92 protein-coding genes and 2 pseudogenes (2 of these 94 running past the window's edge) are annotated in these 115,343 nt (G+C 49.9%); 68 read left to right on the top strand and 26 right to left on the bottom strand.

Features of this window, described 5'->3' with window-relative positions:
• The 3 genes from AC3RCL_RS24165 to AC3RCL_RS24155 all read left to right on the top strand — a co-directional run.
• Positions 1 to 620, top strand: partial view of a restriction endonuclease subunit S gene (locus AC3RCL_RS24165; RefSeq protein WP_492532482.1) — the end only. It extends 829 nt beyond the left edge of the window; 620 of the gene's 1,449 nt are visible here — the last part of the coding sequence; its start codon lies off the left edge, out of view; it ends in the stop codon at positions 618 to 620.
• Positions 621 to 813: 193 nt separating this feature from the next.
• Positions 814 to 1,038, top strand: a complete 225-nt coding sequence (locus AC3RCL_RS24160) for a hypothetical protein (RefSeq protein WP_492532480.1) — start codon at positions 814 to 816, stop codon at positions 1,036 to 1,038.
• Positions 1,035 to 1,346: a hypothetical protein gene (locus AC3RCL_RS24155; protein ID WP_492532478.1), complete on the top strand. Its 312-nt coding sequence runs from the start codon at positions 1,035 to 1,037 to the stop codon at positions 1,344 to 1,346. The genes AC3RCL_RS24160 and AC3RCL_RS24155 overlap by 4 nt, the downstream gene beginning before the upstream one ends.
• A gap of 5 nt (positions 1,347 to 1,351) precedes the next feature.
• On the opposite strand, the gene AC3RCL_RS24150 is transcribed toward AC3RCL_RS24155, so the two are convergent.
• The gene (locus AC3RCL_RS24150; RefSeq protein ID WP_492532476.1) at positions 1,352 to 1,636 is read right to left on the bottom strand and encodes a helix-turn-helix domain-containing protein; all 285 of its coding nucleotides are present in this window, start codon (positions 1,634 to 1,636) and stop codon (positions 1,352 to 1,354) included.
• A gap of 152 nt (positions 1,637 to 1,788) precedes the next feature.
• On the opposite strand from AC3RCL_RS24150, the gene AC3RCL_RS24145 reads away from it, so the two are divergent.
• From AC3RCL_RS24145 to AC3RCL_RS24125, 5 genes are all read left to right on the top strand, one after another.
• Complete coding sequence (locus AC3RCL_RS24145) at positions 1,789 to 2,931, top strand: copper amine oxidase N-terminal domain-containing protein (protein WP_492532474.1); 1,143 nt, start codon at positions 1,789 to 1,791, stop codon at positions 2,929 to 2,931.
• Positions 2,932 to 3,542: 611 nt separating this feature from the next.
• Positions 3,543 to 3,818: a DUF4031 domain-containing protein gene (locus AC3RCL_RS24140; RefSeq protein WP_492532472.1), complete on the top strand. Its 276-nt coding sequence runs from the start codon at positions 3,543 to 3,545 to the stop codon at positions 3,816 to 3,818.
• A gap of 1,763 nt (positions 3,819 to 5,581) precedes the next feature.
• Entirely contained in the window at positions 5,582 to 6,514 is a 933-nt protein-coding gene (locus AC3RCL_RS24135) for a hypothetical protein (RefSeq protein WP_492532470.1), read from the top strand.
• Positions 6,511 to 7,548: a toprim domain-containing protein gene (locus AC3RCL_RS24130; protein WP_492532468.1), complete on the top strand. Its 1,038-nt coding sequence runs from the start codon at positions 6,511 to 6,513 to the stop codon at positions 7,546 to 7,548. The genes AC3RCL_RS24135 and AC3RCL_RS24130 overlap by 4 nt, the downstream gene beginning before the upstream one ends.
• 69 nt (positions 7,549 to 7,617) lie before the next feature.
• Positions 7,618 to 8,736 carry a DnaB-like helicase C-terminal domain-containing protein gene (locus AC3RCL_RS24125; protein WP_492532466.1) on the top strand — a complete coding sequence of 373 codons (1,119 nt, stop codon included), beginning with the start codon at positions 7,618 to 7,620 and terminating at the stop codon, positions 8,734 to 8,736.
• Positions 8,737 to 8,786: 50 nt separating this feature from the next.
• On the opposite strand, the gene AC3RCL_RS24120 is transcribed toward AC3RCL_RS24125, so the two are convergent.
• Complete coding sequence (locus tag AC3RCL_RS24120; protein ID WP_492532464.1) at positions 8,787 to 9,704, bottom strand: DNA adenine methylase; 918 nt, start codon at positions 9,702 to 9,704, stop codon at positions 8,787 to 8,789.
• Entirely contained in the window at positions 9,701 to 10,492 is a 792-nt protein-coding gene (locus AC3RCL_RS24115; protein ID WP_492532462.1) for a hypothetical protein, read from the bottom strand. Before AC3RCL_RS24115 ends, AC3RCL_RS24120 begins: the two co-directional genes overlap by 4 nt.
• A gap of 746 nt (positions 10,493 to 11,238) precedes the next feature.
• Here AC3RCL_RS24115 and AC3RCL_RS24110 point away from each other — a divergent pair.
• The 9 genes from AC3RCL_RS24110 to AC3RCL_RS24070 all read left to right on the top strand — a co-directional run bounded on the left by AC3RCL_RS24110 (position 11,239) and on the right by AC3RCL_RS24070 (position 20,697).
• Positions 11,239 to 11,880 carry a hypothetical protein gene (locus AC3RCL_RS24110; RefSeq protein ID WP_492532460.1) on the top strand — a complete coding sequence of 214 codons (642 nt, stop codon included), beginning with the start codon at positions 11,239 to 11,241 and terminating at the stop codon, positions 11,878 to 11,880.
• Positions 11,881 to 12,055: 175 nt separating this feature from the next.
• Complete coding sequence (locus AC3RCL_RS24105) at positions 12,056 to 12,862, top strand: hypothetical protein (RefSeq protein ID WP_492532458.1); 807 nt, start codon at positions 12,056 to 12,058, stop codon at positions 12,860 to 12,862.
• A gap of 535 nt (positions 12,863 to 13,397) precedes the next feature.
• Positions 13,398 to 14,015 (top strand): recombinase family protein, encoded by a 618-nt coding sequence (locus AC3RCL_RS24100; protein WP_492532456.1) that lies wholly within the window; start codon positions 13,398 to 13,400, stop codon positions 14,013 to 14,015.
• A gap of 443 nt (positions 14,016 to 14,458) precedes the next feature.
• Positions 14,459 to 14,677 (top strand): hypothetical protein, encoded by a 219-nt coding sequence (locus AC3RCL_RS24095; RefSeq protein WP_492532454.1) that lies wholly within the window; start codon positions 14,459 to 14,461, stop codon positions 14,675 to 14,677.
• 118 nt (positions 14,678 to 14,795) lie between these two features.
• Positions 14,796 to 16,529: a recombinase family protein gene (locus tag AC3RCL_RS24090; RefSeq protein ID WP_492532452.1), complete on the top strand. Its 1,734-nt coding sequence runs from the start codon at positions 14,796 to 14,798 to the stop codon at positions 16,527 to 16,529.
• 187 nt (positions 16,530 to 16,716) lie between these two features.
• Complete coding sequence (locus AC3RCL_RS24085) at positions 16,717 to 17,460, top strand: hypothetical protein (protein WP_492532450.1); 744 nt, start codon at positions 16,717 to 16,719, stop codon at positions 17,458 to 17,460.
• 9 nt (positions 17,461 to 17,469) lie between these two features.
• Entirely contained in the window at positions 17,470 to 17,997 is a 528-nt protein-coding gene (locus AC3RCL_RS24080; RefSeq protein WP_492532448.1) for a hypothetical protein, read from the top strand.
• Positions 17,961 to 19,880 (top strand): DUF2326 domain-containing protein, encoded by a 1,920-nt coding sequence (locus AC3RCL_RS24075; protein ID WP_492532446.1) that lies wholly within the window; start codon positions 17,961 to 17,963, stop codon positions 19,878 to 19,880. The genes AC3RCL_RS24080 and AC3RCL_RS24075 overlap by 37 nt, the downstream gene beginning before the upstream one ends.
• Complete coding sequence (locus AC3RCL_RS24070; RefSeq protein WP_492532444.1) at positions 19,843 to 20,697, top strand: hypothetical protein; 855 nt, start codon at positions 19,843 to 19,845, stop codon at positions 20,695 to 20,697. The genes AC3RCL_RS24075 and AC3RCL_RS24070 overlap by 38 nt, the downstream gene beginning before the upstream one ends.
• Positions 20,698 to 20,945: 248 nt before the next feature.
• On the opposite strand, the gene AC3RCL_RS24065 is transcribed toward AC3RCL_RS24070, so the two are convergent.
• Positions 20,946 to 22,136: a YhgE/Pip domain-containing protein gene (locus AC3RCL_RS24065; RefSeq protein ID WP_492532442.1), complete on the bottom strand. Its 1,191-nt coding sequence runs from the start codon at positions 22,134 to 22,136 to the stop codon at positions 20,946 to 20,948.
• Positions 22,137 to 22,241: 105 nt separating this feature from the next.
• The gene (locus AC3RCL_RS24060) at positions 22,242 to 22,859 is read right to left on the bottom strand and encodes a hypothetical protein (RefSeq protein WP_492532440.1); all 618 of its coding nucleotides are present in this window, start codon (positions 22,857 to 22,859) and stop codon (positions 22,242 to 22,244) included.
• Between the two features lie 712 nt (positions 22,860 to 23,571).
• Here AC3RCL_RS24060 and AC3RCL_RS24055 point away from each other — a divergent pair.
• From AC3RCL_RS24055 to AC3RCL_RS24015, 9 genes and pseudogenes are all read left to right on the top strand, one after another.
• Positions 23,572 to 24,723, top strand: a complete 1,152-nt coding sequence (locus AC3RCL_RS24055) for a GntR family transcriptional regulator (RefSeq protein WP_096776245.1) — start codon at positions 23,572 to 23,574, stop codon at positions 24,721 to 24,723.
• Between the two features lie 39 nt (positions 24,724 to 24,762).
• Positions 24,763 to 25,581 (top strand): MBL fold metallo-hydrolase, encoded by an 819-nt coding sequence (locus tag AC3RCL_RS24050; protein WP_192570873.1) that lies wholly within the window; start codon positions 24,763 to 24,765, stop codon positions 25,579 to 25,581.
• Between the two features lie 41 nt (positions 25,582 to 25,622).
• A complete protein-coding gene (locus AC3RCL_RS24045; RefSeq protein ID WP_192570874.1) occupies positions 25,623 to 26,726 on the top strand; it encodes an extracellular solute-binding protein in 1,104 nt (367 codons plus the stop codon).
• Between the two features lie 87 nt (positions 26,727 to 26,813).
• Positions 26,814 to 27,843: pseudogene (locus tag AC3RCL_RS24040) on the top strand (ABC transporter ATP-binding protein).
• Positions 27,840 to 29,549, top strand: coding sequence for an ABC transporter permease (locus AC3RCL_RS24035; protein ID WP_492532437.1), 1,710 nt, complete (start codon positions 27,840 to 27,842; stop codon positions 29,547 to 29,549). The pseudogene AC3RCL_RS24040 and the gene AC3RCL_RS24035 overlap by 4 nt, the downstream one beginning before the upstream one ends.
• A 248-nt stretch (positions 29,550 to 29,797) precedes the next feature.
• Entirely contained in the window at positions 29,798 to 31,294 is a 1,497-nt protein-coding gene (locus tag AC3RCL_RS24030; protein WP_192570876.1) for a spore germination protein, read from the top strand.
• Between the two features lie 3 nt (positions 31,295 to 31,297).
• The gene (locus tag AC3RCL_RS24025; RefSeq protein WP_192570877.1) at positions 31,298 to 32,392 is read left to right on the top strand and encodes a GerAB/ArcD/ProY family transporter; all 1,095 of its coding nucleotides are present in this window, start codon (positions 31,298 to 31,300) and stop codon (positions 32,390 to 32,392) included.
• Entirely contained in the window at positions 32,389 to 33,516 is a 1,128-nt protein-coding gene (locus AC3RCL_RS24020) for a Ger(x)C family spore germination protein (protein WP_492532434.1), read from the top strand. Before AC3RCL_RS24025 ends, AC3RCL_RS24020 begins: the two co-directional genes overlap by 4 nt.
• Before the next feature lie 406 nt (positions 33,517 to 33,922).
• Complete coding sequence (locus AC3RCL_RS24015; protein WP_492532432.1) at positions 33,923 to 35,365, top strand: right-handed parallel beta-helix repeat-containing protein; 1,443 nt, start codon at positions 33,923 to 33,925, stop codon at positions 35,363 to 35,365.
• A gap of 159 nt (positions 35,366 to 35,524) precedes the next feature.
• On the opposite strand, the gene AC3RCL_RS24010 is transcribed toward AC3RCL_RS24015, so the two are convergent.
• A complete protein-coding gene (locus AC3RCL_RS24010; protein WP_096776237.1) occupies positions 35,525 to 36,610 on the bottom strand; it encodes a substrate-binding domain-containing protein in 1,086 nt (361 codons plus the stop codon).
• Positions 36,611 to 37,125: 515 nt separating this feature from the next.
• On the bottom strand, positions 37,126 to 38,067 hold the full coding sequence (locus AC3RCL_RS24005; protein ID WP_096776236.1) for an MTP-1 family protein: 942 nt from the start codon (positions 38,065 to 38,067) through the stop codon (positions 37,126 to 37,128).
• Positions 38,068 to 38,213: 146 nt separating this feature from the next.
• Here AC3RCL_RS24005 and AC3RCL_RS24000 point away from each other — a divergent pair, with 146 nt between their 5' ends.
• The 6 genes from AC3RCL_RS24000 to AC3RCL_RS23975 all read left to right on the top strand — a co-directional run bounded on the left by AC3RCL_RS24000 (position 38,214) and on the right by AC3RCL_RS23975 (position 48,419).
• Positions 38,214 to 39,062: a helix-turn-helix domain-containing protein gene (locus AC3RCL_RS24000; RefSeq protein ID WP_492532429.1), complete on the top strand. Its 849-nt coding sequence runs from the start codon at positions 38,214 to 38,216 to the stop codon at positions 39,060 to 39,062.
• A gap of 288 nt (positions 39,063 to 39,350) precedes the next feature.
• Positions 39,351 to 40,265, top strand: a complete 915-nt coding sequence (locus tag AC3RCL_RS23995; RefSeq protein ID WP_009593214.1) for an ABC transporter permease — start codon at positions 39,351 to 39,353, stop codon at positions 40,263 to 40,265.
• A gap of 11 nt (positions 40,266 to 40,276) precedes the next feature.
• A complete protein-coding gene (locus AC3RCL_RS23990; protein ID WP_015736932.1) occupies positions 40,277 to 41,173 on the top strand; it encodes a carbohydrate ABC transporter permease in 897 nt (298 codons plus the stop codon).
• A 111-nt stretch (positions 41,174 to 41,284) separates the two neighbouring features.
• Positions 41,285 to 42,910, top strand: a complete 1,626-nt coding sequence (locus AC3RCL_RS23985) for an ABC transporter substrate-binding protein (protein WP_492532427.1) — start codon at positions 41,285 to 41,287, stop codon at positions 42,908 to 42,910.
• Positions 42,911 to 43,007: 97 nt separating this feature from the next.
• Positions 43,008 to 46,040 (top strand): alpha-mannosidase, encoded by a 3,033-nt coding sequence (locus AC3RCL_RS23980; protein WP_492532425.1) that lies wholly within the window; start codon positions 43,008 to 43,010, stop codon positions 46,038 to 46,040.
• A gap of 753 nt (positions 46,041 to 46,793) precedes the next feature.
• Entirely contained in the window at positions 46,794 to 48,419 is a 1,626-nt protein-coding gene (locus AC3RCL_RS23975) for a hypothetical protein (RefSeq protein ID WP_492532423.1), read from the top strand.
• Positions 48,420 to 48,526: 107 nt separating this feature from the next.
• Here AC3RCL_RS23975 and AC3RCL_RS23970 read toward each other — a convergent pair whose 3' ends face one another.
• Entirely contained in the window at positions 48,527 to 50,818 is a 2,292-nt protein-coding gene (locus AC3RCL_RS23970; protein ID WP_492532421.1) for an AraC family transcriptional regulator, read from the bottom strand.
• A gap of 299 nt (positions 50,819 to 51,117) precedes the next feature.
• Between AC3RCL_RS23970 and AC3RCL_RS23965 the strand changes: the two genes are divergently transcribed.
• From AC3RCL_RS23965 to AC3RCL_RS23955, 3 genes are all read left to right on the top strand, one after another.
• Positions 51,118 to 52,029 carry an ABC transporter permease gene (locus tag AC3RCL_RS23965; protein WP_492532419.1) on the top strand — a complete coding sequence of 304 codons (912 nt, stop codon included), beginning with the start codon at positions 51,118 to 51,120 and terminating at the stop codon, positions 52,027 to 52,029.
• A gap of 125 nt (positions 52,030 to 52,154) precedes the next feature.
• The gene (locus tag AC3RCL_RS23960; RefSeq protein WP_492532417.1) at positions 52,155 to 53,066 is read left to right on the top strand and encodes a carbohydrate ABC transporter permease; all 912 of its coding nucleotides are present in this window, start codon (positions 52,155 to 52,157) and stop codon (positions 53,064 to 53,066) included.
• Positions 53,067 to 53,154: 88 nt separating this feature from the next.
• Positions 53,155 to 54,693, top strand: a complete 1,539-nt coding sequence (locus AC3RCL_RS23955) for an extracellular solute-binding protein (protein ID WP_036659689.1) — start codon at positions 53,155 to 53,157, stop codon at positions 54,691 to 54,693.
• 72 nt (positions 54,694 to 54,765) lie between these two features.
• On the opposite strand, the gene AC3RCL_RS23950 is transcribed toward AC3RCL_RS23955, so the two are convergent.
• Together AC3RCL_RS23950 and AC3RCL_RS23945 are read right to left on the bottom strand one after the other, a co-directional pair.
• A complete protein-coding gene (locus tag AC3RCL_RS23950; RefSeq protein ID WP_492532414.1) occupies positions 54,766 to 55,779 on the bottom strand; it encodes an SGNH/GDSL hydrolase family protein in 1,014 nt (337 codons plus the stop codon).
• 42 nt (positions 55,780 to 55,821) lie between these two features.
• Entirely contained in the window at positions 55,822 to 56,889 is a 1,068-nt protein-coding gene (locus tag AC3RCL_RS23945) for a GntR family transcriptional regulator (RefSeq protein ID WP_492532412.1), read from the bottom strand.
• Positions 56,890 to 57,147: 258 nt separating this feature from the next.
• Between AC3RCL_RS23945 and AC3RCL_RS23940 the strand changes: the two genes are divergently transcribed.
• From AC3RCL_RS23940 to dgoD, 17 genes and pseudogenes are all read left to right on the top strand, one after another.
• The gene (locus AC3RCL_RS23940) at positions 57,148 to 58,173 is read left to right on the top strand and encodes an SGNH/GDSL hydrolase family protein (protein ID WP_492532410.1); all 1,026 of its coding nucleotides are present in this window, start codon (positions 57,148 to 57,150) and stop codon (positions 58,171 to 58,173) included.
• A 460-nt stretch (positions 58,174 to 58,633) separates the two neighbouring features.
• Positions 58,634 to 59,308 carry a response regulator transcription factor gene (locus AC3RCL_RS23935; RefSeq protein WP_492532408.1) on the top strand — a complete coding sequence of 225 codons (675 nt, stop codon included), beginning with the start codon at positions 58,634 to 58,636 and terminating at the stop codon, positions 59,306 to 59,308.
• Positions 59,305 to 60,672: a sensor histidine kinase gene (locus AC3RCL_RS23930; protein ID WP_492532406.1), complete on the top strand. Its 1,368-nt coding sequence runs from the start codon at positions 59,305 to 59,307 to the stop codon at positions 60,670 to 60,672. The genes AC3RCL_RS23935 and AC3RCL_RS23930 overlap by 4 nt, the downstream gene beginning before the upstream one ends.
• A gap of 310 nt (positions 60,673 to 60,982) precedes the next feature.
• A complete protein-coding gene (locus AC3RCL_RS23925) occupies positions 60,983 to 63,073 on the top strand; it encodes a BglG family transcription antiterminator (RefSeq protein WP_492532405.1) in 2,091 nt (696 codons plus the stop codon).
• A gap of 35 nt (positions 63,074 to 63,108) precedes the next feature.
• Positions 63,109 to 63,552 carry a PTS sugar transporter subunit IIA gene (locus tag AC3RCL_RS23920; RefSeq protein WP_036659685.1) on the top strand — a complete coding sequence of 148 codons (444 nt, stop codon included), beginning with the start codon at positions 63,109 to 63,111 and terminating at the stop codon, positions 63,550 to 63,552.
• Positions 63,549 to 63,812 (top strand): PTS sugar transporter subunit IIB, encoded by a 264-nt coding sequence (locus AC3RCL_RS23915; RefSeq protein WP_009593269.1) that lies wholly within the window; start codon positions 63,549 to 63,551, stop codon positions 63,810 to 63,812. Before AC3RCL_RS23920 ends, AC3RCL_RS23915 begins: the two co-directional genes overlap by 4 nt.
• 23 nt (positions 63,813 to 63,835) lie before the next feature.
• Complete coding sequence (gene ulaA, locus AC3RCL_RS23910; protein WP_213579508.1) at positions 63,836 to 65,131, top strand: PTS ascorbate transporter subunit IIC; 1,296 nt, start codon at positions 63,836 to 63,838, stop codon at positions 65,129 to 65,131.
• A 141-nt stretch (positions 65,132 to 65,272) separates the two neighbouring features.
• Positions 65,273 to 66,265: a phosphotriesterase family protein gene (locus AC3RCL_RS23905; RefSeq protein ID WP_015736906.1), complete on the top strand. Its 993-nt coding sequence runs from the start codon at positions 65,273 to 65,275 to the stop codon at positions 66,263 to 66,265.
• Positions 66,266 to 66,279: 14 nt separating this feature from the next.
• A complete protein-coding gene (locus tag AC3RCL_RS23900; RefSeq protein WP_492532401.1) occupies positions 66,280 to 67,008 on the top strand; it encodes a creatininase family protein in 729 nt (242 codons plus the stop codon).
• A 67-nt stretch (positions 67,009 to 67,075) separates the two neighbouring features.
• On the top strand, positions 67,076 to 67,810 hold the full coding sequence (locus tag AC3RCL_RS23895) for an SIS domain-containing protein (RefSeq protein WP_492536458.1): 735 nt from the start codon (positions 67,076 to 67,078) through the stop codon (positions 67,808 to 67,810).
• 105 nt (positions 67,811 to 67,915) lie between these two features.
• A complete protein-coding gene (locus AC3RCL_RS23890; protein ID WP_036659680.1) occupies positions 67,916 to 68,185 on the top strand; it encodes an HPr family phosphocarrier protein in 270 nt (89 codons plus the stop codon).
• Entirely contained in the window at positions 68,185 to 69,945 is a 1,761-nt protein-coding gene (gene ptsP / locus AC3RCL_RS23885; RefSeq protein WP_492532398.1) for a phosphoenolpyruvate--protein phosphotransferase, read from the top strand. Before AC3RCL_RS23890 ends, ptsP begins: the two co-directional genes overlap by 1 nt.
• Positions 69,946 to 70,172: 227 nt before the next feature.
• Positions 70,173 to 71,006: a helix-turn-helix domain-containing protein gene (locus AC3RCL_RS23880; RefSeq protein WP_375121659.1), complete on the top strand. Its 834-nt coding sequence runs from the start codon at positions 70,173 to 70,175 to the stop codon at positions 71,004 to 71,006.
• 223 nt (positions 71,007 to 71,229) lie between these two features.
• Positions 71,230 to 72,186: a glycoside hydrolase family 43 protein gene (locus AC3RCL_RS23875; RefSeq protein ID WP_036659674.1), complete on the top strand. Its 957-nt coding sequence runs from the start codon at positions 71,230 to 71,232 to the stop codon at positions 72,184 to 72,186.
• A 65-nt stretch (positions 72,187 to 72,251) separates the two neighbouring features.
• The gene (locus tag AC3RCL_RS23870; RefSeq protein WP_492532395.1) at positions 72,252 to 74,255 is read left to right on the top strand and encodes an AbfB domain-containing protein; all 2,004 of its coding nucleotides are present in this window, start codon (positions 72,252 to 72,254) and stop codon (positions 74,253 to 74,255) included.
• A gap of 161 nt (positions 74,256 to 74,416) precedes the next feature.
• Positions 74,417 to 75,052, top strand: a complete 636-nt coding sequence (locus tag AC3RCL_RS23865; protein WP_492532393.1) for a bifunctional 4-hydroxy-2-oxoglutarate aldolase/2-dehydro-3-deoxy-phosphogluconate aldolase — start codon at positions 74,417 to 74,419, stop codon at positions 75,050 to 75,052.
• A gap of 14 nt (positions 75,053 to 75,066) precedes the next feature.
• A pseudogene (dgoD, locus tag AC3RCL_RS23860) lies at positions 75,067 to 75,834 on the top strand (galactonate dehydratase); the annotation flags it as partial.
• A 130-nt stretch (positions 75,835 to 75,964) separates the two neighbouring features.
• Here the strand turns inward: dgoD and AC3RCL_RS23855 are convergent.
• The 5 genes from AC3RCL_RS23855 to AC3RCL_RS23835 all read right to left on the bottom strand — a co-directional run bounded on the left by AC3RCL_RS23855 (position 75,965) and on the right by AC3RCL_RS23835 (position 80,352).
• A complete protein-coding gene (locus AC3RCL_RS23855) occupies positions 75,965 to 76,879 on the bottom strand; it encodes a nucleoside hydrolase (RefSeq protein WP_492532391.1) in 915 nt (304 codons plus the stop codon).
• A gap of 79 nt (positions 76,880 to 76,958) precedes the next feature.
• Complete coding sequence (locus AC3RCL_RS23850; protein ID WP_492532389.1) at positions 76,959 to 77,882, bottom strand: S66 peptidase family protein; 924 nt, start codon at positions 77,880 to 77,882, stop codon at positions 76,959 to 76,961.
• A 113-nt stretch (positions 77,883 to 77,995) separates the two neighbouring features.
• The gene (locus AC3RCL_RS23845; RefSeq protein ID WP_492532387.1) at positions 77,996 to 78,820 is read right to left on the bottom strand and encodes an NmrA family NAD(P)-binding protein; all 825 of its coding nucleotides are present in this window, start codon (positions 78,818 to 78,820) and stop codon (positions 77,996 to 77,998) included.
• A 59-nt stretch (positions 78,821 to 78,879) separates the two neighbouring features.
• Entirely contained in the window at positions 78,880 to 79,335 is a 456-nt protein-coding gene (locus AC3RCL_RS23840; RefSeq protein ID WP_213579499.1) for a MarR family winged helix-turn-helix transcriptional regulator, read from the bottom strand.
• A 141-nt stretch (positions 79,336 to 79,476) separates the two neighbouring features.
• Positions 79,477 to 80,352: a helix-turn-helix domain-containing protein gene (locus AC3RCL_RS23835; protein ID WP_492532384.1), complete on the bottom strand. Its 876-nt coding sequence runs from the start codon at positions 80,350 to 80,352 to the stop codon at positions 79,477 to 79,479.
• A 140-nt stretch (positions 80,353 to 80,492) separates the two neighbouring features.
• Between AC3RCL_RS23835 and AC3RCL_RS23830 the strand changes: the two genes are divergently transcribed.
• The 4 genes from AC3RCL_RS23830 to AC3RCL_RS23815 all read left to right on the top strand — a co-directional run bounded on the left by AC3RCL_RS23830 (position 80,493) and on the right by AC3RCL_RS23815 (position 84,104).
• A complete protein-coding gene (locus tag AC3RCL_RS23830) occupies positions 80,493 to 81,353 on the top strand; it encodes an amidohydrolase family protein (RefSeq protein WP_492532382.1) in 861 nt (286 codons plus the stop codon).
• Positions 81,340 to 82,281 carry an aldo/keto reductase gene (locus tag AC3RCL_RS23825; RefSeq protein WP_492532380.1) on the top strand — a complete coding sequence of 314 codons (942 nt, stop codon included), beginning with the start codon at positions 81,340 to 81,342 and terminating at the stop codon, positions 82,279 to 82,281. The genes AC3RCL_RS23830 and AC3RCL_RS23825 overlap by 14 nt, the downstream gene beginning before the upstream one ends.
• Positions 82,282 to 82,300: 19 nt before the next feature.
• Positions 82,301 to 83,314 carry a zinc-binding alcohol dehydrogenase family protein gene (locus tag AC3RCL_RS23820; RefSeq protein WP_192570905.1) on the top strand — a complete coding sequence of 338 codons (1,014 nt, stop codon included), beginning with the start codon at positions 82,301 to 82,303 and terminating at the stop codon, positions 83,312 to 83,314.
• Positions 83,315 to 83,672: 358 nt separating this feature from the next.
• Entirely contained in the window at positions 83,673 to 84,104 is a 432-nt protein-coding gene (locus tag AC3RCL_RS23815) for a DnaJ family domain-containing protein (RefSeq protein ID WP_492532378.1), read from the top strand.
• Positions 84,105 to 84,252: 148 nt separating this feature from the next.
• On the opposite strand, the gene AC3RCL_RS23810 is transcribed toward AC3RCL_RS23815, so the two are convergent.
• The 6 genes from AC3RCL_RS23810 to AC3RCL_RS23785 all read right to left on the bottom strand — a co-directional run bounded on the left by AC3RCL_RS23810 (position 84,253) and on the right by AC3RCL_RS23785 (position 91,915).
• Positions 84,253 to 85,773, bottom strand: a complete 1,521-nt coding sequence (locus tag AC3RCL_RS23810) for an ABC transporter substrate-binding protein (RefSeq protein ID WP_492532376.1) — start codon at positions 85,771 to 85,773, stop codon at positions 84,253 to 84,255.
• A gap of 34 nt (positions 85,774 to 85,807) precedes the next feature.
• Positions 85,808 to 86,563: a response regulator transcription factor gene (locus tag AC3RCL_RS23805; RefSeq protein ID WP_492532374.1), complete on the bottom strand. Its 756-nt coding sequence runs from the start codon at positions 86,561 to 86,563 to the stop codon at positions 85,808 to 85,810.
• Positions 86,538 to 88,301: a sensor histidine kinase gene (locus AC3RCL_RS23800; RefSeq protein WP_375121645.1), complete on the bottom strand. Its 1,764-nt coding sequence runs from the start codon at positions 88,299 to 88,301 to the stop codon at positions 86,538 to 86,540. The genes AC3RCL_RS23805 and AC3RCL_RS23800 overlap by 26 nt, the downstream gene beginning before the upstream one ends.
• Positions 88,302 to 88,434: 133 nt before the next feature.
• On the bottom strand, positions 88,435 to 89,931 hold the full coding sequence (locus AC3RCL_RS23795) for an ABC transporter substrate-binding protein (RefSeq protein ID WP_015736878.1): 1,497 nt from the start codon (positions 89,929 to 89,931) through the stop codon (positions 88,435 to 88,437).
• Between the two features lie 88 nt (positions 89,932 to 90,019).
• Positions 90,020 to 90,949, bottom strand: coding sequence for a carbohydrate ABC transporter permease (locus AC3RCL_RS23790; protein ID WP_009593207.1), 930 nt, complete (start codon positions 90,947 to 90,949; stop codon positions 90,020 to 90,022).
• 12 nt (positions 90,950 to 90,961) lie between these two features.
• Positions 90,962 to 91,915 (bottom strand): ABC transporter permease, encoded by a 954-nt coding sequence (locus AC3RCL_RS23785; protein WP_119846935.1) that lies wholly within the window; start codon positions 91,913 to 91,915, stop codon positions 90,962 to 90,964.
• 266 nt (positions 91,916 to 92,181) lie between these two features.
• On the opposite strand from AC3RCL_RS23785, the gene AC3RCL_RS23780 reads away from it, so the two are divergent.
• From AC3RCL_RS23780 to AC3RCL_RS23765, 4 genes are all read left to right on the top strand, one after another.
• Entirely contained in the window at positions 92,182 to 92,781 is a 600-nt protein-coding gene (locus AC3RCL_RS23780) for a short chain dehydrogenase (protein WP_375121643.1), read from the top strand.
• A 214-nt stretch (positions 92,782 to 92,995) separates the two neighbouring features.
• Entirely contained in the window at positions 92,996 to 94,258 is a 1,263-nt protein-coding gene (locus AC3RCL_RS23775; RefSeq protein WP_492532370.1) for a M20 family metallopeptidase, read from the top strand.
• 33 nt (positions 94,259 to 94,291) lie between these two features.
• Positions 94,292 to 95,089: a DUF3100 domain-containing protein gene (locus AC3RCL_RS23770; protein ID WP_015736873.1), complete on the top strand. Its 798-nt coding sequence runs from the start codon at positions 94,292 to 94,294 to the stop codon at positions 95,087 to 95,089.
• Positions 95,086 to 95,568: a hypothetical protein gene (locus AC3RCL_RS23765; protein ID WP_009593297.1), complete on the top strand. Its 483-nt coding sequence runs from the start codon at positions 95,086 to 95,088 to the stop codon at positions 95,566 to 95,568. Before AC3RCL_RS23770 ends, AC3RCL_RS23765 begins: the two co-directional genes overlap by 4 nt.
• Before the next feature lie 148 nt (positions 95,569 to 95,716).
• Here AC3RCL_RS23765 and AC3RCL_RS23760 read toward each other — a convergent pair whose 3' ends face one another.
• The 5 genes from AC3RCL_RS23760 to AC3RCL_RS23740 form a co-directional block, all read right to left on the bottom strand.
• Complete coding sequence (locus AC3RCL_RS23760) at positions 95,717 to 98,089, bottom strand: ABC transporter permease (protein WP_492532367.1); 2,373 nt, start codon at positions 98,087 to 98,089, stop codon at positions 95,717 to 95,719.
• Between the two features lie 6 nt (positions 98,090 to 98,095).
• Positions 98,096 to 98,860, bottom strand: a complete 765-nt coding sequence (locus tag AC3RCL_RS23755) for an ABC transporter ATP-binding protein (RefSeq protein WP_486048412.1) — start codon at positions 98,858 to 98,860, stop codon at positions 98,096 to 98,098.
• Between the two features lie 90 nt (positions 98,861 to 98,950).
• On the bottom strand, positions 98,951 to 100,390 hold the full coding sequence (locus AC3RCL_RS23750) for a HAMP domain-containing sensor histidine kinase (protein ID WP_492532364.1): 1,440 nt from the start codon (positions 100,388 to 100,390) through the stop codon (positions 98,951 to 98,953).
• Between the two features lie 6 nt (positions 100,391 to 100,396).
• Positions 100,397 to 101,104, bottom strand: coding sequence for a response regulator transcription factor (locus tag AC3RCL_RS23745; protein WP_492532362.1), 708 nt, complete (start codon positions 101,102 to 101,104; stop codon positions 100,397 to 100,399).
• 242 nt (positions 101,105 to 101,346) lie between these two features.
• Positions 101,347 to 105,825, bottom strand: coding sequence for an S-layer homology domain-containing protein (locus AC3RCL_RS23740; RefSeq protein ID WP_492532360.1), 4,479 nt, complete (start codon positions 105,823 to 105,825; stop codon positions 101,347 to 101,349).
• 417 nt (positions 105,826 to 106,242) lie between these two features.
• Between AC3RCL_RS23740 and AC3RCL_RS23735 the strand changes: the two genes are divergently transcribed.
• From AC3RCL_RS23735 to AC3RCL_RS23700, 8 genes are all read left to right on the top strand, one after another.
• Positions 106,243 to 106,905, top strand: a complete 663-nt coding sequence (locus tag AC3RCL_RS23735; RefSeq protein WP_375121636.1) for a TetR/AcrR family transcriptional regulator — start codon at positions 106,243 to 106,245, stop codon at positions 106,903 to 106,905.
• Positions 106,905 to 107,276, top strand: coding sequence for a DUF4180 domain-containing protein (locus tag AC3RCL_RS23730; RefSeq protein WP_486048405.1), 372 nt, complete (start codon positions 106,905 to 106,907; stop codon positions 107,274 to 107,276). Before AC3RCL_RS23735 ends, AC3RCL_RS23730 begins: the two co-directional genes overlap by 1 nt.
• A gap of 24 nt (positions 107,277 to 107,300) precedes the next feature.
• Positions 107,301 to 107,993 carry a formylglycine-generating enzyme family protein gene (locus tag AC3RCL_RS23725; RefSeq protein ID WP_492532357.1) on the top strand — a complete coding sequence of 231 codons (693 nt, stop codon included), beginning with the start codon at positions 107,301 to 107,303 and terminating at the stop codon, positions 107,991 to 107,993.
• 316 nt (positions 107,994 to 108,309) lie between these two features.
• Positions 108,310 to 109,263: a glycoside hydrolase family 43 protein gene (locus AC3RCL_RS23720; protein WP_492532355.1), complete on the top strand. Its 954-nt coding sequence runs from the start codon at positions 108,310 to 108,312 to the stop codon at positions 109,261 to 109,263.
• A gap of 779 nt (positions 109,264 to 110,042) precedes the next feature.
• Positions 110,043 to 111,776 (top strand): type 2 periplasmic-binding domain-containing protein, encoded by a 1,734-nt coding sequence (locus AC3RCL_RS23715; protein ID WP_192570919.1) that lies wholly within the window; start codon positions 110,043 to 110,045, stop codon positions 111,774 to 111,776.
• A 29-nt stretch (positions 111,777 to 111,805) separates the two neighbouring features.
• Positions 111,806 to 112,777 (top strand): ABC transporter permease, encoded by a 972-nt coding sequence (locus AC3RCL_RS23710; protein ID WP_090909282.1) that lies wholly within the window; start codon positions 111,806 to 111,808, stop codon positions 112,775 to 112,777.
• A gap of 15 nt (positions 112,778 to 112,792) precedes the next feature.
• Positions 112,793 to 113,728, top strand: a complete 936-nt coding sequence (locus AC3RCL_RS23705) for a carbohydrate ABC transporter permease (protein WP_015736860.1) — start codon at positions 112,793 to 112,795, stop codon at positions 113,726 to 113,728.
• 51 nt (positions 113,729 to 113,779) lie between these two features.
• Positions 113,780 to 115,343, top strand: the 5' portion of a protein-coding gene (locus AC3RCL_RS23700) for a glycoside hydrolase family 2 protein (RefSeq protein ID WP_492532352.1). Its footprint extends 221 nt past the window's final position; only the first 1,564 of its 1,785 coding nucleotides appear in the window; its start codon is at positions 113,780 to 113,782; its stop codon lies beyond the right edge, outside the window.

Raw genomic sequence — 115,343 nt, 5'->3', positions numbered from 1 at the left:
AAGGAACTGCCGAGGAACTGTATCAGCAGATTCAAGCAGAAAAAGCAAAGCTGGTTAAGGAAGGCAAGATTAAGCGAGAGAAGCCCCTGCCTGTCATATCGGAAGAGGAGATTCCCTTTGACATTCCCGAGAGTTGGAAATGGGTTAGGCTAGGTGATGTGATTGATTTATTGTCGGGTCAAGACTTCCCTCCTGAGAAGTATAACGATTCCAACAACGGAATTCCATATATAACTGGAGCAAGCAGTCTATCAAATACAGGTGTAACAGTAAGCAGGTGGACGGAAGAACCTAGATGTATTGCAAATGCAGGAGATGTCCTTTTGGTTTGTAAAGGTTCTGGATATGGAAAAACTGTAATCTGTGATGTTGATGAAGCACATATTGCAAGACAGATAATGTCTATTAAGAATTCAAGATATTTGAATATGATGTACGTAAAGTATTTTGTGGAAGCTAACCATGCTTTAATTAAACAATGGGGACAAGGTGTCATACCGGGCATAGACAGAAAGAGTATTCTGATTATGATGATCCCACTCCCCCCACTCGAAGAGCAAAAGCGAATCGTAGCCAAGATCGAGGAACTAATGCCTTTCACAAAGCAACTGGTAAAATAAATCCCTTTCTTAATTTTTAGCTCAACAAGTAAACCCTTTCAAGCCAGATCGTCCGAGTACCCCCCCCATCCGGGGTATTGCAGATGACCTGGCTATTTTATGTGACAAATAAATAAAACTAAAACAATGAGAATACCTTGTAATAATGCCAACAGGAAGCTAACATACAACAAACTTCCAAGGAGGCATCCCCATGAAACCCATCCGTTTTTATCAACTCGACATCGACCCCGCCACCGAGCAACACCTACTCTCCCTCACACAGCGTCACTTGAAGCTGGCCGTCCAACACGGTCGCCGCCAGACTTCTCCCGAGCGCCGCGCCGAAATTGGCAAGGAAATCGAAGCTATTCGAGCTGAGCGCGACTCCATAATCGCCAACCTAAGACATGCGGTAGAATTGCAGGTGGCAAGATGAAGAATCGGAATGAAGAGAAATATCACATAGTAGATTGGGCTAAGCCATCCTTCGAAACTCGATTTCATGAGCATATTCGAGCGATTAATCAATTGTCGGAAGTTAGTGTGGCTAGACTCCAGCAGATCAGCCTACAGGGTAAGTTGCAAGAAACAATACCGCCTGAATTGTATCCGCTGTTGCTGGAGTATGAAGGGGCAATCAATGCAAGGACTTCACTGGAGCATCAGTACTTATATTGGATCGGCATTAGAGATGGTCTGAAGCTATCGGAAGTTTACAGGGGAAGTATTGCTAATCAAGAGTAGCCATACTATTTGTCAGGGGGTAATTCATTCTTCAAATTCCGGACTTCTCTTTCAACGATCTGAAAAAAAGAAGCAACCGAGATTCCTAAGCCTTCACAAAGTTCGAAAATCTTTGTAACAGAGGGTTCATTCCTGCCGACTTCGATCATCGAAATATAAGAACGATCAACATTACATAAGCCAGCTAAATCTTCTTGAGTCAGTTTTTTCTGATTGCGAAGCCCCTGAACAGTTTTAGCAATAGCGCTTTTGATCAGTTGCTGGGGATTGAGAATAGAGTCAGAACGCATGCGAATAGCTCCTTTTATACTTTACATTCAGTATGAAAGGAGCTAACATTATGCACAGATATAGTATTCAACAAATAGGGAATATTTGTATGTAATTGAACAAAAATATTTTATACATACTCGAAAACTACCGAACAAAGAGGTGTTGTAAAATGATTAGGAATATGCGGTCAGTAAGCGCAGCACTAAGCCTAGCAATAGTAGTGAGTTCATTCACTGGGGCAACTGTATTAGCGGCGGAAAGTGTTTCGGCAGCGACTGTTCAGCAATCCGAATACCGCCAAGCAAAGGTCATAATCGACGGCAAACTCCAGAACTTCGACCAATCCGCAGTTGTCATGGACGGTTCGACGATGGTTCCTATGCGTGGGGTATTCGAAGCCCTCGGCGCAACGATCAAGTGGGACAACGCCACCCGCACCGTCACCGCAACCAAGGACAGCACCACCATCGTCCTTACCATCGGCAACAAATACGCCCACGTCAACGGTCAAAAGGTCGCCCTAGCCAAGGAAGCCTTAATCCTGAACGGCTCGACGATGGTACCACTACGCTTCGTAGCCGAGGCTCTTGGGTCGAAAGTCGAATGGGACGCCCCAACCTACACCGCTATCATCACAAGCGCCAAGGGCAGCGTCACCAATCCGGGAACCGGGGTAACCAACCCAACCAACCCGACCAACCCAACGGCTCCACCGACAGGCGGCTCGAGCCACATCGTCAACGGCATCGACGCATCCCAAACAGAGGGTCGTCTCTACGGGGTAAAGTCCCAGAAGGAGTACAACGAAGTGGTAAAACTCGCCAAGGAAGCTCTCGCTAAAGCCGAGAACTTAGAGATCCCGCAGGCTATGAAAGACTTCTTCGACGGGAAACGTGCCACTACTGTAAAAACCACTTACGACCTAGAGTTACGGGGGTATGAGAAGCAACTTTCCCCTTTACTCGACGCCGGAATCTCCAAGGAAACCATAGTTAAGGATTACAAGGCAAAGAAAGCCCTCGGACAGTTCTTCCAAACTGGATCAGACGGCTTGAAGGACACAAAAGGTGTCGACAGCGCCTACGATGCTATGGTTCTCGGCAAAGTCGACTGCGACTCCTTATCTCAAGCCGAATCATTGGTGTACGACCTAGCTGGCTTCAACACCGCAATCGTAGCCGCCAAGGATCACGCCTACACCATCCTAAAGATGGACAGTCAATGGACGAAGCTCGGCAAGCCAGTAGGAACCGACGCCCAATCCCATCTCAAAACCGTCACAGGCGGTTACTGGCTCGTAGCTCCAAACTAATCTAACCACCCCGAAAGAACTCTTGTGTCTCCACGCAAGAGTTCTTTTCCTTTCCCCATAAGAAGCGGGAAGTAATTTCTAACACGTACTGATGCTTATCTTTGCAGGGAGGACGCAACAAGATAAACCCAAACTCTTGTACCACCAACATTATTTGCTTTCAAATAGTTCAATAAGGAGATGAATTCCATGTCAAATCAACATTCACCTAAGTTCAGGGTCACCGAGAAGCCTAAAGCCAAAAGAATCGCTTCCTTGGCATTCCTTTTTCTTTCCTTGTGCGTCACAGGGACACTAATGTTTATAAACATCGTCTCCTAGCGGTGAAGTTAAATATTGCAGTCAGACGAAAGTAACCTCTCTGGGAGGAGAAACCCGAATGTCCAACCCAAGCCCCTGCCGTTCCTGCGAACGAGTAGACGAAAACGCCCTGTTCTGCCCTCACTGCGGTCAAGCTCTGCCGGACATCGAAGATCCGACACCCGCCCCGACTTCGGAGAGCAACTCCAAGTTCAACCCAACCCCTCTTATTATAGGCTTAGTTCTTGCCTTGTGTTTGTTAGGGGCATCACTATTCAAGAGCTCTTTGGGTTAGCGGAAAGGAGTCTCAAATGGCAATCTATACCGACGGTACTCACCTAATGGACGATGGAGACATCGAAGAACTACACGACTTTGCCATCAACAAGCTAGGTTTCAAGCGTGAATGGTTCCAAGACAACTCCCCACCGCAACACCCGCACTACGACTTAACCACCGCTTCAGCCCGAAGACGAGCCATTGCCGCAGGAGCAATCCTCGTCACCGACATCCGTCAATTCGTCCAAATCATGCAAAGCCGCCCCGCCTATAAGAAGTGGCTTGCGGAGTGTGTTTGCATCTATTAGTGGAGGTTGCGCCTTCCTCGTCCTGCCTTCTCTCGCGGCCACAATGGGCTGTGGGAGCCTGCATCTGGAGTAAGCCGGGGGTTTAGTCTCGGGGCAGGGTCTATATGTAAGGAAGGTAGTTTCGTCTGACAACTTCCGGTAAGTGGATGCTCCGTAATACTCCGTATATTCGTTGCGTTCGTTCCGGGGGAGGCGGCTTGCCCGGCGTTGCCTACTCTCGCCGCCACAAGGGGCTGTGGGAGCTTGCATCGGGGGGTGGCCGGGGGTTTGTGTGTCGGCGGTATGTTTTTAGTGTACGGCGGGCAAATTCGTCGGCAAAAGAGGAAGGAAATGTAAATGTTGCGGGAAGGTGCATATTGTTAGCGGGAGCCTGCACGTTGAAAGTGCCGCAAACCCTTGCTACTTCTGGGATTTCGGGAGTTTCGGGGCGGCTCAATAAACCTCAATATAAATGCTTAAGCAGGGTCTTGCCTTCGGCAGCCCCTTTAAATACCCATAAAACAACAATTACAAATCCCCATTTAATAAGGTTTTTAATTATAAGGTTTAAAGGCTTTAAAGATTACAAGTCTTTAAATCAAATTCTTTAATAACAATCAATACAACAACCAATATCCGAATACCTTATAACACCTAAACCACCGAAATTCTGCTCCCCGCCGCTTTTCCGCGCCGATTCCGGTATGTTCGCCGCGAATCGTCGTTCCCGCCGCGCTATCAGAGCGATCCTTTCCCGACTTGCCCCAAGCGGTACTGCCGAAAGCGAGGTTTCCCCGCCGTTTCGCCTTTTCGTTTGCCGGAGTAGCGCGGCGCGGTCGGTGATTGACGGTCGCCTTGCTCTTTATGCGGCTAGAGGGGTAGAGCGCGCCTTCGGGCTTCCCGGATGCAGCGCTAATTTCCCGACTATTTCCGTTCGTCCGCAATGGGTATCCTCGTCCCCGTTCCTTAACAGTCCTTTTTCCGTATACCGCCGCCCCGATAAACGCCGATTTCTGTGGGAAAAGCCAGGCTCCATCGGTATCCGTCATCCAGATTCCAAAGGGGTACCGCTCTCGGTTTTGGCTGGCCTTGGAGTATCAGGGCTAACGATGACTCCGAGTGTTTCGTTCCATATACTACCATTTCAGCCACCCTCCATACCTATTCTAGCCACCTCAAATTCACCTCCGATCCATCCCCATCCTGAGTTCCGATAGGAGCCACTTTTCCTTTTATTGTATTTGTGGAGCCCGTCTGTACAAAACAGCCCACCGTTTCTGCGCCTTTGCCCCATAAAAGAGGACTCCCTGAAATGATTTGCCGAATTGCCGCCATCGTTTGGGACAACGCCGCCCCTACAGAAGCGGCTTTTTTGCATATGGAACGGCCTTGCTCCGCATTAGACAGCCATTTCCCCGTTTGGAACAGGGTTTGCCGAATAAATCGGTTCGTTCTCGAACTGCCGCTCGCTACCTCGACTGTATATTAGGTTGGCTTAGTCGCTCGGCGGTGCTGCCCCGTTTCCCTAGCCGGTAACGTGCATTCAGCCTTGCTTTGAACGACTTACAAAAAGTTTTCGCAATATGTACCAACGTTTTCGAGTTGGCGAATGGTAGGGCAAAGGAGAGGTAGGTTGGGCTGTAATCATCACCGGGGGCGCTGGAACGTGTTGACGGTATTCGCAACAACAGTTTCCTTTCTCGAGATGATGACCGGACTGTGGTTACAAGGATAGTTAAACGGCTTCAGTCAGCAGTCCAAATTAATCAGAGGAGTTGAGGTACATGGATGTTCGAAACGAGCACCAAAATTACATGCCGCTCTTCATTCCTTCCTATCCCAAGTTCAGGGATATGTTGCGAATGGATAAGACGGAGATAGGTTGTCAGGCCATCCTCCTGCCGCCTCTAGGCGAGGGGTACGTCTGTCGAGATGGCGGTTTGTATAGGGATGGGGTTCCACTCAAAGACGAGTCCCTACGGGAGTTATTGATGCAAGGTGGTTCGATTCCTGATGCCATCCTCGTCTACGGAATGTTCTCTTTCTTCTATTATAGAGGCGACATTCGTAATCGAACATTTATGGATTGCCGCTGGAAGGAATTATGGGATTTCTTAGGTCGCAAGGAAGGCGGCAATGCCTATCGACTTCAAGAGGTTTTAAATAAGTACGAGTCAGTAGTCGGCTGGGTCTATGGCAGAGGGGTATTCCCGCTCTTAAAGGTCGAGCATCTTCCCGGCGACCGTTTGCGCTTGACGAGCGAATATTTCCATCACGCCTTGAACGCTTTGCTGTCCATTTGTAGCCCAGAGGATGTAGAAGAGCCGATGCGGTATCGAGTTACCACCATGCATCGAGCCGTCCTCCTGCACCGCAACAAGCTCGCCGCGCTCGTCTCGTTAGAGTTTGCGCGGTTGCTGGAATCGTCGGGGCAGATGAAAAGTCAAATTTCCATCCGTTCGTTGACGCAGTGTATTCCGGCGCTTGGCGCGGCGCTTGCCGACGAGTCGAAGACTATCTCTTTCCGTAACCGCAAACTGCGCGAGACGATCACGACAGCAGCTGAAATCATCGGGGATCACTCGGAATTGCCGCGTCGCTATCCCGACCTGCTCATTCAACTGCCCGAGCGCCCATCGGTCAAACATCTGGATGCGGTCGTGACGCTCTGGCGCAAACATCCCAAAAGTCTCGGGAAAGGAGGTGAGAAGAAATGAGTTTGAACGAAAAGGCCGAATGGTTCAACACCTTACTTTTGTTGTTAGAGTCCCAGGATGCCGGGGCAGAAGCGTTTCCCCGTATCCCTCGCGGAGATTATCAACCGCTAAGTTCCAAAGAGCGGAAAGACAAGCTTCGCAGCCATATTAAAGAGGTATTGAATCGATGCGGCTGTGACTATTCCAGAAAACTGCATTGTTTCGCCCATGATGATCACAATCCTTCGATGGTTTTCAACGAGTATGGGAACTTTTACTGCCACAGCTGCGGTAACGGGAAAGCATGGGATATCTTCAACATCGTTACGTTACTTTTCGACTTGCCGAAGTTCCCTCACGTGTTAAATAAAGTCGAGCGTCTGTTCGTTGAACAGGAAGGGAAGCCCCTTTCTGCCCAGCCGTACAAGGGGTATCGCCCCGTTCTGGCGGATCGGGCGGTCGTAGCCGCGCTGAACGAGCGAGGGGTGAACGAAGATAGTATGTTGCGATTTGGCTTGAAGGCATGGGATTTGGAGGCCAACGGAGCAACATCGAAGTATGTCATCGTTCCCTGCGCTGGCGAGTATGCGGTTCGCAAAAAGCTGATCTCCGGTTCAGAGGCGCATCCGGCTTCTTTGAACAAACGGGGTCAGCAAATTACCCTCTTTAATGAAGGTCGCCTATCGGCCAAAGGGGTAGTCGTCGTCGTTGAATCGGCGCTCGATGCCATCTTGTTGGAGCAGTACGGGTTCCCTGCCATTGCCTTGAATGGGGCGGCGGCAAATCCGTTGATGAACGTCTTGTATCGTCAGCGTCTCCCGGTGGGTCTTCATCTCGTTTTGTTGCTGGACAATGATCGGGCTGGCCAAGAGGCTTCGTTGCTTCTGGCCGAAAAGTTGCAAAAATGTGGAGTATCGTCCAGCCGATACGACTATCAGGCTCCGAAACATCTTCCGCAGTCCTTTTTAAATGGTTCAAAGGATGTAGGCGAGGCAATGGTCGAGAGTGTCGGTCGGACAATAGCGGCAATCACGGCTTTGGTGGAGAAGCCTTAAGGGGTTGCGAGGCAGGGGCATCGCTTTGCCCATGCCCCCACGAATAACAGGATACCGGGAGGATTTGCGATGAGCGAGATGAAGGAATTGCTTTTAAATGGAATCGTATTTGGTACATTGGTCAACGGCAAACCGGAGTTGTATCCGGCAGCGTATGAACTCCCGGTCGCAGACTTTCTTACGTTGTTGCACGATGCCGCCGTATTGCCCAGCGAGATCCCTGCAATTGCCGATAGTTTCTTATCCATGCGAGCGGAAGGGGCGACAATCCCTCATCGAACGCTGTTTGATCGGCTGTGGGGTAAGGGCAGCTATACGATCCCCACAGGTATTCCCAATCTGGATGTCTTTCTGGATGGAGGAATCAGTAGAGGCATGACGGTTATCGCGGCTCCTCCTAGAAGGGGCAAATCGACGCTGACGCTTCAATTGGCTCGGTCGCTCAGTAGTCAAGGTGCAGGAGTCATTTATTATTGCAATGATATGCCCGAAGAAGAATTAATCGCCAAAATGCTGAGTGGGGTATCGCATGAGGTCTCAAAAGGCAAAGGAGGCTGGACAGCTAAGGAGATCCTAAGGGGTCAGGAAGATCTCCAGCGGAATGATGAGTTTAAGAAAGCAGGGGCTTCTTATTTCTCACAGACCAGATCTCTAATCTTGGAGACGGGGTTAGAAGCGCGGAGCCTGTCTGCGCTAGAGAAGTCCATCGATTTCTACATCTCTTTATTTGAAGCCAGTTCGTTCCATGATCGTCCTCCTGTAATCATTATCGATTATTTGCAAAATGTGTTGCTGGACGGCAAGGGAAACGAGCGGGAGCAGGTCGATTCGGTGCTTCGTATGTTAAAGAGCCGGATCGATGGCGCAGGATTAACGGTTATTGCGATCTCCAGCGTATCGCGGGATAAATATCCGGGGGCGTTGCGCTTGAATTGTTTGAAGGAAAGTGGCTTAATCGAGTACACCTCAAATGTTATTCTGGTTCATCGGGATGATTATAATGAGGCAAAGGAAAGCCGCCAATCAGAACAGCATATGGAGTTGTATAACCTCAAAGAGCGAATGGGAGAATCGGAAACGTCGTTGCCGATCACCTTCATTCCGAAGTACAGTTTGTTCCGGTTTAACGGCAAGGTGCATAGCAGCAGTCGTACACCGATGAAGAAACCCGATCTGAAAGGAATCTAAGTCATGGAGAACGCCGCTCCCTACTGGGCGAGAGCGGCGTTCCATCCGGCTTATTGTGGATCGGGTTCAGTCCCACAAATCCTGTCAACCAGTTCATCCGGAATCTCAAAATTGATCCAGAGATACTCATCTGCTTCGTTGCCTGAATCCAAGGTAGAAACTGTTTTCAAATAGAGTTTCGACCAGCCGTTCTCGACCAGGCGCTCGTAAATGGGATTGTCGTACCCGCTCAGCGCGATCTTGGCTTGGCGTATGGCAAGCAATCGGTCAACCATCCGTACATGTTTGGCGTCCGGCATATTCACTTCATAGTGACCCTCACCAATAGTCACACAGGGCGGGTACGGGGGGTCTAGGTAGATAAAGCAACCCTTCCAATCTCGCGGCTCTTCCAGCACTTGAATTGCATCTCGGTTGGTCACAGTCAGTCCCTTTGTTGACATATAGAACTTGTGCAAATTGTCAACTCGTTTCCTATAATTTTTTGACCAAGAGGGGTAGCGAACCTTCTTATAGTCAAGATTCTTAAAAGCAGCCCCCCAACTGTGCGTAGCAACGATGAAGGCACACGCCGCAGCGGCGAACAAGTCATACCCATCATCATTAAACCCGTTTTCCCGCATGTCTATCGCCCAGTAAAACACGTCTTCTCCTGCTCCTAATTGTTTAAGTATCGTCATCAAGTCAAGTAATAAATCATATTCAGAGAGGCAGTGGAAGAGCGCCGCTATCCCGGAATCGATTTCGTTGAAGACCCGGTTGCTCAAGCCAGTAGGGGGTAGGCTAAGTAATATCTTGCCGCTACCCCCGAATAGTTCGTGATACTGATTTAACTGATATTCGCGAAGCGCAAACTTGATAATGGGGACAATGATCTTGATTAGTTTTTGCTTCCCACCTATACGAGGGATCACGGATTCGGCGTGTTTCCGACCGGGATACAATTTGCGTTTAATGGGCTTTTTCATTGCATGGTTTCTCCCGTAGCCGCCGACTTCTTCAACCTGTCAAACAAGCCATCAATCCGCAAGAGATAAAAGCGGTCGTACTTACTCCCCTTTTGGGGACTAAGACGAATGTATGGTTTCAATCGACCTTCAGATTCTTGATCGAGCCAAATCAAGTGTCCTAATTCTTTCCATGAGCGGGCAACGCCTTTCAGCTTTTTGTTTTGCGAATCTTGCTTCACACCGAGAATATCGATCAGCGTCTCTGGGGCGATGGCGACTACATCCCGTCCATATTGACGAGTGTGTTCTTCCGAATTCAAGATGATGCCGGGATTCGCTGTGGTATAGTCATCCGTCTCCGACAAGGCATAGAGATCTAGATTTGCCAATACACTCTTGCAAACCGACTCATACATTCTTTGGCGGTCGACGTATTCAGAATCCGGTTTGATGACTTCATATAAATGGGCAATATTGGTGACATCATCTTCTATTCGCTTCTGCTTGACCCGTTCAAGCGTCTGCAGCAGATCCTCCACTTCCATCACACCGATGACATTGAGTTCATTCCTGATACGATCCCAGTTTTTTTCATTGCTCAGTTCGTCGATAAGATACGTGCGGAAACATGTTCCGTCGTTGAGTTTGGACTGGAGCCGGACAGCGTAGCTCATACCGTGGGTGGGGTGCTTCCCCCAGAACACGATGATGTCCCAGAGTTCATTCCATTTGGCTTGACGTGAAGCACGGGTACTCAATGCGTGGCGAGCGGCAGCGGTGAAATTCTCTTCATTGTGATTCTCCATTTCATTTCTCCCTCTCATTAAAATGTAAAATAATTACATTCCCGCACTTACACTTCGTGCGAGGTTGAGGAGAGTAAGTTTTTCCCGCCACATATACGAAAAATGAAAAATCACAAACAGCGCGTAACGGTCATAAATCCAGAAAAAGTTACAAACTCAGCGTCAGAATGTTACAAAAACCAATGATGATCATGCCCAAACAAGCTGGCACTTCGCCATTCCCGAGTCAGAGCAATGCCACGGCAGCTTACTTTTGCCGTTTAAACAGGAGGAATCCAATTCGCTGCAGACTTCCGTTAGGCGAGTAAAGGGAACCTCGCTGGATGGCAAGGTTGATTATTTGGGAGAAAGCCAATTCAATCGTGAATAGAGAGGGTCAAGCAACCGGAACCTTTGGGAGTCGGTTCTCTCGGCAGCCGCTTGTAGCGTGTGGGGTAATCGGTCGTTTACTGGGGGCAAGCTTCTCCTGTCTTGGAATAAAGCGGCTTACCTGCAGCAATCCTTCAATAGTGTGACTGCATTGACCACATCGGTCGATTTCACAAGACAAATGCCTTTAGCCCCCGACTGGAATGTCGAGGGCTGATTTCTTTTATGGATAATTGGAGTCGGTTTGTTCACCCGGAAAAGGTAAGTTAGCCGCAATTAATTTATACCGTTTGCGAACTGTGATCGTTTTTTATAGAGGCAGAACTATATTAGATTGCAATCAAATTTAAAGCTGATAGACGAGGAGGAACTTATTCATGAAGAAGCCGAGCACGATTCTAGGATTCGCTCATCACCTGAATTTCGGTCTGTCACCGCGTACTCCCACACAGATCGAAGCGCTTATGTTAATGAAGGCTTATGTTCTCGGCAGCATCGATTGGTGGGAAAAGAGAGTTCATCCTGCAGTGCTAGCCGAAGTGCTGGACGGCAAGGAGATCGTCGAGATCGCCAATCTGCTGAATTTGGAGAAGCGGCAAGTGGAAGCAATGATTTTTCGGGTAGACAATACCCTGCGCGGCAATTTTTCCGATGCGCTATTCCACTACTTGAGCGGCGATGCGCAGAGTGCTTTACAGAGCATGAGGGCGCTAGGGTTTTCACCGAATCGGCAATTGCCCGTTGAACTGTACGCCTATTTTCAGCCGTGTAAAGGGTCGTATGCATTGGAGGAGTGCGCGGCTGAATTCAACTATGTGGCTTCGGTATCGCTGGCGCATATGAAGAATACGCCGATAGGGGTTGATCGTGAAAAGGTCAATCATATTCTCGGTATCCTTCATTCGGATGACCCGAGCGATATGCCGGATCGGTTCCGATTAACACAACGCTTAGGAGAAGCCAACAGACCGTATGGTTGGGGTCATCCGGGTGAACCGTCAGCGGAGGAACAAGACTGAATTCCCGGACGGTAGCTGGCGGGTCGGGATGGGTAATCGACTCGGCTCGTCATCCAGCGTTAATTCTTCCGTCACGGTAAGGACTTGCAGCCCCTGTGGGGTAGAGGCTGGCTCTATCGCAGCCCTCCCCGTCATGGGCGATCTGGAACTATTAATAATGAAGGAGATGAACATCATGGCAGTCGATTCCCGTTACGATTATAGGGCAAGTAAATCGGTAACTCCGCAAGGCCAGGTAGTAACCCCGTTTTCCAAGCATGTTTCATCGATTGCTCAAAACATTGAAATCTGGGGTAAAGTAAATGTGCTGTCTCCGTTACAATGCATTCCGACGGATGGGGCATCGAAAATGCAGTTGCACATCTTGAAGCAGGAAGACGGCATGTCAGGTCATAGCCTTGCATCCCCCAATACGTTGCTGAAACAATATTGGCTCTGCAGTTCCATCTGCGTAGCCGAGGTAGACGGCAAGTTGCACTGGGTAAGCAAATCCGGTCTAGCGCTTTCGAGAGTCTTCCCGGATTTAGAAAGTAAATCGGAGCAAATGGGTTTCACGCATCGCCTGCAGGACGTCTATCCCACCGTTGCGGAGATCGAAAGCCGCCGCTTCAACGTGTTGCAGCTCCAAACGGGCGAGGCAGGATATCGCTTGGACGAGAAAACCATCCCGGCAGCAAACAAGTTGTTCCCGTATGCATTCCTATATCTTTTCGGAGATAGATTGTTGCGTTGCCTGCAGGAGAATAAGGGAGTGGTCGTCTCTTACCGGAAGTCGAGGAAAATTGAGAAAGTCCTGACCAGCTTGAACCCGGCGGTTCTCCAAGCCAAGTTTGATAGAGGTCAAGTGATGCGGTCGATCTCCCCGGAAAACTGGCACCGAGGCAGAATGGATTTGGGGGTTATATACTTGCCCGATCTATATTCTGGACAACTGACTCCCCTCCCGTTGCACAAGGTTGTCCATATCGGTACCCCGCATTAAAGGGGTATCTGGCTTCCCTCCCTGCTTCAATCGAGGCAGGGCTTTCTGTTGCCGCAGGGGTACCAATAACCTTCCTTCGTTTTGGAGCGGGATTCGTCCCGGATCGAAAAGGATTGATAATAATCGGTGTTAATCTTCCGAAGTTAACTTTACGCTACAACAGCGATAACTTTCAGTATCCCGGCTCATATCCGGCTTGCGCGGCGGTATTTCGCTCTTGCCGAAGGGGTACAGCCGCATTTGTTAATGTTAGCCCCCGTCGCTGTGCATGACCTTTTCGGGACACTCTGCGGTCATCGCCATACTGTCTCAAAAACTATAAATTTGGTGGCTTGAAAGCACAGTTGCTTTTCGAGGCTGCCTGAGACGGGAAATCCTCGTTTTTCAGTCCCAATTGCTTTCCCAATTCGATACCCAGCCCTTCTTCCCAAAAACGATGATGTCGGCACGAATTAGCATCAACTTTCTGATCACAGCTTTCCGACTCCCGAGGCTGATCTATATTCAGCATCACGGTTAGGGAGGTTATTTAGAAATGGAGAACAGCGGCGGAAAGACATTCGGCTATGTCCGGGTAAGCACCACGGAGCAGAACCCAGATCGGCAATACGACATGTTGAAGGCAAGGTTTTTGCTTGCGGAAGAAGACATCTTCATGGACGTCATGACGGGCGACCGCAGCGCGTACCTCAAGCGCGAAAACTTCCAACAATTGCTCCGGCAGCTTCGACCCGGCGATACAGTGGTCGTGGAATCACTTAGCCGATTGTCTCGATCCTCGCATGATCTGTTGACTCTTTTGACGGATTTTCAGAATAGGAACATCAATTTTGTCAGCTGCAAAGAAAGCATCGACATGAGTACAGTAACGGGCAGACTGGTCGTGGCGATCCTCGCAGCGCTTGCCGAGTTCGAACGGGAGAACCTGCGGGAGCGAATTCGTGAAGGACTGCAGAGCGCTAAGCAGCGAGGCCGTGTAGGTGGACGACCGCAGACCGATAACCGGAAACTGGGGAAGGCGATTCGTCTGTACGAGGCGAAGTCTCATTCCATATCTGAAATATGCCAAATCTGCGAGGTCACTAAATCGGTGTTGTACCGGGAGCTTAAGAAGCGCCGCGAGACAACCGAAACAATTTCTGCTGAAACTTAATAGGGAAAATCGATCAACAGCCACCGTTTGGGAGCTTCGCTGTAACAGGCGGAGCTTCCTTTCTTTTTGGCGAAGTTTCTTGCCGCTCTCATTTCCACACATTACTCCAAGATCGCCCCTCACCGTTCGACAATCGCTCCACTTCTTCCGAGCAGATCATTTAGGTTTTGGCGAGTTCTATAATTTTGAAGGTTAAGGAACGCCACCTCGAGTGGTTAGCGGCGATTGGAGGCTTAGGTGCGAAATTTTTTCATCTGAAGTCCGGTTCTACGCAAACTTGGTAACGTTTATGGCTTAAATCGCTCGTTCTGCTGATTTATCTCCGCAAAACTTTTTTTATTTCCATACGAGTTGAGATGCTTTTTCGGATATTTCACTAGACGCTCTTTATATCGGCTACGCAGCACGCTTGGTGCGCGAATCCGATGAGAGGTGCGATGTACATGAGTTTGCATGTTGGTGATGAGGCGACGCTGGCGGTAGGTGGTCAAGTCTACGAGAAAGTTTTGGAAAACGGGCAGCTTGTCGGTCTAAGGCGGTTAAACAAGGAATACGAAAGGTGGATCGTCATTAAGTTCTCGGACGATGTCCATGCGGAAACAGAACTGCTGCGACTCCTGAAAATTGAGTATATCCACCAACAGTCCCCCAACGCTCTTTAGATCGTTGGGTGAGGGGTAAGTTATGACTTTTTACTTGCACAAGGCGCAGGAAGATGGTAAGAAACACAACACGCTATGAAGTTGACAAAAACTTACATCGAAAGGATGGCAGGTAAAAATGGTTATTCCAGCCCAAGGAAATGTAAAGCGTGTAGCTACGTTGTTGCGAGTATCCACCAAAAAACAGGTGGATCAAGCGTTTGGGGCGAATCTCGATGAATCGCAGGAAGATATTCCGAGTCAACGGAAGTCGTGTATGGAATATATTGAGAGACAGCCCTGCTGGGAGTTTGTAAAAGAGTACAAAGAAGCGGGTGTTTCAGGTTTCAAGCTTTCAGAGTCCAAACGAGATGTGCTCCAAGATGTGAAGCGAGATGCAGAAAAAGGTTTATTTGATGTCTTGCTGGTGTTCAAGTTTGATCGTCTAGGTCGGTTAGATGACGAGACCCCCTTTGTGCTTCAGTGGTTTGTAAAGCAAGGAGTTGAAATGTGGTCGGTGGTAGAAGGTCAACAAAAAATGGAAGGCCAGATGGATAAGTTGGTTACGTACCTCACGTTCTGGCAAGCCAATACAGAAAGTGTCAACACTTCTATCCGGGTCAATGAAAAACATTCGCAAATGGTAAAGGATGGAGAATATCGAGGCGGCTCGGTTCCGTTCGGATATCGGACGGAGAGATCTGGAATATTTAATAAAAAGGGCAAGGAAATGTTGAAAGTGGTCATTGATCCTGAAGAGGCTGCTGTAGTCAAACAGGTGTTTGAACTGGCCGATCAAGAAGGCTATGGTCAACTCCGATTAGCGAAGTTTTTAAATGGAATGCGTATAAAAACCAAGCGTGGGGGTACGTGGGCATCGGCTATGGTGAACAAAATGCTGAGCAATCCGATGTATAAAGGCTATTACGTCTATGCGCAGGGTACTGAAAAGGAGGTTCTGTCCAAGGAGCAAATCTCGGAACTGGTCATTGTGGACGAGGATCAGTGGGGACGGGTGAAAAAAATGCGGGAAGAGCGTAGTCCGAAAAAAACCAAGAAGAATGGTCGTAAGTTGATTATGAGATCGACTAAAGGTTCCTTGCTTTTTGTCGGCATGATCGAATGTGGGACTTGTGGTAGCCCGCTGACGGCAACACCCAATAAGAAGATTGTTGTTAGTAAGAAGACAGGAGAAGAAAAAGCATATAAATCATGGAAGTATCGTTGTTCCGGCAAGGCGCAGCAGAAGGTAGAATGTAGCGGACGAACCTTACATTCACAAAAGATTATCGAAGGCATTGTTTTGGATGAGGTGTACAGCTACTTGGATCAACTTCTCACAGTCGACTTGACCAGCGAAATTGAGAATTTGAAAAGTAGAAATTCGGCTGATGAAGTCAAGGCGCTGACCAAGACAAAGCAGCAGTTGTCGAGAGCCGAACTGGAACTCAATAAATACCAGGAAGAAGTCCTCAAGGTAATCATGGGAGAGAGCACCTTTGACCGGGATATGCTCAGTGGTCTTATCAAGAAAAAAGAACTGGAAATCGTAGACCTCCGAGCAATGCGCGATAATATGGAACAGGAACTTGCAGCGAAGAAGGTGGAAAGGATCGAAATGGAGACGCTCCAGCAGTATATCCCGAAGTGGCGGGAAGTATTCGAAGCAACGACCTTTGAAAAAAAGAAGATGATGCTTAGCACGATCATCGGCGGTATTCGTGTCTTCAGCGATCGGGTTGAGGTAACATTCAAACTCCGTATCAGCCAGTTCATTGATGCGATGGGTCGAGCCGAGGCTAAAGGGGTAAGCTTGCCGGATGCCGCGCAGTATGGCAAAGTGTTGACGCATAACGCTGTAGCTGATAAATGAGCTCAAACTATGACATTTACGAATATTGTGCTTTTTATGTGAAAGACCCATGCCTTGATTCGGGCGTGGGTCATTTAATTTAGTATTTACCAATCGATGTTGGTATTTTGAAGGGAGGAAAAATGTAGGAGGTTGTCGAAGTCATACATAGAGACCATTACATTTGCACTAAAGGAAGTAGGTGTCTATGATGGCAATGTTGTTACCAAGTGAACCAGAAAAACAAAGAATTATCGATTCTGTTCATCAAATGAAGCCTTCATATGATCAAATAGAAAAAGTCTGTCGAGCAGTTATTGGTGAGCAACCAAATGATGTATATTCTCGTCATGCAACCACCATACAAGCTATAAGTTCAGTTGTTGACAGAGCAGCACAACTAGGGCTAACAGATAAGTTATTACCTGTGTTTAGAACAGTAATACTTGATAGTCCTATTGAAAGGTATTCTTCCGCTGTAAAACCGTTAGACATTGATTTGGCAACTCAATTTGGAAATATGTTTACTGCACTACTAGATGCCCTAGGGAGTATGAGTGAGGAAGAATTAGATAAATTCACAGCGGATATTGACACTGCCGACATGACTGATTTTAAGGACAAGATTGAAAATAGGGCGAAGTTCTCAAAAGATAAGCAAGAACTTGCCATGAGGAGTAGGACAGAAATCTCTGTACTGCAACGCATTGCGAAAAAGTTAGGTTATTCGCAATACAATAAACTAAAAAAGAAGGTAATGTACCTATACTTCCGTATCTGTAGTGAGTATCCGGCACATCAATATAATGCAGATTATCGCCTTGAACGCTTATTAGAACATCTATATGAACAATTACCACCCACTATTAGAGAGAAATTTGATGAGAGTTTGGATCATCTTACAGGAGTTATCTTTGATACAGCATATGATTGTTATATTTTTAATGATTGAAGGTGCGGCATGACGACAAAAAGAAATGTTAATCAAGAACTTGCTTTCTATGATATCGAAGATAGCAGTTTGTATAATGCATTTGTAATTCTTATGTTGTTGAGGTATATGCCCAGAAGCACGCTGAATCAGTTAGCTAGAGCTTGTTATCTCATACGGTTTACAAAAGTTCTATCAAGGTTACTTACAGGTGAAATGAGAGATCGGTTTTTAGCTGAAATTCGTGAATGGGAGTTTGGTAACTTGGACATGTTCTTGTCTCCGTACATAAATAGAAAATATGATGAACGTTTCATCAGGGGTATTAAAGAATTGTACGCTAAAGATCTAATCTCATTTGAGGATGAACATGTGGTTCAAATCGAATATGTGGAAATCCCTGTACATAATGACTTGTTTAAGTATTTAGACCATAAAGCAACTTATGCCGGCATGATTGTGTTGAATTCTAATATCAATGAATTAGATGAGCAAATAAATGAAATTGTGGGTGAAGAACAATGGCGAATCCTTTTTACATCAACAGGATTGCAGTAAATCCACCAATAGGTAAAGCAGATGTTACGTTTCGAGCGGGCTTAAATATTATACGAGCAGTTCTGACAGACGATATTAGCACGACTGAGCAAACAGAAGAAAGAGAACGGCCTGGGATACGGAATAGTGTAGGGAAGACCACATTTGTACATCTATTAGATTATGGGCTTGGGAAAACTACTTTTTTACCAAAAGATAAGAAGTATGGTCGATCAGTATTAAAGTCTCATGATCTTTTGTTGGAATTGAGACTTAACGGTGAGGAATATACTATTGAGCGAAATTTAGTAGACGGCGACATCTTGCAGCTGTATAAAGGTTGGGTTACTGATCAACTATTAATGGGTGAACAATTATCAAGTAAACCCTGTCCTTTGGATGATTATAAGGTTTTTTTGGAAGGGAATTTGTTTAATGGGTTAAACATCTTTGAAGGTAGCAAGTTTGTTTCCTATAGAGATGTGATGCAAATAATAGTCAGAGAGCAAGTCGGTGGATTTGAGTCTATCGATAAGGCTGGAAACTATTATGTGAATGCCGGAGTAAAGAGGAAACTATTGCAATTCCTTACTGGACAAGCCACCTCCGAAACGTTAAGTGTGGATAATAAAGTTGTTCAAGCTGAGGAATTGGAGAAAGAAGCAAAGAAAGCCCTTGATATTATCAAAAAATACGTTGACTATAAAGTCAATCATACAGAAGAACTTATTCGTTCGGAGCTGACGTCAGTAGAACAGGAGATAAGTGAAAATGAACAGGAGTCAGAGATTTTAAAGAAAAAACTTATTACGTTACAGGAAAGATCAGATGAACGCATAGAACAAAAAGAACTCTTGCTGAGACAAAGACAAGCACTGACTAAAGAAGTACAAGCGGTTCAGTGGCGTATCAATAGCTTTCAAGCAACCCTGAATGAAATAGACACAGAAAAAGAGCAAATAAATATTGCTTATCATGCTCATGATATTCTGGGTTCTCTTAAGTATGAAAAGTGCCCTGTTTGTTTAAAGCCAGTCACTGATGAACTATCTGTGGACGACGAGAAGGATAACGACAATACCGATACTATTGAAATTATGAAAAAAATCCTTTCAAATGAGAAACAAGATTTGATCCGATCTATTGAGGATATGACAAGGAAATTAATTGATATTAGATCACAATTACGGAGGATAGATGAAGGGATCGAAGTAATCAATGCTGAACTCACCATTGATGTGTCGGATATATTAACTTCAATTAACGAGCTTGAAAATAAGCGACAAAATCTTCTCGGGAAACAAATTGGGCTTCAGCAGGATTTGGACTTTTATAAGGATCATGAGGAATACAAACGGAAGCATGGTGTTGCGAAAGATCATCTAAGGAGTATGAAGGCAGAGAAAATTCAAATTCAGCAAAAGATGAAAGACAGTCTGGAGGGCTTGAAAACTTATTATCACGAGGCAGTCTCATATTTGTATTTTGCGAATCGGGTTGGTTCTTTTAACTTGAGTGAACGTGCGGGGAATTTTCAAGCGGAAATTAGATACCTTTTGTCTAGCGAAGGAAAAGATACTGGCGCGGCCGCGATTACTTTAGCAGTTATTGCATTTGATCTTGCTTTGCTTAAACTTGCAATTAAGCAAAACACACCCCATCCTAGACTATTGGTACACGACTCACCGAACATAAGAGATGTTGATCCGATTGTCTACAATAGGATTTTTACTTATGTGACAGATATATTAGAGAAACCCTTTTACGAGAATGAAAGCGACCCAGAATTTCAGTATATAATTACTACCATATTAATGCCTGAAGAGCTTGAAAAAGATCCATATATTAGATTGGAGCTAAGCAACAATGGTGATGAAGGGAAACTCTTTGAATTTACTTTTTGAAAGTGATTTCGCAAACCAACAGCGCTTAATCAATTATTTAAAGCAGTCTTTCACAGAAGAGGAAATTTATTCGTTGGGGCGATTAGTGGATATTGATAAAGATGACTATGTTGGAAAAGGTATGACTAAGCAGCAATTAGCTTCCGCTTTTGTTGAGTCACTTGTCCATAGATCGTTATTCGATAAATTGTTTATATTTCTTCAGTCTCCTGCATATAGTCGTCCAAGATTATATAGTGTTTTTTCCGACTTTGGCTTTAAGGAGCCTTTAGAAACCGAGCAACTTGTTGCGATTTCAAAACATTGTTTTGATTCCAATGCTGGCAATATTGAACACAGTTCTTTTTCAGAATGGCTGGAATATTGTAAAAAAAGAATGGTTCTGGTACTGGGTAAGGATAATACTCCAGAGGCATGGTCTAGGCTACAGAAGATTTGTGAATACCTAAGTGCCCTTGATTATTCTCCAATACTTATCAAGCAGCAACCTGAGATCGGGGTCATTACAAATGAAGAGAAAATGCTTGCATACGCTTCTATATCAAGGTTTATAGTTATCGAAAAATCCGAACCAGCAGGTCAGATAGATGAAGCTCATATCTGTGCAATAAATAGATTTGTAAGTGTGTGGCTTCGCGAGGAGGGTAAGGGTGATACATGGATGCAGGGGGATTACGAGGTAAGCTATAGTCATGTTAAGGGCTTTGAATACAATAATAGTCAATTGGAAGAGGTTATACGTACTGGGGTTGAGTGGGCTGAACATTATTTAACTAAGAAAGAAGAAACATTAAATACCCTCTACCCTTTTCGTTGAATTTAGGAATACAATATATTCACTGGCCCTGTGTAATGAAGGTTTATGGGGCTGTGAAAGTAACCACGACGGGAGAGCGCATCGCTGGCAGCGATGAGGTCAGGGGTTCGATCCCCCTAGGCTCCATAATAAGAAAACCCTTGATATTCAAGGGTTTTTTTGTTTTTTATAATTTTTTAATACTTCCCAGAAAATTTAATTATTACATGAGCGTAAAAAAAGGAAGTACAACGCATCGTTGATTGTTCTTACTTTATTGTATCGCCTGTAACAGAAGTAGGAGCGGCATCTGTCGCTCGATTTGCCTTAAATCCGGAAGAGAGCAGCAAGACCAAAAATCCACCGGCGACGCCCCACAAAATCAAGGCGTTTGAGTGAGCGGCGTCCAGTCCGCCGAAGTACATGACTTCCCGTAGCCCTCCTGCCGCGAAGCGCAGTGGCGTCCACGAATAGATCCAATCTTGCGTCGTCTGCGACAAGAACTCCGGAGCCATGTTCAGGAGCGGCACCGAGAAGAACATCAGCAGTACGAGCAGCGGTATTGCACGGAATCCGATCCAATTCAGCAAGGAAGATTGCAACAAGAAGAACGCCGATCCAGCCAACCATAAGAACAACCACGTCTCCCCCGCGTTCGCCAGTTCCATGCCGTACCACGACGAAGCCATCCATATGGTGAAGCATGAGGCTATGCCGACGATCGCAAGCCCCCCGATAGCTTGCAGCGCGCTGACTGTCCATCTCCTTGAACCCGCGGCGACCGCCTTCTGGCTAGCCAGGAGCAAGACGACTCCGGTCACCATGCTGCCGATCCATATAATCTGGGTAAACAAGCCCGGCGCATTTCCCGCCGCATTATTCACTCCCGGTGGATGCACGACTTCCTCTTGAACGTTCACCGGTGTCATTAAAGCTTTAGCCGTCTCAATGGGAATTTGTCCCGTTTGCTGTCCGATCTGCCCAAGCAGCTGCTGCAACAGTTCCCCATTGATCATGTTCATCGCTTGCCCCATTGCCTGTCTTACGACCATCGAGGCTTGGGTGTTCATACCCTCGTTGGAGATGATTCTCACATTAGGGTGAATCGGCGAGTGAGTCGCTAACGAGAGTAAACCGCTGCTCAGATTCGCAGGAATCACCATCGCTCCGTAATATTCGCGTTTATCCAGTCCATCCCGAGCCTTTTCCTCGGAATCCACGACATGCCAGACAAACGGCATTGCCGGGCTCGACAGCAACTTTTCCCGGATCATTTCCCCTACCGCAAACGTTTCTCCAGTCGGCAGCTCCGTCGGCTGGTCAAGGATAACGAGGGCCGCCGGGACCTCCTTTGGCTTCGATCCAAGCACCGATCCCATCATCGCTAACCCGAATACGGTCAACACGATCAGGACGAGCACCATGCCCAGCCACATCATTTTTTGTGTCAGCATCTTCATGATCCACTACTCCTTGTTCTTTATAATGAACATATGGTTGATTATCAACAGCAATGTTCATTTGTGAAGGGCAACCATATAATATGGCTGCATCACACGGTCACTTCATGGCAATGAACAAAAATAGCGTTGCTGCAGCAACGCTACTGTATCTTTTTGATTACAATATTGATTGCTCAAGTACATTCGGAAGCGCAAGACATCACCGCACTTACATTTCGGCGATGCCTTGCGATTTTGCCACACAAATTTCAAAATCCAGTGGCTTCGAAATTCCAGTTCACTAAGCGTTTCTGACCCATACTCAGCCAATGTCCTTTTCTCAGCATTGATCTCTCTGGCCCAGCTTACCAATTGTTCTCCGATACGTACCGCTTGAGATCTAATCTCTATACCGGCATGATCTTCAAGTTCCAATGATTTTAAGGGCAAAGAAGACAAGCGTCCGGAAATCGCCAAATTGGCTAATAGGCTATCTAAGAGTACTGTCGGATCGCTATTCACTGGTTCGCCCAGCTGAACCAGCATGGCCTCAAGCATTTTATCGAGTTCGATAACAATCTCTTTGGCTCGATATATGCCTGCAGGCAAATTCCAATCCATGTTCGAGTTGTCGCCCTGCCTGATGGAGTTGACTGGTTTGTTGTCAATAAGCCGCTCGATATCTATGGTTTCTCCCCAAACGATTTTCTTCTCTTTCAAAATAAGTTGATATTCCTTCATTTCTTAGCACCTCACCTATGTTTGTTTAACGACCGTGTGTCGCTCAATCAATTATGGATCGATCGTTCTGTATGTAAGGTTATCACCCTTACTAATTGGTGAACAGTACGCACTTTTTTGTGTGAACGGAACATTTTTGTGGGGTAGGATACATTTTGATACTTAGAAATGGATTAGATACAAAGACCGTAATAAATCAAATCAAGGAACCATCATTGAACTAACGGGAGAGGATGGGTTATATAGCCTTTTGAAGGCAGCCGGCGAACGTGATCATGACCCTATTGCTCATTCTGCAGCGGTTTAACCCCATACTGTGTATGCCTATCGTAAAATTCGGCCTACATTTCCATCGCTGGCAGCGATGAGGTCAGGGGTTCGATCCCCTTAGGCTTCATACGAAGAAAAAACCTAGAGAACTCAAGGCTTTTAGTTTTTTATCGGAAATTTGGACCGGGCAGGATTTACCCGGCTATGTAAAGCAAAAGCGTCCCACAAGTCTTTTTTCAAGGCTTGCGGGACGCTTTTTTTAACCTGTGCCAGAATAAATCACTGATATGTAATATGGGGTTCAGGAGATCGGATTTACGATTTAACATAGAATTTACGAGACTTTTACATATATATCATTGAATATGTCAGTGACATAAATTAACTTCAAATTAGATCCCTTGCGGATACGAGTCGACTCAACGATTAGAGGGATAATTTGATGAAAGATGCACGTTTGATGAAACAGAATCAATTATATCACCGGGTGGCTGATCAGGTAATCGAGATTATTCAGAGTCGTCGGCTGCGGCCGCATGATCCTGTTCCATCCGAAGGAGAGCTTGCCAAGTTATTTGGCGTGAGTCGAATGACGAGCAAGCTGGCGCTTCAAAAGCTGGCAGAGCAGGGACTGGTGTACCGCCTCCCCCGCAGAGGGACCTTCCTTGCCCAGCCGCAAGATGGATTGATGGTCCATGGAGGAACTTCACCCCAGGTCACCGAGGCGGCACCGAACGTGGAGAGGCCGTTCGGACAGATCGCGCTCATTATGCCTCATCTATCCGATTACACTTCCAGAATCATCGCCGCCGCCGAGGCTGAAGTGCGAAAGCACGGGTGCGACCTCATTTTAAAAATGACGAAGGACCGCGACGATGAGGATCTTTGTCTGGAAAGGCTGGCCGAAGGAGGGATCACCGGCATCATTCTGTTTCCTCAGGGGCGGAAGACCTGCAGCGATCAGGTGCTGCGACTAAAGCTGTGCAAACTGCCGCTGGTGATCATCGATCGTATTTTCCATGAAGTGGAGATCGATTGCGTGTATCACGACCACTATATGGGCTCTTATCAAATGACCAAGTATTTGATCGAGAAGGGGCACCGGGAGGTCGGATACACTTCGAACCCGATCGACAATATCACCAGCCGGAAGGAACGGTATCAAGGCTATATCCAAGCGCTGCTCGATCATAAAATTCCGGTGAAGATCCAGAACATTCATTTTCGAAGCGTCACTTGCGATACCAGCCGCATTAATGAGCTCGATCCGGAACAGGAGCGGTTTATTCAGGACAACCCCCGGATGACGGCCATCATGTGCGGGGATGACCATGTCGCCATCTCGACAATTCATACCGCATTGCAAATGGGGATTCCGGTTCCTGAAAAGCTGTCCATCGTCGGGTTCTCCGATATCCAGTTAGCGGCATATATTCCGACACCGCTTACGACGGTTCGACAAGATACCGAGAAGCTTGCCCGATCGGCCGTTGATTTGCTGATGAAGCGCGTTGGCAACTCCAACGAGAATCCCATCACCATTAAAATTCAAACATCGATAGTTGAACGGCAATCCGTTCAGTCCTGTACGTAAAATGGATCACTATCGTTTGCATGGCAAGGAGACATGACTTTGAAAATTCACTTTCTAGGAACCGCAGCCGCAGAGGGCTTCCCCAATGCATTTTGCCGCTGCGAGCATTGCAACAAAGCGCGGGAGCTTGGGGGAAAAAATATCCGCACACGAACTTCCGCCATCCTGGACGATGTCATCAAGTTTGACTATTCCCCGGATTCCTATATGCAGGCGCTGCGGGACAATATCGATCTGGGAGCAATCGAGCACCTGTTGGTCACGCATTCGCATATGGACCATTTCAATGCCGCTGATCTGGAATGCCGCAGGGAAGGGATTGCACACGGCCTCCAGCATCCGATGCACATTTATGGGAATGGTACCGTGATGCACCACACGCGTGCCGCCATCGGTCGCTTTGAAGGACAAAGGTATCAATTTCATCTGTTGCGCCCGTATGAGACCTTCGCTATGGGCGATGCAAAGGTAACGCCATTGTTGGCCGATCATGACCGGATGGAAACCTGTCTATTATACGTGATTGAAAAGGAAGGAAAAAAACTGCTCTACGGGCATGATTCGGGCTGGTTCCCGGATGCGACATGGGCATGGTTAAAGGGCAAAAGCCTGGATTGCGCCATCCTCGACTGCACGCATGGATATACGGGGAACTCCCGCGACCGCAATCATATGTGCGTGGAAACGGTGCTGGAAGCCCAGCGCGAGTTCCAAAAAGAAAATATCCTGAAGCCTGAAGGCCAAATCGTCGTCACACATTTTAGCCATAATTCCAAGCTGCTACATGAGGATTTTGTCCGCATCTTCAGCCCCGTCGGTATTTTGCCGGCATATGACGGGTTGATCATCAACATTTAAACCAAACAAAATGACACGATCAAAGGAGAGTTAAGGAAATCATGAGAAAACTTTCAATGGCGCTACTTCTCATTATGTGTGTGATTGTTTCGGCTTGCGGAGGCGGCAACAATGCCGGCAATGCTAACACGGGCACTTCGGAGGGGACACCGGCTCCGTCGGAATCGTCATCAAATGAACCAGCCCAGAATGAAAAGCTGATCGTGTACACCAATGCGAACTCGGATGGCCGCGGCGAATGGCTGGTGGAGAAAGCGAAAGGTGCCGGCTTTGACATCGAAATTGTCGGAGCGGGGGGCGCCGATCTGACGAACCGGTTGATTGCCGAGAAGAACAACCCGATCGCGGACGTTGTATACGGCTTGAACAATATGCTCTATGAGAATTTGAAAAAGGAAGACGCTCTGGCTAAGTTTGTACCAAGCTGGGCCGGAGATGTTGAGCAGGGCTTGAACGATCCGGAAGGCTACTATCATGGGCTTGTGAAGCAAGCGATTCTGCTTGGTTATAACCCGAACGAATTCACGGCCGATACTGCGCCAAAGGACTGGACGGACCTTTATAAGAACGATGCATATAAAGGGAAGTACGAAGCTCCTACGCTCCTTGGACAAAATACGCCTCGCCTTGTTGTAGCGGGCATTCTGACCCGTTTCCAGGATCCGAACGGCGATCTCGGCGTATCCGAGGAGGGCTGGAATGAAATTCAGCAATTGTATGACAACGGTGTCAGCGCAGTCGAGGGCGAAGACTTCTATGCCAATTTGGCCAGCGGTAAAACGCCGCTGGGAGCGCTCGTCTCCGGAACCCTGCAGCAGAAGGAAGAGCAATATAACGTGAAAGCAGGCATTGTCAGTCCGGAAATCGGCGTACCGATGGTCGTGGAGCATGCGGCGATCGTGAACGGAACGAAGAAGCAGGCAACGGCGGAGCGGTTCGTGGAATGGCTCGGATCCAGCGAAGTCCAAGGGGAATTTGCGGCTGAGTTCAATGCCATGCCGGCAAATACGAAGGCGGTTGAGCAAGCCAATGAGTCCGTCAAGGAGCTGTTTACTTCGTTAAAACCACAAGATTTCGATTGGGCCTTTATTGCCGAAAACATGGATCTGTGGGCGGAGAAAATCGAGTTGGAGATTATGCAATAAATAACGGAATGGAGTCAAGCCGGCTGCATATTGGGAACGCCAATATGCAGCCGTTCATTCAAGTACAACAAAAAGGAAGAGAATAATATGATTACATTCCAGAACGTTGACATTAAATTCGGAGAATTTCATGCGGTCAAAAACCTTAATTTGCATATTCGGGAAGGGGAATTCTTCACGTTCCTCGGTCCCTCGGGTTGTGGGAAGACGACGACCCTCCGCAGTCTGGTCGGGTTTATTATGCCTACGAGCGGACAGATCCTGCTGAAAGACGCCGACATTACCCGTTTGCCGATCGAAAAAAGAGAGATCGGAATGGTATTTCAAAGCTATGCGCTGTTTCCAACGATGAATGTGTATGAGAATATTGCTTTCGGCTTGCGAGTCAAGAAGTTTTCCAAGGCGGAAGTGGACCAGAAGGTAAAGGACATTGCCCGAAAGGTTGATTTGAAAGATGATCAGCTGTTCAAGAAGGTATCGGAACTATCCGGAGGCCAGCAGCAGCGCGTCGCGATTGCCAGGGCGCTGGTTTTGAAGCCGAGCATCTTGGTACTGGACGAACCTTTATCCAACTTGGACGCCAAGCTGCGGGTGCAGCTGCGCAATGAGCTGAAACAACTGCAGAAGAAATTCGGGATCACCACGATTTATGTCACGCACGACCAGGAAGAAGCGTTAACGCTGTCCGACCGGATTGGAGTATTCAATCATGGGGTCCTGGAGCAAGTGGGAACGCCCTTGGAAGTTTACAATCAATCGCAAACGGAGTTTGTGTGCAATTTCATAGGAGATATTAATCGGATCGATCCGCGGATGGTGGAGAACAGCCGGTTGAACGATGTTGTTCAGCCAGGGAATATCGCCTATATCCGCAATGAGAAGGTAAGCCTGCTGCCCCTGCAGGGAATCGATACGGTCGAACTTGAAAGGCAAGATCGCGGACCGGGAATTTTACGGTTTATACAGCAAGTACGTATTGGAGATTGCCGGCGGCGGACGGCTAAAGACCATCGAAATCGAAAGCCGGCTCGTCCATCATGAGGTCGGAGACGATGTGGACATCTACCTCCCGGTCCGCGATATTTTGCAATACCCGATGAAGGAGGGGGAAGCATGAATGCCCGGAACCTGAGCGCCCGGCTGGCTTCCGTAAATCCTCTTTCGATCCTTTTATACGGGTTGATTGCCTGGTTTGTCATTGCCTTTCTGATTTATCCGAACTTGAATATTTACGGCGAAATTTTCTTTAAGGACGGCAAATTTACGCTCCAAGCGGCAGAGAAGCTGTTTTCTTCCGAGCGCGCGATGAGAAGTTTATATAACAGCTTCATTCTCGCCTTTTCCCTTGTCATTACGGTAAATGTGGTGGGTATAACGCTGGTTTTGATTTCGGAATATTTCCATATCAAAGGCGCGAAATTTTTGCGGTTGGGTTATTTTACGACCTTGATTTACAGCGGAGTCGTGCTGGTGTCCGGCTATAAATTCGTTTATGGCGAAGAAGGGTTTATGACCAAGCTCCTGGTTCAATGGTTCCCTTCTTTTAATACGACATGGTTTCATGGCTACTGGGCGGTTCTATTCGTCATGACGTTCGCCTGCACGTCCAACCACTTCCTGTTCCTGAGCAATGCGATTCGCAAAATCGACTTCCAAACGGTGGAAGCCGCGAGAAATATGGGGGCGTCTACTTGGTATATCCTAAGGCGGGTCGTACTTCCGGTCCTGAAGCCTACGATCTATGCGTTGACGATCCTGACTTTTCTTACCGGCCTGGCTGCGACGTCCGCGCCGCTTATTCTCGGGGGGAAGGAATTCCAGACGATTACGCCGATGATTCTGACGTTCTCGAAAAGCATGACGTCAAGAGATTTGGCTGCGCTGCTGGCGCTTATTCTCGGAGTAGCCACACTGGTGTTGTTGACCGTGATGATCCGGTTCGAACGTAAAGGCAACTTCATGTCGGTCTCCAAAGTCAAATCGGAGCTGGTCAAACAAAAAATCCGCAGCAAATCCGGTAACATAGCCGCTCATATTCTGGCTTACGGCCTGTTTGTCCTCTACATCGTTCCGGTTGTGCTGATCATCATCTTTTCGTTCACCGATGCGGCCAGTATCTCTACCGCCACGTTGAATTTGAACAGCTTCACGTTGGATAATTACATTCAAGTGTTTTCATCCATGTCGGCATTCAAGCCTTATCTTGTGAGTATTCTATACGCCGCGGCAGCCTCGGTCATTGTCGTCGCATTGGCGCTGGCCGCGTCAAGGATATTGCATAAATATAAGAATAAGTGGGCGCTTGCCCTGGAATACGCATTGCTGATTCCGTGGATTCTGCCGTCGACGCTGATTGCGATCGGACTGATCGTAACCTTTAACACGCCGAAGCTGATGATCGGGAATACGGTATTGGTTGGCACGATCTGGATGCTTCTAATTGCTTATGTCATCATCCATATTCCTTTCACCCTGCGAATGGTCAAGGCCTCCTTCTTCAGCTTGGACAGCAATCTGGAAGATGCTGCAAGGAATTTGGGTGCCAAGCCGTTCTATACGTTCAGAAAAGTATTGCTGCCGATCATTCTACCGTCGACGCTAGCTGTTCTTGCCTTGAATTTCAACGGGATTTTGGCCGATTATGACGTTACCGTGTTCCTCTATCATCCTTTGTACCAGCCGTTAGGAATCGTCATCAAGAACAGCACGGATGCGCAGGCCCTCGCGGATACCAAAGCGTTGACCTTGGTTTATTCGGTGATATTGATGATCATGTCCTCCGTTACGTTATATTTCGTTTACGGAAGAAACAGCAGATCCTGAAGGTTTTCATTCCCTGAACACCGGCTTAGGTGAAAAATTCAAATACAAAGAAAAACTTAAGGCGGATCGGGATGACTTTTGTCCCATCCGCCTTTTTGATTTGACTCCAAGCGATGCCTAATTGCTTATTCCTGGCCAAGTTCGAAGTATACCCGTATCGTAACGGGTTATGAACCTGGAGGGAATGCATAACTGCGTCCAAAATCAACATAATAAGGAAAAACATCCAGTGAGGAAGGGAGCCTGACATGATGAAGGAACATTCTGCCAACCATGAGCAAGAGGAACAAATTACTCCGTGTCTAAACGAGTCAATAAGCAGAATCCAAGACATGTTCACGGATACTCCCGACCTGATCGTACGAAAACTAACCATTAAACAAACCGGAGAAAAAGCGGCAATCGTGTATATGGAGGAATTGACCGATAAGACATGCCTCAACCACGATATTCTTGCTCCGCTTCAGCTTGAGTCCGGGAATCCGTCCGATGACTTTATTATAAATGTAGGGTATGTAAAGCCTGAATCCTTATGGACTAAACTCAGGCTGAACCTTATGCTCGGTAACAGCGTGTTGTTCATTGAAGGTCGCGGCACCGCGTATATACTGGACAGCAAAGGACTGCCTACACGCGCGATCGAAGATCCGCAGCAGGAGCCTTCACTCAAAGGGGCACATCAAGGATTCATTGAAATCGGCTCACAAAATATTGCCATGATCCGTCGTTATATCCCGGACAAGGAGTTGAAGCTTAGGCGCTACATCGTTGGAAGAAGGGGACAAACGGCGGTTTCGTTAATTTATTTGGAAGATGTCGCTCAACCGGACATTATTAAGGTGTTTGAGGAACGCATTCAATCCATCGATGTCGATGCCATTATTAATACCGGCGAGCTGGCCGAATTCATTGAAGACCAGCCTCTTGCGCTGCTTCCGCAGATCCTTACGACCGAAAGGCCGGATACGGCCGCTTCGCATATTTTGCAAGGGCGCTGCGTCGTTGTTGTGGACGGTTCGCCCAGTGTTTTGGTGGCGCCTGCAACCTTTATGTCTTTTTTTCAGACGGTGGATGATTACAGCTCTCGTTGGTCCATATCGTCGTTCCTTCGAATTTTGCGAATCTTTGCATTTTTTATCGCTATTTTTTTACCTGGTTTTTTCATTTCGGTCATCTCTTATCACTTTGAAATCATCCCCATGAAACTGCTGCTAACACTTGGCGAATCACGGGGGCAAGTTCCGTTTCCTCCATTCGTGGAAGCGATCATAATGGAAATCACGCTTGAGATGTTGAGGGAAGCGGGGGTTCGGCTTCCTGCACCTATTGGGCAGACGGTGGGGATCGTTGGCGGTATCGTGATCGGACAGGCTGTGGTGCAAGCAGGACTGATCAGCAATGTCATGGTGATCGTTGTTGCTTTCACGGCTATCTCCTCTTTCATTATTCCTAATCAAGATATGTTGGCTGCCGTCCGTCTCATGCGATTCATGATCATGGTTCTTGCGACTTGGTTCGGCTTCATTGGCCTGATTGTGGGCATGATGACCATCATGGGGAGACTCATCACGCTGAACTCGCTTAATACCTCCTACAGTACGCCGATTGCTCCGTTTAAAGCTGCGGACTGGAAGGATACCCTTCTGCGGGTTCCGCTATGGCTGATGAACAACCGGCCACTAAGCACAAGAGCAATACAAGCAAAACGGCAAGGAAGGAATCGGGGCTGGAAGGAGAAACAATAACAGATGAAGACCATTCGTCAGGTATCCATGCTTCAATTCACATTGATGGTTTCGGCTTTTCAAATCAGTGTTGCCTTTTTGTCCCTTCCAAGAGAACTGGCCAGGCAAGCTGGAACGGATGGATGGATCGCGATTTTTTTTGGCTGGGGAATGGCAACATTGGCATCCGCAGCACTCGTTAAAGTGATGAAAAACAATCCCGACGGTACGATACTAGATTTGATGCAGCGTTACATGGGGGTGTGGGCATCTAAAATCGCTGCTTTCATATTTATGGCCTATTATTTGTTACTGGCTTATGACGGTTTTATGATTGCTTCACTTGTTATCAAACTTTGGTTATTGCCCAGCACGTATATCTATGTTCTAGTCCTGTTGCTGCTCATTCCTACGTTTCAAATTGCGCAGCATGGGTTCCAGGCAATCGGAAGATACAGTGAAATCGTAACGCTCCTCTCCATATGGATTCCGTTCGTTTATTTAACAACATTGCGCCATGCCCACTGGCTCTATTTGCTGCCTGTCTTAAAAGAGGGCTGGCTTCCGGTACTTTCAACCGTAAAAATCATGTTCTATCCGATGTTGGGTATCGGGCTCGCGTTCTTTATTTACCCCCATCTCGTTAAAAAAGAAAAAGCTTTGACGGCCATGGTGATATCGAACACGCTCACTTGTCTGGTTTACCTTGGCATCACCCTTGTCTGTTATGTGTATTTTAGTCCTGATGAAATCGGCGAATTCAATGAACCGGTCATCAGCATCATGAAGTCGATCGAACTTCGCTTTATTGAGCGGATAGAAGTTCCGTTTATTGCCTTTTATCTGTTTATATTTTCTTGCATATGGATCCCTTCCATGCATCTTGTTTCCATGAATTCGGCATGGCTATTGGGGAAAGACAAAGAAAGGGGCCACCTAGCCGTGTGGTGTTTCGCAGTGGCGGTTAGTTTTTTCATCTATAGGCCAAGTTTTATCGATGTCGCTCGATTTAATAACTTCCTAAACCTCACTGGTTTTGTGATGGAATTTGCTTTGCCTGTATGCCTTCTTCTATATGTGGCAATCATCAACAAGGTAAGAGGGGGGAGGCGATCATGAGATGGGTTAAAACATTCTCTGCTGCGGTGATGGGCTGCATGCTGCTGCTTGCCCTGATAGGCTGCAGTAATGACAAAACCAATCTTGAAGATGCAACCGTACCTTTAGCCCTCGGTCTGGATGTCAAAGACGGAAGGCTTCGTTATTATTTGTCAGCGCCGGTATTTAGCAAAGATATTAAGAAGAAAAGCCGTGAAGGGGAAGGAATAGCAGAAGGTTTAAGACAGGCAAGAAATCAGGAAGACGCCCAGTTTCCAGGAGCGGTTGCCGGCCGTAATTTTCAGGTGATCGTTGTGGGGAAGAAGCTGCTTCAATATAAGGATTGGTTTAAAGTGCTCGATGTTACGTTCCGCGACCCTCGCAATACGACTACCAACCGCATCATAGCTTATGACGGTCCCGTTGCCGATATCATTAATTTTCAAGCAATGGATCAGCCAACAACCTCCGTGTTTTTAAGAGCGCTGATCGATTCGGGAAGCAGGAGGTCAACAACGGTAAAAACGACGGCTCAAGAGATGCATAGACAATTTCATGACCGTGCAATAACCCCTGCTATCTCGGAGATCATGATCGAGAATGGAAAGATTTTGCTCAAGGGCACGACGCTGCTATCTCAAGAAGGACAGTACCGGGATTCGCTTAGCTATCAAGAAACTACGCTTATGCAAATTTTAAAAAAAGAAGCTAAACCAGGAGTCAGCCTCACTTTTCCTGTTGAGGGAATGCGAGAACGATTGCCTTTTAACACCGATTTGGTGAGTTTTAGCATAGGGGACATTTCGGTGAAGATTAAAACTTCTCATGAAGATGGCAGGTTCCAATACAACATTAAGATAAACTCGTTTATCAGCATTACGGAAAAGTTTCTTGAATATGAGCTTCTGGAGAATTCCGAGGAAATGGCGAGTGATTTAAGCAAGGAAATGAAGAAAAGCATTGAGAAGCTCATCGACAAATTTCAGAAGCACAAAATAGATCCGGCAGGATTCGGCCTGTATGCAAGAGCATATCAGTATCCGGTATACAAGGCCGCCCAGGATAACTGGGGCGAAGAGCTTGCCAGAGCTCAATTTCACGTAGAGGTCGACCTTCGGATCGGCGCGACGGGGGCTGTGGAATAAACGACGAGCTGTTTTTTAGGACATCTTTTTGGATATGGGGTGTAATAGCAGCATTAGTGATCACCCGTTTACGAGGGATTTGGCTATCCAGTTGGTGCAGCGTTAGGGAGGGAATGAATGAGTATCGCAACTTATCTTTATGTAAGCAATAACAAGAAGGAGTAGGACGCAGTAGGAACACATGGTGTACCCTAACTCATATAAAAGAGACGAACTAAAAAAGGCTGGTATGATCAGAATCGCTGATCATGCTAGTCTTTTTCCCTTTTCCTATAGATTCGATCTGGCAGGTTCCTTGAATAAAAAGCCGCTCAACAATCGTTCTCACGGAGGACAAGAATGAGCTCGTGCTGGCCGTAATACCCCGGCCTTGATAAAATATTACTAACTATTCGGTTTTAAGGATGTGGGTATCATTCGTAAAAAAAATATCTCGATTATTCTTGGTGCCAGTTTCCTCATTCTGTTGTTGGTAAGTACAACTTACTTCATTGCTAAGATATTTCCTAGTGATGCAATTAGTTCTGTCACCGAACAATCGGGAACTGATTCAACAGGGATCATGACTGCGGGAGCGGCGGGTGAAGCATCGGCAAGGGATTATTATGTCTCGCCGCAAGGTAAAGACGCTAATCCGGGGACGATGAATGCGCCGCTAGACAGCATCCAGAAAGCAATCGAATTAGTCAAGCCGGGCGGTTCCGTCATCCTTCTTGAAGGAGTATATCGCCAAACGGTGAGCATCGAAAAATCAGGATCGTCAGACCAGGGCTACATATCATTGCGCAGTGCAAAGGGACATACGGCAGTCATGGACGGCAAAGGCGTTCAACCCGTTGAAAATGGCGTCATCCATATTGACAATGCCAGCTATGTACGCGTGGAAGGGCTGGAAATACGCCATTACGATACAAGTTCCGCTGATGTCACTCCCATCGGCATTCATGTGAGCGGCAGCGGCAGAAATATCGAAATCATAGGGAATCGCGTTCATGATATGGGGACCCATGCGGGTCAGAAGGCAGGCGGCGGTAATGCCCATGGCATTGCAGTTTACGGTAACTCGGAGGCTCCGCTCAAGCAGATTGCTATTACTCAAAATGAGCTGTACAACCTGAAGCTGGGAGCCAGCGAGGCCATGGCGATTAATGGAAACGTGGACGGGTTTCGTGTTACGAAGAACCTCGTGCATCATAACAACAATATCGGGGTCGACATCATCGGGTTTGAAGGTACCGGACCGAACCCCGTTCTAGATCGGGCGCGAAACGGCGTTATTCAGGAGAATCAGGTATACAGCAACTCCTCTTATGGCAATCCCGCATATGGAAACGACTATTCCGCCGCTGGTATCTATGTTGACGGTGGCAAAGATATCGCAATCATCGACAATGACATTCACGACAATGATTTTGGGATTGAATTGGCAAGTGAGCATGCCGGAGGTTCAACTTCAAATATAGAGGTGTCACTTAACCGCATATATAACAATAGCGCGGCAGGCATCACGCTTGGCGGCTATGACGAAGATCGCGGAAGGACGGAAAATTGTATCATTAAAGAGAATGAGTTCACTGATAACAACACCAAGCATCTTGGTTACGGTGAAATCAATTTGGCCTTCGATACAAGGAACAATGAAATGCGCTATAACTCCATCAAAGCGAATGAGGATGGGCTGATGATCACCAACGAGTTCACCCAAAATGAAGGGAACATAGTGGACTTTAATCACTACAGCAGCAAAAATCAATCACTTTGGATCTGGAAAGGCGAAGAATATGATGACTTCAGCGCTTATCGGACACAGACAGGGAATGATTTGCATTCGGATTTGAACTTAGAGTAGATTACTTCGTCGTTTTAGGGTACATGCAGAATGTTAAGGCAAGTAAACGGCGGTATCGTATCCGTCAGCGCGCCGAATAGTACAAGCAGATAGGCAGCATTATGAAAGGCAATGGATTCCAGAGTACAATCCGGAATCCATTGCCTTTTTGGCGTTGCTCTAACCTTGGAACGGCTTGATCGTGTCGCGTATGACCAAGCTTGTAGGCAACATGACTTTCTTATTGCCGTAAGATGAGCCCTCGGTAATTTCGAACAGCAGTTTGGCACTTTCATAGCCGAGGACGTCGAAATATTGCTTCACGGTGCTCAAGGCCACCTTGGCGAACTTGGAGCTCTCGAAATCGTCAAAGCCCATGAGGGATAATTGTTCGGGTATACGTATGTCAAGTGCGGTGAGCTGTTCGATTATCTCCAGGGCCCGCTTGTCGTTCGCGCAGAACAGCGCGGTCAACTCTCCGTTTTGGATAAGGCTCACAAGTGCAGCATAGTCCAGTTCCTTATCCAGGAACAAGAGCGAATCGGGTATCGGAATGGAAGCATTCGACATGGCGTTGCAATAACCGTTATATCGGTCGACCTCCGGGCTTAGATGATAGTCGTAAGCGGCGAATCCGATTCGCCGATGTCCTTGCTGGATCAAGTATTCTACTGCTTCATAAGCACCGTCATGATTGTTACAGGTGACAACGTTAACCGGATAGCCGGAAGGGGAGCGATCCAACATCACGAACGGAATCGATTTTTTTCGAATCTCTCCGAGATAGCCCTTTGCAGCTTCGGGATCGGAGGAATAGATGAGTAAGCCTCTTAGCTCCGTTTGAATGAGTCCCAGAATGAGCTCGCGCTCCTGTTCGAAGTCGTTCTCCACGAATTCGATGATGAGCTTGCAGCCATGCTGGCCTAGAAAGGACTGAATGCCTCTCATGATCTGCATATACGAACTGTCGTACAGGTCGACGCCGGAGATGACGAAGGCCACCAGATTGGAGGTGGAGGTCTTCTCCGAGGCGTCAGCTTGGCTGGCGACAAAGCTTCCTTTACCTCGGACGCGGTAGATCACGCCCTCGTTCACCAGCTCGGACAGCGCTTTACGTACCGTGATGGAGCTGACATCCAGCAGCTTGGAGAACTCCGACTCGCTAGGAATCCGATCGTCTTTCGTAAATTCCCGATTCTCGATCTGGGATAAGACATAGTCTTTTACCATCTGGTACTTTGGCAGAGCCAAGTCCTTCTTGTTCAAGTAAGTTCACCTCGTATAAACATTTCCTCAATTATAGCGCACATCAGTTTAAAAAGTATACGTAGTTGGAGTGTGAATCGGAAAAGATTTTGTCGAATAGATGAAGAATTTTCAGGAATCAAGCAAAAAAGAAGCGAAATGATATAAAAAGTTTGAATTATGTGAAGCTCTGTATTACGATAGGGTCAAATAAAGTATGTGTTTTGATTAACTTATAATAATAACTTTTTAAGGGACACCTTGCATAAAATGAATGGTTCTATACCAAACCGCAACCAGATACAAAAATGAGCCGCCGGGTAATCCAGCAGCTCGATCATGGTATTACAACTATAAGAGGTTGTTCAAAAAGTCGTCTTTCCAGGACGAAGCAGATCAGGAAGCGGGTTCGACATCGAATCTTGAATTCAGCCGAGCCTTCCGTTGCTCACGTACCCGCTATGTACGCTCCGCTACTCAGTCCCTAGCTTTATCCAACCTTCTCGGTCCTGTAAACCCGATTTTTTGAACATCCATTATAAGGTTACAATGGCACCTTCCTTCTCGAACGGGTAGTCGATGACGATGCGAGCCGCTTCGGTATCGCCGATGCCGCTGTAAAGATTGACCTTGCCGTCGGGACGCATTTCGATGCCGGCTGTGAACGCGCAGTCGGTCAGATGTGCCTTCTTGGCGGGGCCATCCGGATAACAAGGCCGGGTGCCGATGATTTTCAAATCCGAAAATTGATTCGTCCGCGGGTCCAGTACGAAAGCCATGTTCATGTAAGTCGACGTATCTCCCTGTGCATAGCAGATATGGCCGATGACGCCGATCTTCCCGCTTTCGAGCAAGTAAGCCTGGTTGCAGCCGCCCCACTCATCCTTGCTGAATAATCCTCGGATATAAGGGGCGTTCTCGATGATTTCCGGTGACAGATCGTCAAGGCTGTCGATGATGGTGAATCCCACCAAGGACTCGCTGCCGAATTCTTTGCGGATCCCTTCGCCGCGCGGCCTGGAGAAGACGCCGATTCTCCCGTCCCGGAGCTCTACGAGCCGAATGTCCTTCATATAATCCGGACCGGTCGTGAAGTAGAAGAGATCGTGAAGATCGCTGCCTTTGTAGAAATAACCGTAGAACGTATCAAGCCGTCCCTGCTTGTAACGGACATGCGTGCCGCCTAATACAAGCTGTTCGTCGATCACGCTAATATAAGGGTCTTCAAGCTGATAAATCATCGTATTCGGCACGGCAGTCCACTCGTCCGGACCGCTCTGCTCGAACAAGCGGACCCAGGACCTTGCCCACTCATGTCGTTTCTCCACGCGTCCGTAAATGTAGCGCTTGCCGTTCCATGCGAACGGAATGGAAGGATTGTAGACATCAAAACCTTCAACTCCGCGGAAGACAAGCTTGGTGCTTTCATAAATGCGTTTGTTTGCATCGAATTGCTGACGCTGTTCCAGTAAGTTCATTCGCGGCAAATCTCCTTTCAGGCTTTAATATCATCTCTATCCTAATCGAAAGTGCTGCTCTCGATCTTGCTCTATTTTGGAATGCTTTATGGTGTTTTGACATCGGAGGAATCTAGTCAATATACGAACTAGGAGGAATAACGCCCATGTTGAAGCTTTATGCGGCAGACGGCATTGATTCTGAAATTCAGGCGCACTATCGGCTGATCGCTTCGGTGCGCGACACGATCGGCATGCATACGCACGACTTCTTTGAATTGTTTCTTATCCTGAAAGGAAGCGTTGTACATGTCATTAACGGCACAAGGCAGCTGCTGCAGGAAAATACACTCGTATTCATACGGGACCGGGACGTTCATTATTATGAGCAAACGACGGACAGTGATTGCCAGTTCATCAATTTGTCTTTCCTTCGCGAGGTCCTGGAAGACCTCATGGCTTTCTTGGGGGAAGGGTTTCCAAGCGAAAGACTGCTTGGACCGGCCATGCCGCCGTCGACCTTGCTGTCCAAAATGGAAAAGGAATATGTGCGGTACCGGCTGGACCAGCTCAGTCTGATCCCGCAGGAGAAGAAGCTGGCCGTCAAAGCGGAGGTAAGAGCCGTCATGACCGACCTGTTCTCTAGGTATATCAAGGCTGACGCGGATCCGATTGAACTTACTGGACAACCGGAATGGTTTAAGTCCCTATGCAGAGAGGCAAAAAAGAAAGAGCACTTCACGCGGGGAACGGCTGCGCTTGTCCAGCTGTCGGGCAAATCGCATGCCTACGTATGCAGAATGTTCAGGAAGCACCTCGGAATGTCCCCGACCCAGTACATTAACGAATTGAGAATGTCCTACGCCGAGAATTTGCTGATGAACACGGATATGGATATCGTGGACATCAGCCTTGAAATCGGACTTGATAATGTCAGCTACTTCTATGACTTATTTAAGCGGAGGCATAATTTAACGCCCCATCGGTATCGTCAGTTCGGCACGATTCGAAGATAGTATGCCAATTAACGAGGGGATACATAAACATTTTTATCTGTTGACGCCTTAAATAGTATGTGTTATTTTCTACTTAGCATAACAAGTTGTGAGACAACATGATAATCATATCTATTGGGGACGGTAGACGAAAGCAAATGCGTTTTCGGCGAACGTTAGGATACAGTCTGGGGGTGAAAATGAATGCGCTTACATATAGAACGAACCAAATGGCCAGGCTCATACGACCTGGACCAATAACACCAGCTGTATCCGATTACAACGTGTTAACAGTCAGGAGGTGTTCCTTTGAAAACAACCAATAACAGGCTGGTGGCCAGGATCATCAAGCACCGCTATCTCTATCTTATGGTGCTTCCCGGCTTTCTGACGCTGTTAATCTTTCACTATTTTCCGATGTACGGAATATTAATCGCTTTCAAAGATTTCAATGCTTCCAAGGGGATTTGGGGAAGCGAGTGGGTAGGTATAAAATACTTCACTTCTTTTTTTAACGATCCGATGGCGTTCAGGGTATTAAAGAATACTTTGCTTCTTGGTTTGTATACTTTATTTTGGTCATTTCCGGCACCGATTATATTGGCTCTGTTGTTTAATGAATTGAAAAACAAGGGCTTCAAGAAGCTTGTGCAGACGGTTTCCTATTTTCCGCATTTTATTTCGGTCGTCATTGTTGCGGGGATGCTTAAGGAATTTACGGCAAGAGACGGTTTGTTTAACCATATTGTCGGATTCTTCGGCGGAGACCCGATCATGTTTCTTCTCGAACCTGACTATTTTCGGACCATCTTCATTTCTTCCGGCATATGGCAGGGCGTCGGGTTCGGCACCATCATCTACCTTGCTGCATTAAGCGGAATTGATCCTACGCTGTATGACGTAGCCGATGTAGACGGCGCAGGCCGGTGGAAAAAAGTCTTGCACATCACATGGCCGTCGCTCAAGCCGACCACCATTATTTTGCTGATTTTTGCCGTCGGAGGAATCCTCGGGAGCGATTTCCAGAAGATCATTCTGCTCTATTCGCCTGAGACTTACGAAGTAGCGGATGTCATCGGATCCTATGTTTATCGTCAAGGTATACTGGGCGCACAATACGAGTACACGACGGCCATCGGATTATTCATGTCGGTTATTTCCTTTACGATCCTTTACTTGACCAATTGGTTAAGCCGGAAAGTATCAGAGACGAGTTTGTTCTAGGTGGTGGGATGTTGAAAAAGGCTAGTTTGGGTTCCAGAGCTTTCGATGTATTCAATGTTGTTATCATGCTATTCATCCTGATTGTCGTGCTGTATCCGATTCTGAACATTATCGCGACATCGCTTAGCGGAACGCGTTACATCTCCTCGGGGAGCGTAACGATTTGGCCCAAGGGATTTAATCTGGAAGCGTACACGACGGTGTTTCAGGATCCTTACATTTTCAAAGGATATCTGAACTCGATCATTTATGCGGCCGGCTCTACGGGCATCATGCTGCTGTTTACGGCACTGATGGCGTATCCGCTCACGATTCCGGGATTTGCGGGCAAGAAATTTCTGACCATTTTTCTCATGATTACGATGTTTTTCGGAGGCGGATTAATTCCGACCTATCTGCTTATGCGCGGTTTGAACCTGTTGGATACGGTCTGGGTCATGATTCTCCCCGGTGCGATCAGTGCTTATAATGTGTTTCTGTTTCGGACCTTCTTTCTGAATATTCCTTCTGAGCTGAAGGACTCCGCCTATATCGATGGGGCGAGTGACTTGGTGGTTCTCTTCAGGATCATACTGCCGTTGTCCAAAGCGCTGTTTGCAACCTTTGCTCTATTTGGTCTTGTCGGAAGCTGGAATAGTTGGTTCGAGGCTTTGATTTATTTGCGAGATCAGGACAAGTATCCCTTGCAGATGGTGCTTCGAAACTACCTGTTTACCTTGGATACGACTGCGATTCAAGGGCGGGTAGGAGGCGGCGCGGTCGCCATCAATGCTCCGGGGGAAACGCTTGATCCCAAGGCGGTACGAATGAGCGTCATCATTATTACCATGTTTCCGATCATGTGTATTTATCCGATCTTTCAGAAGCATTTCACCAAAGGGATATTCGTCGGCTCCATCAAAGGCTAGAGAAGCGGATGCGGCGGTGCAAGTTAGCTAAGTGTGCAGTCATTCATGACCAGTAACGAATAGCGGATTTGAAGAAGAAGCGGTTCATTGTACAAATTAGGGGGAAATGGAATGAACAAATTGGCAAAAATGCTTGTCATTGGACTGGCCCTACTGATGGTTTTTTCCGGATGTTCGAATAATTCCAAAAAAACCGATACCCATGAAGAGAATCAAGAAGTCATGCGCTTTTCGGTCACGCTGCCTGCGAACGGTGTGGATAATCCGAATAGCCTGGTAGGCAAGGAATGGCATAAACGCATGGAAGCTTATATGGGCAAGAAGGTAGAGATTGAATATAACTATATTCCGTCTTCCGAATATGACGAGAAGGTCAAACTTATGATCGCAAGCGACGATCTGACGGATTTCTTCGTGACGCCTTTATTCTATGATACGACCGAAATGGCCGAACAAGGCCAGCTTCTCGAGTTAGGCCAGTATAAAGATCTAATGCCGAACTATATGAACTACATTGGCAAGGTAAAAAATGGGATGAAGCGGGTAACGGATGCCGAAGGCAACATGTTCACCTTTAAAGAAACTTCCACGCCCAGATTCCCCGAGGATCGCGGTATGCTCATCCAGAATACGTCTGCTTACCGCTATGACGTGTTCGAGGCCAATAACATCAAAATTCCGGAAACGCTCGATGAATTTTATGGGGCTGCCAAAAAACTTAAAGAGCTCTACCCCGACAAATATCCCGTTGCGACTAAATGGAACAGCTTGAGATCGCTGTTCTCCGCGAACCATATCCGGGATGAAATTTTCTGGGACGGCGAGAAATACGTATACGGAGTTCTGGATGAAGGATATAAAGATGCGCTCCAATTTGCGAATAAGCTGTATGCGGAGAAGCTGTTAGATCCGGAGTATACCATAGATACAGACGATACGCTGAAAAGAAAAGCGCTGAACGGCGACAACCTCATGTGGCTGACGCAGTGGTTTACGACGCCGGCCGAGTATACGAGAACGGCCGACGACGGGAAGATTTTCGCGGTTTCGTTGTATCCCGACAATCCGAAGTACGGAAAAGCCTGGCAGGAGGTTGTGAACGGCAATACCCCTGACTTGGGCTGGGGAGTCTACGGCGTAAGCTCGAAAGTCAAAAACCCTGAAGAATTGATCAAATTCATCGATTATCAATATTCGGATGAAATGATCCAGCTCATCACTTGGGGAATCGAGGGCACGACCTATACGATCGGAGAAGACGGCGTTCCGACCTTTGTCGACTCGCTGAAAACGGCCAAGGATCCCTGGTTGGAGGGGGATAAATACGGCATGCGCGCAAGCCGAAACCATAATCCCGGTCTGCAGATGGTAAGCGACGCAAGAGCGTTCGTGGATTTTGCCGCGACGGACTATACGGTATTCAACGGCAAATATGAAGAGGTTCCGATTGAGAAGGCGGAATTCCTGACGAGTCTGCCCATGCCCGAGAACGACTATGTTCCTTCCTGGTTGAGCGAGCCGTCGATTCAACTCACGGGCAGCGAAAGCCAGCGGGTTTCGGAGATTATGAACCCGATCAAGACGTTCGTTACGGAAGAACAAGCCAAATTCGTAGCAGGGAAGAACAGCTTCGACAATTGGCAGGCATTCATCGATAATGTCAAAAAAATGGGCAACATTGATGAAGCGCTGAAAATCTATAATGATGCTGCACAAAGAGCGCTAGGAAACGAATAGAGAGAGCGTCCCTCCGCTGCCTACCGCGGAGGGGCGGTTATGTTACAAAACGATAGGATCAAAACAAAGATAACGAAATCATAGGATGTGAGAAACCTTGAGTGAAAAAAAAGAGATTTTATTCCATGTGGAAAAGCTGCTAAACAAAAGAGATCCATTTATGATAACGAAGCTTACTTCTATAAATTTTTCCGGTTTTACGACAATGGAACAACTGTTCATTCATGAAATGGATGGACAACCGTTTGAGAGTTTCGCTCCGGGTCAGCGGTGGGGAGAAAAATGGGGGTACGGCTGGTTCCGCTCCAACATCATCGTTCCCAAAGAGGCCGATGGCAAACGGCTTGTGGCGATGCTTGATTTCGGATCCGAAGCGACCGTATACATTAACGGTAGCGTGAGCGGCGCAAAGGACCTTAACCATCATCACGTAACTTTAACCCGTTCGGCAAAAGCCGGCGAGTCATTTGAAATCGTCGCGGAAGCGTACGCCGGACATTCGGATTCCAGGCCGACGTTCGGAGAGTCGCAGCTCTGCGTTTTTGAAGAGGAAGTCTATCAGTTTTTCATCGACTTGGAATGCTTGTACGATCTTCGCAATCATCTGGATTCCAAATCCCTCCGCGTGGCGGAGATTGATCGTTGCCTGACTCAGGTGTTCGCGACGATCGACCTGACCCTCCGGCAGGAATCGCTCGGTGAGAACGCTAAGCAGTGTCGGAAGTTGATGGAGCCCCTCTTGGCCTGCGTGAACGGTTCGACGGCGCCGACCCTGTACCTGATGGGACAGTCCCACCTGGATGTCGCCTGGCTGTGGCCGATCGCGGAGACGAAGCGGAAGATTGCGCGGACCATGTCCAATCAGCTGGCGCTCATGGACGAATATCCGGAATACATGTACACCCAGAGCCAGCCGTATTTGTTCCAAGTGGTCAAGACGCTGTATCCGGAGCTTTATGCGCGCATCAAACAGGCGGTAAAGGAAGGGAGGATCATTCCCGAAGGCTCCATGTGGGTGGAGCCCGATACGAATCTGCCCAGCGGCGAGAGCCTGATCCGTCAGGCGCTGCACGGCAAGCGGTTCTTCAAGGACGAATTCGGCGTGGACAACGAGATGCTGTGGCTGCCTGACGTATTCGGCTATTCCGGGAACCTGCCGCAAATTATGAAGGGCTGCGGGATCCATTATTTCGCGTCTACAAAATTGTTCGGTACTTATGATAATGTAGCGGACCCGTTCCCGCATAATACGTTCCTGTGGGAAGGGATCGACGGTTCGCAAATTTTGACGCATCTGATGAACTACGGCGATTACTATCCAATTCGGATCAACCCGTCGTTCTTGATCCATCAGTGGAGCGATCGCGTCCAGCTTGAAGGAATTTCCACGCGGCTCACGCAGTTCGGACACGGCGACGGAGGCGGCGGCTCCAATCGGGATGATCTCGAATTTATGCGCAGGCTTAGCAATTTGGAAGGCGTCCCCAAGACGAAACATGGCTCGCCGATCGAATTTTTTGAGGATCAGATCGAAAGAGGTATTCCTGAAGCCAAATATGTAGGAGAGCTCTATTATCCCGCTCACCGCGGGACGTATACGACGCAAGCGATCATCAAAAAGCTGAACCGGAGGGCGGAAATCGGTTTCCGCGAGGCGGAGCTATGGGGGGCTGCGGCGGAGCTGCTTAATAACCGGGCTTACCCTTACGAGGACTTGGAACGGTTGTGGAAGACCCTGCTGCTGCATCAGTTCCACGATATCCTGCCTGGCTCCTCCATCCATCGCGTCCATGAAGAGGCACAGATGGAGCTGAAGAAATTGAATGAGAACGTGTACGACTTGGCTTCGGATACAAGGGATGCGCTCACGGACGGCGATGCCTCCCGGGTTACCGTCTTTAATTCGCTGTCCTGGCCGAGAAAGGAACTGGTCGCGTTGCCTGTCGGCATTCATGGCATTGCGGAGGAGAACGGAGCGATTCTGCCGGTGCAACTGCACGAAGGCGTTCGCTATGCCGAGGTAGAGGTGCCTTCCATGGGCTGGTCGACGTACAGGGCTGAAGAAGCGGAAACGACGGGTGCTCCAGCAGCGTCGGCGGTCCTTGCGACGGAATCGCGTCTGGAGAACGAATGGATTGCGCTCGAAATAAACGAACGGGGCGAGTTAACGACTATTTTTGACAAGGAGACCGGCACGGAATGGGCCGCGGATCGCTGTAACGTCATGCGGATGTATCGGGATCAAAATTCGGATTTCGATGCTTGGGAGATCGATCGACGCTACCGCTTGGCACCCGTCGAGCTGAATGCGAGCGCCAAAGTATCCGTTACCGCGAACGGCCCGCTCTTCGCGAATATTCGGGTCGAGCGCGAACTGAACCAATCGACCCTGATCCAGGATATCCGGCTAAGTGCCGGCAGCCGCCGCGTGGAATTCCATACGACGATTCACTGGCGCGAGAAGAATAAGCTGCTAAAAGTCGATTTCCCTGTTCGCGTTCACACAAACGAGTCGCTGCAGGAAATTCAGTTCGGTTACGTCAAGCGGCCGAATCATGCTTCGCGTCCGCATGATGCGGATCGTTACGAAGTGGTTCAGCATAAATGGTCGGCGCTTACGGAGGCGAACCGCGGCTTTGCGCTGCTGAACGATTGCAAATACGGGATTTCCGTCAACGACAACACGATGAGCCTAACGCTGCTTCGGGCTCCGACGTGGCCGGATGAGACGTCCGATCAAGGGAAGCACCATTTTACATATGGATTTACGTTCTGGAACGACGCGTTCCTGGATAGTCCTGTCGTGCGGGAAGCTTACGAGCTGAACTATCCTGTCAGCCTCGTGTCCGGAGGAGGCCGGGAGGCGCAATCGTTGCTCTCCATCGATCAAGCCAATGTGATCGCGGAGACGGTCAAGCTTGCCGAAGACGGATCGGGCGATTGGATCGTGCGTCTGTACGAGAGCAAGGGAGCTTCCGTAGCGTGCGGGCTTCACTTCGGGCTGTCCGTTGCGGCGGTTTATGAGACCGATATGCTGGAGGCGAAGTTGGCTGATTTGCCGCACGAGGGCGAAGAGGTATCGCTTCAGTTCCGTCCGTTCGAGGTGAAGACGATCAGGCTCCGGCCGTAGGGGAGGAATAGGGGATGAGGCTGAACGAAGGGCAGCCCCTGGTCATGATCGGCGACTCGATCACGGTCTGTGAGCGTAAGTATCCATACGGGAGGCGATCGGGTTCGATTGGTCGCGCATGCGAATGGGATCCTCACGTCAACTGTCCTTAGCTGGTAGAGTTTCTACTATAATATTGGGGGAAAAGGGAACCGGTGCTTCCTTCATCAGCATGGGGCAGGTTATCCGCAATATGCATTCCGAGATCTATGCAAAGTTCTGCGAAGTTCTTCGAGGCGGACCTGCCCTATTCGCCTGAGCCGCTTCGCGCGATATTCATAAGCAGATTTATGGGTTCAAAAGACGTTTCTTCACAGAGAACAGCCGCGCAGCTTGAGCGGCTGTTACACATAAAGAATTATGTATTCGCTTACATTATAGGCTTCGAGACGAGGCTTCCTCATACCGCAAGAAAAGTTCCGGTGCTATATAATCTGGCTTCATTGAATAAGCACGTCGATAGACGCTTTTTATTGCTCGATTCCCTACGTTTTTGTATTGCTCTCCTTACTGCGAAAGGAGGTGGTTAGTGAGGAGTCCAACAACGGAGAAGCGATGAGACTCAGCGTCGCTTCGATCGCTTGGCCGCGATAGATCAATCGCATCCAGAGGTATTTCGTAACCATGGCTGTAGAAATAGGGTTTGAACAGACGGTATCGGGACAGTGCAATGATTTTTTCTATTAAAACGACAAAGACCTGGAGGTAAGAGAAATGAAACTGAAACAGTGGAAACGTGCGGGGATATGGACTTGCATCCTGCTGATGGCCACGACGGCGCCGGGCGCCGCGATCGCAGCGCAGGCGGCCGGAAGCAGCGCCGAGCAGAATGTGAGCAGTGAGAAGATGAAAGTCCAGGTTCCATTCATGATCAAGGTCGTGGATGCCGAGACGGGCAGGGGCATTCCTCATGTCCAACTGAAGACGACGAACAGTGTGCTGTATTATACGGACAGTGCCGGAATTGTGGCATTCGACGAGCCGGGTCTGATGGATCAGACGGTCTTCTTCCATATGTCGAGCGACGGCTACGACATTCCTGCCGATATGTTTGGCAACCGGGGGCAGGCTGTAGAGGTTAAGCCCAACGGCAGTGTAACGCTCGAGATGAATCGGATCAACATTGCAGAGCGGCTGTACCGACTGACAGGCCAAGGCATTTATCGCGACAGCTTACTCGTTGGCCAGAAGCCGCCCATTAAGGAGCCGCTGATCAACGGTCTGGTCATGGGACAGGATTCCGTTCAGACGATTGAGTACAACAATAAGCTGTACTGGTTTTGGGGCGATACCGACAGACCGGCCTATCCACTGGGGAACTTCCGCGTGACGGGTGCGACTTCCAAGCTTCCGAGTAAAGGGGGGCTGGACCCGGATGTCGGCGTGAATCTGGACTATTTTACGAATCAAGACGGTTTCGTCAAAAGTTTGGTGCCGCCACTGCCTGACGGTGCAGGCATAGCCTGGGTATTCGGTCTGATGACTGCCAAAGATAGCACCGGACAGGAGCGTCTGCTCGCCGGCTACAGCACGCACAATCCTGAACCCACCGCCTTCGGTATTCTCGTCTTTAACGACACCACGAAGGAGTTTGAGCAGGTCGTCCAGTTCCCTTCCAAAGACGATTGGCGCCATCCGGGCGGACAGGCGACCTACTACGAGGAGGGTGGGGAGGGATATTGGCTCTTTACCGAACACCGAATTCCCAATTTGCGCGTTGCTGCCAGCTATGACGCCATCATCGACTATACCGAGTACGAATCGTTTACTTGCCTGACGCCGGGAACGACATACAACGGGGCTCAAACGTCGCTGGAACGCGACGCGGACGGCAAGCTCGTATGGGGCTGGAAAAAGGACACTCAGCCGCTCAACCAAGAACAAGAGAAAGAGCTGATCCAATTAGGCCTGATCAAAGCTGACGACCCGCGTTATTATCAATTGAAGGATATCGATACTGGTGAAGACGTTCAAATCGCCCAAAGCTCCATTGAATGGAATGAATATCGGCAGCGTTACGTGATGATCGCGCAGCAGGTGCTAGGCAAGACATCGGTACTTGGGGAAGTCTGGTACGCGGAAGCGCCATCGCCTCAAGGTCCTTGGACCAATGCCAAGCATATCGTTACGCATAACGACTATACTTTTTATAACGTAGCCCAGCATAAACAATTCAACAAGGACGGCGGCCGAATCATCTACTTTGAAGGAACCTACACGAATACATTCACGAATCATGTCCCAACGCCGCGGTATAACTACAATCAAGTCATGTATAAACTGGACTTGGCGAATCCGAAGCTAGGACTGGAGCCGGTTCAAGAAACGACCGGTAAATAGCGCCGGAGCTTTTTGGATAAACGAATAAGGACCTTTCCGTATGCGCCGTGGAGCTCTACCGGAGAGGTCCTTTTCGAATTGAGCTTGTTTCTGCGGAACAAGCGTACCTAGCTGCCGCTTCTCCATGATAAGCTGGGAGAAGCGACATCTTTACCGGCGGAGTCTCCGTGGATTTCCCGATACTGTTTCGGAGTGAGATTTGTGAACTTCTTGAATGCGGAGAAAAAATGCCCTTTGGATATGAAGCCGCATTGATCAGCGATCTCCAGCACCGAGAGCTGGCTGGATGTCAGTTTTTCCTTGACTCTCCCGATTCGTTCCTGAAGGATGTACTCGGACAATGATACGTTCATGATTTCCTTGAATAGCTGCCGGATATAGCTGACGGAGAAGGAAAAATTGTCGGCTACCTGTTCGATCGACAATTGCGCATCCTGCAAGTGGTTGTCCACATACTCTTTGATCTCCAAGACGATCTCTTCCTTGCGGCTCGAGGATTTCGGAACTTCGGTCTCGGATGCGAGCATCGTGACGATGCTCTCCAGCCATGCTTGAAACTCGGACAGCGTGCTGTACCGCTCCAGCAATTGTTGGATGCTGCTGATTTCGTGCAGGACGCTGGACTTGTTGAAGTTCTTGAGTAGATCGTAGGTAAAGTAGGTCAGGTTAAGCTTACAGTCGCGATAAGGCATCTCATGGACATGCTTCATCTGCTGACGCAGCAGAACGAGCGCGGTCTCCGGGCGGCCGCGGCGAATCGCCTTAATGATCTCGGCTGTCTCCAGCGCCTCAGATGCAGAAGGATACCCTGCCATGAACTCTTCATAATCGCTCTCCAGAAAAATTTGCTTCTCTCCGTTAAGAAATCGCAGCTTCGTCAATTCGTAGATATGGTCATAGATATTTCGGATATTGGCGCCAAAGTCATAGGCATTGCTGACTGCGGCGGTTGTATCAACGTTTAGGATGCATGCTACCTGATTCTGGGTCTCCTCCAGAAGACGTTGTAGTTGAAGCTCGCCGGATGCATGGCCCCCAATGACCAGAATGATATGGTCGCCGCCCATATCCAAGCCTTCGGCCGCATAAGAACCTGCTCCAATCACTTCTTCGCTAATATTGCGTATGGCGTACTTGATCAATTTCCGGGAGGGGAAATCGTAACGTTCGCAAAAGACGGTATAGGCTTCGATCCGAAGGACGGCCAAAAACAGAGATTCACAGGAGGCCAGTTTGGTCTTGGTCCGAATATATTCGTAGCTCTTGGTACCCGGCGTCCCGTGGAGCATCCACTGGGCGAGAAGCTCCGTTCGAACGAGCTCGGATTGGTTTCTCATGGATTCATGAAGCTGTTCCACATTGTTCAGCAGCATATCGATGCCGTCGTGGATCCATTGGATATCCGGCTTGGCATCGGACGTGGAGTTTGCGAACGCAACCGTTCCCTTCAGCTTTTCCGACAAGAAGGTGATGGAGCGCAAGGAACGGCGAGAACTCCAGAAGAACAACAAGGAGAGGAGTGCCAATAGCAGCAATGTATACGTTATCAATTTTTGTTGGAGTAAGGAGATATGGCGCGTCAAAATATGATACTCGTTCGAATAGTATACCGACCAATTTTCAGTAGTCAGCTTGGCTGTATTGACGAACCATCTCTGATGGGGGAGCCGAACTTGAAAATCGCTGTCCTGCTGCTCCCGGCTCGCTTGATAAAGCTGTCCGCTCAGCGCGGGATTGGACATGCCCAATAGAAGTTGCCCATGCTCGTCGAGAATCCGAATGTCTTGCTCCGAGGAGACCGTTTGGCCGAACAGAAGCTTCGACAGCAGCGATTTATCAACGAGCAGCACGAGATAATAGTCAGACGGCTTCTCGGGGGTTGCAGGCAGAATAAGAGCCAGGGAGTCCGAACCATCCAGCGAATGATTAAAGAAGCGCAAGTATTGGGGGTGGAATGACTCCACGCGCTCCAGCATGCTCTGGTCGGCAAAGGATTCATTGCGGACGATTCCGGCTTTGGAATCGACGACAAGATCGTGCTTCAAATTAATCAGATAAGATCGCTGGATGAGCGGTTCGGTGGACATGAAATTGGATTGGGCGACGAGTGCAGCATGGTTGATGAGCGGATCGTTGCCTGTATTGAAGAACCAGTTCTGAATATTTTGATCGGCGTACATGCTGAGCCCGTTGGCTTTCAAATTGCCGAGAATCATTTCGGCCTTCGAAGCCAGGTTGTTGACTTCGTTCTGCGAATTGCTGCGAACCTCCAGCATGGTATATTTTGCGAATTCCGCAGACAGTAAATAGACGAAAGGAATAATGGAACAGATCAGAACGGTGGTCAGTAAAAGAAAGGTTCGAAAATAGGTCTTCTGTAAAATGGGTTTGATCTTCATATAATGCCAGCACCCCTTGCTGATGGATTGACGGTTTAAGGGCATAACGTAACGGTTCCATAGAAGAAACGAACCGGGACCTCCTTACTCAATCATATCCTGACCCTTGTGTGAAGTCCTCATTTTGACAAAGTAGAAATTAAGATGATACCGGACGTCCGATTGCCGCACAATCCTTAGGTTGAGTACCCTTTGTGACACAATGAGGACTATTCCGAATGCCTCCTTCCGTACATAATAAACACTGTCAGGATATGGCCACATCGGACAGACCAGCTCGAATGGAGGGATACTATAATTTGGGAATGTTCAGGGATCTTGTAAAGAACCGGGGCTTGTATACGATGGCGATACCGGGAATCATCTTTCTCGTTGTCTTCTCCTATATTCCTCTGTCCGGACATCTGCTAGCGTTCAAGGACTTTCAGATCAGCAAAGGCATATGGGGCAGTGATTGGGTGGGTCTGGACAACTTTCGCTTCTTTTTCTCCAATCGGGATTGGATTCAAGTCACGGTCAATACGGTTTATTTAAATGCGCTGTTCATTATTTTTGAAATGGCCTTTGCGCTTCTCATTGCGCTGTTCTTGAATGAGATTCGCTTGAAATGGTTTAAACGTACGATCCAATCCGTCGTCTTCCTTCCTTATTTCATTTCCTGGGTCGTCGTTGGGTATATGACATTCATTCTATTCAACAATACGGACGGTCTGATTAACCGTGTGCTGAGCATGAGCGGGCTTCAATCCGTCGATTGGTACCAGACCCCGTGGGTGTGGCCGATTATTCTAACCTTAACGCGAATCTGGAAGAGTGCCGGTTACTACTCGATTATTCTGCTCGCTGCCATAACCGGTTTCTCCTCCGACTATTACGAGAGCGCCCGCCTGGACGGAGCCACGAGGCTGCAGCAGATGAAATACATTACGCTGCCTTTGCTGAAGCCGCAAATCATCATTCTCGTCCTCTTGGGAGTCGGACGGATTTTCTACGGGGATTTCGGCATGATCTACGGAATTATCGGGGACAACGGGATTCTATTTCCGACGACCGATGTCATCGATACATATTCCTATCGGGCGTTAAGGCAGCTTGGTAATTTCAGCATGTCATCGGCTATCGTGTTCTATCAGTCTATTATGGGGCTTATCGCCGTCGTTTCGTTTAATGCGCTGGTTCGGAAAATCGATAAAGACTCCAGATTATTTTAAGAGGTTGCTCAAAAGGTCATCCTTCCAAGACGATGCGAATCATGAAGTGGACTCGACCTCGAATCTTGAACTGATTTTTTGAACACGCACTTTAATTTGCGAAATCCAAGGGAGATGAATTCCATATGAATCGTCCGGTTACTCTGATCCCGCCCCCACGAGTCCGGCGGAAAAACGGGTTATCCGATAAAATGGCGGTGTGGTTGTTCGGACTGTTTTTGGTTCTGTTTGCGCTGGTTTGTTTGTTTCCTTTTTGGCTGATGGTCATCAATTCGTTCTCCAGCACCCGAAGCTTGGCGGTGAACGGATACTCCGTATGGCCGGATGAATTTACGCTGGAGTCGTATCGTTTCCTCCTCCAGGGCAAGCAAATGTTTACCAGCTATGGCGTCACCATTGCGGTAACAGCCATCGGAACCGTAATCGGCCTCGTTGTCACCGCGTTGTTTGCATACGTGCTGGCCCATCCGAAGAACCGGTACGGCGGCTTCCTCTCGTTCATGACCTACGTGCCGATGGTCTTCGGCTCGGGGCTCGTCGGCTTCTATCTTCTGGTCGTTCAATGGCTGCATCTGAAAGATACGTTGTGGGCGCTTGTGCTCCCTTACGTCATGAATCCGTTCTTTGCGTTTATCTTAGTCTCGTTCTATCGCTCGTTGCCTTATGAGCTGAACGAATCGGCTAACATGGACGGCGCCGGAGAGTGGACGATCTTCTTCAAAATTATCCGGCCGATCTCAACGCCGGTTATTGCAACGATCAGCTTGTTCTACGCGCTGCAATATTGGAACGATTGGTGGCTGTCGCTTCTGTTTATCGACAACAGCGATATGTACCCGCTGCAGCTGCTTCTTCGGCAGCTCATGTCGCAGATGCAGCTCACGTCGCTCAATCACGGGAATGTGCTGACGCTGCCGCCGGCGGAAGGGGTCAAGTTGGCAACGGTTTGCCTGACGATCGGCCCGATTATACTCGTCTATCCGATGGTTCAGAAATATTTCGTCAAGGGTCTGACCCTCGGCTCGGTGAAAGGTTAAGATTGGGGCTCTACGCAAATGGCTGAGCGCGTTATAGATTGGCCCAGCCGCTTATACATAAGTTGATTAGTTGAAGGGAGTCATTTACATGGCCAAATCAAAACGCAAATTCTTGGTGACGGCGCTGCTCGGACTAGCCATCGCTTTGTCCGGATGCTCCGGATCCGGCGGGGATGCCTCCGCGCCGGGCGATGCAGGGGAAACCGGCGATCCGTCCCTTGAACCGGTCACTTTGGAGGTTGTCATTCCGGGGGCAAAGGGAGCTAACTATGACGAGGTGCTGACCGAAGTCAACAAGCGATTAAAAGCCGAAATCAATACGCAGGTTAAATTTACATTTGTCGACTTTGCCGATCTAAATCAGAAGACCAACGTCATGCTGGCTTCGGGAGAGAGCGTGGATTTGATGTTTGATGCCCCGTGGCTGCACTTGGACACGATGGCTTCCCAGGGCTATTACGAAGAATTAAGCGAACTGCTGGACCAATACGGCCCTAATGTGAAAAAGACGAGGCCGCAACAAATGTGGGACGCGAACAAAATTAACGGTAACATCTACGGTGTTCCCTTGGGAAGCGCCTATACCCAACAGAGATCGATTTTCATCCGAAAGGACCTGAGGGAGCAGTTAAACTTGCCGCCCGTAAAGACGTATGAAGATCTAAAAGCTTATCTCTACGCCGTTCGTGACAGTAACTCCGGCATCACGCCGCTCCTCGCGGGCGCTGACGACGTCACCTACAGCTGGGTCAACTGGCTGATACGGGACGATACCGGCGTCAACATTCGTCCAACGAATTTTGCTGGCGCCAGCTTGATGCTGTATTACAAGGGCAACGATGGCAAGGTCTATAACTTCTTTGAAACCCAGGAACCAAAGATCTGGTCCGGCATCCAGGATGTCCGCCAGCTGTTCGTTGACAAAGTCATGTCGCAGGACGTTTTGACGAATAAAAGCAGCCCGGGAGACATGCAGCTCCAGAACAAAGTTGCGGCCACGCCCCAAATGGCCTTTGGCATTCCCAAAACGTACAACGACCAGTTGAAGCAGGTCGTGCCCGATGGAGAGCTTGAAGCCGTCCGTCTATTCGATCTGACGCCTGGAAAGAACCTATCCAATTACAAAATGGATAATTTCATCTGTATTGTGAAGACGAGCAAACATAAAGACCGTGCGATGATGTTCCTCGATTGGGCCAACCGGCAGGAGAATTATGATTTGTTGGAGCATGGCATCGAAGGCGTGAACTGGAAAGCGGTCGGCGAGCATCAATACGACACGCTGAACAACGATGGCGGCATTGTCTCGTTCCAGCTCATGTTGAATCCAACATTAGAGCGGGAGTGGGCCGGTATCGACGAAGAGACCCGAGAGTATAGTCAATTCATTACGCAAGCCGACAACTTCACGAAGGATATCATGACCGGCTTCACTTTCGATCCGACGCCGGTGAAGAACGAAGTGGCCCAGTTCGCGACCATTCAGGCCAAATATTATAGCGGATTGTTTAACGGCGCCCTTGATCCGGACGAATACTTCGCCAGATTCAAAACGGAAGGCGAAGCGGTGCTGAAGCAAATCCAGACTGAACTGCAGAATCAGGTAGACGCCTTCTTGGCAAAATAAAAGGGTTCCCTGTCCATTGAGAACGGCGACACGAAAAAAAGGACCGCTTCCTATACGGAGCGGTCCTTTTCGTTATGTTCTAGCAGCTGCCGGGGAAGGGGGGGACAGGGAACAAACCTGACGGATCGTCGCAGCCAAGTGTTCGGCCATTTGCCGATGCTTCTTGACGGAGGGGTGTCCGCAGCCTCCCATGCCGTCTTCCGGACGTTTAATGAGCGGGAATTCGACGAAATGAATATTGTCGTCGCCTTCTTCGTTAAGGCTTTTGACGAGAGCCTTCAAATGGGGGGCGGGGCCGAGGGTCATCGGACCGATTGCGCAGAACAATGGGACGGACGGATATCTATTGCGAATAAAACCCGTCATTTTGCGATATTGTTCAAGGTAATCCGCAGGCTCGATGGGCGCGGACCAATCATTGGTCCCGAGATTTACGACAACGAACTCAGGATGAAACGGGTCCATGGCTTCTTGATCGAGATCAGGACAGATGGTTTTCATGAAATAATCCGACATGCGGCCTTCCTTGCCACCGCCGAAATTCTGATAGCATCCCGTACCGGACGCGCCCACAATCAAAGTTTCGGCATTCAGAAGTTGACCTGTCAGCGAGCTGTAAGCAAGCGCGATATTTTCGCGAGAAGCATCGCAGTCGCAGGGAATCTGCGCTTCGTTGCCGAAGCCGCAGGTGATCGAATCGCCGATGACGAGCAGACGATGGGGAAGAGGGGCTGGCGGGCTCAGAAAAGCTCCGTTCTCCGTCGTCAAATCGGTAAATTTAATGCTGCCGAATGCCGCTTCCGTACGCTTCTGCAGCGTTAAGGTATGGGGCGCGTCTTCAAGGTCATCCGCAAGCTGGTACAGCCGGTTATCCGGATCGATTCTCATCACCCTTACCGGAAGATCGTCGATATAGACGTTAAGCCAGCTTTTCCCCTCTCCGTTGACATCCTCGATCTCGGCCGTTATTTCCCGTCCATGAAAGCGCACGGTTATCGCACTGCCGGGAAGAAAACAAGAGATGCCATCCGGCTCTTGATGAAAGAGCCCGTGTCTCAGACTGGAAATCGAAAAGTCGAATTTCATAACGCATTCCTTCCTTTCATTGATCTATTTGAGCTGACAACGTTAGGCGTAAGGGTTCTCGCAAGTAGACTCCCGGGTCACCAAAGAAACACCCGACAATATTTTCGTGTTGCGTCCATGAGTTTTGCCTAGAATAACCTGGTGAAGTAAATTCGCAGCGTTTCTGCCGATTTCCTCGAAATCTTGCCGGACGGTAGACAGTCCGATCGATAAGTTGCTGGAATGGTCCCAATCGTCGAATCCCATAATGGAAACATCCTGCGGAATTCTAACGCGGCGGTCGGTCAGCTTCTCGATCATTTCTATGGCAAGTTTGTCATTGCAGCAAAACAAAGCGGTAACATCCCGCTTCAAAATACTGTCGGCTAGTGCGTCATAGTCCACGCGGGTCAGCAAGTTATCGTCGGTTACCGGAAATCCTGCCTGACGCATGGCACTGCAGTAGCCGGCGAACCGCTCCTGCTCGGAGTGAAGAAAGAAGTGATAGCTTGCAAACTTTATTTTGGTGTGCTTCAGACGCATCAGCTCCCGGGTGGCCAGGATCGCCCCGTCGTAGTTGTTGCTTCCGGAAAAATAGCTGGGATGATCCACATTGTACCGGTCTACCAACAGATAGGGGATGTTGTTTTGTTCGATGATTAGGTAGTTATCCTTGCTCTGGATCGGATCGAACGGATAAATCAAGAAGCCGTCGACTTTCCGGTCCAGCATTTTCTGAATGGATGATTGTTCAACGGCCAAATTTTCATTGCTCCATTCCACGATTAAGGAGTAATTGAATTCGGCTGCCACTTGCTGCGCGCCTTTGATGATTTTCATATACGATACATCGTAATTATCCTCTGCCGATAAGATAAACGCGATCAAGTGACTCGAATGGTCCGCGGCTTGAGCTCCGTTTACAAAAGAGCCTTTTCTTTTGATTCGGGTGATTGCGCCTTCGTTTGCCAGCTCCGTCATCGCTTTTCGAATCGTTATTCCGCTTACATGAAATTGTTTCATCAGGTCTTCTTCATTCGGCAGTTTATCGCCGGGTCGAAGCTTGCCGACTTGAATCTGATGCAGCAGCGCTTGTTTAACCGTCATGTACTTCGGCTCGTTCACAATCATTCTCCTCTTTTTACAAACTGATGATAAGTTTGGCATGTTAAATGATTGTATAAAAGCATACTTTATTAATCTATTGAAATCAAGCTTATAAACTGGCGTTACCTTTAATATATATATTATAGTAGGGAAATTGCTTTTAATTGACTCTATGCCTATGGATTGATAATATAAATATAGATTTATTGATTAAATAAAGTATACTTTATTATTCGCTAGTTCATTTTTTGATAGTCAATACAAAAGCTGAAAGGAGGAATTATGTTGGAGTTTAGCTTTGCCGAATTTGCCAGGCTGATGGGGAGATTTGATCTGACCGAGAGAGAGAAGCCGAAATGCTCCTGGGTCAACAGCGCGGTTTTTCTTGCCTTCCGAGGTACGGCCGTCTCGATGACGGCTGAGGATTCCGACGGCCAGGATTACGTTGAAATCGTAGTGGACGGTGTCGCCCGTAATTGGATCAACTTGAAGAAGGGGGTTCATCAATACATAATCGAACAGGGACTGCCGGAGGGTGAACACACTTTAGAGATCCACAAGCGAACGGGAATCCTGACCGGAAGTATAGCATTTCATCAGTTTTCGCTGCCCGACGGCGGAAGCTTCCTTGCCCCGCCCGCGGCAAAACCACTCCGGCTTGAGTACTTCGGGGATTCCATCACGGATGGGGCAGGGATCGGCCATCCGCATGTGCTCGCTGAAGCTCCGCATCTTGACGACGGATACATGTCCTATGTCGGAATCAGCGGCAGAATGTTGAATGCGGAATATCATACGATGGCCATTTGCGGGATCGGCGTTTGGCAGGATGCGGTAGGGAACAAGCAAGGATTGCCGGAACATTTTTCGGGGACCCTCGGCAAAGGGACGGCGCCATGGGACTTTTCCCGGTATACTCCTGATGGAGTCGTCATTAATTTGGGCCAGAATGATTATTCGACGCCAATTGATGATGAGGCGTATATTGCCGCTTATATTGAATTCATCCAGGTTATCCTGGAAAAGTATAACGATCCCTACGTCTTTTGTTGTGTTGGAACCATGAATAACAACTATCTTGCCAGCGTGAATAAGGTCGTCTCCTATTTCAGTCAAAGCGGAAACGGGAAGGTATTCGTGGTTGATCTGGGGTTGATTCATCCGGAGGTGGAAGGATGGGGCGGCCGATATCATCCCGGCTATCAGACGCATTACCGAATGGGCTTGGAGCTTGCCTCTTTTATATCCGCCAAGACTGGTTGGGAATTGCTTAAGCGTCCGTCGATCGCCACGGAATGCGTGTTTTGAAATCGTCCTGCAGCGGATCGGATGCCAACCAAAAACATCGCAAAACGAATTGGTAGAAAAAGTCGGCCTGAATTGGCCGACTTTTTTGGTATGCCGTAGAGGGGGCTATGCACATGGTTTGTTCATGTTCCGTTCATATTGATGTCACTGGCAGTTCATCTTCCTTGATTAAACTTGGTTAAGCATCACTCGATAGCTTTCCCATTCAACGGAAAAGACTGGAGATGATGCGGCCGGTTCGAGGCTCGAGATTTCATTTGCTGGCTAAGAATAAGGGCTGAAGTCAAGGGATTGGACGAACAAAAAGCCGCGGAATGCGCGGCCTTTTTTAGCGTAGGCTAGAATGCAAATTAGACGCACAATTGCCGCACCATTTGAACCAATCCCCATAACCCTTGTATATAGAATAGTATATAGTTATTACACAATATGGGATGGAAATGAAAGAAAGAGGGGACCTATGCCTACTATACTGGTTGCTGACGACGACGCGAACATTCGCGAACTCGTCTGTTTATTTCTACGCAATGACGGATTCACCACGGTCGAGGCGGCTGACGGCAAGGAAGCGCTCAGCGTCTATGGCTCGACACCCGTCGATCTTGTCGTGCTTGATATTATGATGCCGATGATGGATGGCTGGACGTTATGCAAGGAGCTTCGAAGAGCCAATCCGGATTTGCCGCTGCTTATGCTGACGGCGAGAGGCGAAACCTGGGAAAAAGTAAAGGGTTTCGAGCTTGGGACGGACGATTATTTAACGAAACCATTCGATCCGTTAGAGTTGACGGCCCGAGTTAAGGCATTGCTGAAACGATATCGGATCGGCTCCACGCAGACGATCCAGTTCGGCAACGTCATTCTCGACAGGCAGACCTATAAGGTGAGCAGCGGGCCGGAGACGTTCACGCTGCCGCTCAAAGAGTTCGAATTGCTGTACAAGCTCGCTGGAACACCCGGACAAGTCTATACACGCGAGCAGCTGATCGATCAGATTTGGGGAATCGACTACGCAGGAGATGATCGAACGGTGGATGTGCATATTAAACGTCTTCGCGAAAGGTTCGCAACGACGACGGATTTCCGGATCGAAACGGTGCGCGGGCTGGGATACCGGCTCGAGGTCTATGAATGATCAGATCCTTATATATTCGAGTAGTCCTGACGTTTCTAGTGTCCGTCATCGGGGGCACGATCCTTTCGTTTTTTATGTCTACTTGGATGTTCAAGGAACAATTGAACGAGAACGCGCAAATCAACTTACGCAACTTCGGTCAAGATGTCGTCCGGATTTACAAGACACTTCCGTTACGTGAAGCCGACTTGTTCGTTAGTGAAATGAAGCAGCTCGATTCCTATTATATTCGCATCTACGAAGCGACGGGCCAGTACCAGGCTTACGGCAAGCTTAACGGACACAAACCTGCTGAAGTAACGATGGATCAACTAAAGGAAGTAATCGAAGGAGGCGTTGTTCAAGACACGCAGAAAGGCATTGCTACGGTTCTTTTAGGGCTGCCGTTGAAAACGGAAACGGGAACGAAAGCGATGTTCCTGGAAATGCTCGCCCCCCCTTCTGCCTCTTTTGTCGTCAAATGGGGATCGATCTTTGCTACCAGTTCGTTGATTACAGGGAGCTTATTGATCCTGATTGCCTCCATCTACTTGGTAAGGCCGATCAAAAAGCTGACAAAAGCGACCCGACGCATTGCAGCCGGAGATTTCAGCGTCAAGCTGAATATTAAGCAAACAAGCGAGCTGGGTACGCTGGCTCGCAGCTTTGAAGACATGATGCACGAGCTCCAGCAGCTGGAGCAGCTGCGCAGGGAATTCGTAACGAACGTGTCGCACGAGGTGCAATCGCCGCTCACCTCGATTTCCGGGTATGCTCAAGCGCTGAAGCAGGTAAATCTCTCGGATGGCGAGCGAAGACGTTATCTGGATATTATCATCGCTGAAGCGAAGCGGATGTCCAAAATGAGCGACAGCCTGCTCAAGCTGAGTTTGCTTGAATCCCAGTCACAGCAGCTGGGGCTCAGCACGCTCAGCCTGGATGAACAGATCAGACGGGTCATCGTGGCGCTCCAGCCGCAATGGGCTGCCCGCAGCATTCAGTTTGAGCTTGATTTGCAGCCCGTTAAAGTTACGGCCGATCATGATCAATTAAACCAGGTATGGACGAACATCATTGGCAACAGCATCAAATTCTCAAAGGATGGCGGCGTGATTAACGTCAGCATCAAACAAGACATGAATAACGTGACCGTCCGAATATCCGATACGGGCATAGGGATTTCCCCGGAGGATCAGAAGCGCATATTCGAACGTTTCTTTAAAACCGACCGTTCCCGCAGTCGTAAATATGAGGGCAGCGGCATGGGACTCGCCATTGTTAAGCAGATCGTATCGCTTCATCAAGGCGATATCCGAGTGGAAAGCGAACCTGGCCAAGGAACGACCTTCATCGTCACCTTGCCAATCATGACGCCGGCGAATTAGTTAGATTCTGTGGGGATCGATCCGCAAACACCGATGATGACCGGTTCGTGAAAACTGACCGTGCCGAATGAAAGGATGCGATTTTTGCCAAGACACGATGACCAGGGCAGTCGCAAAGTTGAACCATATCTTATACAGGCCATGGGGCCTGTTTTTTTGTCCATTTCACTAGAGTACATTTTTGCACAAATCGGGCTCCATGAATTGAACTGTCCTTGATCAATTGCCTATAGGTATAATCAAATTGCAAAAAGCACGAAACTAACGGCAAAGGAGTTGATGCCGTATTCTGGATGAACGCAGTACCAAGATGTTGACGCTGCTCCATGAGGCAGCCGATTATGTATCGCTGGAAGAACTGATGCAGAAGCTCGGCATCTCCAGACGAACCGTTTACTATGATATGGACAAAATAAACGACTGGTTGAAAGCGGTTCAACTTCCATCGGTCCAATATGTCAGGACAGCAGGCTACTATTTGCCTGAAGAAAGCCGGGCGGGGCTTCCGCAGTTGAATGAAAAGCCCCATGCACAGCAGTATTATTTGTCTCCGCGCGAAAGGCTGGCCTGGATGTCGCTCTACCTGCTGTCGGCGGAGAGTCCGCTCTTCGTTCACCATCTGACCGAACTTCTCCAGGTTAGCCGCGGCACCGTGCTCAAGGATTTGAACATGGTCCGCTCGGAGATGAGGTCCGTAAAACTCAAGGTAACCTACGACCGTAAGCGGGGGTACGGCGTACACGGGGAGGAGCGGGACAAGCGGAAGACGCTGAGCCATTACTTCGGGCAGATTTTCGGTCATGCGGGCTGGGAACAGGCATTCAACCTGAACCCGAAATCGGGAATTCCCGATCTCGCCCCACTCCTGTTTCCGCCTATGGAAGAGGGAGGTTTGGAGCAAGTCTATCGCCTGATCTCGGATAGCGAGATCACGCTGGGCGTAGATTTGACGGATGAGATGCTGTTTCATCTGACCGCCCGCTTCCTGTTGTATGTAAGACGGATTCAAACCGCGCAATGGGTCTCGATCGACGATGATGAACGAAGCGTTCTGCGGAGGACGCCGGAGTATGAAGCTGCCGCGCGTATTGCGGAAGGTCTCGGGCAAATGTTCGGCGTTTCCGTTCCGGATGATGAAGTCTGCTACTTCGCGATGCATCTGCTGGGGGCGAGAGTCAATCGGATGGAACAGATGACGGGTTCCGAAGAAGTGCTGAAGCAGCTTCGGAACGTGACGACGGAGATGACCGACCATTTTCAACGGTATGCCTGCGTATTTCTGCCGAACCGTGAAGCCATGGAGGAGAATCTGCTGGTCCACTTGAAACCGGCTTATTACCGGATCTTGTATGGTCTCAGCCTGGAAAATCCGCTGCTCGAAAATATCCGTTCCAAGTACGGGGAAGTATTCGAGCTTACCCGCCGTTCCGCCGCACCGTTCGAGCAGTTGGTTGGACGTAAACTTGACGATCACGAGATCGGATACCTCGCCATGCACTTCGGCGGTTGGCTGCGCAGAGAGAATACGAAGCCGGCCGTAAGGCGGCAGGCCGCCATCGTCTGCGTGAACGGCATTTCCGCATCGCGGATGCTGAAATCGCAGCTGGAGAACCTGTTCTCGGCAGTGGACATCACAGCCGTATTGTCGCTCCGCGATTATGAGTCGTTTCGCGAAGAAGATGTCGATTTTATATTCTCGACGGTACCGCTCCCGGACAGCAAAGTGCCCGTTCTCCTGGTGAATCCGATTCTAAGCGATAAGGATAAGGAGCATTTGCTGAACCAAATCAACATGGTTTCCGGACGCAAATCAAGAACCCAGGCCAACACGGTACAAGCGCTGCTGGACATCGTCCATAAATACGCGGCGGTAAGGGATGAAGCCGGACTTGCGGAGGAGCTTAACCGCTACATGTCCTTAGGGAAAACTTGGCTCAGCGAGGCTCGGAAGCCATCTCTGACGGATCTGCTCACCGGGCAAATGATTCGGATGAACAGAGAAGCGGCAGATTGGCGGAGCGCCATACGCGAAGCCTCCGAACCGCTGCTGAAGGATGGACGCATCGAAGAGGCTTACATTGATGCGATGATCTCCAAAGTGGAAGCGCTCGGCCCTTACATTGTCGTAGCACCTGGCATCGCCATCGCGCACGGCAAGCCGCAGGATGGAGTCCGGCGGCTTGGGATCAGTCTGTTCCGGCTGGAGCAGCCCGTCGCCTTCTCGGAGGAAGCGCGCCACCAGGTGCAGATCATTCTGGTCCTGGCGGCGATTGACGGCGAATCCCACCTGAAAGCACTGTCGGAGCTGACGCTCCTGCTGAGAGATAAGGAAAACCTGATCCGACTGAAAGAGGCCAGGACGAAAGAACAGATACTTCAACAATTACAAACCGGTCCTTAGCACCGAACAGAATACCGGATTTGGGAGAGATGAGAATGAAATTTTTGGAACCGTCACTAATTGCCTTGGATGTTGAGGCCGAGACGGCGGAAGAAGCGATCCGTTTGGCAGGGGCGCTGCTGGCGAATGCCGGAGCGGCGGAAGAACGTTATGCCGATGCCATGGTGGAATCGTATCGTGACAAAGGGCCGTACTTTGTTCTTGCGCCGCACATCGCCCTACCGCATGCCCGTGCGGAGGACGGGGTGAGGGAAGCCTCCGTCTCGCTGCTTCGATTGAAGACGCCCGTCGTTTTTGGCCATGCCGCCAATGACCCGGTCCAGCTTGTATTCGCGCTCGGCGGCTCCTCAAGCTCGGAGCACATCGCCATGCTGCGCAAGCTGACGACATTGCTCAGCAATCCGGACAACGTGGAGCTATTCAAGCAGGCATCTGATGTAGAGTCAATCCAACAACTAATTAGGGGGAACGAACAATGAAAATTTTATGCGTATGCGGTTTAGGACAAGGAACCAGCTTGATTCTGAGAATGAATGTGGAGAATGTGCTGAACGGCATGGGAGTAAACGCCGACGTGGAGCACACGGACGTTTCGACGGCATCGGGAACCGCAGCCGATTATATCATTACAAGCAACGAGCTGGCACAAAGCCTGCAAGGGCATGAAGCCAAGGTCGTTATCGTCAACAACTATTTTGACAACGACGAGATCAAACAGAAGCTGGAAGAAGTGCTGTAAACCATTAGAAAGGAAGAGGGCTTATGGACGTACTTTTTTGGATCGCTACCAACATTTTTGGAACGCCGGCCATTCTGCTCGGGTTTATCGTTCTGATCGGCCTGCTGCTGCAGAAGAAATCAACGAGTCAGCTCGTAAGCGGCACCTTTAAAGCGATCATCGGCTTCCTCATCATCGGCGCAGGCTCTGACGTTATCGTAAAAGCCTTGAACGTATTCGAGCCGATGTGGAAAGAAGTCTTCGGATTGGAAAGCGGATCCCTCGGTACCTTTATGGGGCAGGAGGCATTCAATTCCAAATTCGGCAGCGCCGTTACGCTTGCCATGCTCATCGGCTTTCTGATCAACGTTCTGCTGGCACGCTTTACCCGGTTTAAATTTATTTATCTGACCGGGCACATGATGTTCTGGACGTCGACCGTTTTTGCGGGCGTCATCGTCCATGCGTCCAGCGGAATTCCGATCTGGAAGCTGGTACTGATGATCGCCGTGGTTCTTGGGGTGTACTGGACGTTCCAGCCGGCGCTGGTTCAGCCGTTCCTGCGTAAAATCACGGGCAACGATAACATTGCGCTTGGACACACGTCGGCTTCGGTTGCGCTATTGGCTGCCTTGTTCGGCAAATTGCTCGGCAACAAAAACAACGATTCCGAGAAAATCAAAGTACCGAAAGGCTTCGAATTTCTTCGCGATTCCAACGTCATCACGGCGCTCAGCATGGGCGTGTTATTCCTGATCGGGTCCATTATTCTCTCGACGAAGGGCACGCCGGCTGCGGCAGAACTGATGAAGCAATCGGGTGACCAGAACTTTATCATCTATTCCATTATCCAATCGTTCACGTTCGCAGGCGGAATCGCCATCGTTCTTATGGGGGTCCGGATGTTTGTCGGCGAGCTGGTGCCGGCCTTCAACGGGATTGCTACCAAACTCGTGCCAGGCGCCAAACCGGCTCTGGATGCGCCAGTCGTATACCCTTACGCGCCGAATGCGGTGGTGCTTGGCTTCCTGGGAGCTTTCGGTGGCGCGATTATCTGGCTGCTCGTACTGGGCAACACCGTTTCTTACATCTTTGTGCCGACGATGATCGTTCTATTCTTCCACGGCGCTACGGCAGGGGTGTTCGGGAACTCGACAGGCGGTGTCCGCGGTGCCGTGATCGGCGGCTTCATCACGTCAACCGTAGTCGCTTGGGGTCAGTTCCTGATGGTCCGCTTCTTTATCGCCTCGACGGTGCCGGATACGGCCATGTGGGCTGCCGATTCCGACATGTTCATCATCGGACCGATTCTGCACTTCCTGGCGAAACTGTTCTTTTAGAGGTTAAACAAAAAAGTCGGCTTTGGATCACGAGATAGATCAGAAAGCGGTCTAAGGCGTTGAGAGAAGCCGGCTTTTTTGAACATGCACTTTTATGAAACGGTCAGGTTCTTATTCTATAGAGAGTGGAGGAGAAACGATATGGGCTTTATCCGTACCTTGCATGGAGATATCAGCAAAGAGGAATTGGGCTTTACGTATTCCCATGAACATATCGTATGCCGTCCGGCCTACTGGCAGGAACGGGGAGTGGACGATTTGCTGTTGGATGATAAAGAGAAGTCCAAGCGCGACGTTCTGGATTTCAAACAACACGGCGGATGCTCCATCGTGGATGCTACAGCCGTCGATTATGGACGGGATGTTCAAGCGGTGCAGGAAATCGCGCTTGAAACCGGCATTCGCATTGTAGGAACGGCGGGCTTCAATAAAAGCTTCCTGTGGGATGCCAAAATCAAAGAGGAGCTGAAGCCGCTGATCGGCGATTATGAGAGTTATGCGCAGTGGATCGAGGCCAAAAGCATCAACGAGCTGGCGGATTTCGTCATCCGGGAGGTGGAAGAAGGGCTGGAAGGCACGCCATTCAAAGCAGGCCAGGTTAAGTTCGGGACAGGCTATAACCGCATCACGCCGCTGGAGGAGAAGACGCTACGCGCTGTAGCCCGCGCTCATCACGAAACAAAAGCCCCTATCCACTCCCATACGGAAGTCGGCACCATGGCGCTGGAGCAAATCGAACTCCTAAAAAGCGAAGGCGTGGATCTATCCTACTTGAGTTTAGGGCATATGGACCGGAACCCCGACCCGTATTACCATGAGCAAATCGCCGCAACCGGAGCCTACATGAGCTTTGACGGTATCGGCAAAATCAAGTATGCGCCGGAAAGCACCCGCATCTCGCTGATTCTGGAGCTTGTCCGTAAAGGCTACGAGGATCAGATTCTCATCAGCGGAGATACCGCCCGTAAAACCTACTACAAGCATTACGATTACGGTCTCGGGCTGGAGTACATTATTTCCAAATGGGTGCCGCGCTTTGTAGACGAGGCGAATCGCAGCGGCTTTGACGGCCGGAAGCTGGTGGAGAAATTTTTCGTAAGCAATCCGGCCGACTGCTTCTCATTCAAAAAGTAAGGGGGCTTAGCGTCATGAAATTCGAACTCGAGAATTCGGTTGAGGTGGAGGAGAAAATCCGCAAACTCGGCGCGGCCATACTTCCAATCGGGGCCGTTGAAGCGCATGGTCCCCATCTGCCCCTGGGCACGGATAACCTGCTTGCGTCCAGGCTCGCGGACAAATTGGCGGAACGGACGGACAGCTTCGTTCTGCCGACCCTTCCTTATGGTCAAGTGTGGAGCCTGCGCAATTTTCCGGGAAGCATCAACGTGTCGAACGAAGCGCTCATCCGGCTGCTTGCCGATATCGGCGAGAGTATATATCATCAGGGATTCCGCATCTTCATCATGGTCAACGGCCATCTCGGCAATGCGGTTGCGCTGAAGGAAGCGGCGAGAATTTTATACGAACGGGTACCCGAATTGAAGGTGTTCTACTTCTTTTATCCAGGCACGAAGGAAATCACGGCGGAGGTACGCGAGGCTTCGGCCGCTCACGGCAGCTACATGCATGCCGATGAAATCGAGACCTCCTACATGCTGTATCTTGCGGGCGAATACGTGGACATGAGCAAGGCGATCGACGGCGTTCCGCAGATCCCGATTGAAGCGGACTTCACGCCTACACCCTGGGAGGAAATGACGGCTTCCGCGGTGCTTGGGGATGCAACGTTGGCAACGAGGGAGAAGGGAGAGCGGATTATCGAGCGAAGCCTGGAAGTCATGGCCGACATGGTACTCCGGGCGAAAAAAGCGATATGAACCCGTTCACTCGCGGAAGAATAACAGAAATCTATACAAATACAGGAACCACGAGGTGAAAGCGATGATGATGGACACCTATTTTGATGTGATTGGCGGGTTGTTTGACAAAGTACGAGCGGAGCAGGCCAAGTCGATACGTGAAGCGGCGGAAAAGGTGGCGGCCTGTATTCAGCAGGGCGGCATTATTCATCTGTTCGGCTGCGGGCATTCGCATATATTGACCGAGGAAGTCTTCTACCGGGCAGGCGGACTCGTACCGATCCGTCCGATTCTCATAGAGAAGCTGATGCTGCATGAAGGCGCGGTACGTTCGTCCGAGCTGGAAAGACAAAACGATCTTGCCGTCGAATTCATGAGCAAGCAGGACATCCGCAAGGGAGAGGTCGTATTCGTCCTGTCCACCTCGGGCCGCAATCCGGTTCCCGTGGATGTCGCTTTGATGGCGAAGGAGAAGGGGGCCTTCACCGTAGGCATTACCTCACTGGAATATTCCAAAAGCATGCCGTCCCGGCACAGCATCGGCAAGCATCTCGCGGATGCCGTGGATCTGGTGATCGACAATTTCTCGGTCAAGGGCGATGCGGTATTGAGCCATCCCGGCCTTCAGGTCCCCTTTACCCCGAGCTCGACAGTGATCGGAGCCTTGATTTTGAACGCCCTGTTCGCCGAATCCATTGAGATTATGATTGAGCAAGGCTTTAACCCCCCTGTATTTCTTAGCGGAAATATCGACGGCTCCGATGAGCATAACCAAGCGCTGGTCGAGGCGTATAAAGGCCGGATAACCTTACTGGCCTGACAAGAGTCGAACGGATGAACGGCAGGAAACAACAGAGAAACCGCAACTTTACGTTTCAGTAAGTAACAGCCCCGGGCTGGCGGTTACAGGATGAGGAGGAAAGACATGTTCGCACAAACGGTAACCATACAGAATGAGCAGGGCTTTCATGTACGTCCGGCTCAGCTATTTTCGGAAAAAGCAGGACAATTTGGAGCAGAGGTTCGTCTGAAGACAAACGAAGGACGCTCGGCGGATGGCAAGAGCATGCTGGAGCTGATGACGCTCGGCGTTGAACAAGGAGCCGTCGTGACTATCGAAGCCAACGGAGACGGTGAGCAAGAAGTCGTCGAAGCCCTGATACAGCTCGTCGAAAGCAAGTTTGGTGAAGCCTGATGAATAGGCTGGATATTCAAGGAATCGGCGTGTCGGAGGGTATCCGGATTGCAAAGGCCTATATCTACAAATCTTCGGCGGGGGCCAGCGGCCAAAGCAGTCCCGAAGGGAATTATATTCCCGATACCTCGGCTGCGGTCCAAGACGAGCTTCATAAGCTTCGCGAAGCCAAAGCGGGCTGCGCCGAGCAAATGGAGAAGCTGATTGAGAAAGCGAAGGAAGCGGTAGGCGAAGAGCAAGCCGGCATTCTTGCGGGACACCGAAAGCTGCTGGACGATCCGGCTTTCTACCCGAAGATGGAGGCGCGGATCCGGGAGAAATTGGAGACGGCCCCAAGGGCCGTTGCCGAGGTTGTCAACCAAGTCGCTTCCATGTTTGAATGCATGAGCAATGATTATATGAAAGAGCGCGCGACCGACATCCGCGATATCGGCGGCCGTCTTCTCGCCTGTCTGTCGCCTGGGCAATCGCAGGGACTTGCCGGAATCACCGAGCCGGTGATTCTCGTTGCCGACGATTTGACGCCTTCGGATACGGTGCAGCTGGACCCTGCCTTGGTGGTCGGCTTTATCACCCGTACCGGAGGAGCAACCTCGCATACTGCGATTCTCGCGCGGTCGCTCGGCATTGCCGCTGTCGTCGGCGCGGGAGACGGGATCGACGGCATCGAGGACGGCGATCTGCTCGTCCTCGATGGATCAGCCGGGCTGTGCCTCGCCCGGCCGGAAGCGGCGGAGGCGGAGCAGCATCGGCTCCGCATGCAGCAGGACCTCGAGCGCAGGCAATCGCTCGAGGAATACATTGACCGTCCGGCGGTGACCGCCGACGGTACGCGCGTGGAGCTCGCGGCGAACATCGGCAGCGCCGCGGAAGCCGAGGCCGCCGTCCGGCAGGGCGCGGACGGCGTGGGTCTGTTCCGCACGGAGTTCCTGTTCATGAACGCCGCGGCCATGCCGGGCGAGGAGGAGCAGTTCCGTGCGTACCAGGAAGCGGCCCGGCAGATGGAGGGCCGCCCCGTGATCATCCGCACGATGGACATCGGCGGAGATAAGGAGCTTCCGTACCTGCAGCTGCCAAAGGAAACGAATCCCTTCCTGGGTTACCGTGCAATACGGGTAGGGCTTGTCCGCCTGGAGCTGCTGCGCACGCAGCTGCGGGCCGTGCTGCGGGCCAGCGCCTTCGGTACCGTGAAGGTCATGTTCCCGATGATCTCCGGTTTGCAAGAATGGAGGCAGGCGAGATCCATCCTGGCGGAAGTGCAGGGTGAATTGAGGGAGGAGGGCGTACCGTTCGACGAGAAGATGGAAGTCGGCATTATGGTCGAGATTCCCTCCACGGCCGTGTTGGCAGGACTTTTCGCGGACGAAGTCGATTTCTTCAGCATCGGTACGAATGATCTCGTTCAGTACACGGTTGCCGCGGATCGCATGAACGAACACGTAGCGCACCTGTACGATTATTTCCATCCCGCCGTGCTTCAGCTCATCCGAACGGTGATCGATGCTTCCCATAAGGCCGGTAAATGGACCGGCATGTGCGGCAGCATGGCGGGCGACCCGTTGGCCGCGCCGCTCTTGCTCGGTCTGGGACTTGACGAATGGAGCATGGAGGCTGGCAGACTCAGCCCGATCAAGGAAAGGCTCGAAGGATTGGAGCGAGCGGAATGCCGCGATCTGGCGGAACGCATTCTTCGCCTGGACACGCCCCAAGCCGTTCGTCAGGAGCTGGAGGCATTTTGCAGCGCTAAGATTCCCTGCTGATTCGTCTTCGAGAATTTCATAGCGAAGCGATTTCGTTCGCGGCTCCGCAAGAAGAAAACCCTTGATGAATCATCAAGGGTTTTTAGTCTTATTCATTTCAATGTTTCACACCAAGCCATGTCAGAACAACCAGGGTACCTCGATATTTATTGACCAGGTTCGGAGGACTTCATAGAATGAATAGAGAAGGACTGCCTATTAGAAGCCTCATAGAAAGAGGATGGAACATGGAAAACAGTGAAAAGAGCTTTGTGATCAGTATGGAGCGCTTTAAGCCCCACACCTTTCAGGCCGAGCAGGGAGAGGGCCTCTTCCAGTCACATGCCCATGAATACGATGAGCTGACGCTGGTATTGGATGGGGAAGGGTACTACAGCTCTTCTGAACAGAATATCAAGGTAGCTGCCGGCGATCTTATCCTGATACCTGCCCGGCTTCATCACGGCTTCGTTTGTACGAGGCCTTGGCAGGGGATATCCGTTCATTTCTTCCACGATAGGCTTCCGGTCCATTGCCAATACCTCTTTCATGAAATAGAGTCCAAACCACATCGGATCCGGAGCGCCCATCTTCACGAAGATGATATGCGGTGGGCGGAAATCAGTTTTTTTCAGCTGGAGAAAGAATGGAATTCCAAGAGGCAAGACATCGATGCCTACAACATGATGCGGATTGCCTTTGAGACAACCTTGCTGATATTCCAGCGTAACAGGGAAACGTCGATGCCGACGGCAGGTACCGATCAAGTCGTATTGGAAGCGATATTAAAAGAAATTCATAGCAGCTATCATACACAAATTACGGTTAACGAGCTCGCAGCTCGCCATTTTATTTCCGAAAGCAATCTCCGCAGGAAGTTCTCGGAATCCTTCGGCGTCTCGCCAAAGCAGTATATCATCAACCTTCGTTTGATGGAGGCTAAACGGCTGTTGCGACAAACCGATAAGGCGATCGAATCGATCTCCGCCGAGGTGGGCTTTACCTCTTCCAGTCGGTTTTATGAGTTCTTTACGAAATCGAATGGAGCCACACCGCTTGAATGGCGTAAGCAGAATCCATGAATCGAATCGTTTATGAGGACCGTCCGTCAGGGCGGCCCTTTTCTTTTTCGACCGTCGAAAACGATTCGGTATTGCTTTATTTTGCATATATACTAAAGCGTTTTCATAATTGTTTGCCCAGAATTCGTCCCTGATAATTAATGGAAGTAAGAAATAAACCGAAGGGGGGACTTCGCTGAAGGCTTTACCTTGACTGGAATGAAGGGATAAAAGGAGAGAGAGCATGTCAAATCGCACAACGACGTTTAGCAATCCAATCGTAGCAAACGCAGCCGATCCTTGGGTGCTGAAGCACACGGATGGCTATTATTACTTTATGTCCACGCAGCCGGGTCGCCTGGAACTTACCCGATCCTCCACCTTGACCGGACTTGCAGAGGGCCGAAGGAAGACCATATGGTCTCCGGAACCGGGAGGTCCCTACAGCTATAACTTGTGGGCACCGGAAATACACGATCTGAATGACAAATGGTACATCTACTATACGGCTAACGATGGCGGAGGAGACGAATCGCGGGGGCTATGCGTGCTGGAGAACGAACATAGCGATCCGCTCGAAGGCGAATGGGTTTGGAAAGGGGCGATGAAGACTCCCGTTCCGGGCTTGGACGGCACCGTGATGACGGTACGGAATCGGCTTTATTTTCTATATGCCGGATACGGACATTTTCCCGAATACGGATCTGCTATTTATATTGCGCAAATGGCTAATCCTTGGACATTGACCGGGGAACACCGCTTGCTAACGGCTCCAACGCTTACGTGGGAAAAACAAGGCGGAATGGCCATTAATGAAGGTCCCGTCACGCTGCATAGGAACGGCCGCATTTTTCTGGTTTATTCCGCCAGCACGACCTGGTCCGAGGATTATGCCCTGGGAATGTTGACGATGGATGAAGATGCCGATCCGATGGATCCGGCTTCATGGCAAAAGTCGATGGAGCCTGTATTTCGCAAAAGTATAGAGAACGGAGTCTATGCGACCGGCCACAACAGCTTTACGAGGTCTCCGGATGATCAAGAGGACTGGATCGTCTTCCATGCGCTTCCTTCAGCCGACGCCGATGCGAGCATCCGCTCGACGCGCATACAGAAATTCGGCTGGAAACTTGATGGTACGCCTGATTTCGGGGTTCCTTGGAGCGATGCGCATCATCAGCCCGTGCCATCGGGGGAGTAATCAATGAACGCCTTTAAACAGGTTTGCATATGAAATGATCCATTATCTATTATGGAGGGATCGAGATGAATACCAGGCTGAAACGTTTTGGGCTGCTTGCAGTCATCGTTATGCTGTTCATGTCAACCTTAGCCGCGCCAACGGCGCAGGCGGCTGCTATCGGAACGGTTGTTCATAGTAATCCGGCTGAACCGGAGCCTTATTATGTTAGGGCGGTCAAGCTTGATAATGGGGATATTCTGACCACCTTCACCCCGCGGTTTCCCGGCAACGCAGGATGGAGCGGCATGCAGCCCTTTCCCTTTTACAAGAGCACGGACAACGGGGCAACCTGGTCCTTATTCAGTGAAATTGATCCGAATGATTACGGACTGAACCGGAATCAGCAAGGCATGACAACGCTGTATGTACTGCCTCAGCAGGTTGGGGATTATCCGGCAGGAACCTTATTGTTTGCATCCACGGATTGGGACAACTCGGCACCGTATACGATTCATATCTGGAGAAGCACGGACAACGGCGCCACTTGGCAGTTTCACAGCAACCTGGCTGCAAGGGGAACCGAGGGGACAAAGCGTACATGGGAGCCGGAGTTTGCGATCACGGCCGATGGCCGGTTGATCTGCTATTACTCGGATGAGCGGGAACCGGGGTATAACCAGGCAATCGCGCAGGAGATTTCCAGTGACGGTGGACTGACCTGGGGAAATTACAGCATCATTGTGGGTAATCAGGCAGATTGGAATTGGCGTCCGGGGATGCCGCGGGTAATACAAGCGAAGAACGGAAGCTATTTCATGTTTTTCGAGATGCTGGGGGCAGCCCCTAACTTTGCGGTCCGGTTCAAAACCTCACCTGATGGCATCAATTGGGGAAGTCCGACGGATCTTGGCGAGGTTGTAGGAACAGGAATATATCGCGCATCCCAGACACCGGAGGTTGCTTACATCGATGATGGAACCGCGAATGGCCGCTTTTACGTTCGGGGCATGACGGATGTGGTTTCTTCCGCTAACAAAATGTTTACGAGCGCCGATTACGGAGCGACCTGGACGCAAATGGACGCGCCGCTGACCGTAAAAGGATCAAATCAGAGCACGCCGGCAGCCTGGAGCGGAACGCTGCTGCCGCTGGGCCCGTCATCGCTCCTGGAGGTCAACACCGTAAAAGTGGGGAGCCGAAATGAAATCCGTGCCAATGTAGCCCAGGTGGATAAGGAATTCTCCATTGTATCCGGGGGGACCTATAAGCTGGTCAATCAGAATAACCAGCTTCTGCTGGATAATGCCGGCGGCGGTTCGCCGGCCGGGACAAACGTCATCCAGTGGAACGATCTCGGGGCAGATACCCAGTGGTGGCGGTTGGATTACAGAAACGGCGGCTTCTTCCGGGCAATGAATGTAAACAACAGCCTGATCCTGGATAATCCCAACGGAGCCACGACACCGGGTACAAACGTGATCATGTGGACGAATAATGAATTGGATACTCAGAGGTGGAAATTTACGCACAAGGGCAACGGATACTACACCAGCATGAACGAGCGCAGCGGATTGATGCTGGACAATGCGGGTGCCGGTTCTCCGGCCGGTACCAAGGTCATTCAATGGACGGCCAATGGTTTGGATACGCAGAATTGGAAAGCGGTGCGAGTGGATGCGGAAATTCCGGTCAACCAGCTGGAAAGCTATAACATCGCCAACAGTTATGTTCGTTATCATGAGGGCCGAGGGAAGATTGACGGGGGGCAGTACAGCGCTGAATCGCAGTGGAGAATGGTTCCGGGATTGGCCGATCCATCCGCCGTCTCCATCGAATCGGTGTCCTTTCCAGGTCAATATCTCAGACATCGTGACGGCAAGATTTGGCTGGAGTCAAATAATGATACCGCTCTGTTTAAACAGGATGCGACATGGAAGTTGCGTACCGGATTTTCAAGTCCATGGGCGGCCTCCTTCGAGTCTTATAACATATCCGGAACATTTATCAGGCACCGGGACGGCGTGTTGGAGATCTCGCCGATCACGACTACATTGGATCAGAAGGATGCGACATTTTACGTGAAGTGAATCATTTGAGGGAATAAGCCTTCTGCAACATAATTAACAAGAGAAGACAGCTGATCAGGCGATCGGCTGCCTTCTTTTCTTGCAAAATATAACATTCCACTATCAGTTCTTTTATTGCGAATACGAAATACTTTTATATGTAAGGAGGGAGCATAAACTTCATGAATACCATGTCCAGCATTCTAGATAACAAAATAATAGCGATTATCCGCGGCGCCAATTCAAAAGACGTTTTGAACATGGCAAAGGCGCTGCACGAAGGCGGGGTGAACATTCTAGAAATCACCATGAATTCACCAAACGCATTGTCTGCCATTGAAGAGATAACCGTTGAACTTGGAGATCGAGTGGTGGTGGGGGCGGGTACCGTTCTGGACTCTGAAACTGCGCGAGCCGCTATCTTAGCAGGGGCCAAATTCATTCTGTCTCCTACGGTTGACATAGAAACGATACAAATGGCAAAGCGATACGGAGCAGTAAGCATCCCGGGTGCCTTTACTCCGACTGAAATTCTATCAGCCTATGAAAATGGCGGCGATATTATCAAAGTGTTTCCTGCGACGTTGGGACCAAGCTTCATTAAAGATATACGCGGACCGCTTCCGCAAATTCCGTTGCTGCCAACTGGCGGCATAGATTTAAACAATATTCAGGAATTTATGAAGTCGGGCGCTATTGGTTGTGGCATTGGAAGCGCACTCGTGAATACGCAGCTGGAGATAACAGATGAGTATTTCGTGCAATTAACAGAAAAAGCGAGACAATTTGCTTCAGCAGTACAATCTAACGAGGATTAAGGAGCGGATTCATAATGAAAATTACGGGTTACGAATTATTTCTGGTACCGCCCCGCTGGTTGTTTTTAAAGATGGAGACGGATGAAGGCATTATCGGCTGGGGCGAACCTGTCATAGAAGGAAAGGCGAGAACGGTAGGAACCGCAGTAGAAGAGTTAATGGAGAATTTAATAGGGAAAGACCCATTAAGAATAGAGGACCATTGGAATCTCATGTATCGATCAGGCTTTTATCGGGGCGGCCCCATCTTAATGAGTGCGATTTCGGGCATTGATCAAGCCTTATGGGACATCAAAGGGAAATATTATAACGCGCCCGTTCATCAATTGCTTGGGGGAAAAGCAAGGGAGTCCATCAAGGTCTATTCATGGATTGGGGGAGATCGTCCTTCAGATGTCGGGAAATCGGCGAAAGAAGTGGTCTCCCGAGGATTTACAGCCGTAAAAATGAACGGTACGGAAGAACTTCAATATGTCGATTCCTATGAGAAAATAGACCAGGTCATTGAACGCATTGCAGCTGTCAGGGACGCGGTGGGTCCGTATGTTGGAATCGGCATTGATTTTCACGGTCGCGTGCATAAGCCAATGGCCAAAATCTTAGCCAAAGAGCTGGAGCCTTTTCGCCCGATGTTTATTGAAGAACCGGTTTTGCCCGAAAATAATGAAGCGCTGCGCGACATCGCTAATCATGTAGCCATCCCTATTGCAACCGGTGAACGAATGTTCTCCAAATGGGAGTTTAAACGTATATTGATGGATGGATATGTTTTGTCAATCCAAATCATCGGTATTTGTATGTGTTTTGCATATAGCTTCCTAAGAGCGCCGGCAGCCCCTTCTATATCAAGTAGAAGGGGCTGTTTTTTTGGGATGTATCCTTTATGAGGGCGTTTTTATAAGTTATCCATGTCTATCGGGCAATCCTCAAGAAAAGATCCCGGAACACCTCGTCACGTCGAATGAAATGAACGGAGCGAATCATGTGCCGGAACGGATCATGCATCCATCGGAAATCCTCGGATATGCGCGGACTGTGAACCAGAGCGCTCGGACACCATTCCGGGTTGTTGAGCCAGGCAATGACGCCAATGTCCCAGATGACCCGGGAATAAGCAAAATGATCGTCGGAACAACTTAAATATGTTTCGAATAAATAATCCCCGATCTCGCCTTGGCCTTTGACGAAGTCCCGCAGTTCGGATAACGAGGTCTGCAAATGAGATGCCACGCCGAGGCAAGGAACGAGAATGAGCGGGACGCCGCAGTCCAAGACCAGCCTGGATGCGTGCAAATCCTGAAAAAGGTTAAACTCCTTCGTATCGCTCCAATGCAGGGCATGCCCGCCTAACCATACCAGCACGATCCGTTCGAGGATCCGGGGTTCCATGAGCAGGGCGGAAGCAACATTCGTGATGGCACCGATCGCAACGACATACAAAGGATCGGCAGGATGGCTTGCCATGGCCCGCTCAACGAGATTGCGCGCGGCTTCGCTTTCGACCGGCTGGTCGGAAGCAGGAAGGTAACCCGTGGAGCCGCGATAGACAGGGATGTCTTCACGTCCCAGAATGCGGCGGATGTTCCATATTTCCTGGTAGCCTTTTTCCATTCCGTCCGCAGGACCTGAAGATAGCTCATTGAAGAAAGGTGCTGCATATAATGCCTCTACGGTCATGTTGTCCGCGGATTTCAGCGCGTAAGCGATCGCAAACTGATCGTCGATTTCATTGAACGCGTCGGTATCCAGCACCAGGCGGATTTTACGTCCCGGATGCTCCAGACGCTGCACCAATTGGCTTGCCGGGATCGTTGGAAAAGTAGTCATCGCCATATCCTCCAATCATGTTTAGGCTAGGCCGCCAGGAGCCGCTCCAGCTGATTCATCTGGCATTAGGAAACGAACTTTATACGCTGACCGTGGGTTCGACCACCGTTATGGCATTACGGATGGAATCGAGATTAACGGTTGCGCCAATCGGCAGAGCTGCTTTATACACACCATGGCCCGTGGCAAGGTTCGTGATCAACGGCTTGCCGAGAGGCACGATGAACTCGTTGATGACATCCTCGTAGGCTTTGCCGTAAGCCGTCTGACAGCCTGTACATTCCCCCATGATGATGCCGATGCAGTCACGAAATTTTCCGGCGAGCTTCAAATCGTTGAAGTATCTGTAGACGGTATTGGTAGGTTCATGCGTTTCTTCAAGAAGGATGATTTTCCCCCGTGTATCGATTTCGAAGGGAGTCCCCAGCGTATCAACGAATGACGTTAAATTACCGCCTACAAGCGGCCCCGTAACGTTGCCCGGAACCCGGCCGATCAGGGGCATACCAGGCGGGTTCAGGATGGGGCGCGTTAATGAATACAGGGACGTTGCCGCAAAAAACTGATCGAAATTATAGGCTGGCGTTTCGGGTTTGAAGTCAATAAGCAACAGACTATGGAATGTAATTAAATCGACCAGTTGATGCAGGGCGTTTAATAAAACCGTGATATCGCTGTAGCCCGTCAAGATTTTCGGGTGATTCCGGATAACCTGATAATCCAGGTACGGGAGGATTCCGGCTACGCCTGTGCCGCCTCTGGTAGGCAGTATCATTTTAACCTGCTCGTTTTGGAACATCATCATTAAATCGGATGCCCGCTGTTCGTCCGTGCCGGCCAGAAACCCGTTTTGCGCATATACATATTGACCCAATACGATATTGAACCCCATTGCTCTCAAATATTCGATCCGTGCATCAATGATGCTGGCCGCGAGCGGGCTGCCCAAGGTAACGATTCCAACGGTATCGCCTCTCTGTAGTATTGGCGGACGTATCGGCATATTCCTGCCTCCTGCCTTGAAATAGAAGAAGCCTCGTATTCCCGTGTCTCTTTCTAGATTATATTGAATACGCCATCTGCACAGTACTGAAATGAAGCGGGAATAGTGAATCGTTATTTGGATCTGCTTGCTCCGATATAAGTTTGGAGGCTTTCTTTCAGCGCTGTTACCGGGCGGCATATTAAATTCTCCAGATCGCCAGAAGTGGAAGCCGTATCGATTTTTCTTAAAAAGCTAAATATCCAATGCTGCACCTCATTGGTAGGACATAGGGATATCGGTGTGCCCGTTAGCTCGGAAAGAGCGGAGACCAAATCATTGAAGGTCCAAACGGATGGCGCAACAAGCTCATATGTCTTGTTCCAATGGCCCTCACCGGATAATACCCCCGCTATGGCGGCCGCCAGATCGGTGCGCGTAACCGCGTTGAACTGCCACGATCCCGGATGGACGCGAAGATTGCCTGTCGACATGGCTGCTTGCAAATCCAGCGCTTCAATAAAGTCCATATACAATCCGCTGCGAAGAAAAGTATAAGGAATTCCGGTTGTGCGAATGGCATGCTCGGTAGCCAAATGCAAGTGGGTCATCGATATATCGCTATGTTCAGGAAAGGCGAAGCCGGTGTATAAAATATGGCTGACGTTCGCTTTTTTTGCAGCTTCAACCACATGGGCATGCTGCCGCAAACGAACGGTGTCATCGGGGTGGGGGCTAGAAATGAACAACAGGCGCGAAGCGCCGGCGAATGCCTCCTTCAGGGAGGCGGGGGCGTCGTAGTCGCAGAAGCGGACCGCAATTCCCTGCTCCTCCAATGCTGCCGCAGAGTCCATCTGGCGAACGCAAGCAACGATTTGATCAGGCTGAACATGGTGTAGAAGCTCTTGGATAATGAGCCGGCCGAGCCGGCCGCTGGCTCCAGTAATAATGGTAGACAACGAATGTCATCCTCTCCTTATTTGGTTAAGTGCTTAACTAAGTCGACGTAAGAACACCGTTACGCTTCCTTTAATTTTTGCAGAAGGCCCAGGAGCTGTTTTAATTCATGTTCAGTCAGCGCTTTCATTTTTTCGGATATCCGCTGCCTGTTCGCGGGCAGGTTGTGAATCAATAGACGCTGACCTTCGCTTGTAATGGTGATGACCGACTTTCGACCGTCCCCGGGATGGGAATCCCGGCGAATCAAGCCTTCATGCTCCAAGGGGGTAAGCAGCAGACTGATATTGGGTTTGGTTACACCGATTTTTTGTGCCAGCTTGGAAGGAAGCATCGTACCTCCTTCTTTCATAAGCTCAACTAGAATCCGTATTCTGGCTCCGTTCAGCCCTTGCGACTTCCAATAACTTTCGGATACGTCGACCAGCTTTGCCGTTGTCTCCACCAATGAGAAAAAAGCAAGGGCAGGCAGCGGCAAATCCAGCACGTATTGCTGAAGGTCATTCAAAGTGATCATGCCTCCTATATAGTTAAGTCCTTAACTATATTCAATGTAATCGTAGAGGGAGCCATTGTCAACGGTCGAAATTCTTGAATTCGTTCGTTTCAGGTAAAGCAGCAAGCGCTTGCCATGATCGCAAGTGCTTGTTGGCGTGTCTTAACGATGAGAAGCAGCCTGCTTCCTGTACGCTCCCGGGGTCATGCCCGTCAATTTTTTGAAATTGCGATGAAAGTGCGTCAGCGTGGCGTACCCGCAGATTTCAGCGATTTGCCCGACAGACTCCTCATGGTTTCGCAGGAGCTCTTTGGCACGGGCAATCCGTTTAGCATGCATGTAACCTGTCACATGCAACCCGGTGTATTTCTTGAACATGCGGGAGAAATGGGCGGGGTCCACCGCAGCTTTGGCCGACAGAGCAGCTAGTCCGATAGGCTGATCCAGGTGTTCGTGAATCCATTGGATGGAATCCATCAGCCAGGCTGGGCCAATCTGGGAGTGGGCCGTCTGTTCTGCGGACAAGGTGCTGATATAGCGATTGATATGCAGCAGCAAGGAGCGCAGCTGAAGCACGAGCGCCTCGCGGAATCCTAGCTGGGCAAGCCGGATCTCTTCCGAGATTCCTTTCAGCATGTCCTCGATATAGGCTTGGTTCGACTTGGGCAATTGATGACGGTAGGAGCCTGTTTTTTGAGCATATTCAAAACAGCTGAGGACGGAGTATTGCAAATCGCTTCCGTTCGCGCCGAGTACAAGCGAAGGCGCAAAGAATAAAGCACTCGAAACAATGGGCTGGTCCGGGTCAGGGAAAGAGCTGTGAATCGTGTTACCGGGTATGATGAAAAGGTCGCCTTCTTTTTTCTCCATCAGCTTGTTCTCAATAAAAAAAGTGCCTTTTCCCTGGTACACATAAACCAATTCGTAAAGATCATGCAAGTGATGAGGCAGCTCCAATTGGGGGCTTTTTATAGTCCGATAAACCATTTCCATCGGAAACAGGGGGTCCCCTTGAAAGGGTTTACGCAGGGGAGTCATGATTCACCACTCCTTATCCTCTATTAAGGACAACAATATCAAAATAGGTTATAAAAATGCAATCCTTGGCTATTTTTGTGCACAGATTATGAACGTACAATAAAGATAGCGAACATAACACCTAAAAGGCAGGGATGTATATGAGATTGGATGCCCACCAGCATTATTGGTTGATTGAGCGAGGGGACTATGAATGGATCACGCCGGAGGTTCCGGAGCTTCACCGAAATTTCCTGCCCTCCGATCTTAAGCCGCATTTGGATTCGCATCAATTGGACGGCAGCATAACGGTTCAGGCGGCACCGACCTTGGAAGAGACGGACTATCTGTTATCGTTGGCGGATCGCGATGCTTCCATTGTCGGAGTGGTAGGATGGATCGACCTGTTCGATCCGGAGCACCGCCGGCATTATGAGCGATTTCGGAAACATCCGAAATTTATCGGCTTTCGCATCATGATTCAGGATATGCCGGAAGCTAATGTGATCCTGGAGCCCTCTTTTATCCAAGCATTGAATGAATATGTCAAGGAAGACGTTCCGATCGATCTTCTTGTCCGGAGTCATCAGCTGGAGACGCTGTTGAAGCTGATTGAGATGGTCCCCAGCATCCGCGGCGTCATCGATCATCTGGGCAAGCCGCCAATCCGAAGCGGACAGATGGAACCTTGGGAGAGCATCATGAAGCGAATCGCCCGTTTTCCGCGCATCTACTGCAAGCTATCCGGTATGGTCACCGAGGCGGAGCATCGCCGGTGGAGCCAGGAAGACTTTAATGGGTATGTACATAAAGTGGTCGCGATGTTCGGTCCCGATCGGATCATGTTCGGCAGCGATTGGCCCGTGTGCCTGCTATCGGCAGAATATGACCAAGTGGTTGACGTATTGGCAGAAGCGCTGCCGAAGCATTGGGGAGAACGGGAACATGCGCGTTTGTTCGGTCTGAACGCCAAGGCGTTCTATAAGTTGGATAAGGATGGTGTTCATCATGAAATACCGTAAGTTAGGCCGAACCGGTCTGGATGTTTCGGTATTAGGCTTCGGAGCGTCTTCCCTAGGCTCCGTCTTTCGGGAAACCGACGACAGCGAGGGAATCCGTACCGTGCACGCAGCCATGGATGCGGGCATCAATTTGATCGATGTATCTCCTTATTACGGATTGACGAAGGCGGAAACCGTGCTGGGCGAAGCGATCCGACAATTACCCCGGGACCAATTCATCCTGTCTACGAAAGCAGGCCGCTATGGCGAGAATGATTTTGATTTCACGTCCAAGCGGATTATCGCCAGTATCGATGAGAGCTTGAAGCGACTCCAAACCGATTACGTGGACATTCTCTTTTTGCATGATATTGAGTTCGTTCCCGCATCCGTTGTAATGGAGGAGGCCCTTCCTGCACTCCAGCTTTTAAAGGAAAAAGGGAAAATCCGTTTTGGAGGGATTTGCGGTCTGCCTCTGCAGCTGTTCGAAAAATTGCTGCCTCAAATCGAAGTCGATGCTATCATTTCTTACTGCCATTATTCTTTGAACGATCAGACGCTTACCGGTTTGCTGCCGCTGCTTGACGATGAGGGAATTGGGCTTATTAACGCCTCTCCCTTATCCATGGGCCTTCTCGGTTCCCGAGGAGCGCCGTCTTGGCACCCGGCTACAACGGAAATCAGGGAAGCCTGCAGACGTGCGGCCGAGTATTGCGCTAAAGCCGGAACGGATATCGCGAAGCTAGCCGTGCAATTCTCGACTTCGAATGAACAGATCCCGACGACGCTGGTCAGTACGGCCAATCCCGACAATATACAACGTAATGCCGCTTGGAGCGAAGAGCCGCTGGATCAGACCCTCTTAGCGGAAGTATTGAAGATTTTGGAGCCCGTACAAGGGCGGACTTGGATAAGTGGACGCCCGGAATACAATGAAGGCATCCGATGATGAAGAGGAGGCAGCTGGGATGAAGGGTATCGTATGTCAAGAGATCGGAAAATTTCAATACCGGGAGGATTTGCCCGAGCCTCCATTGCTCGAAGGAGAAGCCATCGTCAACATCAAGCGGATCGGGATTTGCGGTACGGATCTGCATGCCTTTCGCGGAAATCAGCCCTTTTTTACGTACCCGCGTATTCTCGGCCATGAGCTATCCGGTATCATTGAAAAAGTCGGAGCTAACGAAGAGGGATTGAAGGCCGGAGACACCGTCTGCGTCATTCCTTACATTCACTGCGGGGAATGTATGCCTTGCCTTAGAGGCAAAACAAACTGTTGCAGATCGTTGAAGGTGATGGGTGTGCATATCGACGGCGGCATGCGCGAGCGCATCTCCGTCCCGACTCGCCATTTGATGCGGGCGGAAGGGCTGACCTTGGATCAGGCTGCCTTGGTAGAACCGCTTGCCATTGGCGCGCATGGCGTTAAACGAGCGAATGTGACCCCGAAGGATACGGTTTTAGTCATCGGAGCCGGTCCGATAGGACTCGGGATCATGGTTTTTGCCAAAGCGCTGGGGGCAACCGTTATCGCCATGGATATGAACGCCGATCGGTTGGCCTTCTGCAAAACCTGGGCGAAGGTGGATCATGCCATCCAGGTTGGTGATGAACTGTCCGATCTTTCGGCGCTAACGGATGGAGAATTTCCCTCCATCGTTTTGGACGCAACGGGAAACCAACCCTCCATGACCAACGCTTTTAACATGGTTGCACACGGGGGGACCTTGGTATATGTAGGCTTGATTCAAGGGGACATTTCATTTCGGGATCCCGAGTTCCATAAGCGGGAATTGACACTGATGGGCAGCCGTAACGCGACCAGGGATGATTTCCATGATGTGATGCAGCGGATCTCGGAAGGCGGCATTGATGTAGATCCGTACATCACCCATCGATGCCGGTTTGACGATTTGATCCAAGAATTTCAGGGCTGGCTCCGTCCTTCCGCCAAGGTCATTAAGGCGATGGTGGAACTTTGAACCATTCTCTTGAATTGGTTTGAACATCGTTCATGAAATAATTGAATGCCAAACAACGCTCGGCTCACCAATATGGTTGCGCCGAGCGTTGTTTCATGCCTTCGTTGTAAGCATGATCAGCACAACTGTATTATGAATCCGCCATATGCCGCGTCCCGCATCATCGAATTTGATACCGAAACCAACTGTTAAAACCATGTGATGTATGTTATATTTTGGATAATTTCGGTTGACGTTCGATGAAGAAGGACTTTGCGCTGCATATTAAGCAGGACGAGAACGGGAAGTACAAATTCATTGACATGTCATTTGAGAAACGGATTTATTTCCCTGATATGTAAAAATGGAGGTGTCCGATATGGATTTGAACAATGACGCTAAAGAAATGGCTTCTGCTGCTGAAGAAAACCAGCAAAAAGAAAAAGAACGACGCCCGATGTCGACCAGTAGCGGGCTCCTGGAATCGGCCATCGACAAGTTTGCCAGAGAAGGCGGGTTTGACGACTTGCCGTTGAAGGGAAAGCCGATCAAGATCGAGGACGGCGATGTGCTAACCAGTATCATGAAGAACGCGAATTACCAGCCGGCATGGGTGGAGCTGAGAAAAGAAATCGCCGCCGACATCAAGCGTCTTCTTGACCTTCAGGATCCGAGTGCGATTCCAGAGGCCGAGGTAGAGGCCATCAACCAGAAAATTATGAAGTATAACCGGATCGTTCCGAATCCGCAGCTGCAAAAAGGCCTCCTGTCCGGGACCCATTTGCACGCAGCCTATGAAAAGTGGGAGTAGAGAATATCTTAAATGTGCTCCCCGTTACGGGCCAAGTGAACAAGCGAAAGAGACTCTGAAGCTATCCGCTTTAGGGTCTCTTTTGAGTGGGGGTCATTTCTCGATTTGGGGCCAAGGCCGAACCAATCAGGGAAGCGGATTCCAGCAGTTACTTCCTGCCGCTGCGCCAAGCATCCAGCTGCTTCTGCACCTCTCGTATCACGTCATCCATGCCTGCTTGCTTCAGCTCCTCGTTAAACTTGGGGAGGATCGCATCGACATCCACGGAGCCCGTCATGAGGCTTGGATAATATTTATGCCAGACCATCTCGATGTTATCGGTTTGAGCGGTCAGCGCGGATAGATCCGGCGTAAATCCGAGCACGGTGGAATTGACGACTCCGGCGTTGTATTGACGGAATTGCTCCCATTTGTCGAGGGGGTCCGGGTTATCGCCGCCCATGGTTTTTAGGATAAACCAATTCCCCTGGGTGTACTGCACGCCTGAATAGCTGATTGCGGGCGCATCGGGGATCGGTTCGCCATGGCTGTCTTTGTCGGTTATCAACACGACCTGCTCCTGTTCGTCCAATGTGTAGTGAATGCCTTCGATCCCATAATTGAATAAATTCCGTACTTCGGGGTCCGTATTGAGCAAATTCAGAAACTTAATGCATTCTACGGGGTGCTTGGTATTGGCATTAACGGTCATGATGCCTCCCCGGACGGATTCCGTAGTAACGGTGCTGGGGGTTACGGGATTCGCTACAATCTTATAACCGCGATCCTTGCTCCAAGTCGTCTCCGAGAGCGGCCCCCCGCCGGAGGACTTCCAGAACACCTTGGCGCCTCGTTTAAGCCCTCCCGGCTCGCGCAGCGCCGCATCCTTATTGATGAAGCCTTGCTTATAATAATGCCGCAGCGTATCGAGAACCTGCCGGGCTTCCTTGGTTTCGAAGATATTCACCACCGGTGCGTCCGGGTCGAGCGATTTGATCATCAAGGGCAATTTATGGTTCATGATGTATTCGTATCCGTAGAGAGCGAAGAAATTATGGGAATCCCGATCCAACTCCATAGGGATGTAATCCGGCTCTTTCTGCTGAATCATCCGGAGGAGAGGCTCAAGCGATTCCAGCGTATTGTACTTGGTGATGTCGATATGGTGTTTGTCCACGATCGAGGCGGGGTACATCCACTGATCGCGTACGGCTAACTCCTTATTGGTAGGGACGCCGTAAATGCTGCCGTCGTTCATGCGGACCCCCTGCCAAAAGGTGGGATCGATGGCCTCGTACATATCCTTGCCCAGGCCGGCCAGGTGGTCATCAAGCCTCAGCCAGGCTCCGCGCATCGCGGTGGTTGCATAGTCGGGCGCAAAAGCAATGTCGAACGGGCTTCCGGCGGATATCAGCGTGTTCAGCCGATCTTCATATTCCTGCCAGCTTACCTTGATATAGGTGATCGTCACGCCGATCTTGCGAGCCATGATTTCATTGATTTTATCATTGACGAGGCGAAGATCCTTGTCGGGCTCACCGATCGTATAATAGATCAGGTTGACCGTGTCGCCGACATGCGGTTCGTCGTCAAAGCCAGGCTGTCCGAAGCAGCCGGTTGTATAGAATGTGAACAGCAGCAGCAGGCTGATCATCATTAAAGACCGTAAGCGTCTAGCGTATTTAACCATCGATGTCCTCCTTTCCGCCACGTATGCGTTACCCTTATCCCCGCAGTTCAGAAGGAGATTTTCCGAAAAATCCGTGAAAATGCGTATAAAAATAATTGAGATTGTTGTAGCCCACGGAAAACGCGATATAGGAAATTTTCTCATCCGTCGATTGAATTCTCTCCTGTGCCAGAAGCATGCGGTAAGCCATCAGGTATTCGGAAAACTTCATCGCGGTTTCTTTGAGAAACAATTGTCCGAGGTAGGTGCTGTTCATCTGGAAACGCTCCGCCACGGATTTCAAGGTGATGTTCTGAGCATACTCCTTCCTGATCATCAGCAGAATCCGGTTCACCAGCTTGGATAAGCTGTCATAGCTAACGCCAAGCACCGGATCCTGGTTCAAGCTTTCGCCGTTTCGGTCACCTATCGAACCGCCCAGATCCTCGACGATGATCTTCTCGATCACTTGCTGCAGCTTGGTACGTTCGACCGGCTTGAGCAGGTAGTCTTTGACGCCGCACCGAATGGCTTCCTGGGCATATTTGAATTCGCTGTAGCCGCTCATGATGATGTATTTCGTAGGGATTTGAAATTCGTTGAGTCTCTGGATCGCTTCATATCCAAGCTCCTTGCCGATGCAGACATCGAAAATCGCGACGTCCGGCAGCAGGTCCACCACCTTGGACATCGCTTCACCCGTGGATTCACAGGTTTCGATCCGTCCAAATCCGTATTGCTTCCAATCCAGGATTCGCTTCATTCCCTCCAAAATCTGAGGTTCGTCATCCACAATCATCAGTTTGTACATGTTCAATCACCTCTTTTGAAATCCGCACGGAAATCTTGACTCCGGCTTCCTCATTATTCTCAATCTCGATCGAAAGGCCGTTTCCATAAAAGAAATGAAGGCGCGTATATACGTTGCGCAGTCCGATACTATGGGAAGAAGTTTCATCATGGTTGGACAGCGTGCTGCGAACGATATCCAAACGCTCCGGCGGAATCCCGCTTCCGTTGTCCACGAATTCCAGCACATAACCATCATCCGCTTCAAAGCCGTTGACGACGTACAGATTAAACTCATGATTCGCGTTAAAGCCATGAATGAAAAAATTCTCAGCCAGGGGCTGCATCCAGAATTTCACGGTAGGGATCGAGTGCAGCGCCGGCTCGACATTGATTTGATAATAAAAACGCTCGGGATACTTGAACTCCATAATCTCCAAGTACTTCTGCAGCAATTCCAGCTCGCTAGCAATCGAGATGATATTTTCCTTTTTGACGATTTCACGATAGAGCGTGCCTAACGTAGCAATGGCGTCGGCGGTGTCTCGGTCCTGATTCACTAGCGCCGTGGAGCGGATAACCTCCAGCGTATTATATAAAAAATGAGGGTTGATTTGGTGTTGAAGCGCTTTCATTTCAGTTTCCTGCTGCTTGATCTTGAGCAGATACTCATTGCGGATATGCTTGTCCAGCTGCTGAATCATATCGTCCAATTCCCGGGCGATCATGCCGTATTCGTTGCGACGGTACCGGGCGGGGCGGTTCGGCGTAAAATTGGCCATTTTCACCCGGCCGATCGATTGAATGATGCGGCGGAGGAAGAGGGCATCGTCCCGCATATTGTATGCGATGAGAAGAAGCACGCTGACCATGGCCGTCAATACGATCAGAAAGATGGCGACCAGCATCCCGGCATGCTGACGAATCAGCATGGATAAATCAATGATGCTAATAAATTTGAAATTAAACTTGGTGGACGGAAAGGAAACGAATAAGATATGCTTCCGTACACCCCTCGATATAAAACCATGGCTGCGGCCGTCTGCCTCGGCCAGTCGGGACAGCTCCTCCAAGTCCTGGTCCTGCCCATTGCCGATGAGGTAGGTTTCGCCGGTAGCACTGACCGCGGCGGCATTGCCAAACCGGAAATTTCGAATGGATTTAAAGATTTGTTCGCTGCTGACCAAAAAGCGCATTTCCCCGAACTCCTGAGCGCCCGCCGTCGGATTCGACAGTTTCTTGCGATAGACGAAGCCCTTCATAATCGTATCGCGGAACGCCTCGTCCGTATTCGGCAGCCCGAAGGTAAAGCTTGTTATCCCATGCTCATTAAAACGTACGACATTGCCGTAATGATCGGTATGCAGGCTAATCTGCGTGATTTCGCCCTGCGCCCAGCTGTACAGATAGGTCTTCACATCCTCGGGAAACGAAACCAGCGGCTGGGAGAAATGGCTGTTCTGCAGCCTGCTGGTTAAATAGCCTTCCGCGCTGCTGCTTAGAAAGCTGCGAGCATCGTCCATCAGTCCGGGATTGGAGTAGATGCGCTGCATGTAAGCCTCGATTCGGTCAGCATCATACTGCAGCTCATTCTCCACGCGCGCAAAGGCATTAGCCGCCTCGATGCGGGCATTGCCCACCCATTGATTCAGCAGCATGGCACTGGTCAGCGTACCAAGCGTCAGACCGATGACCACGACGAAGATGACATAGGCAATAAACTTGTGGCGATAGATTTTGATTTGTAAAAATGAGCCCATACGACACCTCAATTGCAGCAGGTCGCTTTAAATATGCGCAGCTTAATCTCAATGTAACACGATTCACGCCAAGCTTCATAGATAGGATGGAAAAAGCATCCCTTAAAAGTGTCCTAATAAGGGATGCAGGAATTTACTTGAAGTAATTATTGATCTGCTCTTGGGCGGCTTGCATGATCGTATCCATGCCGGCCGACTTTAATTCAGCGGTGACCTTCGGTATCACTTTCTCCGGATCGGATGCTCCTGTAATGATTTCATATTTGTATTTATCCCACACGGCCTGGCAGTTGGCCACTTCGGTCTGAAGATCGGTGATGTCCAGCGCAAAGCCGAGGACGGTGGAGGAGGTCGCTGCATCGTTCAGCTTTTTAACCTGCTCCCATTGATCTTCAGGAGCGCCTTTCGTAACCGCCAGATTAAAGAACGTGCCTTGCGTGTAAGCCGCAAGCGGCCAAGTATCGGATGTACGCTCAATCACTTTTTCGCCATCGACGTTGTTGTAATCCACGCCCAACTCGCCGAATGCCAGCATATTGCGAAGTTTAGGATCCGTATTCACCAACTCGAGGTATTTCAAGGCTTCCTTCTTATACTTGGAATTCGCCGAAATCGCGTTCAGCGAGCCTTGAATCGTACTGGTGGTATAGATCGGCCCATAATGCTGAACCATATCGTACTTCTCGATGGCGTCATTGATCTGCCAGCTGATCTCGGCTCCCGGGAATGCCTGGGCTGCAAAGAACGGTCTGCCTTTGTCGTTCTCCGTCTTCGTCGGCGCATCCGGGTTGATGATGCCATCCTGGTACCATTGATGCAGCAGCTTCAGATTAGCCACAACATCAGGCTGCTCCAGCACGGAGACAACCGTGCGCGATGCGTCGTCCGCTTTGACGCCGATCGGAGGGAAGCCCAGGGTTAAATCGTCATAGTCGTTAAAGAAGCCGTTCAAGCCTTCGCCTTGCGTCATTGGCAGCGGATAGAAGCTTTTGCCTTCGCCGGCCTTCATGTCATGAAGCGGCTTATCCAGGTCCTGCAATGTTTTGATATTGTTGATGTCGATATTGTACTTTTGCACGTACTTATCATCGAATACCCAGTACTGCGTCAGCGCGGAATCCTTGTAAGTCGGAACGGAATAATATTTGCCGCCGATCTTTGTGCCTTCCCATACCTTCTCGGGAATCAATTTGTATAAGTCCGGCGTTTCGCTCTGAACCAGATCCGTAATATCGGCAAACGCGCCCATAGCCACTTGCTTGCTGTATTTACCGCTGTTCGTGAACATGATGTCGAATGGCTCGCCGGTATTCACGATGGTATTCATTTTGGTGTCCCATTCGCCCCAGCTGGCTACCTTGATGTCGACCTTCACGCCAATCTTCTCGGCCGTGTAGGCATTCATGGCATCCACCGCTTTGCTGAAATTGTTAGGCACTTGGCCGCCGATGGTCCACCAGGTCAACGTCGGTACATCCTTGCTTGCCGTTTCGGTGTCATTGGATGTGTCCGGCGTCGCTTGGGATCCGTCCGTCGCAGGTGCAGGCTTCGAGCCGCCGCAGGCTGCCAAAGCAGTCAACATAAGCGTCAGCACGCACAGCGTAGAGATGAACTTTAATGCTCTTTTCATTTCATTTCCCCCTTTTTGAAGTTGAATTACCTAAGTGTGTACAGCGGATATTTATCATAAACCAAGCTTGTCTTGGTTTATTTCGTCATTAGCCCTTCACGGCGCCGACCGTCAATCCGGAAATAAAATACTTCTGGAAGAAAGGGTAGGCGAATGCTACAGGCAGCACGATGAGAATGGCGACCGCCATGCGGGCGGATTCCTTCGGCATCGTTGCGACGAGCATGGCGTAGCTTACGCCCATACTCGCTGCATTCTTCGCGAGTGCGTCCACATTGCTCATTAGGCTGTTGAGCAGCGCTTGCAGGGAATACAGGTTCTGGTTGTCGATATACAGCATCGATTGGAACCAGTCGTTCCAGTAAGCAAAGCAGAGAAACAGTCCGATGGTGGCGATGACCGGCAGCGAGATCGGCATGATGATGGAGAAGAAGATTCGCAGCTGGCTCGCGCCGTCGATTTCGGCTGATTCGATCAGCCCGTCGGGAATCGTGCTTTTGAAAAAGGTTTTGCATATGATGACGTTGAACGATGAAACGGCGAGCGGGAGAATCAGCGCCCAGATGCTATCTTTCAGTCCCAGCAAATTCGTGTTGATGAAGTAGCTGGATACCAAGCCGCCGTTGAATACCATCGGAATGAATACCACCCAGGTCAGAAATCCCCGCAGCTTATAGTTGGGGCGAGAGAGAACGTAACCCATGGAGGCGGTCAGCAGCACCCCGAGCACGGTACCGACCACGGTCACGAGGGCGGATACGCCGAGGGCCCGCAGAATCATCGTTCCCTGCTTGATGATGTAGACGTAAGCCTCGGCCGACATGGCAACCGGCAGCAGATGATATCCGGTCTCACGGATGGACTCCTCGCTGGAGAAGGAGATGGACAGGACAACGATTACAGGTATGACGCAGAGCAGCGCCAACAGAATGAAGATCAGGTTGAACAAAAGATTGACGGCTTTGTTCGTGCGGTTAAACTTCTCAAGGCCTGTCTGATAAGTAGATTTCGATGTCATCTTCTTGCCTCCTTACATCATCGCGCTATCGGGATCGATTCGGCGAACGATCCAGTTAGCGGCCAGAATCGTAGCGCATCCCAGAACAGACTGTACGAAAGCGGCTGCGGATGCCATGCCCACGGTGGCCGTTTTCAGTTGTTTATACACCATGACATCGATCGTTGTCGCCACGTTGAACAGCGAATTGGAGTCTCGCGTGACCTGATAGAACAAACCGAAATCGGTGTAAAATATGCGCCCTACCGCCAGTATGAACATCATGACGATCACCAGCTTGAGCATGGGCAGCGTAATGAATCTTGTCTGCTGCCAAATGGACGCGCCATCGATGACGGCTGCTTCATAATAGGTGCTGTCTATGCTCGTGATGGTCGCCAGATAGATGACCATGCCATAGCCCAGGCCCTTCCAGACATTCAAGAGAATCAGAAAAAACGGCCAATACTTCGGCTCCATATACCAGTTAATGGGATCGCTGCCCATCGAGACGAGCATTTGATTGACGATCCCTTTATCGAAGCTCAGGAACGCCCAGCCTACGGCGGATACGACGACCCACGACAGGAAATAGGGGAGGAACATCATCGTCTGATAAACTTTGCTGGCTTTGCGGCTGTGGAGGAGGCCGATCATGATCGCGAACAGGACGGGCAGAACGATCCCCAGCACAATAAACACAATATTGTATCCTATCGTGTTTCGAATAATGATCCAGGCGTCATTCGACTTGAACAGAAATTCGAAGTTTTTGAGCCCGATCCAAGGGCTGTTGAACACGTTGCTCAAGAACCCGCCGCTAATCTTGAAATTTTTGAAGGCGATAATGATCCCGAACATCGGTAAGAAACTAAACAGGATGTACCAGATCGTGGTTGGCAGCGCCAAGAGGGTCAATTCCGTATCCTGCTTGTGCCAGCGCATTCGTAAGCGCTTTCGTTTTTTGGGTTCGGCTTGAGAGCTCATGTCTGTCACTCCTTACGGTGTAATCTCGCTTGTCGTGCACTTGTTGATTTCATTGTATAAGAGGAGGAAACGCTGCTTCCAGATAACAAACTTGATACTATAGTCAACAAACGTTAGGTTCGAAAGACTTGTTAGGACGGACATTTACAGAACATGGTTTTTTATTATAATATTTCAAGGCCGTTCTCCAAGAGTTCTTTCAATGTCTTCAAGCAAAACCAGGGGTATAATATAATTGAAATCTCATAGGAATAAGGAGGCTGCACATGAAGGTAGTAATCATTGGCGCAAGCGGCACGATCGGACGAGCAGTCGCTAAAGAATTAGAAAAAAATCACGAAATCGTACATGCTGGGCGAAACGGCTTCGATGCCCAAGTGGATATTACTTCCGTCAACAGCATTAAAGACATGTATAAAAAAATCGGAAAAGTGGATGCGGTCATCAGCGCAACAGGCGGTGCGCATTTTGGTCCCATTGCAGAATTGACGCCGGAGCTAAATGAGATTGGCATTGAAAGCAAACTTAAGGGCCAAATTAATCTAGTCCTTCTAGGACTGGATTATATGAATGACGGAGGAAGCTTTACCTTAACAACCGGAATTATGATGGATGATCCCATTCCTCAGGGCGCATCGGCGGCCATGGCAAACGGCGGTGTCAAGGCTTTCGTTAAATCCGCAGCCATTGAAATGCCAAGGGGAATTCGCATAAACAGCGTAAGCCCTAATGTTTTAGTGGAGTCCCTAGAAAAATACGGCGAGTTTTTCCCGGGCTTTGAAGCCGTGCCGGCCGCACGTGTAGCGCTTGCGTATAAAAAAAGTGTGGAAGGGGCTCAAACCGGGCAAAACTATGAAGTTTATTAATGAGAAAAGTGCACAAAACTAGAAAAAAGAATCCGGGCTTAATCCGGATTCTTTTTTCTTTCGTTCATCTGCAGCTATCAAACAAAGGGAAAACTAGAGCGTTATATGTAAATATAATCACTTCTATAGGAAAATAATATAACGTGATTTTTATTGACACAATTAAGAAAACTAAACTAACATTAGGATTATTTTCATCAAGAGGGAGGCAGCTATGAGTTTTAAAGAACAGTACGAAGAAATTGCAGGTGTAGGACAGACCATATTCGATAACCCTGAGCTTGGCTACAAGGAATTTAAAACCAATCAAACGGTAGTGGATTTTCTGAAAAAGGTTAATCCGGATACCGAGCTGCAATCATTCAGCACAACCGGCCTTCGGACAACGCTTGGCGGCGGCAAGCCGCTGAACATCGCTTTTATTGCGGAGCTTGATGCGGTATATGCTCCAACCCATTGGCGATCGGACGAGGCAACGGGTGCGGCACACAATTGCGGTCATTATACGCAGGTGGCGATTGCCCTGGCTTTATACAAGCATTATTTCGAGTCCAGGGCGTACGACGCTTTGGATTATAGTCTAACGTTTATTTTTATTCCCGCCGAGGAGTATTTGGATCTCGCTTACAGGGACGAGCTGCTCGGAAGCGGCAAGATCTCCTATTACGGAGGAAAACCCGAAGCGATGAAACTCGGCGTGTTCGACGATATCGACATCGGGCTGTGCGTACACGCCATGGGAGGAGAGTTTGCCGAGCGCACGATCGAAATCAACTGCGACCTGGCCGGATTCTTATATAAGCATTACACGTTTACCGGAAAAGCAACCCACGCCGGTTTCGATCCCTTCTCCGCCAAAAATGCCTACAGCATGTCGACCCTGTTCAATGTGGCGTTAGGCCTCAGCAGGCAGCAGATGAAGGACAGCGAGAAGGTCCGCATGAACCCGATCGTCCTGGAGTCCGACATGTCGACAAACGTCATTCCCAATCGGATTACGGTTGGCAGCGATCTGCGCACCCAGTCGGTGGACTACATGAAGGAAGCGGCCTCCAAGATGGACGATGCGGCCAGGGGCAGCGCGCTGGCCCTTCAAGGCGAGGTCGAGATTAAGACGCAGATGGGATATTTGCCGTTCGTTCAGGACCGGTATTTGTCCGAGTTCGTGCTGGAGGCGTTCCAGGATAACGAGGAGATCGCCCGTATTTGGAACAACAACGCCATCAGCGCTGCAGGAGACATTGGGGATTTAGCCTTCATGATGCCCTGCATTCAAATCGGTTACAGCGGCTTTACGGGAACGATCCACGGCGACGATTTCAAGGATATCGATCCGGAATTTATTTATGAGGTGTTCCCGAGATTTATAACGCAGGTGCTGGAGCGCATGAGCGGACGCATCGACCGTTCGAAGCTGTACCGCCGCACATTCGCCGAATACGAGCAGCTCCTTGCTTCGATCGTTGGCTCCCATTAAGAAACAGAAAAACAGAAAAGAGGACATCATGGCATGAAGTTAAAACTACAGTATCTCTATTTGCTTGCATTCGTGCTCATTGTTATAGCGGTTGCCGAATTTATCGGCATTCAGTCCATCCAGGTCGGCTCCGTGAAAATAAGCCTGCTTCCACTCGTATTCGCCATTTTGATCACGATGGTGCTCGGCTTGTCGATATTCCGGAAAGGCTTGATGAAGAAAATTTACAGCAAGGAAAACGTCGGTTTCTCCAGCAAGTATCTGATCTTTATTATGCTGCCGCTCATGGCGAGATACGGCGCCGACGTTGCTCCTAGATTAGAAGAAATCTTAAAAGTAGGCTGGGTATTCATCATACAGGAAATCGGCAACCTGGGGACGATTCTGCTCGGACTTCCCATCGCCATCCTGCTCGGCCTGAGAAGGGAAGCCATCGGCGCTACGCTTGGACTTGGAAGGGAAGGGGAACTCGCTTACATCTCCGAGAAGTATACGCTCGACTCCGACGAAGGCCGCGGAGTACTGTCCCTCTATATTATCGGTACCCTATTCGGCACACTGTTCTTCAGCATTCTGGCGCCGGTCATGGTTGCCGCCGGCTTCTCGATCGAAGCGCTGGCGATGTCCTCCGGGGTCGGTTCCGCCAGCATGATGACAGGCTCTTCTTCCGCGTTAATCGCCCATTCTCCTGAGATGACGGAGACCATTAACGGATACGCTGCTGCGAGCCAGCTGCTTACCAGCTTTCTCGGAACGTATACGATGGTATTTCTCGCGGTTCCGCTGCAGCGGTTTATGTACAAATTAATGGTTAGAGGTGAAAAGAAATGAGCACCGGATTGAATAAATACGCAAAATATGCCCTCGTCCTGCTGCTTAGCGTCGGTCTTATTTTATTTACGGAGCAAATGAAGTTCATCAAAAACGGCGAAGGCCATATTACGATAGGGACGATAGCCGGCTTATCCGTGCTTTGGCTTTTTTCCTTCATCGGCGTTCTGATCTCGACGCTGATGAAAAAGGTTCCGCTGAAATTCCTGCAGGAATTCCCGGTTCTCGGCTGGGTATCGATCGTTTCGCTGATCTGCTGCCTGATTTCGGATGTGTTCGTGGACGCCATTGCCAACGTCAACTTTTTGTCCATCACCACTCCGATTTTGGCGTTCGCCGGCATTTCCGTAGCCGACAGGCTGGTTGATCTTCGCAAAACCTCCTGGCGCGTCGCGATCGTTGCGGTGTTCGTGTTCACGGGCACGTACGTGGGAAGTGCGCTGTTGTCAGAGCTCGGCCTTTATTTGTCCGGTAAGTAAAATATGGAACAAAGCCAAGAAGGTAAAAAAGATGACCTCCGAAAAACGGAGGCCATCTTTTTCTCGTTCAACAGCGAAACAGATAGCTTTCGCCTCGTTTGGTAAATGGCTCATTAGTCTGCCGCAGCCCCGTTCTCGTTGACTTTCCTCAAGAATCCGTCACCAGCACTCGCAAGGAGGTGCGGTCAAGGGCTCGCGAAGCCAACCAGCAGCCGCTGACGGCAATGGCAAGAGCGATCAGCGTCAGGACTATCGCCAGCGGCCACTCCATGACCAGCGGCACCTTGACGATGCCGTAGGCAGACAGCAAGCCGCGCAGTACGGCTGGCAGCGCATAGACTCCGCATACCATGCCAACCAGCGTACCGAGGGCAGCCACTCCGGCAATGCCGCTTGTCAACGCGCGGCGAATGTCTGATGCCGTCAGGCCGAGCGAAGCGTAAATGCCGTAGGTTTTCGTTTCCTTGCGAATATGCAGGCGGCAAGTACTATAGACGATCAGGCAAGTGACGGTGAGGAACAGAAGGGCCAGCAAACTCATCGGAATGAGCAGCACGGCCGTGGCCTCCTTGAATACGGAATCCAGAAGCACTTCCTGCTTGAGGGCCTGGATCACCGGACCATAGCGTTGATTCAGCTGTCGCACGAACTCATCGCTATCCGCTTGGTTCCGAAGTTGAACAAACCCGGCGTCCGGATTGATGTGCCCGACAAGGTCCGATGTGATCCGAGCGATATTCGACAGGTTGGAAATGGACTGAAACGTGCCGGTGATCAGCAGCTGATGCGGTTTTCCTTCGATGTAGATCGTGACGGCATCGCCAATATCTTTATTCAATTTGCGGGCAATGTTGACTCCGATCGTGATTTCGTTAGGCAGCACGGGGTTCCGGCCAGTCAGCGAGGCCAATCCCATCTCGTCCATGCTGCCTTCCACCACGGTCAGCGGGAGGCTGAACGTCGGTTGAGTGCCATCTGCTTGCGCAACAACTCCAATAGCCGAGCCGGACCAGTTCAGGCTGAGGACCCGGGGATCCTTCTCGATATAAGATTGCAATTCTGTACGATCCATTCCGTCAGCGTTGATCACCATGATGGCGATATCCGCATCGTCGTAGCCCCACTGGGCCGAGGTTTCGCTGATGCGATAGACGCTCGTTACCAGCAGGGTGCCAAAGACGAGCACCGCCGCGGTAATGCTCATCAACAGAAAGACCAGCGCCGCCCCTTTTTTGTTGCCGGTCACATGCTTCCATCCGATGACGGCGGGTACGGACCATCGGTCCAGCAGCCTTGTGCCGGTTCCATGTCCATGGGCATGGGTATGCGAAGACTCCGACATGCCGTAGCGGATCGCCTGAATCGGCTCGATATGGCGCGTTTTGGCTGCATAGAGGACAACGCACAAGAGGATGATGATCAGCATGCCGATGCCGGTCCAGATTGCGACCCCCAGCGCCTGCACGGACACTGGCGCCGCCTCGGATTTGAGGAAGGATAAGGAATTCTTAATGATGATATCCGACAGCAGTCGACTGCCGATCAGGGCAGGGATCAAGGCGATAACGGTAATCAAGCCGTACTGCAGCATATAGGTGACGATGATGCGTTCGGAGGTCATGCCGATGGATTTGAGAATGCCGATCGTGCGGTAATTGGCCAGGATCGTGTCCGTGATCGTAAAGCCGATCGTAAGCAAGGCGACAGCAATCATGACCAGTCCGAGGAAACTCATGACGAAGCCGATCACTTTGTTCATGATAAAGTAAAAGGCGGACAGCTCGGCAAACGAAACGCGTTCTTCCAAAAACGGCGATCCGAGCGCCTCCTCAAAGCGCTGCCAGTACTCCCCGCTTTGTTCGGGATGCGCATAGCGAAGCGACACCAGGTACTGCTCCGGCGTGGACAAGCCGCCCATGGTCGAAAGGTAGTCCGCTTCGTTCATCCAGATGCGGGCAGTGGTGGTGAAGGGGCCGCCATGTGACAGGTCAATAACGATAGCGCCGATCGTGAATTGTACCGGGGCAGCCCCGGCGGTGAACACCAATTCATCGCCGACTTCCATGTCGTATTTGTAGGCGAGCGAGGTGGGCACCCAGACGGTTCCGGCTTCCGGAACGGTCAGTTGAGCCGGTCCGGCGCCGGGGAGCGGATGATTGACCCCATGCGGCATCGGAGGCGTATCGATCATATACAGATAAAGATTGGGCAGTTCTTCCCCGTTATAGACCAAGCCGGTCCAAGGCTTGTAAGGAATAAGGCTGGAGGCGGTCACGCCCTCCTGGGTTGACCACCAATCGGCAACCATGCGTTCATCATGCAGCCCGCGGGTCATATTTATGATTTCATGGGCACCTTGAGCAGCCGTATGGCGCTCTTCGAATACGTTTTCCGTATTCATCAAGACCGTGAAAGCGGTGCCGACTAATAGAGCAGATAGCGCAATGAGCAATGCGATCAGCGCGTTTTGCAATTTTCGTTTGCGAATGTTCCCCCAGCACAGCGTCAATATGGCACGCATCTTGGACTACCTCCTCCCGGTGACATAAGCAAAGATCATTGCTTCCCGCTCGGAGGCTAACTCCGGGACGTAGGGTCCCATATCCAGTGTGCCGCCGATCTTGCCATCGCGAATGTAGATCAGGCGATTGCCGCGGCAGGCCGCCTTCATATCGTGGGTGACCATGACAATCGATTGGCCCTCCGCATTCATCCGGCTCAGGATATCGAGCACCGTAACACCTTGTTCGTAGTTGAGGCTGCCGGTAGGTTCATCGGCAAAAATCATATCCGGATTGTTGATGAGCGCCCTGGCGATGGCGGCCCGCTGCTGCTGGCCTCCGGACACCTGGGAAGGCAGCCGGGTGCCTTGTTTTTCGAGATGCAGGCTTGTCATCAGGTCGTTGGCCCTTTGTTTTACGGCTTCTTTGTCCCGATTGGCGATATAACCAGGAAGAGCGACGTTATCGAACAGCGTCAAATCCGGCACGAGGTTGCTGTTTTGATAGATAAAACCGATCTGATCTGCTCGAAAACGCGCAAGCTCCTTAGCCGAAAGCTGATCGAGGCGCTGTCCCTGAAGGTGGACTTCACCGGCCGTCACGGCGTCGAGTCCGCTAAGCAAGTAAAGCAAGGTCGACTTTCCCGACCCGGAATCTCCCATGATCACAGTAAAGTCGCCGGCATATATCGACAGATCGACATTGCGCACGGCATGGTACTGCTCTTTGCCGGTGGTATAGGTTTTGCATAAATTGGAAGCTTGCAGCATGATGGTTTTGGTTGTAGGCATGACAGGGTCTCCTCTCTTCTCATGCTTCCAAATTATAGAGGACGATTCTTGCGCATTCCTTATCAAATTATTAATAAAGTATGACAGGGGTCAGCTTAGCGGCAGAGTCAAGCAGAAGGTCGTTCCCTGCTGCTGTTTGCTGTGAAACGTGATCGTGCCGCCATGCGCTTCCATAATATATTTGCAAATCGACAAACCGAGTCCAACCCCTTGCCGCTCGGCCAGTTTCTTGCGGTCCGGGACGCTGCCTTGGTAATACCGTTCAAAAATAAAGGGCATGTCCTGCGGGGAAATACCGCTGCCCGTATCGGAAATTATGATCCGCAAACTGGATGATTCGGCCAACTCCTCAACGGCGAGCGTAATCGTATCCCCGGGCTTCGTATGCTTCAGGGCATTCGTGACGAGATTGGCGATGACCTGCTCGAAACGCACAGCATCGATGATAACAAGCACGTTCGGAATGGAAGAAGGCTCCACGCAGCGTACTCCCATCGTACGTATGTAGTGCGCCATGGTTCGCAACACAGGTTCAATCGTAGAAGAACTGTATTGTTCCAGCGGACGCACCGCAATTTGGTCCAGATCACGCAGCGCGTGCAGCAGCAAATCGTCTACAAGCACAGCCATCTTGCTTGTATTGGCATGCACCACCTCCAGGTAAGCCATCACACTCGGCAGATCGGGGCAGATGCCTTCACGAATCGCATCGATGCAGGCTTTGATGGTCGCCAGCGGGGTTTTTAAATCATGGGACAGATTGGAAATGAGTTCCTTGTGCGACTGGCTGTGCGAGGCTTGCTGCATATGTAAATTGCGAATTTCTTCACGCATGAGATCAAATACGGCATAGAGTTCGCCGACCTCGTTATTGCTTGTCCATTCGGCGCGCTGCTCGTAATCGCCCTTCAGGATGGCTTCCGCATAGGGCTTGAGCCCGGCAACAGGCTCAACCAGATCCCGCTGCACCCGGCGTCCGGTGGAGAAGAGTACATAAAGCAGCGTCAGGAGTGCCAAGGAAAGCAAGGTCCATGGCACAACGAGAAGCAAGCCGGAAGAAGGGATGGCCGCGGTCGCTGCAGATGCAGGGACCGTAAACTGCGCATAGCCTGCGAAGGCGTTGGTTCCGGCATCCAGCAGCGGAAATGCCAGGTGGTAATCGGGCGGGTCGCCGTCGGACATACGCAGCGTATAGTCCAGTTCAAAGCGAGGATGAATACGGCGTACCGATGAATCATCGCTGTCATATATCATCGTTCCGTCAGGGAGCACGACCTTAAGGCCGATCCGTGTTTCTTGACTCCAGCCGGTTAATTTCTCGCGAATCGGAGCATCGGAAGGGAGCAGTTCGACGAACTCGTTCTCCAACGTATGGACGATCGTATTGGTCAGCAAGCGAATGTGGTTGACGATGGAGGACGAAGCAGGCTGGTTCGAGGGCCAAGCGAGCCAAACGACGGACAGCAAAATTACAAGAAGAGACAGGCAAGCCGTCCAGAGCCTTCTTGCATACCATGGTTTCCAGTGCATAAAGGGCTACTCCGTTTCATCGGGGTCGAATTTATAACCGACGCCCCAAACCGTCGTAATATGAGCGGATTTGATTCCGCTGCGTTCCAGCTTCTCGCGGAGCCGCCGAACGTAGACCGTGATCGTATTATCCTCGACATAGGCGGAGTACCCCCACACCTGATCCAGCAGCTGCGTTTTGGTAAACACTTGGTTCGGGTTGGATGCGAGAAAATAGAGCAGGTCGAATTCCTTCGCGGATAAAGCAATTTCCCGCTGTCCGGCCATGACCTTGCGGGCGCTTTTATCAATCGATAACGTGCCGAATCGCAATAGCTGTTGTGTTGTTGCCTGGAGTTTCGGGTCGGCCATTCTGCGCAAATGCGCCTGAACCCGGGCGACCAGCTCACTGAGCGAGAAGGGCTTGGTCATATAATCATCGGCGCCGAAACCCAAGGCAAGCACTTTGTCCGTGTCACTGCTGCGAGCGCTTAAAATAAGTATGGGCGCAGAAGTCAATGTACGAAGCTCACGGCATACTTCAATTCCGTCAGCGTCTGGCAGCGTCAAATCAAGAATGATAAAATCCGGCTGCCGGTTACGGACTTCCTGCAATCCGTCCCTCGCATTTTCCGTGATGAACGAGCTGAATCCCTGGACACGCAAATAATCGTTCACGATGCGCGAGATATCCCGCTCATCTTCAATAATCAGTACCGTTTTAGGAGATTGCATGAAAAAGTCGCCCCTGTTCCATATGCTTTAAATAGTGAATCCATTATAGCACGGGTCATATCTAAGCATAGGGAAGATAAGGAAAATCCCCCTGGATAACCCTGTCGCTATTTTTAAGTTGGCTGAATGCATGCCTACATGTATCTGGAACAAGGAAAACCCCCGGTCTGGAATAAGACCGGGGGTTGAGCGGTTGGATGCTTCGATGATCGACAGCATCCTCCCTATGAGGGAGAGTATTATTACTTCACGTTATCCTTAAGCGTGGAAACCCAAACCTCAACGCCGTCTGAATTACGAGTGGACTGGTGAGAAACCGTTGCTTCCTGAACATCGCCGAAGCCCCAATGGGTTTCTGCTACATCAGGGAAGAGCGGCTCCAATCCCGTCAAAGGTCCACGGTATAACGCTTTGTTGATCAACGTAACGGCTTCAACACGCGTTATGCGGTTGTTCGGCCGGAACGTGTTTCCAGGATAACCGGACAGCAAATTGTTGCGATATAATGCCTCAATGGATTCGGCAGCCCAGCTTCCTTCGATGTCCGTAAAATGGCGATTTACGGAAGCCGATGTGTCCAAGTCCAGGAAACGGGCCAGCACCGCAGCCAGTTCTCCGCGAGTGACTGGTGCATCCGGACGGAACGTATGGTCTGCGTAACCGTTGAAGTATCCTTGGGATACCGCGATTCGAATGTAATCGGTCGCCCAATGTCCTTTTCGAATATCGTTAAAGCTTGAGTTCGCGTTGCCTGTGGTTTTCTCCGAAAGACGAGCAACGATTGCAGCGAGCTCGGCCCGGGTCAAGGTATTGGACGGTTGGAATTTACCGTTAGGGAACCCGAGAATATAACGCTGATGCTGGAGATCGCCGAACCGGTCAGAGAATACTTGAACATGGACGCTATTGGATTTTTTGCTGCTACCTGCCGTAAGCTGTCCGATGATTTCATATTGAATCTCTTTGGCTGCAATCAATCCCCACTTGATGTCCAGTTTGAAGCTGCCGGTGCTTCCGGCAGGGAGATGAGCCACATTCCAGGTTACGGTTCTGCCATCAACCTTTCCGCCGTGAGCATTCACGACTTCGGCGCCTTCAGGAAGGGTGACTTGAACCGATGCATCACGTAATGCCGCGTTGGTACGGTTAGCGTAATCGACGGTAATGGTCGACTGCGTGCCTTCTTGGACTTGCTTCTTGTCCGTGGACAGGTTCAATGTCACATCGCCCTGCGGCTGAGGTGATGGGGAAGAAGACCCAGAAGAATCCCCGCCATTACCTGATGACGGCACTGGCTGCATAGCAAAGTCAAATGCGATAATGCTCTGTCCCACATGGATGATCCCGTCTTTGATATAACTGTCGGAACCGTTAACGGCCGGGGCATTCGGTTTGGAAACCCGAGTGTCATAAGTGTAATAGCCGCTTCGTTTCGCGACGATGTAATAATCGCCTTCCGGATATACCATCCATGCATATTCGCCAGCCGCGTCGGAAATTTGCGGATTGGCATTTTGGTTAGGCGCAAACCCAGCCAGTGCAGGCAAGGATACGAGTGTATTCGGCACCCGTCCTTTCTGACGGTTCAGCTCAGTGTCAGCCCAATACAATTGAACGTCTGCGCCGCTAATCACTTTTCCTGTCGATGCATCCGTGATGATGCCGTAAGGATCTATCAGGGAATATACGATCGCGGTCTGTCCGTCTTGGGTCATATCCACGTCCAAGATGGAAGCGGGACCTGCCAATACCGTACCGTCCGCCAGTTCAAGCTGGTAGGATATTTGGTATTTCCCCGGCGGGACTTGATCCAGCGAGAACGTTCCGTCATTGGCGACGTTGAGCGGCTGCTTAAAGCTGCTGCCGTTCAAGCCTTGAAGCAGTGCAACGGCTTTTCCGCTGCCGAGGACATCCCCGATGGTATCAGGGTTGGATGCTCCGCTGGCGGAAGCAACGAATAATTGACCTCTCAGCAGGTTCGAAGGTTTGATCGTTTGGCCAGGTTGTACAGTGCCGATCGTAACCTCTTTGGTTTGCGTCAGCGTGACGTCACGCCCTCCGATTTGAACCGGAGTTTCGATATTCAGCTCGTAGGTATAGTTTCCGCGCGGAACCGGAATCTGGTATGAGCCGTCCTCGCCGGTCGTTACCTCAGCCGAGAAATCAGGAATTCCGTCGTTGTTGAAATCGGATTCCACGGTAATTTTTGCGCCTGCTACCGGTTTGCCGGTGATTTGATCCACAACGATGCCGTCAATGGCGGCAGGGAAGTAATGTACGCCCTTGCTTGCTTGAACGGTTGTGCCTGTGGCAGGATCTTGTATTTCTGCGACCACGATGTCGTATAACGGCGTCGTGTCCGTTAAAACCGCAGGTTCGTATGTCCATACGGCAATCCCTTCTTCATTGGTGGTCACCGTCTTGGTTTTACCGGAATCATATGTGATGACCACGGGTACTCCAGGAACCGGGTTGCCCTTGGAATCGGTTGCCTTAGCGGTAACCGTGACCGGAGACTTCCCGTCAGCCAATACGCCTTCAGGGGTCACCGTTACATCCAGGTTGTAAGATAATGCCTGATCATGAACATGGACGGTTTGCGTGACGGATTTTCCGTCATGCGTAGCCGTGATGATGGCCGTTCCTGGTGCTACGGCGGTAACGACGCCATTGGCATCGACCGTGGCCACCTTGTCATCGGAAGATGTATATGTGGCTTTGCCTGTTACATCCTGAATGCTTTCATCCAAGGAAACCGCCGTTACCTTAGGCGTGTGCTGATCACCGGTTTGCAGCGTGACGCTTGCCGGATCGATCAACAGATCGCGCAGGCCGGAGGCCGGCGTGGTTACATCCACGGGCTGCGAAGCAGGGGATTCAATGCCGTTGCTGACGGCTTTGATGACATAGCTTTGCTTCGTTTCCGGCTTCAGGCCGGACAACACATAGCTAGTGCCTGTCACTCCGTCGGCGATCAGCTGTCCGTTGGCATCATAGATATTGTACGTTTGAGCGCCCGAGACGGCGTTCCACAATAACTCGGCATTGGTCGCATTCACTTGCCCAGTCGTTAACGCCGGAGCATCGATGCTTACTTTAACAATGGATTGAGTGGTCTTACCGTTATATACGGCCTCGATTACGGTGGTGCCCGCACCTATTGCCGTCAGTAAACCGTCTTCACTTATCGTAGCTACGAGTGGATTTTTAACGGTAAACTCCGTTACCTCCAGGGTAACGTCTCTACTACCGGTCTCATAAACAGACGTAACCACCGTAGGATGCGTGTAGTTTTGTGCAAGAGGACTCGTATTGAGTTTGTATTCTGGCAGATCAAAGTAGAGCCCTAAAGTAACTGGATTAGATGGAAGGGTCTCGATCGTACCGGCCGGTCCAGATATAACTGCAGTTACAGTGTATTGTGAGATCTCATCCAGATCTGCCCCCGTTAAGGTATACGAGGGAACCCGAATATTCGTGTCGAGCAGGACACCATCCTTATAAAGACTATAATAAGTAGCTCCTGTTACAGTGTTCCACGACAGCTCATTAGCTGTTGCAGGTGTATTACCTGATGAAAGGACCGGTGCCTTCGGTACCGTAGCGTAAGCTCCACCTACCGTCACAACCTTTATCTCTCCCGATGGAGGATTATCGCCAAAATCCAGAATGGCCGTAGCTTGTCCCTGGCTATTAGTCGATTGGGATGGAGAAGTCCATACTCCTTCCTCGGAATAGAAGGTAATCGGGGCTCCCTCCACGGGATCGCCGTTTACATCAAGCGCGGTTCCTATCACTTCATACTTTCCAGGCTCAGAGGTTGGAACGACTTCAATTCTGACATCGGTTGGAGCTTGTTTGTAGACATAGCCTGTATTTGCCGTATCGATCGGCTCGAATTCGTTCGTGAAATACCATCCGAGAATATCGTGGGTTTCCATCGAGCCGCCGGTGGCGGAGGTGAATCCGGCATAAACGCCGGGATATCCATCAAAGATTTCGTCCAGGTCGATGTTGCCTGTCTCCAGAACGGGAGTTGTCGGACGCGTAGCATCTTTGCTCAGGTAAACCTTAACGGTATTGGTTTTCCCATCGTAATCGATCCAGGAGTATAGATCCTCTCCTCCTGACAAATTTATATTATTTAAATTAGTTGTATACCAATCGGGATTGGTATTATTAATACTACCGTTTTCTGCAAGACCAATATAGTTTGCGGAGGGATCGAATGGCTCGTTCCGAGCATCACCATTCTTGTATGTATCATACTTCACCGCAAAGCTGGGTTTGATCCCGCCGTAACCAATGCCCACACCGACTTCGCCCGCACTGTTGGATTGAGCCTGAATGGTGAAGGTAATGCCGTCGGCAGGAGAGTTGGTACGATTGTCTCCGTTCAAGCGGAATTTGAAAAAAGTGCTGAAGGAATAATTGTTGCCCGCAGCGATCAGCTTTTTGTTAAAAGCCGTACCGAACTGGTTTCCTTGTGCCTCGGTCAGACGCAGGATATCGCGTCCTTTACTGTCTTGCATCACTTTGGCTTGGCCGTTCAGCGAGAATAAATCGACTTGCTTGGAATTGCTGAAATTATCAAGTTTATAGGTGACCCATTTGTCCTCGGGTGCCGCCGCCGCAGAGGCCGGTGCCGTCAAAGGCTGAAACGTGGCAACGAGCATACAGATCACCATAAACAAGGATCCGAATTTTCCGGATTTTTTCATGAAAATGATCATCCTCCTTCTTTTTGTATTTTGTTGATGTCCTGTACCTTCATCTCAAGCGAACCTGCACCAAGGCTGCCTTCTTGACATGGAAGGACATATTTTGACAAGCGGATATCAGAATAACAAAGCATGCTCTACAAATTCTCTACAATAGCTATACAGGTTCTCTACAGATGCTCCTCTCTAAAAAGATGCGGGCGTGTCCGCCTCGTGCGTAATATCCTTCAACCAGAATGTTATTGCTTTGATTGATACAGCAGCTGGCGAGAGATCGTAGGAGAAGCTCAGGTTTTGCCCCATGCAGCCAGCTGCCAGCCAAATAAATGTTCATTGACAGCGTGAATCAACATTGTGTACACTTTTTTTATTCCGACTGTTCAGTATAAATAAAATCAAGATGTCAGGTGAGAAGCGATGCCCAAATTGGGAATGGAACAAAAGCGCAGGGCAGACGTCATTAACGCCACGTTAACCTGCATCAGCTTGCATGGAATTGAAGGGATGACGCTGGATAAGGTTGCCGAGTATGCGAACTGCTCCAAGGGAGTGGTCACTTATTATTTCAAGAATAAGGATCATTTGACGACCGAAGCCTTCAAGTCGTTCCTGGCCTACTATGGGCTAAAGATCGAATCAGGCATTGAGCCTGCCATGTCAGCGGAGGAAATGATGGAGGTTGTCCTGCAGCATATGCTCCCTCCGTACAGCGAGGACACGGATCAGAAGCTGAATGTTTCGCAGCTTGACGGAGTCGATAAGATGTTTATCCCCTATGAGGATCAAGGCAAGCTCTTTGTGCAGTTTTTTTCAAAGGCCATGCTGGACCGTCATTTGCAGGAAGTTGCATCCAAGAGCTACGAGCGCGATCTCCAAGGCATCGCCAAGATTATGGAATACGGTAACCGGACGGGGCAGATGTCGGTTGAAGATTCCAACAGTGCCGCCTATGGCCTGATGGCGATGGTTATTGGCCTGAGCTTCTTTAGAGTAGCGAAGGTTCCGCCCGACAAGGACGAGGATAACCGGTACATATGTGAGGATTATGTAAGAAGACTTATCAATAGAGGAGGAGTTTGATGAATATCGCAAAGGTTGAAACCGATGGAGGAACGATCGCCGTCGTAAGCGGCAGCGAGGTATTGATTAAGGATGTCCAGTCGGCCCTGGATCTCGTGGCCACCGTCCAATATGAAACGGGCAGCCGCCGCATTGTGATGGATCAATCGTTGATAAGCGAGTCTTTCTTCGATTTGAAGACGCGGCTTGCAGGCGACATTCTCCAGAAGTTTATCAATTATCAGGTGAAAATTGCGATCATTGGAGACTTTTCGGTTTATCCAAGCCAAAGCCTTCAAGATTTTATTTACGAATGCAATAAGGGCCATGATTTCTTTTTCTTGCCCAGTGAACAGCAGGGGATCGAACGTTTAAGCAAATGGAATAACTAAGTAGCGAATACGGGAGGAAGATCGTTGCCGGTATCTGGGTTTGATCCAAAAGGGGTTTCGATGGTGAACATTCCAGCAGGCGTAGTTCAATTAAGGGACGACCGTATAAAGTCCTCGTGGACGGTGGAAGTGCCTGCATTTCAGCTTGCATCGGTCCCTGTAACGAAGGCGTTGTATTTCTCAATCATGCCAAAGACATCCGGATGCGATGATTTGATGGAGTCCCCAGCCGTGAATATATCATGGCATGAAGCGATTCTCTTTTGTAATATGTTATCTCGGCGCGAAGGCCTGAACGAATGTTATTCGGGAACGGATGACGGTGAATCCGTCGTTTGTGACAAGGAGGCGGACGGATACCGCCTTCCCACGGAAGCGGAATGGCAATACGCTTGCAAAGCCGGGAGTCTCGGCTACCGTTACGGAGAGCTTGACGACATCGCTTGGTATGGAGGGAATTCCGGAGGCGTCCTGCATGAGGTGGGCAAAAAGCGGCCGAATGCGTGGGGGCTTTACGATATGCTCGGAAACGTATGGGAGTGGTGCTGGGATCTTTACGATCCGAACGTATACGGCTCCTACAGAGTATTCCGCGGAGGGAGCTGGGCCGAAGAAGCCAGAGGCTGCGGAGCGACATGCCGCCGCCGCAGCCACCCGACGTTTCGGATTGAGGATCTCGGGTTTCGTTTGGCGAGATCGATATCAAGAAAAAGATAAAGCTGATCCTTTAGGGTCAGCTTTTTTGATTGTGCAGCACCTCCCGAATTTCCATCAAACAGATCGAAATACCGCGGCTGTTTCCAAGATGGCTATAGATGCTTAGATGCTCCCCATTCATATTTCTCCCACTTCCCGATGTCACATAATCTAACGCGATAAACCTCGTAAATTTGCGTATAGACAAGGCTGAAAGACATCAGTAAGATTGGGTTTAACTTTTTGCGGGAGGTGTGGGGAGCTCAAGGAGTCAAGGGTTGAATTGCCGTAGTGTTGATCAAAACCAGGAATGTCTAGGGATAAGGGGGATTCGAAGATGGTGAATGGACGAACATTCAACAATCCGATCGTAGAGCAGGCAGCCGATCCTTGGGTATGGAAGCATACGGACGGCTATTATTACTTTATGTCGACGAAACGCGATCATCTGGAACTGACGCAATCCGCAACCTTAACCGGCCTTGCGGAAGGACGGAAGAAAACGATCTGGACTCCGGAACCCGGGGGAAGGTACAGCCATAACCTATGGGCGCCGGAAATTCATCGTTTGGACAACAAATGGTACATCTATTTCACGGCGAATGACGGAGGAGGGGATGAGTCCCGCCAAATATGCGTGCTGGAGAACGCCGAGGCTGATCCGATGGAGGGACAATGGGCTTGGAAAGGCGCGCTGCCGACCCCCGTCCCCGGCTTGGACGGCACGGTCATGACCGCAGGCAACCAGCATTATTTCCTGTATGCCGGATATGGCCATTTCCCGGATTACGGGTCCGCGATCTACATCATGCGCATGTCGAACCCTTGGACATTGACGGGGGACCATGTATTGCTCACGGCTCCGACCCTGTCCTGGGAAAAACAAGGCGGAATGGCGATTAACGAAGGACCGGTCATTCTTCGGCGGAACGGCCGCATCTTTATGGTGTACTCGGCCAGCACCACTTGGTCGGAGGATTATTCGCTGGGCATGCTCACGATGGAAGAAAACGGGGATCCGATGGATCCGGAATCCTGGACCAAATCGATGCAGCCCGTATTTTGCAAAAGCGTGGAAAACGGAGTGTACGCGACCGGTCACAATAGCTTCACGCAATCGCCGGATGGCAAGGAGGATTGGATCGTTTACCATGCGCTGCCCGCGCCTGGAGTCGAGACGGCCTTGCGGTCGACCCGCATCCAGAAATTCGGCTGGAAGCCGGATGGAACTCCGGATTTCGGCGTGCCGGCCGGCGAGTCGGATGCCTTGGCCAAACCGTCCGGAGAATAATGTATGCGGATTCACAACCTCCCGAACGTGCAAGGGATCGCAGTGTAAACATGGTTGAGAGCGAGTGGTAACCAGGCTGGTGTAAGCGAATAACCATAGTATTTGATCTATATAAACCCCTATTTATTACAATATATCTGTAATGAATGGGGGTTTATTACGAAGAGTTGAACATGTATGACGAGAACCGCGAAAATTTATGAAAATAACGGAATTTCATGAAAACTCCTTAATTCAAAAGGAGTTTTTGTGCATCTCATTATTCCCGTTATTCTCATTATCAAAATATTTCTTTGGATAATTCACAATTTTAGTTACGAAGATTGTGTATGAAAGCGTTGACAGAATGGGGTTGTATGCTTATACTTCGGTTAAAGATACAGAATAATTGTATTAAACGGATGTGCAACAGCTGTCAGTTTCATCAATTTCACATGTGAAAGGGGAGCCATATCCAATGGCCATGATGAAGAGGATCGTGTCAGGGCGGAGGTGCTTAGACCGCGAATGACCCTTGTCATGCATCAGCCTGAAAAGACATGAAGCGTTGAACATGAAGCGAAGCTGATGGAGCAGAAACGGGATTTTGCCAATTAGAAGAGACAAAGGCTTTCAAAGACATGAAGATGCCTTGACACAAGGAGACACTAGCTTCGAAGGATTAAAAAAGACAGATAAAAGCCTTAAAAACGGACGCCCCCTGAATAACGACGGCATATGGATCCTCTAGAGCGCAGCGGCGGGGTGCTCGCAATTATTCATATCATGGGAGGTTAAGCATGAACGGAACGATGAAGCGTTTTTTCACTTTGTTATTCATATCCATCCTGATTATTTCGACGGTAACCGCTTGCAGCGGCAAGGCAAATGACAAGCCTGACAACACCGTAACCCAAGAGGAAGAAGTAGAGAAGAATGAGGTGACGTTCGAGGATATCAGCGGCGATATACGCGGAAATAAAGCACCGACGCAGGAGCAAATCGATGAGGTCAACGGCACGCTGAATGATACATACCTCGGAGATGTATTTGACGAAGTCATTCCAAGCGATTATTCCGCATATCCGGTCAAGGGCGATGTGGTGCTGGATGTTTGGATGCCTGCCAACTCCAACATCCCGGATATGAATAATCACTTGGTTCAGAAGCAGGTGGAAAAGCTCACCGGCATCAAAGTAAACTTCATTACGCCGCCGGTCGGACAGGAAGCCGATGCCTTTACCTTGATGATCTCCTCCGGCGAGCTGCCGGACATCATTATTGACCCGGGCCGTTATCCGGGAGGCTTCGAAGCAGGGGTCAACGATGGCGCTTACCTCGATCTCACCGACCTGATGGAAAAGCACGCTCCGAATTATACGGCATGGCGCAACTCGGACGAAACGAGAAGAAAAACGACCGTGACCGACGACGGCAGGCTGCTGGGCTTCTACGGCATCGCGCCGTATTCCGAATGGACCTGGTTCGGCATGCTGATCAAGCAGGAGGCGCTGGATAAGACGGGACTTCCAGTCCCGAACACGATAGACGAATGGTATGAGTTCCTGAAAAAAAGCAAAGAAGTCGGATATAAGGCGCCGCTGAATTACGGCTCGACGTACGGCCAAATTTTTACCGGCATTATTAATGGCGCATATGGCGTCTGGGATTGGACCTTCGTGGACGAGAACGGCAAGGCTGCTTGGGGGCCTGCACAGCCGAAAGCCAAGGAATATCTCGCAACGATGCAGAAGTGGAACAAGGAAGGCCTGCTGAATCGGGACTGGGCTACCGCCGATTTCAATCAACGGATGGCCAGCGCGATTTCCGATGATACGGCCGTGATGATGGATTCCCCGGATACAATGTGGAGTTATTGGAAAGTGCAGAACGACATTGATTTCGTGGGGGCACTGAATCCGGTTCTGAATGAAGGAGACAAATCCGCGACCACCTACAAAAACTTCAAAAGAACCGGAACCAGTGCAGCCATTACTACCCAGAGCAAAAATGTCGAAGCCGCTATGGCATGGCTGGATTTCAACTATTCCAAGAAAGGCTGGGAGCTGATCAACTTCGGGGAGTACGGCACCGTGCACTTGGTGGATGAGCAAGGAATGCCTTATTATCCGGAAAACAGTTATATGTACAATGATCCGGACGGTCAGCCGGTAGACGTCACGCTTTGGAAATACCGCTGGCATAGTTGGCCGAATATCCGCGACGAGCACAATGCCAATCCGTTGATCACGGCGAAAGGCAGCTATTCCGGAGATATTCGCCAGGACTGGACGGAGAACATGGACACCAGCATGGCGATGCCGCCGATCACGTTTACGAAGGAAGAGGCCTCGCGCGAAGCCGAGCTTGGGAACCAGTTGTCCACGCTGCGTGGAGAATATTTCGCGAAGATCATCATGGGCGAATTGCCGGTCGATGCTTACGATAAATTTTTGAAGGAAGCGCAGAGCATGGGGCTGGACGAATTTTTGAGTCTCCATCAGGCAGCCTTGGATCGGTATAACCAACGATAGTTTTCATAATAAGAACAGGTGGTTGATTCATGGAGATTTTACGAAAAAACAGGGGAATAGACCATGTCCGGACACCCTCGGAGCCTAAGAACACCAAGCGCTTGATTCAGAAGGACCTGAAAAAGAACTGGTTCGTTTATCTGATGGCCCTTCCCGTCGTGGCGTGGTTCTTGATCTTCTGCTACGGGCCGATGTGGGGCGTCATGATCGCATTCAAGGATTTCAAGCCTTTGCTGGGCTTCGCGGACAGCGATTGGGTGGGCTTCAAGCATTTCATCGATTTTTTCTCAGGACCCTATTTTTGGAGGGTCGTCAAGAATACGCTCCTGCTGAATGTATGGGGAATCGTCTTTGGATTTACGGCACCGATCATCCTGGCCTTGCTGCTGAATGAAGTCCGTTCTTCCAAGTTCAAGCGGACCGTGCAAACCATCACGTACATGCCGCATTTTATTTCACTGGTGGTCGTGTGCGGGATCATTCACATCTTTACGTCCAATGAGGGAGTCGTTACGCAGCTGCTTTCCTTCATAACGGGAAAAGACTATTCGTCCCTTCTCGGGTACTCCAATTTGTTCCGGCCGATTTATACCTTTTCCGGAATCTGGCAGAGCATCGGCTGGGACAGCATCATTTACCTGGCTGCGATGAGCTCCATTGATCCTTCGTTATATGAAGCGGCCGATATCGACGGGGTCGGCAGGGTGAAAAAAATGTGGTACATTACGCTGCCTCAGATCAGCCCGGTCATCATCATTCTGTTTATCTTTGCGATCGGCGGATTGATGGCTTCCGGCTACGAGAAAATCATCCTGCTCTACAATCCTTTGATCTACGATACGGCGGATGTCATCGCTTCCTATGTTTACCGAAGGGGCTTGAGGGAAGCGAGCCTGAGTTATTCCACTGCCGTCGGCTTAGTAAGCTCCATCGTCAATTTCGGGCTGTTATGGATGACGAATACTATCGTGAAGCGCAGATCTGAATCCAGCTTATGGTAAGAGAGAGGGAAGGTTATGGAGGAAATCAAGCAACTCAAAGTGAAACGAAGCAGGAAGCATAAAAGCATCGGGGACCGCGTATTCGACTTTACGAACTATACGCTGTTAACCGCTTTAACGCTGGTGTGCTTTTATCCCATATTGCATATCTTGTTCGCTTCCGTCAGCGATCCGGGCGCTTTGGTGGCTCATCGAGGGGTATTGTTCAAACCGCTGGGATTCACGCTAGACGGTTACAAGCTGGTGTTTAAGGACAACAGTCTGCTCAGGGGATACCTGAATACGATCATTTACGTTGGACTGGGCACCTTGGTCAATATGGTCATGACGATATTGGGCGCTTACGTGCTGTCCAGGCGGGACTTGTATTTCAAGAATTACATCATGGTCATGATTACGATCACGATGTTCTTTGGCGGAGGGCTGATTCCCTGGTTCCTGTTAATGAAGGACATCGGCTTGTACAACAATTTGTGGGCCATGATTCTGCCGACCGCTTTAAGCACATGGAACATCATCATTCTAAGGACCGGATTCCAATCGATTCCGAGAGAGCTGGAAGAAGCGGCACTGATCGACGGCGCAAGCCAGGCCAACATCCTGATCACGGTGATCCTGCCGCTGTCAAAGGCGACGCTGGCCGTAATCTTCCTGTACTATTTGGTCGGCAATTGGAACTCCTGGTTTAACGCGATGGTCCTGCTGAAGGATAGGGAATTGTTCCCGTTACAGCTGTTAATGAAGGAAATCCTGGTCGCCAACGATTCAACGGCCACCACGATCGGCAGCGCGGGCGGTGTCGTCATTAACAGCGCCCAGAGTTCGACCGCGTTCCGGGAGCTGGTTAAATATTGCGCGATCGTGGTTTCGACGGTGCCTATATTATTGGTGTATCCGTTCCTGCAAAAGTATTTCGTGAAAGGCGTTTATGTCGGTTCGATCAAAGGCTAGGCGTTCAAACAAGCAGATAGAGAGACTGAATAATTAGGAGTGAGCAGCATCTTGACGACAGAAGTTAGCAAGGCACAAACGGTTCGCAGCGAATATCCGAGACCCCAGTTTCAGCGCAAAGAGTGGTTAACCCTCAATGGTGAATGGGATTTCAGTTTTGACGATGAAGCCATCGGCGAGGATGCAGGGTGGTATCATGCGGAAGCGCAGGCTTCCTTTACGAGGAAGATCAACGTTCCCTTTACGTTCCAAAGCAAGCTGAGCGGCATCGACGACCCTTCCTTTCATGATGTCGTGTGGTACCGCAGAACGTTCGAAATTCCACAGGACTGGAACGGAAAGAGGATCGTGCTTCATTTCGGTGCCGTGGATTATTTGGCCAAAGTGTGGGTAAACGGGCACTTGGTAGCCATGCATGAAGGCGGGCATACGCCATTCCAGGCCGACATTACGGCTTCGCTCGTGAAAGGAAGCAACACGCTCGTGCTGCGGGCGGAAGATTTCAGCCGCGACGTCACCCTGCCGCGAGGTAAACAATACTGGCTTGAGCATTCGGCAAGCATCTTCTACACCCGTACGACCGGCATCTGGCAAAGCGTGTGGTTGGAGCCGGTATCCCCGGTACACTTGGGCAAAACGATGATGACGCCCGATATCGACCGCAACGAAATTCGCATCCGGACCTTCCTTGAAGGCTACAAGGCGATGGAGGACGAGGACCTCAAGCTGCAGATCACCGTATCCTATCAGGGCGAGTGTGTTGCCGAAGATCAATATGCCATTCGAAGCGCGGAGCAGCAGCGGACCATCGGCCTCAGCGATTTTACGGACCATGGCCTGGGACGCCTGTGGAGCCCGGAGCATCCGAATTTGTATACCATCGAATTCCGCCTTGTTCAGGATGGAGACGTCGTTGACCAGGTAACCAGCTATTTCGGGATGCGGAAGGTATCGATCGAGAACGGCAAACTGTGCCTGAACAATCGCCCGTATTTCCAGCGGCTGGTGCTGGATCAAGGTTATTTTCCCGAGGGAATCCTGACGGCGCCGTCGGATGAGGCTTTGAAGCGCGACGTGGAGCTGGCGAAGGAAATGGGATTCAACGGCGTGAGAAAGCATCAGAAAACGGAGGACCCCAGATTCCTGTACTGGTGCGACAAGCTCGGCCTGCTGTTATGGAGCGAGGCGGCCAACGCGTACGAATATTCCGAATCGTATGTTCGCCGTTTCACGGCGGAATGGCAGGAGATCATCGAGCGGGATTATAACCATCCCTGCATCATAACCTGGGTCCCGCTGAATGAAAGTTGGGGTGTTCCCAATGTGCAGATGGATAAGCGCCAGCAGCAGCATGGGCTCGCCATGTACCATCTAACGAAGTCGTTAGACGATAGCAGACCGGTTGTATATAACGACGGATGGGAGCATATGACCACGGACTTGGTCACCATTCACGATTATGAGAGCCGCCAGGAAGTGCTGGAAGAACGGTATGCAACAGCCGCGTCCGCCGTGGAAGCCATGCCGGCGAACCGAAGAATATTCGTCGGCGGCGCTTCCTATGACGGCCAACCCATTCTCGTATCGGAGTTTGGCGGCATTGCCTTCAAGAAGA

This window comes from Paenibacillus sp. MT86 (assembly GCF_058792535.1).
Note: the sequence above shows the minus strand (reverse complement) of the source record. Positions and strands in the feature narration are given on the sequence as shown.

What these genes read in the sequence shown, in the direction of transcription:
- AC3RCL_RS24030 (WP_192570876.1), top strand. Translation starts at nt 29,798, where the DNA reads ATGATGAAGGAACATTCTGCCAACCATGAGCAAGAGGAACAAATTACT.
- AC3RCL_RS23800 (WP_375121645.1), bottom strand. Translation starts at nt 88,301, where the DNA reads ATGGGCTCATTTTTACAAATCAAAATCTATCGCCACAAGTTTATTGCC.
- AC3RCL_RS23715 (WP_192570919.1), top strand. Translation starts at nt 110,043, where the DNA reads ATGAACGGAACGATGAAGCGTTTTTTCACTTTGTTATTCATATCCATC.
- AC3RCL_RS24045 (WP_192570874.1), top strand. Translation starts at nt 25,623, where the DNA reads ATGAGAAAACTTTCAATGGCGCTACTTCTCATTATGTGTGTGATTGTT.
- AC3RCL_RS24100 (WP_492532456.1), top strand. Translation starts at nt 13,398, where the DNA reads ATGGAGAACAGCGGCGGAAAGACATTCGGCTATGTCCGGGTAAGCACC.
- AC3RCL_RS23985 (WP_492532427.1), top strand. Translation starts at nt 41,285, where the DNA reads ATGAACAAATTGGCAAAAATGCTTGTCATTGGACTGGCCCTACTGATG.
- AC3RCL_RS24145 (WP_492532474.1), top strand. Translation starts at nt 1,789, where the DNA reads ATGATTAGGAATATGCGGTCAGTAAGCGCAGCACTAAGCCTAGCAATA.
- AC3RCL_RS23920 (WP_036659685.1), top strand. Translation starts at nt 63,109, where the DNA reads ATGAAATTTTTGGAACCGTCACTAATTGCCTTGGATGTTGAGGCCGAG.
- AC3RCL_RS23880 (WP_375121659.1), top strand. Translation starts at nt 70,173, where the DNA reads ATGGAAAACAGTGAAAAGAGCTTTGTGATCAGTATGGAGCGCTTTAAG.
- AC3RCL_RS23735 (WP_375121636.1), top strand. Translation starts at nt 106,243, where the DNA reads ATGCCCAAATTGGGAATGGAACAAAAGCGCAGGGCAGACGTCATTAAC.
- AC3RCL_RS23775 (WP_492532370.1), top strand. Translation starts at nt 92,996, where the DNA reads ATGAGTTTTAAAGAACAGTACGAAGAAATTGCAGGTGTAGGACAGACC.
- AC3RCL_RS23765 (WP_009593297.1), top strand. Translation starts at nt 95,086, where the DNA reads ATGAGCACCGGATTGAATAAATACGCAAAATATGCCCTCGTCCTGCTG.
- AC3RCL_RS24155 (WP_492532478.1), top strand. Translation starts at nt 1,035, where the DNA reads ATGAAGAATCGGAATGAAGAGAAATATCACATAGTAGATTGGGCTAAG.
- AC3RCL_RS23950 (WP_492532414.1), bottom strand. Translation starts at nt 55,779, where the DNA reads ATGAAATTCGACTTTTCGATTTCCAGTCTGAGACACGGGCTCTTTCAT.
- AC3RCL_RS23850 (WP_492532389.1), bottom strand. Translation starts at nt 77,882, where the DNA reads ATGCCGATACGTCCGCCAATACTACAGAGAGGCGATACCGTTGGAATC.
- AC3RCL_RS23890 (WP_036659680.1), top strand. Translation starts at nt 67,916, where the DNA reads ATGTTCGCACAAACGGTAACCATACAGAATGAGCAGGGCTTTCATGTA.
- AC3RCL_RS23935 (WP_492532408.1), top strand. Translation starts at nt 58,634, where the DNA reads ATGCCTACTATACTGGTTGCTGACGACGACGCGAACATTCGCGAACTC.
- AC3RCL_RS23790 (WP_009593207.1), bottom strand. Translation starts at nt 90,949, where the DNA reads ATGACATCGAAATCTACTTATCAGACAGGCCTTGAGAAGTTTAACCGC.
- AC3RCL_RS23810 (WP_492532376.1), bottom strand. Translation starts at nt 85,773, where the DNA reads ATGGTTAAATACGCTAGACGCTTACGGTCTTTAATGATGATCAGCCTG.
- AC3RCL_RS23955 (WP_036659689.1), top strand. Translation starts at nt 53,155, where the DNA reads ATGGCCAAATCAAAACGCAAATTCTTGGTGACGGCGCTGCTCGGACTA.
- AC3RCL_RS24070 (WP_492532444.1), top strand. Translation starts at nt 19,843, where the DNA reads ATGGTGATGAAGGGAAACTCTTTGAATTTACTTTTTGAAAGTGATTTC.
- ulaA (WP_213579508.1), top strand. Translation starts at nt 63,836, where the DNA reads ATGGACGTACTTTTTTGGATCGCTACCAACATTTTTGGAACGCCGGCC.
- AC3RCL_RS23945 (WP_492532412.1), bottom strand. Translation starts at nt 56,889, where the DNA reads ATGATTGTGAACGAGCCGAAGTACATGACGGTTAAACAAGCGCTGCTG.
- AC3RCL_RS24075 (WP_492532446.1), top strand. Translation starts at nt 17,961, where the DNA reads ATGGCGAATCCTTTTTACATCAACAGGATTGCAGTAAATCCACCAATA.
- AC3RCL_RS23875 (WP_036659674.1), top strand. Translation starts at nt 71,230, where the DNA reads ATGTCAAATCGCACAACGACGTTTAGCAATCCAATCGTAGCAAACGCA.
- AC3RCL_RS24105 (WP_492532458.1), top strand. Translation starts at nt 12,056, where the DNA reads ATGGCAGTCGATTCCCGTTACGATTATAGGGCAAGTAAATCGGTAACT.
- AC3RCL_RS23770 (WP_015736873.1), top strand. Translation starts at nt 94,292, where the DNA reads ATGAAGTTAAAACTACAGTATCTCTATTTGCTTGCATTCGTGCTCATT.
- AC3RCL_RS23760 (WP_492532367.1), bottom strand. Translation starts at nt 98,089, where the DNA reads ATGCGTGCCATATTGACGCTGTGCTGGGGGAACATTCGCAAACGAAAA.
- AC3RCL_RS23930 (WP_492532406.1), top strand. Translation starts at nt 59,305, where the DNA reads ATGATCAGATCCTTATATATTCGAGTAGTCCTGACGTTTCTAGTGTCC.
- AC3RCL_RS24110 (WP_492532460.1), top strand. Translation starts at nt 11,239, where the DNA reads ATGAAGAAGCCGAGCACGATTCTAGGATTCGCTCATCACCTGAATTTC.
- AC3RCL_RS23795 (WP_015736878.1), bottom strand. Translation starts at nt 89,931, where the DNA reads ATGAAAAGAGCATTAAAGTTCATCTCTACGCTGTGCGTGCTGACGCTT.
- AC3RCL_RS24095 (WP_492532454.1), top strand. Translation starts at nt 14,459, where the DNA reads ATGAGTTTGCATGTTGGTGATGAGGCGACGCTGGCGGTAGGTGGTCAA.
- AC3RCL_RS24035 (WP_492532437.1), top strand. Translation starts at nt 27,840, where the DNA reads ATGAATGCCCGGAACCTGAGCGCCCGGCTGGCTTCCGTAAATCCTCTT.
- AC3RCL_RS24115 (WP_492532462.1), bottom strand. Translation starts at nt 10,492, where the DNA reads ATGGAGAATCACAATGAAGAGAATTTCACCGCTGCCGCTCGCCACGCA.
- AC3RCL_RS23785 (WP_119846935.1), bottom strand. Translation starts at nt 91,915, where the DNA reads ATGAGCTCTCAAGCCGAACCCAAAAAACGAAAGCGCTTACGAATGCGC.
- AC3RCL_RS23805 (WP_492532374.1), bottom strand. Translation starts at nt 86,563, where the DNA reads ATGTACAAACTGATGATTGTGGATGACGAACCTCAGATTTTGGAGGGA.
- AC3RCL_RS24000 (WP_492532429.1), top strand. Translation starts at nt 38,214, where the DNA reads ATGTTGAAGCTTTATGCGGCAGACGGCATTGATTCTGAAATTCAGGCG.
- AC3RCL_RS24020 (WP_492532434.1), top strand. Translation starts at nt 32,389, where the DNA reads ATGAGATGGGTTAAAACATTCTCTGCTGCGGTGATGGGCTGCATGCTG.
- AC3RCL_RS23900 (WP_492532401.1), top strand. Translation starts at nt 66,280, where the DNA reads ATGAAATTCGAACTCGAGAATTCGGTTGAGGTGGAGGAGAAAATCCGC.
- AC3RCL_RS23705 (WP_015736860.1), top strand. Translation starts at nt 112,793, where the DNA reads ATGGAGGAAATCAAGCAACTCAAAGTGAAACGAAGCAGGAAGCATAAA.
- AC3RCL_RS24130 (WP_492532468.1), top strand. Translation starts at nt 6,511, where the DNA reads ATGAGTTTGAACGAAAAGGCCGAATGGTTCAACACCTTACTTTTGTTG.
- AC3RCL_RS23820 (WP_192570905.1), top strand. Translation starts at nt 82,301, where the DNA reads ATGAAGGGTATCGTATGTCAAGAGATCGGAAAATTTCAATACCGGGAG.
- AC3RCL_RS24150 (WP_492532476.1), bottom strand. Translation starts at nt 1,636, where the DNA reads ATGCGTTCTGACTCTATTCTCAATCCCCAGCAACTGATCAAAAGCGCT.
- ptsP (WP_492532398.1), top strand. Translation starts at nt 68,185, where the DNA reads ATGAATAGGCTGGATATTCAAGGAATCGGCGTGTCGGAGGGTATCCGG.
- AC3RCL_RS23835 (WP_492532384.1), bottom strand. Translation starts at nt 80,352, where the DNA reads ATGACTCCCCTGCGTAAACCCTTTCAAGGGGACCCCCTGTTTCCGATG.
- AC3RCL_RS23915 (WP_009593269.1), top strand. Translation starts at nt 63,549, where the DNA reads ATGAAAATTTTATGCGTATGCGGTTTAGGACAAGGAACCAGCTTGATT.
- AC3RCL_RS23940 (WP_492532410.1), top strand. Translation starts at nt 57,148, where the DNA reads ATGTTGGAGTTTAGCTTTGCCGAATTTGCCAGGCTGATGGGGAGATTT.
- AC3RCL_RS24140 (WP_492532472.1), top strand. Translation starts at nt 3,543, where the DNA reads ATGGCAATCTATACCGACGGTACTCACCTAATGGACGATGGAGACATC.
- AC3RCL_RS24055 (WP_096776245.1), top strand. Translation starts at nt 23,572, where the DNA reads ATGAAAGATGCACGTTTGATGAAACAGAATCAATTATATCACCGGGTG.
- AC3RCL_RS23960 (WP_492532417.1), top strand. Translation starts at nt 52,155, where the DNA reads ATGAATCGTCCGGTTACTCTGATCCCGCCCCCACGAGTCCGGCGGAAA.
- AC3RCL_RS23740 (WP_492532360.1), bottom strand. Translation starts at nt 105,825, where the DNA reads ATGAAAAAATCCGGAAAATTCGGATCCTTGTTTATGGTGATCTGTATG.
- AC3RCL_RS24085 (WP_492532450.1), top strand. Translation starts at nt 16,717, where the DNA reads ATGATGGCAATGTTGTTACCAAGTGAACCAGAAAAACAAAGAATTATC.
- AC3RCL_RS24120 (WP_492532464.1), bottom strand. Translation starts at nt 9,704, where the DNA reads ATGAAAAAGCCCATTAAACGCAAATTGTATCCCGGTCGGAAACACGCC.
- AC3RCL_RS23895 (WP_492536458.1), top strand. Translation starts at nt 67,076, where the DNA reads ATGATGGACACCTATTTTGATGTGATTGGCGGGTTGTTTGACAAAGTA.
- AC3RCL_RS23970 (WP_492532421.1), bottom strand. Translation starts at nt 50,818, where the DNA reads ATGAAGATCAAACCCATTTTACAGAAGACCTATTTTCGAACCTTTCTT.
- AC3RCL_RS24135 (WP_492532470.1), top strand. Translation starts at nt 5,582, where the DNA reads ATGGATGTTCGAAACGAGCACCAAAATTACATGCCGCTCTTCATTCCT.
- AC3RCL_RS23815 (WP_492532378.1), top strand. Translation starts at nt 83,673, where the DNA reads ATGGATTTGAACAATGACGCTAAAGAAATGGCTTCTGCTGCTGAAGAA.
- AC3RCL_RS23750 (WP_492532364.1), bottom strand. Translation starts at nt 100,390, where the DNA reads ATGCACTGGAAACCATGGTATGCAAGAAGGCTCTGGACGGCTTGCCTG.
- AC3RCL_RS23830 (WP_492532382.1), top strand. Translation starts at nt 80,493, where the DNA reads ATGAGATTGGATGCCCACCAGCATTATTGGTTGATTGAGCGAGGGGAC.
- AC3RCL_RS24065 (WP_492532442.1), bottom strand. Translation starts at nt 22,136, where the DNA reads ATGAAGATGCTGACACAAAAAATGATGTGGCTGGGCATGGTGCTCGTC.
- AC3RCL_RS23975 (WP_492532423.1), top strand. Translation starts at nt 46,794, where the DNA reads ATGAAACTGAAACAGTGGAAACGTGCGGGGATATGGACTTGCATCCTG.
- AC3RCL_RS24160 (WP_492532480.1), top strand. Translation starts at nt 814, where the DNA reads ATGAAACCCATCCGTTTTTATCAACTCGACATCGACCCCGCCACCGAG.
- AC3RCL_RS23730 (WP_486048405.1), top strand. Translation starts at nt 106,905, where the DNA reads ATGAATATCGCAAAGGTTGAAACCGATGGAGGAACGATCGCCGTCGTA.
- AC3RCL_RS24005 (WP_096776236.1), bottom strand. Translation starts at nt 38,067, where the DNA reads ATGAACTTACTGGAACAGCGTCAGCAATTCGATGCAAACAAACGCATT.
- AC3RCL_RS23905 (WP_015736906.1), top strand. Translation starts at nt 65,273, where the DNA reads ATGGGCTTTATCCGTACCTTGCATGGAGATATCAGCAAAGAGGAATTG.
- AC3RCL_RS24080 (WP_492532448.1), top strand. Translation starts at nt 17,470, where the DNA reads ATGACGACAAAAAGAAATGTTAATCAAGAACTTGCTTTCTATGATATC.
- AC3RCL_RS24090 (WP_492532452.1), top strand. Translation starts at nt 14,796, where the DNA reads ATGGTTATTCCAGCCCAAGGAAATGTAAAGCGTGTAGCTACGTTGTTG.
- AC3RCL_RS23870 (WP_492532395.1), top strand. Translation starts at nt 72,252, where the DNA reads ATGAATACCAGGCTGAAACGTTTTGGGCTGCTTGCAGTCATCGTTATG.
- AC3RCL_RS23865 (WP_492532393.1), top strand. Translation starts at nt 74,417, where the DNA reads ATGAATACCATGTCCAGCATTCTAGATAACAAAATAATAGCGATTATC.
- AC3RCL_RS23710 (WP_090909282.1), top strand. Translation starts at nt 111,806, where the DNA reads ATGGAGATTTTACGAAAAAACAGGGGAATAGACCATGTCCGGACACCC.
- AC3RCL_RS23855 (WP_492532391.1), bottom strand. Translation starts at nt 76,879, where the DNA reads ATGACTACTTTTCCAACGATCCCGGCAAGCCAATTGGTGCAGCGTCTG.
- AC3RCL_RS23745 (WP_492532362.1), bottom strand. Translation starts at nt 101,104, where the DNA reads ATGCAATCTCCTAAAACGGTACTGATTATTGAAGATGAGCGGGATATC.
- AC3RCL_RS23840 (WP_213579499.1), bottom strand. Translation starts at nt 79,335, where the DNA reads ATGATCACTTTGAATGACCTTCAGCAATACGTGCTGGATTTGCCGCTG.
- AC3RCL_RS23925 (WP_492532405.1), top strand. Translation starts at nt 60,983, where the DNA reads ATGTTGACGCTGCTCCATGAGGCAGCCGATTATGTATCGCTGGAAGAA.
- AC3RCL_RS24060 (WP_492532440.1), bottom strand. Translation starts at nt 22,859, where the DNA reads ATGAAGGAATATCAACTTATTTTGAAAGAGAAGAAAATCGTTTGGGGA.
- AC3RCL_RS23720 (WP_492532355.1), top strand. Translation starts at nt 108,310, where the DNA reads ATGGTGAATGGACGAACATTCAACAATCCGATCGTAGAGCAGGCAGCC.
- AC3RCL_RS23825 (WP_492532380.1), top strand. Translation starts at nt 81,340, where the DNA reads ATGAAATACCGTAAGTTAGGCCGAACCGGTCTGGATGTTTCGGTATTA.
- AC3RCL_RS24125 (WP_492532466.1), top strand. Translation starts at nt 7,618, where the DNA reads ATGAGCGAGATGAAGGAATTGCTTTTAAATGGAATCGTATTTGGTACA.
- AC3RCL_RS24025 (WP_192570877.1), top strand. Translation starts at nt 31,298, where the DNA reads ATGAAGACCATTCGTCAGGTATCCATGCTTCAATTCACATTGATGGTT.
- AC3RCL_RS23780 (WP_375121643.1), top strand. Translation starts at nt 92,182, where the DNA reads ATGAAGGTAGTAATCATTGGCGCAAGCGGCACGATCGGACGAGCAGTC.
- AC3RCL_RS23755 (WP_486048412.1), bottom strand. Translation starts at nt 98,860, where the DNA reads ATGCCTACAACCAAAACCATCATGCTGCAAGCTTCCAATTTATGCAAA.